We start from the raw sequence: 115,343 nt of genomic DNA, 5'->3' as shown, positions 1-115,343 counted from the left end.
CGAAAAAGCAAACAGAAAAAAACTAAGTGATTGTTTTCTAGACACATGAGTGCCTCTCATAGAGGCGATGCTTTTAGGAATCTATGTTCTTTAGGAAATTTTTTTTGATTCCTCTTAGAAGATGCTGGTTTTATACATAACTCTCATTACGAATGCGTTCAATCATTGATTTGAGACCATTTGACCGCTGTGGTGTAAGATTTTCGTTTAAACCAAGTGTTTTGAAGAGTCCTTCAGCATCAGCATCGCGGATTTCAGAGGCTTTTTTTCCTGAATAGAAAGCGAGAAGAATATAGATTAGCCCACGGACAATATGAGCATCAGAATCACCTTGAAAAGTGATGATTGGATTTTCTGAATTATTCCGTGAAGATAAAAGCCACACTTGGCTAACACAACCAGGCACTTTATGAGCATCATTGCGAGCACTTTCAGGAAATGGTGGTAATCCATGACCAAGTTCAATGACGTAACGATAACGATCTTCCCAGTTATCCAGAAAAGAAAAATTTTCTATAATATTATCGATCGTTTCCATCATAATCTCGGTCCTACTTTGATAATCATATTAAATGTGATTGGTTGACAGATAAATATTTATACTTCTTACCATAACACGAACGGAGAACATGAAGTTTTTTTATTTTAAAGTAATATTTATACTTCCATTTTTATATGAACTTTTATCCTCTATCTTAGGAAGAACCTTTGAAGGAGCCGCAATATTCTTCTCCTTATCATCGAGTAATCGTCCAAAATATTCATAAGCTGCTCTTGCACCATAACGCGCACGTTCACTCAGCGAACTTAAAAAGGATTTTCCAACTTTACAGACTTCTATATTACGATCACAGAATTTTCCTAAATCAGTTAAAGCTTCTTTAAAAGCAATCATGACATCACTCGTTGTTGTTTTGTCACTACTTTGAGGAGAGGAGTGATGATTGCTTGGCGGTTCTATAAAAAATGAAATGATGACAAAAACAACAAACAAAAAAAGTAATAATTTAACCAAAAAACGTATCATGGGCAACCGGTGTACCGCAATTGTGAATGAAACAAAAACAGCAGTCTATACCATTCTTCTTTATAAAAAATTTATAACGTTAATATGTTATGAAACTGTGTATTTCTTTTGTAAAATTTACGCTATTCGTGATACCCTTTGTGTAGAAATAAGATAAATTTTCTTGTCATTAAAAAAATTGGTGTTAAAGCAGCCCTGTAAAAAATAAAAATTTTTAAGATAGGCGGATGTTTTTTCTCTCATTACATAGAATGAGATCAACGGCACCTATAAACAGAAAAACTTATGTGTGATCACCATGACAACGCGTAAGAAGTAAGATACTGGATCACATCCATTGCTATTTTTATAGTATAAAAAAGACAGATATAGAATTTGGGCAAAGATTCTATACTCTCGCAGATATTTTAAAAATCACTTCTGTTAATGTTTATGAAATATTAGGAGAGTGAATATATATCGTATTTAAAGATAATGATATCTCGTCACACCGTATGCGAGAAGATAAATCTATGTATGTAAGATATTTATTAAAAGAGATAAACACAATTGTGAGCTCTACAATATGATATACAAATATGTTTCAAAGTGATCTTAAATACGACCCAATATATAATAAAAATGAGGATATGATTGAACGCTTTTAGTTTGAGTAATGAGATATACGGTGATGGGACTTGCAAACGTAGAAAAGAATATTTCATAATAAAACACTCTTTTTATACACACTAGAAATACTATAGAATAAAAAAACTAAGAAAATGACTGAAGGCTCTTATTAATTTACCAGCTTATATATGAATGTAGCAGATCTATTTATTTTAGTCATTTACAAGAAGAGATAAAAACATAGATATATTATCCCCTCGTTGAAAGAGAAACATTCTCTATTGAATTTTGTATAAGAAATAATTTCAATTGGAAATAAAAAATAAAAATAATGACAAGCTTACTAAAAACACACAGAAAAAAAAATGCAAAAAATCGTAAACACTATAGTAGTATTGTTATCACAGTTCTCCTTATAAGTGCTCGTTTTCTTTTTTGGATAACAAGACTATTCTACTTCTATACACGCAAAAATACTTTGTTTTTTGTTGGCTGCCTTCTTTTCACTGTTAGTTTTGGATTCGTTTCCTTTAATGCCTTATTTTCACAAATGACAAGGCACCAAAATACCTTTCCTGAAATGAAGTTTACATCTAATTCAGATAGAGAAAAAAATTCTATTTTGTCTGAAAAAGAAATAAAAACACATGCAATTTCTCATATTTCTTCTACCTCTTATTCAGACCATCTCCGCGCAAATTCATCCTCTTCTCTATCAGAGAACATACGAAAAATGCAAAAAAAGCTGGCAAAGTTAGGACTTTATGACGGTGCTTTAGATGGAATAGAAGGACCTAAAACACGTCATGCCATAGCACTGTGGAAACAACAAACCACGCAAGAAAGGCAAAACAACACTTTATCAAATCCTCCAACAGATAAAATTGCACTTTTGATTAAGCAAAACGAAATGGAAATAGAAAAAAATATGCCACTCTCAAAAAAAACAGCTTTTCGTGTTGCAGATATTATGCAAGTGCAAAAAGCATTACAAAATTTTGGTATTCAAGAGGTTATGCCCACAGGTATAGAAGATAAAAAGACAACAGAAGCCTTAAAACAATTTCAAAAAATGTTTGATCTTCCTATAACAGGCAAGGTTGACCGTACCGTTTTGATGAAAATGCGTGAAGTTGGTTTATTAAATTGAAAAAATATCTATCTCATTAAAGGGAACACTGAAAATACAAAAACACCCAACCTTATGCCTTTTCTTATCAAGACATCAAAGGCATCCTTTTCTCTCATAGATACAACGCATGTCCCGATTTTTGCCTTTTAACCACAAGAATGAAAAATACATACAGACTTATTCTATAAATTAATATCTTTATTTATAAAGGTACGTTTTTACTTTGCAATTTGCAAAATACGCCATCAATATAGTCAGTCTTTCCCTTTTATAAAGAACACTCACTTATATTTTATGTGTCATAAGCATGTGGAAAAATATTTCCCCAAAAAGGAACTAGCAAAAGAGCTTATGCTAAAAAATACCTCAAAAGCTTTATGTTTTTTTCACAATAGCCGACTGCGCCGCTGCTAAACGTGCAATAGGTACGCGAAAAGGAGAACATGAAACATAATCTAAGTTATTTTCCTCACACAAAGCAATAGAAGCAGGATCACCTCCGTGTTCACCACAAATTCCTAATTTAATTTTTTCACGCTGCGAACGGCCTCGCTGCGCTGCAATAGAAATAAGTTCCCCCACTCCATCACGGTCAATAGATACGAAAGGATCTTGTTCTAAGAGCCCTTTTTGAAAATATGTTGTCAAAAAAGGAGCAGCATCATCACGTGAAATTCCAAAAGTGGTTTGTGTTAAATCATTTGTTCCAAATGAAAAAAACTCTGCCGTTTTTGCAATTTCAGCGGCCTGAAGAACTGCCCTTGGAAGCTCAATCATTGTTCCCACCATATACTGGATATGGCTTTTCTTTTCTCTCATCACCTCATCAGCAACCTGATCAATGCGCGCTTTGACAAAATCAAGTTCAGATTTCAGTGCAACAAGCGGCACCATAATTTCAAGCATAACCGGAACCCCTGATTTTTGAGCAGATTCTGCTGCTGCTTCAAAAATAGCCCGAGCCTGCATTTCTGCAATTTCAGGGTAAGTAATAGCTAAGCGGCATCCTCTTAATCCAAGCATAGGATTAAATTCATGCAACTGCTGTGCACGTTCAGCAAGTACATCAGCAGAAACACCCATAACCTTTGCAACATCAAGAATTTCTGCATCAGTTTTAGGCAAAAATTCATGTAATGGTGGATCCAACAAACGAATAGTAATAGGCAAGCCACACATAATTTCAAATAATTCACTAAAATCTGAGCGTTGCATTGGCAAAAGCTTATCCAATGCTTTACGACGGCCGCTCTCATCATGACTTAAAATCATCTCACGCATAGCAATAATACGTTCACCAGAGAAAAACATATGCTCCGTACGGCAAAGCCCAATACCTTCAGCTCCAAAAGAACGCCCCATACGTGCATCAGATGGTGTTTCAGCATTTGCGCGAACTCTTATACGCCGAATCCCATCAGCCCACTCCATCAATTTTGCAAAATCTCCACAAAGCTTAGGCTGCAACATCGCAACCTTTCCCTTTAAAACTTCTCCACTTCCACCATCAATTGTAATGACATCACCCTTTTTAAAGTTTTGTCCTGAAGCCGACATGGTATCTGTATTATAATCAATCCGTACATTGCCAGCGCCAGAAATACATGGCTTTCCCATACCACGTGCGACAACCGCCGCATGACTTGTCATCCCCCCCCGTGTCGTTAAAATTCCTTCTGCAGCGTGCATTCCATGGATGTCCTCTGGGCTTGTCTCTACACGCACCAAAATAACTTTTCTCCCCTCTGCTGAGGCAGCTTCTGCCTCTTCTGAAGTAAAAACAATTTCACCCGTTGCTGCTCCTGGAGAAGCAGGTAAACCACGTGCAATAACAAAACGCTCTGCTTTGGGATCAAGTGTTGGATGTAAAAGTTGATCAAGTGACTTTGCATCAATGCGCATCACAGCTTCTTCACGGCTTATTAAGCCCTCTTCGACCATATCAATCGCCATCTTTAAAGCGGCTTGAGCCGTTCGTTTTCCTGAACGAGTCTGCAACATCCATAATTTACCTTTTTCAATAGTAAATTCGAGATCTTGCATATCTCGATAATGCTGCTCAAGCTTCTGCGCAATCTGACACAGCTTTGAAAAAGCTTCCGGCATAATCTCTTCTAAAGATGACTTATTCGAACCTGCAACAATACGTGCATTTTCTGTAATATTTTGGGGCGTTCGAATGCCTGCCACAACATCTTCACCTTGCGCATCCACCAAAAACTCACCATAAAGCTCTTTTTTTCCTGTTGATGGATTACGTGTAAAAGCAACACCCGTTGCTGAATCTTCACCCATATTACCAAAAACCATAGCTTGCACGTTAACCGCCGTTCCCCAGCTCTCAGGAATATTATGTAACTTGCGATAAGTCACCGCCCGTGCTGTCATCCAACTTGAAAAAACGGCGCCTATCGCGCCCCATAATTGTTGTTCAGGATCTTGCGGAAAGGGTTTCCCTAACGTCTCTTCAACATATGCTTTATAAGAAACAATAACGTCTTTCCAATCATCTACTGTCATTTCTGTATCAACAACATAACCATTACGCTCTTTTGACTCATCAAGAATTTTTTCAAAATACGAATGATCTAATCCCAAAACGACATCAGAATACATTTGGATAAAACGACGATAACTATCATAAGCAAAACGTTCATTGTTTGTTTCTAAAGCAATTGCTTTTACAGTCTCATCATTCATGCCAAGATTAAGAACTGTATCCATCATTCCTGGCATAGAGACTCTTGCACCGGAACGAACAGAAAGCAAAAGTGGCATTTTTTCATGACCAAATTCACGCCCCGTTTGTTTACCAACACGTTGAAGAGCTTGTTTAACAGCTTGCGCTAACTCTTCCGGATATGACCTGCCATGTGTATAATAAAAATTGCAGACCTCTGTTGTGAGCGTAAATCCAGGAGGAACAGGCAAACCAAGATGACTCATCTCCGCCAAATTGGCGCCCTTGCCACCAAGTAGATTACGTTCGCTTGCACTTCCTTCTGCGTGTCCATCCCCAAAACTATAAACCCATCTTGTCATCACACAAGTCCTCTCATATCAGCATCAAAAAATCATTTGATCTAATTTTACAACCACAAACAACGCTTCTCTTCAAAACTGGATAAACAGAAGGAAATATTGCCTCGTAACAAATATACAAAATAAACCCTTCCAACAGGGAAATGGCTACAGGCATAAAAACCACCCTTTACAAGGAAAACTTAATTTTTAAGAAAGCTATCAATCACCGCAAAGAAGTCTTTTACCGACATGATTCCTTCATATTTACTCCCATTGATAAAGAAAGTGGGCGTTGCGGTAACACCAAGTTCCTTACCACGCTCAAAAGAGGCATTCACTTCATCTAAAATGGTCTGATTTTTTAGACAGGCATTAAAACTTTCATCAGTAAAACCTGCCATTAGGCCAATCTTCTTCAAAGGTGTCAAAGCATCCCTCCCCCAAACCCATTCGTGCTGTTTTTGAAATAAAACTTCTATCAAAGGAAAATAACGATCTTCTGGTGCACATCGCGCCAACATAAAACCTGCTGTTGCCCGTGGGTCAAAAGCATACTCCCGGAAAATAAGTTTTACTTTTCCTGTTTTGATATATTTCTTACGAATTTGTGGGAGTACATCATTATAAAAATGCGCACAATGAATACACGTTAATGAAGCATACTCAACAATTGTTACCGGTGCCTTCACCTCTCCCTCAAACCGATCCTTCACTTTTCCTACTTGAAGGACTTCAGCCATATCAACTGTTGAAACTTTTTTAGCACCACTAGCAAAAACGGCAGTTGCACTGATCTGTATCGTCGCCATTAAGAAAAAAACGATTCCTAAAGACAAAAAAGGACGAAATTTTATCATAAATAATACTTTTCTATTGTTATTAAACGAATAAGAATTCAACACTCTCTCACATATTTAAAAAATATCTTACTATTTATTATTTTTTTCTGAGAAAATGCAACAGCCAAGTTGATAAAGTGACTGGCGTAAATCCTCATTTTCCAATTCTTTCAGCATTTTTTTTAAACGTTCTTTATCCTTTTCAGCTGGCTCTGACCTCAAAGGTGGGTGCTTCGGTAAAACGGATATAGATCTTTGCTCAATTTTGATACGATCAATGGCAATATAACCGAAAAAAACATTAATTCTATGAAGAATCTCATCTTTTTCATGCATCAGCTTTAAAACAACCGCTCCTTCACACGCCACAACAAGTGTGGCAGGTTGAAAAGCTTCATCTGGATGAGTACTCTGTTTCCAAATAATTTTAAGCGGCATTGTGTGTTCACTCATATCAAAACCCACAATCTGAGGCCAATATTCTATAAGTGCTACATTAAATCCTGTCCGTTTACGTAAAACCGGATCAAGTATTTTGGATACCTTCTCAGAAAGAGAATAAAAATGACGTCTTTTAAGTTTTTTTCTCATTTTTTTAGATCATCATTCAAATATGTGCTAAATTATAGCAATTATTTTCATCTAACAACGTTTTCCCCAAAACATCTCATCAAGCCAAATGCAGTTTTTCCAGCCTCAACCTCTATAATAAATCAGAAAGAATGAAACATAAATTACACAAAAATCCTTTTTCCTTTTGCATTTTATATCTCCCTGTGATTAAAAATAACCATGCATAAAATTTCTTTGCATCTTCTTTCTTGGTACGATCAAAATCACCGGCATTTACCATGGCGTATCAGCCCCAAAGAACAAACACAAGGTATCCGCCCTAATCCCTACTGGGTTTGGCTTTCTGAAATTATGCTTCAACAAACAACGGTTGAAGCAGTGAAACCTTATTTTCAAAAATTTCTGAAACTTTGGCCCGACCTCTCTTCTTTAGCAAAAGCCCCACAAGATGACATCATGAAAGCATGGGCTGGACTTGGCTATTATTCACGTGCACGTAATCTTAAGAATTGTGCCCAACAACTTATTGAAAATTATGAAGGACAATTTCCGCAATCTGTGAAAGAATTGCGCACCCTGTCAGGTATTGGAGACTATACTGCCGCTGCTATTGCAGCAATTGCTTTTAACCACCCCGTAGCAGTTGTTGATAGTAATGTTGAGCGCGTAATGACCCGCTTATTTGCTATTTCTTCAGTATTGCCAAAAGCAAAGACTGAAATAAAAGAAAAAACACAGGAAATTACAGCTTTAAATCGTCCTGGAGATTTTGCTCAAGCAATGATGGATTTGGGAGCAACTATTTGTACACCGCGCCACTCTTTATGTTTGCTCTGCCCTCTTCAAAGTTTTTGCCAAGCAAAAAAGATGCAAAAAGTAGAATATTTTCCAGTCAAAGCACCTAAAAAGGAACGCCCTTCAAAAACTGGTGCTGCTTTTGTTATACTTAATAAAGACAAACAAATCTATTTAGAAAAACGACAGGGGAAAAAACTTCTTGGTGGAATGACTCAGATTCCTAATAATATCGGAACAAACAGCGAAAATGGGCTTCAAAATGCCCCCTTCACTGCCAGCTGGCAGTTTAAAGGACAAATTACACATATTTTTACCCATTTTTCTCTGAAGCTAAACGTTTATTATACCAATAGTGTTCATGAAATGAATAGTGAAAATGGCTGGTGGTGCGACATCCAATATCTTGCTAAAGAAGCACTTCCTACGGTGATGAAAAAAGCTATTTCTATAGCAATTCCGAATTCTTTTACATTTAAATAATTTCCACCACTAACAAATAAATTTTTAATTGAGCACGCCATTTTATATATTTCGTACAATAATGCATTTGATTGGTAATAACCACTCATTACTTTTCAACCTAGATCAAAACCACTCATATAATGAGACTTCTTCATGATCATCCTTCCTCATAGTAAATTATAAAACGTTCACCTACGCATCACCAGTGAAACAAAGCGTAGGTAAAAAAGATTTTCAATAAAGATCTAGATATTTCTCTTTACCCAAAGTCTTAAAGATAAAAACGTAACATCAAAAACTGATCCATTATAATGGCACTGCCAACTTAAGACTTCATAGGGCACCTGTTTTTAACATCTGTGAACGTATGATCATTCTTAAATCATCTATAGATTTCAGTTTTCCATTTTCCTCATAATACCAAAAAGTCCATCCATTACAACTTTGTGAATCTTGAGCCTTGCGCCCCATTGCATGAATAGACCCCGCTTCACCACCATGCATAACCGTACCATCAGCCCTTACAATAGCAGATACTTGCTTCTTACGATCATAAAGAACTGATCCAGGGTGGAGTAACCCTGCCTCAAGCAAACTATTGAATGCGACACGCGGTTCTGCCTTTTTTCTATCCAAAACTGCTAACTCTGGTTTGTCTAAAGGTTTCACCGCAGCAATTCGCTCACATGCGGCATCAATGTAATTTTGCTCGCGTTCAATACCCACAAAGTCACGCCCTAAGAGCTTAGCAACTGCCCCTGTTGTTCCTGAACCAAAAAACGGGTCAAGAATGACATCACCAGGTTTACTAGAAGCCATGATAATACGCGCCAACAACGCTTGTGGTTTTTGTGTTGGGTGTAATTTACGCCCTGCTTCATCTTTTAAACGCTCAACACCAGTACAGAGAGGAAAAAGCCAATCTGACCGCATTTGTAGATCTTCATTTGCAGCTTTTAAGGCTTCATAATTGAATGTATATTTTTTATCCTTTTGGTCTCGAACAGCCCAAATAAGTGTCTCATGAGCATTTTGAAAACGACGCCCTCGAAAATTGGGCATGGGATTATTTTTACGCCAAATAATATCATTAAGCATCCAAAAACCTAAATCTTGTAATGCTGTACCAACCCGAAAAATATTATGGTAGGATCCTATAACCCAAAGCGTCCCATTAGGTTTCAACACACGACGACATGCAAGCAACCATGCACGTGTAAAAGCATCATAGGCGGCAAAACTCTCAAACTGATCCCATTCATCATTAACCGCATCAACAAGTGAATGATCTGGACGATATAGAGCACCATCCAGTTGCAAATTATAAGGAGGATCCGCAAAAATAACATCAACTGAATGCTTAGGAAGCTTCTCCAGCACTGCAACACAATCACCTTTGAAAATTTTATTGCGCCATGGCATCTGTGAAGGAGTACAAGCGAAATCTTTTTGAAGCTGAATAACTGTCATGAAAAACCCAACGAAATGAACTAAATTTGTCCTATAATCAATCAAAATAGTTTACAGGCCCGCATTACCAGCTCATATTTACAAAATAGAGTAAACGTATCGTTAAATTCCTGAAAAATTGATCGTTATTTTACTCTTTCAAGAAAAATTAAAAATCATACTTATAAACCATTATTTGTCTTCCATTTAATGCATTGTTGTCATATCTTTTATTTCATCAAATGAGCAAGGAATACTTCTAAAGTATATTTTTATGAAATAATGTTGTCTTGATGATATTTTCATAAAACTTTTCAAGCTATAAATTTAAGAATAAAGGAATATCTTATGCCTCAGATAGATCTTGTTATTTTTGACTGTGATGGAGTTCTGGTAGACTCTGAATATCTCGCAGCAAAAATTGGATCCCAATTACTTAAAAAAACAGGATATGAAATATTACCTGAAGAATTGAGTGAACGCTATTCAGGGCTTATTTTTCGCGATATTCTTAAACAAATTGAATTAGAAATAGAAAAACCAATCTCTGCTCATCTCATAGATGAAATATCAAATCTTTTTCGAGCACAGATAAAAACTGAGCTACGCGCGATCAATGGTATAAAAGAAGTGTTAGAAATGATTCAAACGCGCTATCCCTACTGTATCTGTTCTAATGCAAGAAGCAGAGATATAAAAGAGATGCTCACAGCTGTTGATCTCTACGGTTTCTTTGATAACCATGATAAAATATTTTCTGCTCCTGAAGTCGGAACAAAAAAAACGAAACCAGCCCCTGATGTTTTTATTTACGCAGCACAAAAACTCCACGCAGGGCCAGAAAATACTATTGTTATAGAAGACTCAGTTCATGGTGTACATGCTGCCTCAACTGCAGCTATGCGTATCATTGGCTTTACTGGAGGATCGCATAGTTATCTTGGCCACTCAAACGCACTTGCAGAAGCTGGTGCCGAAACAGTTATTGCCAAACATGCACATTTAGAAGAAGTGCTAGAAGCAATGGCAGTATGGAGAGATTCATCATAAAGAATTTAGCTATACCCTCTATTGATAAGCTCTCTTTTTAAAAAGTTTACCAATATGGCTTTATTGCAGCCAAAGCATATCCATAACAACGAAAATATCATTATATTGGCAACGATACAATGAGCATGTATTATTATCATAGCCGAAAAATTTTACCCATATCTAATTTAGATCAATCAAACCGTATGTGTACTACCTTATATCTATAAAAAACCAAGCTTAATAGTGAAATACACTTTGTTCAATATAAAGGTAATATGTGTAAATGTTACATTCTGATAAATTACAAATATTGTTTTTATGATATATAACCTATAGCCATAACCATGAACAAAAATTTTCCAGTAAATTGATGTTTTTTCATTAAGTAAGATATTATCGCATTATATGAATAATTCTTTATTTCTATATACTGAATTATTAATGGAATTTTTATTACAAAATGATATCAATGTTTATCAAAAAAAATAGATAATTTATATCTGACAACCATTTTTACTGGCAATAAATACAATTATAATTCTATTAAATACAGTATACAAATATGTCCAGATAATTAAGTTTATTAAAACAAAAAATATAGAGAATTATATTCCTTTACACACGTATATTACTCTTTTTAAGAAAGATCATCTTTATAAAATTATAATATTTTAATACACAACATACCATAATTAAACCTTCTAATATAACTATAATAAATAAATTAAATACATATTATGCATATAATATCAAATACATTACGATTAATATTTACAATTGACGATTAATTCATAATGATGTATATTTCTATAAATGTTTATATCTTTTGGTATATATTATATTTATAGTAATTCACATTTATTGTTTTATTATTGATAAAGGCCTTAAGATTTATTCATTATATATGAGGTAAATTATGACTAAATTCTTTAAAAAATATGTACTGAATACTTTAATAGCATCCACTTTCTTACTTTCACAAGTTGTAAATACTAATGCAAGTCATTACACTGTAAAAGAAAAAGCTGTTGATTATGTAACAGTAAAAACAGAAAATAAAGTATCTACAGCAACTCATACAGCTTCTTTCTATACCCCAGCAGTCAGTCATGGAGCAGAAAACGGAGCTATTGCTGAAGGAAAAACTGAAAAGGTAGCAGAACTCTTGACTATAGGAGTAGGAATAATGATTGCTGGGTATGCATTCAGCTTCCTAGGGTCAATCATAGGATTCATCAAAGATATCGTCGCAATGTTCAAATAATCATCTTTAATACAAAGCTCTAACAACAGATTCATTATGGTTTACAATAAAAAGCGTGAAACACATAATGAATCTTAGGGTTAGTATAAAAACGAATACAGGTAGTAAACTTTACCCTCTACGCATCATTGATGCGCTAACAGCCCTCCTACTCGTACTTAAGATAGAGAGTATTTGAGGTAAAATTATGATAAACACGTTTAAAAGTTATAAATTAAATATTTTTATGGTAATCGCCTTTTTTCTTTCACAAGTTGTGAATGTTAATGCAAGTTATTTGAAAAATAACATTCAAGAAAAAAATATTTCTGATTACGTCATAGAAAAGAATATTCCTTTCCATATTTCAGATTTTAATTACAAAACAAAAAATGAAGCTATCACTGAAGGGAAAGTTGAAAAGGTAGCTGAGTTTGTAACTATAGGAAATTTTGGTATGGGAATGTTGATTGGATATGCAACAACTATAGTCGGTATGCTCTTAGGATGGATCATAACCAAAATTGTTGCACTGACTAAATCTTCTTGATCTTTCTTATAAGCAATAAACAACAACTAAATACTTATTTACACAACTTGTATAAATTCTATTTTTACTTGTGGTTTTGTTAAGTACTTGAAATGATATAAAAAATGAGGTAACGTTATGGTAAAAATATTTAAAAATTATAGGCTAAATATTTTTATATTAGCTATTTTTTTTCTCTCACAAACTATCAATGTTAATGCAAACTATTTACCCCACTCCTTACAGAAAGAGAATATTTCTGTTACTATGATTGAGCAACAAAGCAAAGCATTTAATATAGCTGATCTTTATGTATCAAAATTCATTTACGAAGAAAAAAATAAAGATCTTTCTGAAGGAAAAATTGAGAAAGTATTTTTTGAGCCTATTACACTAGGAGTTTTTACGACATTAGGGGCTTTAGGTTTTGGAATATTTACCGGAGTCGTGGCCGCCATACTTAGTGGAATAATTGGTATTTCTATAGGTAAAAGTCAAAGATAAAATTAAAATCATACAAATTGTATTTCTCCTATATCTAAATTAAAAACATTCTAATGACATCCCTTCTCCAATACGAGTAGGGATGCTTTTTATAGTTTACAATGAATGATTTTTCTTCAAATAGAAACATACTGCACACCGAAGATACATAATATTTTATAAGGATAATTCATTATATGATATATTAAATGAGTGTTCCAAATATCATAAGTCTCTCTCATTTCAAACTTATTTATACTGAATCAATCCTAGCCGTGATACATCACAAATAGGGATAGCGTGGAGGAATAAAAAGATACAAGAAAAGAATAAAAATGCCTCTTATAAATTCGTCTTCTTAAAAGTGCTGTAGCGATACGCACAGACTGAAAAATAGAATAACGTTGCCAACCTTCCCCTCCATAAGAATAAGAGTAAAGAAGGCGTTGCTCAATAACAGTCACGCAATGCCATTCATGGAGACCATCGCGAACTTGAGAACATTGAGAGATGTCTCTTAAAAACAAGCGCGCGCATATACAATACAAGAGTGTTTTGTTCTTTGTAAGAGGATACAAATCTCGAACAGCAAAAAAGAACGCAAAACAGAGACAAAAAATAGAGTAAATGAAAAACTTTCCCACAATTATACTATACCTTAATTCAAAAAATTCAGGCATATGAATAAAAGCGTAATATGAAATCAATAATGAATACCTAAAATAAATATCTCAACCATAAGAAGTTTTTTACTATTCAATGCGTCATATAAAAACGCTTAAAAGTATCAATGTCATTATTTTTTCATTATTTATAAACAGAATAAACAAACATTCATTCAACAGTTTTAATATTATTAAAAACGTGAAATATATCATTTTGTCATTTGACTAAAAAATAAGTGGAAGAAAAAATTTATGAAATATATGAGCACAAGAGGGCAAGCTCCTGTTTTAGGGTTTACTGAAACGATCATGACTGGACTGGCGAGTGATGGTGGACTTTATCTTCCAGAAAAGTTTCCTCAGTTATCATTCGACGCATTACGGGCACTGCGTGGTCAATCTTATACAACAATTGCTAAGACTATTCTTTGGCCTTTTGTTAATAACGAAATCGAATACAGTGCTTTTGAAAAGATAATTGCCGAGTCTTATGCCACCTTCCATCACCCAGCAACTTGCCCATTGCTGCAAACTGGTCCAGATGAATTTATTCTTGAACTTTTTCACGGTCCTACTTTAGCATTTAAAGATGTTGCTATGCAGTTTCTTGCTAGGCTAATGGATTACATTCTTACTAAAAAAGATAGACAGGCAACAATTGTTGCAGCCACATCAGGCGATACAGGAGGAGCTGCAATTCAAGCATTTGCAGGAAGAAAACACTCAGACGTTTTTATTTTATTCCCTAAAGGACGTGTATCACGCGTTCAGCAAAAGCAAATGACAACCAATCACAGTAAAAATGTTCATGCCATTGCAATTGACGGCAATTTTGATGATTGCCAAGCACTTGTCAAAGCAATGTTTAATGATCATAGTTTTCGTCAAAAAATAGCCCTTTCAGGAGTGAACTCCATAAACTGGGCACGGATTATGGCGCAAATTGTTTATTATTTTTCATCCGCTCTTTCTCTAGGTGCTCCTGATAGAGCTGTTTCATTTACTGTTCCTACTGGAAATTTTGGTGATATTTTTGCAGGTTATGTCGCTGCCCGTATGGGATTACCTATTGCGCAACTGGTCATTGCAACCAATGATAATGACATTCTCACACGCACATTAACCAGCAGCATTTATAAAACACAGCCTATTATCCACACAACATCACCTTCTATGGATATTCAAATTTCTTCTAATTTTGAACGTTTGCTATTTGAAAGCGGTGATCGTGATCCGATATGGATTCGTCGTGCAATGGAAAATTTGCAAAAATCAGGATATTTTAAACTTGATGAAAAACGACTCAAAAATATTCGTACCCTGTTTTCCGCTGGAAAAAGTAGCATGGCTGAAACAGAAGAAACAATGAACCGTGTTTATAAAGAAAGCGGCTATCTTAGTGATCCACATACAGCTGTTGCGCTTAAAGTTGCGCGTGAAAAAAAACAACCCCATATCCCAATGGTCGTTCTTGCTACCGCTCACCCTGCTAAATTTCCTGATGCCGTCAAAAGTGCCTGTGGACTGAGTGCTCCATGTCCACCTTGCCTTCATGATTTAATGGAACGTGACGAATGTATTATAGACCTTGCTAATGATGAAAAAATAGTCAAAGATTATATTTCATTAAAATCGCGTGCATCTTATTAAGTTTGGCTGCATTGATTCAAATAAAGACTATTCCAATGTCCCCACTATGAGGTATTTGGCTTATTTAATGGAGTTGGAAACACATGGGTGTAGATATCAGTCGCCTCAGTAATGGTTTGACTATTGCCACACACACAATGCAACAAATTGACAGTGTAGCACTTGGAATATGGGTTAAAGTGGGTTCACGGAATGAAACCTTCACACAACATGGTATTGCCCATCTTCTTGAGCATATGGCTTTTAAGGGAACGGAAAACCGTACAGCCTTTCAAATTGCGGCCGATATTGAGGATGTTGGTGGTGAAATTAATGCCACAACCAGTACAGAAACAACGGCTTATGTTGTGCGTGTCCTTAAAAAGGATGTTTCACTGGCTATTGATATTCTCGCTGATATTTTAATGCATTCAAAATTTGATGAAACTGAATTAGAACGAGAAAAACAAGTTATTCTTCAAGAAATTGGTGCCGCTCATGATGTTCCAGATGATATTATTTTTGATCACTTTACTGAAACAGCCTTTCGTCACCAACCACTTGGCCGCTCGATTTTAGGCACCCCCCAAACAATTCAATCTTTTACATCTGCCGATCTTCATGATTTTATGAATAAACAATACAGTGCAGACCGTATGATCATCGTTGCAGTAGGTGCTGTACAGCATGAAGACTTCTTAAAAGAGGTTGAAAGCCGTCTGAATACTTTTCGTCCGCATTCAACCGCCCCACTCACCAATCTCGCAAATTACGTCGGTGGCGATTTTCGTGAGTATCGTGATTTAATGGATACACAAGTTATTATAGGTTTTGAAGGACGCGCTTATCACGCACGTGACTTTTATGCGACCCAAATTCTTTCAATTATTCTTGGTGGAGGCATGTCATCACGCCTCTTCCAAGAAGTGAGAGAGAAACGTGGGTTATGCTATTCTATTTATGCTTTTCATTGGGGTTTTTCAGATATTGGGCTCTTTGGCATCCATGCTGCGACCGGACAAGAGGGGTTAAAAGAACTGCTTCCTATAACTCTTAACGAACTCTCTAAGGCAAGTAAAGATATTCACCCTAATGAACTTCAACGAGCACGAGCACAATATCGCGCTAACTTGATCATGTCGCAGGAAAATCCATCTAGTCAAGCGCATCTCATTGCTCGCCAAATACTTCTTTATGGTCGACAAATTCCCATATCCGAAACGATGAAACGTTTAGATCTTATTACACCTACAAGGTTAACTGATTTAGCACATAGGCTTTTTACCAACTCCACTCCAACCTTAACCGCTGTTGGTCCTATTGGATCCCTTATGAATTTTGATGACTTAACATCAGCTCTCTCCTATAAAATAAAGTAAGGAAAGACAAAGGACCCCTCCAGTTTTTTACACATATTAGAAATGTGAAAAACCCTTTCTAAAGCCAAAATATAATAACCAGTGCAGATTTTATGGTTAAATTTAATATAAAAGCTTTTCTTGTTAAATTAAGTTTTGGAAATATTGCTCAAAGAGGTATACAAAACTATCTAATCCTTACTTCATATGATAAAGAAGCTGACACAAAAAGGTGCATCTATGAAATCTAAAAACTCATGGTTTAATTTTTTCTCACCAAAACATAAAACTCTATCAACTTTATTAAGCTGTATTAAAGAAAAATAAGGATTGAGCTATTATTGCATAAAATCATAAAGTTTTTCAAAAGAAAATGGTGACCGTTTGTTATGGAGAATGAATGATAAAAGGTGGACGCTTTTTCTTAAAAATCTAAATTACAATAAAATATCTTAAAATACTGAGAGTGAGACATTGTGAAGAGTTTGCGTAAAATCATTGACATCATTTTCATTGCAATCATCAGTTCTTTTGTACATTTTACCTCAGCGCAAGCAATTGAACCTGTTAAAATTTCTTCACAAGATGTTGCTCTTGACCTTTCAAAAGCAATCGAAATTTATCATACCAACAGTCCTATTTTTCAAACAAGTACAGCACCAAGACCAGATGGAATTGTATGGCGCATTGAAGTCCAAGCAAAAAGTGAAAACTTTTCTGGAAATTGGGCTGTTTTTTCTCTTGCAAACCCAACCGATGAACAAATCGATCGTCTTATCGTCGCCCCTCATTATCGTATGTCTCGTTCAGGGTTTCTTTGGCCAGATCTTGGATCATCACGAATTCAATCCATAACCCCAAGTGAAGGCTTTTCTCTTGATCGTCAAGCCAGTACAAATTCTGATGTCTTTCGTATTACACTTAACCCCGGAGCTGTCATTACATTTGTTGCCGAACTTAACTCTGCAAATTTACCGCAAATCTATTTATGGCAACCTGAAGCCTATAAGGATGCCATTAACTCTTATACGCTTTATAATGGCATTCTTCTTGGTATATCAGGCCTTTTAGCACTCTTACTAACGGTTCTCTTTGTCGTTCGTGGAACAGGACTCTTTCCTGCAACAGCGGCTGTTGCTTGGGCAGTGCTTTTTTATATTGGTATCGATTTTAATTTTTTAAATAAATTCTTTGCAGTAACATTAACAACACAACCAATCTGGCGCGCTGCTACAGAAGTCGCACTTGCTGCCACATTTTTTATTTTTCTTTTTACTTATCTACGCCTTAATCGTTGGCACTATCACTTTAGTTTTGGTGCAATTCTATGGACAACTGCTCTTTGTGCTTTGGGTGCATTTGCTATTTACGACCCAACTATGGCAGCCGGTATCGCTCGTCTGTCATTTGCGCTCACGACGATTCTTGGTATCATTTTAATTAGCTATTTTGCAATACGAAACTATGACCGTGCCATTATGCTTATCCCAACATGGCTACTCATTAGCTTCTGGTGCTTGGGAGCGTATGCTTGCATAGCAGGATATCTCAACAATGATATTATCCAACCAGCATTAGCGGGAGGATTGGTTCTCATTGTCCTGCTTATCAGTTTTACTGTCATGCAACAAACTTTTTCCCACGACGCCTTTCATGAAGGAATATTCTCTGACCTTGAGCAACAAGTCCTTGCTGCCAAGGGAGCTGGAAATATTATCTGGGATTGGGATGTTGAACGTGATCGTATTGCTGTACACCCCAATATGACAAACCTTTTTGGCACTGAAACCCACAAACTTAATGGTCCTATGAAAAACTGGATTTCAATTTTGCATCACGATGACCGTGAACGTTTTCAAGCCATATTGGAGATCATTCTCAAAAATAAAAAAGGACGCATTGATCAAATTTTTCGACTATCTTGTGGTGGTGGCTATTATCATTGGTTTTCTCTTCGTGCACGCCCTGCTATGCAAAAAGATGGAAAAATCACACGTATTATTGGAACGATTGTCAATATTACAAATCATAAAAAATCTGAAGAACGCTTATTGCATGACGCAATTCACGATAGTTTGACGGGGCTCCCTAATCAGCAAATTTTCTTCGATAGACTTCAAAACTATACCTCTTTAGCCAAAGCGAATATTAAAATAAAACCAACCGTCTTTATGATTGATTTTGACAATTTTCGACAAATTAATCGCAAATTAGGTATAGCTGTTGGTGACACCGTACTCCTTATCATAGCGCGTCGTTTGAGCCGTCTTATTAGCTTTCAAGATACTTTATCACGCCTTGCTGCAGACCGTTTTGCAATTATTTTACTCAGTGAGACTGAACCGCAGAAGATTGCAGCCTTTGCCGATCATCTGCACAAAACAATATCAGCACCTATTTCACTAACAGAAAAAAAAATAACCCTCTCAACATCAATTGGACTGGTCACATGGAGTGAAACGAGATCAACCGCTAAGGATATTTTAAATGATAGTGAACTCGCAATGATCCATGCAAAACAAATGGGAGGCAATCACATTGAGCCTTTTCGTCCCAGTTTTCGCACTTCAGACATTGAACATAATACAATGGAAAAGGATGTCCATTATGCCATAAAACGTAATGAAATAAAAATCCTCTACCATCCTATCCTAAACCTATCAGATGGACATATTATTGGTTTTGAAACAATTGTAGAGTGGCACCATGCAAAATATGGAAATTTAAATGTCTCTGACTTTATTAAGATTGTAGAAAACGAACATATTGTTATGAACTTGGCACAATTTATTATCGAAAATGCCATTATTGATCTTACCAATATACAAGACAAATTTTCACAACAGTCTTTCTTTATTTCAATTAATTTACCCAGTACAGAAATGATTCATCCTCGCTTCATCAGCCAATTACGCTCTGCCCTGCTTCGTAATCCACTCAAAAAAGGAAGCTTGATGATAGAAATATCCGAGTTTGTTTTAAGGAAAAACCCCGAACAGTCAGCGCATTTTCTTGAACAAATTAAATCTCTTGGAATGAATCTTGCACTTGACAATTTTGGAACAGGTTATTCATCACTTACTTACCTTGTGCGTTATCCATTCGACATGGTGAAATTAGATCGTTCGCTTATCTCAATCGACTCTCTCAAGAAAAAACTCGTTCTCAAATCCATTATTAATATGGCAAAAGACCTTAATTTGCAAATTATTGCAGAAGGCGTTGAAAATGAAAAAGAGGCGATTTTTCTACGTAAAGAAGGCTGTAAATACGTTCAAAGCACACTTGTGACTAAACCAATTAGCATCAAAGAATTAATCCCTCTTGTTCAAAGTCATTTCCCTCATACGACAAAGCACAATGGATATAGTGTTTAAAATTGAAAATAGTGCGTTTTCTCTAGGCGTTTCCCATTTCAGAAGCGAGATAGACTGGGTTAATTCCCATACGAATCAAGCTTTCATCATATTTGCCACTTAAATTACTTTCAAAAATAACACTCGGTGATGCAGAACTAATGAGCCAACCATTTGTAGAAATTTCTTCTTCAAGCTGACCAGCTTTCCATCCAGCGTAACCTAATGCCACAAGCGCATGTTGTGGCCCCTTTTCAGAAATGATTGCTTTTAATATATCAATTGTTGCAGTAAAACAAATTTTATCTGCAATAGAGACGGTTTCTTCACAAACATAATCATCAGTATGCAGTACAAAACCACGTGAGGGATCAACAGGCCCACCATAACGTACTGGGAACTTTTTTACTGGTTCAGCAAGGCTTTTTTTTTGACCACTGTTTATAACACCAAGATGAAATAAAAGCTCTGGAAAATCAACATGATGCAATTTATTGAGAATAATGCCCATAGCACCGGAAGCAGAATGTGCACAAACATAAATAACAGAGCGAATAAAGCGTTTATCACTCATCCCTGGCATTGCTATAAGCAACTGTCCTCCCAAAAAGCCATTACATTGCTTCATCAATCTGTTATTCTCCAATAATTTACATGATAAATTTTACTTCATTTAGTACAATAGGAAAACAAAATTCCAATGCAAAAAAAACAAATATTTATAAATTTACATAATATCGCCATTTATGTTTATAAAAAACTTTTAGTTACTTTAAAATTAACATTCATAGTTTTAGAATTACTAAATATCCCCCTCAGAGCTCAAACAAAACAAAACGTACATCTTTTTGCAACCTCTTGGTATGAATCGGAGGGCGGACGTATCAGACTAGCTATTACCGAATCTTCTCTTTCTGGAACAAGGGACGGCATTATTGAAATTGTTATGAAACCAAGATGGAAAACCTACTGGCGTAACCCAGGGAGTTCAGGGATAGCACCATTTTTTAACTTCAACCAACAGGTTTCTTATGAAATCTTTTATCCCACACCACAACTTTATGAAACAGAAAATGATTGGTCATTAGGTTATAAAGATAAAGTTGTCTTGCCTTTTAGGCTTTCCAGTTCAGATAAGAATTTAAGTGGCACTTTTACTCTTGGACTATGTTATAAAATCTGCCTACCAATTGCTGTTCATTTTGATTTTTCTCCCCCCATTCAAAAAAATGAACATCTCCCTTTATCATTATTAACAACAGCCCACGAAACCTTACCGCGAACAACGCACCATGAATTTAAAATAAGTGCTAAAAAAGAGGAAAACACTCTCTTCATCACAGTCCCCAATCATCATAAAATCTCCCCTTCTTCTCTCTTCTTAGATGGCGGAGAAATGCAAATTGGACCGGCAAAAAAAGTAAATACGAATGAAGAGCATACACTTTTTAGTGCTCCACTCTATATCGTACCAGATGAAGAAAACTCTACAGTTTTTTATACAGTCTCTTTTAAAGATTACGCTTTAAGTGGAACATTTATACCTCTTTCTGATCCATTATCAAAAGAGACAAACTTATAAAAAGACTATTTTGACCAATATCCGTTTTCTCGATATTCAGCGATTGCTTTACGAGCAAGCGCGTCCGCACGCTCATTATCTGGATGGCCCGCATGCCCTTTGACCCAATGCCATCTAACAGTATGACGAGCACATGCCCCCTCAAGAGCTTTCCATAACTCTACGTTTTTTACAGGACTTTTTGATGCAGTACGCCAATTATTTTTCTTCCAACCTTCAAGCCATATAGAGATCCCATTGCGCACATAAATTGAGTCTGTATAAAGATCGACAAAACAGGATTTTTTGAGTGTCTTCAAAGCACAAATCGCTGCCATCAATTCCATCTGATTGTTGGTTGTGTGCACCTCTCCACCATAAATTTCACGTTCATGGCCATTCCAACGCAAAATTGCCCCCCATCCTCCAATTCCAGGATTCCCAGAGCAAGCTCCATCAGTGTAAATTTCGACGACTTTTTCTTTATTTAACATATAATTCAAAAACCTAGTTCACTTAAAGAACCTACGTTACTAAAAAAACCAAGCTTATACCAATATTCCCAAGGATCTTTCTTCGTAACAAAACTATCTGGTGGTGTATTAAACCAATCATAAAGACGTGTGAGTAAAAAACGCAAAGATGCACCACGTGCCAAAAGAATAATGGCATCCAACTCTAAAGAGAGTAATGGTCTTATTTTTTGATAATTTTCCAATAACCGATGCGCTTTTGAAACATTATAAGAATGATCCGTTTCAAAACACCAAGCATTTAAGCAAATTGCCAAATCGTAAGCCCAAAAATCATTACAAGCAAAATAGAAATCGATAATCCCAGAAAGACGATGATTTAAAAAAAACACATTATCGTTAAATAAATCAGCATGAATAATGCCTTTTGGTAAATTTGATGGCCAGTTTTCTTTTAAAAAAGCTAACTCACGATCAATTTTATACCCAAACTTTTCTAACAATGCATCTTCGCTCGTCTGGCAATGTTTCCATAATACTGCCCAATCCATAACAGAAAGAGTATTTTTACGGCTCAGCGCAAAATCTTGTCCTGCTAAATGTAATTGTGCTAAACTAGTACCAACTTCACCACAATGGCATACAGTAGACTGATGAACGGATATGCCTTCTAGAAAAGTAATGACCGCCGCAGGACGTTCTGCTAATTCACCAATCATTGTTCCATCATTTTGCGCAACTAGCTGAGGACAAGGAATCCCACTCTGTTTTAAATGCTGCATAAGGCTACAAAAAAAAGGCAAATCATCTTTTGAAATACGTTTTTCATAAAGCGTTAAAACAAACTTCCCTTCTGTCGTGTGTAGCATAAAATTAGAGTTTTCTATCCCCTCTGCGATACCTTGATAGGATAAAAGTGAACCTATCGAATAACGCGTTAAAAATACTCTCAAATCATTTGGATCAATATCTGTATAAACTGCCATTATTTTGCTTTCATGATAGGCATGTGCATATTTTGACTTTCACTTTTCAGCATTTGAGATTGACCATTAACAAAAGCTAGATCTTGAGGGGTTAAAATGACATCACGTAATTCACGGCTCACCAAAAATTTTTCCGTCTCTACTCCTGTTTCAGCCAATTCTATCCTAACATCGTAATACTTACGAAAAGCTAAAATGATTTCATCAATAATAATTTCAGGAGCAGAAGCCCCTGCTGAAAGACTGACAATGGAAAGAGCTCCTAAGCGTTCAAAATCAATTTCATCAGCACGTTGAACCAAAACAGCTCGCTGAGCACCAGACTTTTCAGCAACTTCGACCAAACGCCGTGAATTAGAAGAATTTGGCGCCCCAACAATCAAAAATAAATCACTCCCCAGTGCAGCCGCCTTAACAGCATCTTGTCTATTCGTAGTCGCATAACAAATTGACTCTGCAGCCGGTGCTTCTAGGGCTGGAAAACGCTCTTTCAAAACATCAAGAATTCCTGCTGTATCCTCAACAGAAAGTGTTGTTTGGGTCACAAATCCTAACTTATCGCGCTCATCTGGTTGATACTGTAAAGCATCTTCAATCGTTTCAATCAATGTTACAGCCCCCTTTTCAAGCTGTCCCATTGTTCCTATCACCTCAGGATGTCCAGAGTGACCAACCAGAATCACATGACGACCATGACGTTGATGTCGTATTGCTTGTTTATGAACCTTAGAAACCAACGGGCATGTCGCATCAAGATAGAATAAATTATAGCAACGCGCCTCTTCTGGTACAGATTTGGGGACACCATGGGCAGAAAATATCACAGGTTGGCCGCGGTGTTTTTCTGGAATTTCATCAAGCTCTTCAACAAAAATAGCACCGCGTTCCTTCAATCCTTCAACAACATAACGATTATGCACAATTTCATGACGCACATATACCGGAGCACCATATTTTTTTAAAGCGAGAAGAACAATTTGAATCGCACGATCAACCCCAGCACAAAATCCACGTGGACCGCAAAGACGCATTGTTAAAGGAGGAAGTACAGACATGAACCATCCTGAATATCTACAAATTTTGCTACGGTATTTCAGTAGGCTATCGTTATGCATTACACAAGCAATTTAAAGAGAAAAACCGGCAATACACCCTTTTCTATAAGAGTATAGCATATCACCTATTTTTATCACATTTTTTCAAGGGCAACTCTTTTAAATTGCCCCTTTTATTTTGCTATCTAAGAAAAGATAATAAACTATTGTATAAAGACTCAATTAAAAGAGCTCCAAAGAGAGCCGCTAAATAAAATAACGAAAAGAAAAATGTTTTTCTCGCCATTGAAATAGTTACATCATGTGTATGAGCTTTCCACAACCGATAAGAAAAATAAATGAAAATAATGCCAAGGATTGTGGAACAAATACCATAAAAAACACCTCCCAGACCAATGATACAAGGTCCCACTGCACATATTACCATAAGAACAGTATAAATGAAGATTTGTTTTTTTGCTGCCTTTTCACCCCGTACATTTGGCATCATAGGAACACTGGCAGCTTCATAATCAAGCGATGAAAATAAAGAGAGAGACCAAAAATGTGGTGGCGTCCACATAAAAATAATTAAAAATAATAAAAAGCTCTCAACACTCACTGTCCCCGTTGCTGCAGCCCATCCAATCATGGGGGGGAAAGCTCCAGATGCACCACCAATAACAATATTTTGTGGGGTTATACGCTTTAGCCAAATTGTATAAATAACAACATAAAAAAAGATTGTAAAAGCAAGAAAAAATGCTGAAAACCAATTAATAAAAACCCCCATAACGAGCACAGAAAATACTGAAAGAATCATACCAAAAACAAAAGCCCTCTTCGCACTAATCTTACCAGTAGGAATAGGACGATTTTTGGTACGCTCCATCACTGCATCAATATCAGCGTCATACCACATATTAAGTGCTCCAGCAGCACCACCGCCTATAGCAATACATAAAATGGCTAAAAAACCATAAAATGGATTCATATGAACTGGTGCCAAAACCAACCCAACCAGAGCCGTAAATACAACGAGTGACATAACCCGTGGCTTTAATAACGTGATATAATCACCAATACTAGATTTTGGTGGAAATGATTTACTACTTGCAGCTGAAAATTCTTCCGAAACAGACATTCCACTCAAAGACCCTTTCTATTTCCATCATCCTCAAAAACACGACCAAACATAGCGAAACCACTAACGACGACCATAATACTTTTGAGAACATATAGGATACCTCCCCTTATATATGTCTCCTAATAAAGAGGAAAATATTCGCAATAAAAATATATTTTTCAACACACATTATTTCTGATACGAAAAATCTATCACAAAAGCGTATGATACCAGATATTATAAAGCAATGCTAAAGATATTGTCGTCCATTTCTTTTATTTGTGCATATAGATTAATATGTTTGGGTTGATAATGGTTTTGTGTTACATTCCTAGTTTAATTATTTACTCTCAATATAGAGCTATGCTTCGTTATGTGATGCTGATGTCGTTAGGGTTTCCTGTGATACTTGATAAATTTCTTAAAAAAACTTTTTTTATGAGTGCTATTATTTACATACTCTATAATGTGTCTGCTCATCACGCATTTGCACAGAAATCTGATACGCAAAATGTTCCTGTACCACAAACCTATGGTGCGTGGACAAAAGTCTGCTCTCTGCCACTCGGTACACCTAACATGCAATGCGAAATTGTACAAAGTGTACACACACAAAATCGCCATGACATTACCCTACGTGTTACATTTTATAAGCTGCCTAAAAATCAAGGTGCTTTGATGCGCGTCTTTGTTCCAATCCGTGTTGAGTTGCGCCCTGGTGTTGGTCTTAAAGTTGATGATAAAAATATAGGAAGAGTAGAATATCGCCGTTGTCTTGGTGATAATTGTATTGCTGAAGCTGTTCTTAAAGAAGACATATTACAGCTTTTTTTAAAAGGTAAAATGGCAACCTATTTTATTTTTACAACTCCCGAGCAAGCCATTGGAGGACCCATTGATCTCCAAGGTTTTAGTGATGCCTATACATCTCTACCAACATAATAAAATCAAGGCCCATTTAAGTGACCAAGGTTTTATAGATTATTTCACAGCCTCTTAAGACAACCCCCATAGAAATCTTCAAAGCGTTCATAAGAACATAAAAATAGGATAACCAATATGAAATCGCTCATTGACCATTTTGATATTGCTTCATCTAAAGTGCAATCACTTGTACAGAACACGCTTCATCATGCTGATGATGGTGAACTTTACCTAGAGTACACCGAAAATGAAACCCTTTTATTTGATAATGGACAGCTTAAAAATGGCTCATTTCATCAAGATATGGGGTTTGGTTTGCGCGTTGTTGCTGGAGAAGCAACAGGCTATGCGCATTCTAGTGAATTATCCGCTGCTGCACTTAAACGTGCCAGTGAAGCGACAAAAGCCGTTACTTATAACAATCATGCGGGGCCTTATAGCGTTGCACCTCAAAAAACAAACAAAAAACTTTATCAACCACATAACCCCCTTGATACACCATCATTTGAAGAAAAAAGTGCACTGCTGCAAAAAATTGATACCTATTTACGAGCAAAAAATAATAAATTGCATCAAGTAACTATTTCTCTTTCCGGTTCCCTACAGCATATAGAAATTTTACGCGCAGATGAGAATCTGGTTCGTGATATTCGTCCCCTTGTTCGACTTTCTATCTCTGTGGTTGCCGCTGAAGGAAATCGACGTGAGAGTGGTTTCTATGGATGTGGTGGACGGCAAACATTTAATCAATTCATTCGTGAAGAAAATTGGAAAAAAGCTGCTGATGAAGCTTTGCGCATGGCTCTCATAAACTTAGAGGCAGAAACAGCACCAGCTGGAACATTTGATGTAGTTTTAGCCAATGGATGGCCCGGTGTCATGCTTCATGAAGCCGTAGGACATGGTTTAGAAGGTGACTTTAACCGCAAAAAAATGTCTGCTTTTGCCGGACTTTTAGGCCAACAAATCGCGGCAAAAGGTGTAACTGTCGTTGACGATGGTACAATTCCTCAGTGCCGTGGCTCACTCACCATTGATGATGAAGGAACACCTTCAGGATATAACGTTCTTATTGAAGATGGAAAACTCGTTGGTTTTATGCAAGATAGACTAAATGCCCGACTGATGCGGGTTAAGCCAACAGGAAACGGACGACGTGAATCCTATGCATATGCCCCAATTCCACGAATGACCAATACGATGATGCTGGGAGGAGATAAAACACCGGAGGAAATTATCTCATCCTTAAAAAATGGTATCTATGCCGTCTCATTTGGTGGAGGACAAGTTGATATCACTTCTGGAAAATTTGTCTTTGAATGTACTGAAGCTTACAAAGTAGAAAATGGCAAAATTATAGCACCTATTAAAGGTGCTACCCTTATCGGAAATGGACCAGATGCCATGAAACGTATTACAATGATTGGGAATGATAGCAAACTTGATAATGGCATCGGTATGTGCGGAAAAGCAGGACAAAATGTTCCTGTTGGCGTTGGACAACCTCATCTGCGAATCAATAATATGACAATTGGTGGGACGGCGCTGACGATGTCATAAATGAGCAATCGTATATATTGACTATTTCCAAACAGTATCATCTACTTTTGCGTTAAAATGGCCTATAAGAGAAATAAAGTGGTTGATTCTCAAAAAGTTTTTATAAAGTACAAAGTACAAATAGGTGTTTTTTTATAATTCATAAAAAAAACACTGAACAAGAAATTCTCATTTTGTTCAGTGTTTTCATTCAATCTAATATGAATTATTTTATAAATTTGATTTGATGAGAAAGTCTGGACCAAATTTAAAAGTGCTCGCCAATTAAGGCTAAAGTTTCCAACCTGTCTTTACTTTGCGTTTACTCAGAACAGCAACAATTTCAACATGGGATGACCATAAAAATTGATCAATCGGTATGATTTTTTCTACGGTATAACCACCTGCAACAAGAAGAGATAAATCACGAGCAAATGTAGAAGCGTCGCAAGAAATAGCTATAACGCGTGGTATTGCTGCCTTAGCCAATTCACGAACTTGTTCTTCGGCACCAGCACGTGGAGGATCAAAGACAATATAGTCAAAACATTCAAGTTCTTTTACAGAAAGTGGACGACGGAAAAGGTCGCGCTTTTCACAACTAACTGTTTTTAAACCAGTTGCAGAACGTACTGCTGAATCTAAACTTTCTAACGCTGCTTCATTACTTTCCACTGCATGCACATTCACCTTTTTAGCCATCCGTAAGGTAAATGTGCCTACCCCTGAAAACAAATCAAGAGCATTCTTTGCTTTCTTTAAATGAGTCATAATAATATGACTCATGACGTTTTCTGCTTCAAGTGTGGCTTGTAGAAAACTGCCAGCTGGCAATTCAACACACACATCCCCAAAATAAATCAAAGGTTTTTCCTGCTCAATCCAAGTCTCACCTTCAACAGATAATCGCGTGATTCCACATGAAAGCGCTGCTGATATCATTTTTTGACGAAGTGACTCATGGCGTATAACACACCCCTTAAAAGCAACATCTAAACCATTTTCAACATGTGTTATTGTGATGTGAAACCGTTTTACATAATCGCTTAAAAAAGCGCATAACATCTTAATATCATCCAGCTTAGATATAATCTCCGGACAACTCACTGGACATTCCTCAAGAGCAACAATTTCATGAGAGAGAGCGCGATTAAAACCAACTTTCTGCCCTTGTAGTGTCATAGATGCTGTGAGCGTCATCCGCCGACGACTATAAGGCTTACATGCAACTAAAGACGAAACAGCAATATCAAGCCCATATTCTTTCAGCGCATCAACCACCAGTTGTCTCTTCCATTCATGATAAGAATCGATATGCCAATGTTGAAGTGCACATCCTCCGCATTCTCCAAAATGCTGGCAAAGAGCCTCGATACGCTCTGGTGACTTTTCCTTTAAATCTATAAGCTTTGCATATTTTCCATGAATAGAAATTTCCGCAAACTCTCCTGGTAAAGTAAAAGGAACATAGATCAAACCACGCAATGTTTTTATGACACCATGACCATTCGCCCCCATATGATCAATTATAACATTGTTATTCACTCTTGTTTTTCTCCGAATAACAAATATTCTAAATTACCATCACTGCCTGCGATAGGTGAAGGAAGCAAACCTTTTGCACTCCATCCATTTTGCAAATTCAGCCAATTAAAAAGCCTTTCAGCAGTTTCTTGAGCCATTGATGGATCTTTTAGTATCCCCCCTTTACCAAGATGATCACGCCCCACCTCAAATTGAGGCTTTACCAATAAAACGGCTTGCGCACCTTTCTTGGCTAAAGACAAAACAGGAGGCAATGCAAGTTTGAGAGAAATAAAGCTAACATCTGATACAATGAGATCAATTTCCCGTCCATTTAAATGTTCTTGTTTTAAATCTCTAGCATTTAAACCTTCTAATAAAGTAATTGCACTATTGCCCAACAAACGTGCATCCAATTGATGATGCCCCACATCAACAGCAATAACATGTGCTGCTCCACGTTCTAAAAGAACTTGTGTAAACCCTCCTGTTGATGAACCAATATCAATGGCAGTTACTCGATTCATGACAATTGGAAACACATCAAGAGCACTGATTAACTTTAATGCCGCACGCGAAACATAATTCTGCGCTCGATCACAAACAATAATTTCTGCGTCATCAGAAATAATTTGCCCAGCCTTTAAAATGATTTCACCATTCACCTTAACGGTTCGACGAACAATAGCGTCACGTGCGCGTGAACGTGTGGTAAAAAAGTTTTTTTCAACTAAAAGAATATCAAGCCTCTTTTTGATGGCCATTTTATACTCAAATTTTCTGTACTGTCCGCATCTCACGTCCTAAGGCAGCAAAGACCATGTTGACAATACCGACAGCATCAAGTCCTATGCGGGAAAGAACTTTTTCTGGTGAACCATGATTTAGATATTCATCAGGGAGTTTTAATGTACGTACTTTCAAACCATGTTCTAAGAGCCCTTTTTGTGCCAAAAATTGTAATAAATGCGCTCCAAACCCACCTATAGCACCTTCTTCAATTGTTACTAATATTTCATGCTCACGAGCCAAACGGCACATCAAATCTTTATCCAAAGGCTTTGCAAACCGTGCATCTGCAACCGTTGTAGACAATCCTTCCACACTCAACATATCGGCAGCCACCAAAACTTCCGACATCCGCGCTCCAAAACAAACCAAAGCAACCCGATTTCCCTCACGCAGCACCCGCCCTTTTCCAATCTCTAGGAGTTCACCGCGCTGCGGTAAATCTATACCAATGCCTTCACCGCGCGGATAACGAAAAGAAATTGGCCCCTGATCATAAGCTGCAGCAGTACGCACCATATGCATCAATTCAACCTCATCAGAAGGTGCCATCACAATAAACTCAGGAAGAGTCGCCAAAAAAGCAATATCAAAGCTGCCCGCATGTGTTGGGCCATCTGCCCCTACAAAGCCTGCTCGATCAATTGCAAAACGCACTGGTAATTTTTGTATTGATACATCATGAATAATCTGATCATAAGCACGCTGTAAAAAAGTAGAATAAATAGCGACAAAAGGCTTATACCCCTCACAAGCAAGTCCCGCTGCAAACGTCACTGCATGCTGCTCAGCAATACCAACATCAAACATTCTTTCAGGAAATTTTTCAGCAAAAGTATCAAGACCTGTCCCCGTTGGCATTGCTGCCGTTATGCCCACAATCTTCTCATCATGCATAGCTTCTTCTATTAAAGCTCTTGAAAAGACTTTCGTATAAGAAAGCGCATGACTTTGTGCTTTAACCTGTTGACCGGTTATAATATCAAAACGGTTAACACCATGATATTTATCCGATGACGCTTCCGCAGGTGCATATCCTTTCCCCTTATGTGTAACAACATGCACCAAAACAGGACCATGAGGATATTCACGAACATTTTTTAAAACCGGTAATAAATGTCTTAGGTTATGACCATCTATTGGTCCCACATAGTAGAAGCCAAGTTCTTCAAATAAAGTTCCCCCAACCAATAATCCACGTGCAAGCTCCTCTGAACGACGTGCCTTATCTAAAAAGAATTTTGGTAATTTTTCGCCTAAACTTTTTACGCGTTCACGCAAGTTACGATAAGCAGGACGAGAAACCAACCGTGCAAGATGAGCACTCATAGCACCCGTGGGTGGTGCAATCGACATATCATTGTCATTCAGAATAACAATCAAACGCGCATCTAAAGCACCAGCATTATTCATCGCTTCATAAGCCATACCAGCAGACATAGCCCCATCACCAATGACAGCAATGATATTCCGCTTTTCCTCTGCCTTCAAAGCACTCGCCACCGCCATACCAAGACCAGCAGAAATAGAAGTAGAAGAATGCCCCGCACCAAATGGATCATATACACTTTCTGAACGTTTCGTAAAACCCGATAACCCACCTTCTTGACGTAATGTGCGGATTCTATCTCTACGCCCCGTTAAAATTTTATGCGGATAAGCTTGATGGCCAACATCCCAAATAAGCCTATCCCCAGGTGTATTAAAAACATAATGTAATGCGATAGTGAGCTCAACAACACCAAGACCAGCCCCAAGATGCCCCCCCGTTATGGACACTGCATTAATTGTTTCTGTCCGCAACTCATCAGCCAAATTGATCAAATCAGACTCAGGTAAAGCCCGCAAATCATGGGGCAAAAAAATACGGTCAAGTAACGGCGTCAATGTGCGAGACAAAAAAAACTCCTTAATATGATCTCAAGAAAGGAAAAGAATAAGTTCTCCCTTTTCTTCTATTGATAGTTTAGCATATTTTTATGAGAAAAATGAGAAAACGTTCTCTGCAAATGAAAGTTTATGATCTTTTTCATTAATTGACTTATTGAGTCAAAAAACCGACAAAATACGCTTTTTAAAAGCCAAATGACTGCATCTCCGATCTTGCAATAAATACTCTAAAATGATTCACTCTTATTCAGAATCAAGAAGCTCTACACCCTCTGGAGCCCCTTTATCAGAAAGTTGAATTTTCTCAACTTTCGCTTCAGCTGCTTTTAAAAGTATCTCACAATGCTTTTTAAGAGCTTCACCACGCTCATAAATATCTATTGACTGTTCTAAAGGAACATCCCCACGCTCTAGATTCTCAACAATCGCTTCAAGTTGCTTAAGCGCTTCTTCAAAACTTAACGCTGTAATATCTCCCTTATTGACCTCTTGTTTCATATAATCCTCATAAAGCACTCGTTTTGGATATACGAATTCCAAAACCCTCTAGACCTATATAATGACGTTCTTTAAAAGCATCAACAATAATGGAACGGATTCCTAGATGCTTCAAAATTTGTGCTCCTAAACCAATTTGGTGCCATTCTTCTTCACGTTTCATTGCTTGTACATGATTTTCTAAACCTTCTTTCACCATCTTCTGAGCATCAATCATTGAGTTTACACGAACAGACTTTTCACGCAAATAAACAAACACACCACATTTCTCTTTTTTTATCATCTGCTGCATAATCGCTGTAATATTTAAAGATTGATCAAAAACATCATTCAAAATATTTTCATGATGCATCCATACAGGAATATTCTCCCCCCCACAGATATCACCAAAAATAATTGCAATATGTTGTATTGGCTCCCAAGGAATTTGATAACTGTGAACAACAGCTGGCCCAATTGATGTTTCAATAGGCATTTTTCCAATATGCTTGATCAAGGTTTCTTTACGTTGGCGATAAGCAATCAAATCTGCAACGGTTATCATATGCAGTCGATGGTCCTGTGCAAACTTTGTAATCTCCTCTCCATGTTTAACGCTTCCATCATCATTAACCAACTCACCAATAACACCAACGGGTGGCAAACCAACTAATTTACATAAATCAACAGCTGCTTCCGTATGCCCCGAACGCATAAGAACGCCCCCTTCATGCGCAATCAAAGGAAAAATATGTCCTGGACGAACAAAATCATCCGGACCAGCATTGGCATTAGCAAGATTACGCACAGCTAATGTACGATCATGTGCTGAAATCCCTGTTGTTATCCCATGTTTAAAATCAACAGTAACAGTAAATTGGGTACGATGTGTCGAATAATTCTCTGACACCATAGGTGTAAGATTAAATCGTTGTGCTTCTTCTTTTGGCATAGGAGCACAAACAATCCCAGTTGTATGACGAATGATAAATGCCATCTTTTCTTCTGTGCAATGAGCAGCAGCAACGATTAAATCACCTTCATTTTCACGATCATCATCATCAGTCACCACAACAATTTCACCACGCTCAAAAGCACGAATTGCAGAAACAATTTTATTTTCATTATAGGCCATTATTTTCCTCTTGAATCACCCAACTTGACCACGGTGCCTGAGATAGTGATCCGCAATAGCACAAGCGACCATCGCCTCACCAACAGGAACAGCACGAATCCCAACGCAAGGGTCATGACGTCCCTTCGTTACAACATCAACGTCATTGCCATGAATATCAATCGAACGACGAGAGGTTAAAATTGATGAAGTGGGTTTCACAGCAAAGCGAGCAATAATTGGCTGCCCACTCGATATTCCACCTAAAATACCACCTGCATGATTAGATAAAAAGATGGGTTTTCCATCATTTCCCATCCGCATTTCATCAGCATTTTCTTCTCCCCTTAAGCAAGCTGCTGCAAAACCATCACCTATTTCAACCCCCTTTACCGCATTAATAGACATGAGCAATGATGCAATATCCTGATCAAGCTTCCCGTAAAGAGGAGCGCCTAAACCTGTCGGAATATTTTCTGCAATAATCTCAACAACAGCACCAACCGATGAACCATCTTTGCGCACTTTATCTATATAATCACTAAAAACCTGCACCATCTCCGCATCAGGCGTAAAAAAAGGATTTTTATCAACCTCCGACCAATCCCAACGATCACGATTAATTCTATGAGGACCAATAGCGATCACAGCCCCCCGTACAACCAAACGAGGCACAATTTTACGAGCAACAGCGCCTGCGGCAACACGAGCCACCGTCTCACGTGCAGATGCACGACCACCACCGCGAAAATCACGAATACCATATTTAACATCATAAGTATAATCAGCATGTCCCGGGCGATATTGATGAGCAATGGAACCATAATCTTTAGAACGCTGATCTGTATTTCGAATCAAGAGAGAAATGGGGGTTCCCGTTGTTACCAATGCTGCCCCATCATCATGCAAGACAGTTCCGGAAAGGACCTCTATCCGATCCAACTCTTGCCGCTGCGTTGTATAGCGAGATTGTCCTGGTCTGCGTTTATCAAGATAACATTGAATATCTGAAAGAGTAAAAACAATGCCTGGAGGACAACCATCTATGACACAGCCCAAAGCAGCACCATGACTTTCACCCCATGTTGTTACACGAAATAAATGACCAAATGTATTATGCGACATAAAAAGTGACCCATTTCTCAGTCAAATATAAGCAACCACAACTTATGTTGGGTTGGACACAAATAGCTTCCTTTCCAAAGTGCTATTCACTGTTTTAACTTTGGTCAAATCACCAATATTAAATAAAGCTTTATCAATAAACCTTATTCTTTAACGACAGAAATATCCGGCGCATCAACAGCCTTCATACCGATAATGTTGTAACCTGAATCCACATGATGCACTTCACCTGTAACAGAACGAGACAAGTCTGAAAGAAAATAAAGAGCAGAATCACCCACGTCTTCAATTGTTACAGTACGGCGTAAGGGAGCATTATATTCATTCCATTTTAAAATATAACGAAAATCACCAATACCAGAAGCAGCTAAGGTTTTGATTGGTCCAGCAGATATAGCATTAACACGAATATGCTTTGGCCCCAAATCCACTGCGAGATACTTCACACTTGCTTCAAGTGCTGCCTTAGCAACCCCCATTACATTATAATTGGGAACAACCTTTTCCGCACCATAATAGCTCAGTGTTAAAATTGAACCACCATCTGACATCAGTTTCTCGGCACGTTTTGCCAAAGCTGTTAAAGAGTAAACGGAAATATTCATGGTCATCATAAAATTCGATTCGCTAATATCAATATAGCGACCACTTAATTCATCTTTATCAGAAAAACCAATAGCATGAACTAAAAAATGGAGCTTACCCCATTTCTGCTCTATTATTTTAAAGACTGCATCAATTGATGCACTATCAGCAACATCACAATGACCGCAAACAAATCCTTGTACTTCCTCTGCCAAGGGTTCAACACGCTTTTTCATTGCCTCACCCTGATAGGTAAAAGCAAGCTCTGCTCCAGCACTACTTGCCGCTTTTGCTATCCCCCAAGCGATAGAGCGATTATTAGCCAATCCCAAAATTAGCCCACGCTTGCCATACAATAAACCATTACCCTTAGCCATCAGCACTGCCCCATTGTTGTTTACAATAAATACTTATTTATCTGCCTATGGCATAGGTGAACTTTTTCTTCAAGTAATTGGTTTCAAATCAAACAAAAATGACGCTTTTATACCACGTAAAAACTAACTTTTTTGTGTTTGCAAAAATTGTTCCAGCGCTGCATCTCCACCTTCCGGCAACATAATACGAACATGTACATAAAGATCATCTCTTGTGCCATTTTTTAAACGAAGCCCTTTTCCTTTTAATCGTAAAACACGATCCGAACTCGACCAAGCAGGAATAGTGAGAGCCACACGCCCCTCTAAAGTTTCAACCTCTTCTTTTGCTCCCAAAACGGCATGTTTCAAAGAAACAGGTAAATCAAAATGAAGCGCCCTTCCCTCAACACGTAAGCGAGGATGCTTTTGAATCTGAATAGTCACTAAAGCATCTCCAGCTTGCCCATAAGATACCTTTTCTCCCTGGCCTTTTAAACGAATAGTTTGGCCATCCTCAATATAATCTGGAAGCTTAATGTGTAACCTTTTCCCATTTGGAAAAACAGCTTCTACTTTTTCTGCTCCAACCATCTGCTCTAATGTGATTGCAAGATTGGCACGAATATTTTCCCCCTGTTGAGGACGACTATACCGTGTAGAGTTTGAAAAACCCTCTCGACCTCCAAACAGATCACGAAAAATATCACTGGCATCAAAATTTGCACCGCCGGAAGAACCGAAATCAAATCCCTTCGCTCCTCGTGAAAAAGGATTGTGCTGATTGCCAAAATTATCACCAGCACCATAGGCTTGATAAAGTGGTTTTCCTTCCATATCAATTTCACCACGATCAAATTGTGCTTTTTTGTCTTTATCACCTATAATCTCATAAGCTTGATTAATTTCAGAAAACTTTTCTTTAGCCTTTGCATCACCCATATTGTGATCCGGATGATACTTCTTTGCTAATCTTCTGAATGCCGATTTAATCTCTTGCGGCTTTGCGGTACGTGCCACACCCAAAACCGCGTACGGATCACGCATATTGTCCTCTTTTCAATTTTTTCATCTTTAAAATATCAACAGATAGACTGTCCACTATCCCTCACAACTTCATTGATTTATTCGAAAATATGATTTTCTCTTTCTATTATATGTCTATTAAAAAACTAAAATACCAGATAAAATCCATATTTTATTTCATATAGCTCATTGCATTTTATGCTAAAAACAAAAATGATTTAAATATCATACATAACAGTATCGGATTTTTGAAATAAGAAAACAACACTTTAGCTTTTGATGAAAAAGTAAATTAAAGAGCTCCTCTAACTATGCTCACAGATACTCAAAGGTAACGTACTATGAATAATAAAGTACAAACAGACGATGGTTTTATGCAAACACAAGAACCTTTTTCACTTTTTACAAAGTGGCTCAAAGAGGCAACAGTGAGCGAAATAAATGATCCCAATGCTATGGCATTAGCAACAGTTGATGAAACAGGGATGCCTAATGTCCGTATGGTCCTTCTCAAAGATTACGATGCTCAAGGTTTCATCTTCTATACGAACTATGAAAGCCAAAAAGGACAAGAAATTTTAAAGTCAATGAAAGCGTCTTTAGGTTTTCACTGGAAATCACTACAACGGCAGATCAGAATTCGTGGGTTTGTGGAAAAAGTGAGTACGCAAGAAGCAGATGCGTATTTCCAATCACGACCACGTGGAAGTCGAATTGGAGCGTGGGCATCCAAACAATCGCGACCGTTAGAAAACCGTTTTGTGCTCGAAAAAGCAATTGCTCAATATACGACACGTTATGCGATAGGGAATATCCCACGTCCACCCTATTGGTCTGGATTTCGTGTTAAACCTCTTTCTATTGAATTCTGGCATGATCGCCCATTTCGCCTACATGACCGCCTTCTCTTTACACGTGATTCTGTTGAACATGATCATTGGCAAAGGCAAAAACTCTACCCTTAATTCTTCATAAAAACTTTACCCAACGATTTAAAACCCTTTTACAAAATTAAGGAATGGATCGCTTAATTCAGTTTAAACGAGATGATGAAACCTTATGAGTTTTTTATAATAATCTTTTACCAATTAAATATTTTGCAAAAATTATCATTATAAGGACTCAATTGAAACGCCCCCCTATATTCAATAAGCCTTTAGAATAACCGAAATATTAAACAAAGGACGGGGAAGCGTAGTTCATATCAAAGAAAATAGTTTTTCCGATATTTTCACGTAAATATATTTTGATTACATCCTAGATAAACTAGCAGATTAACACAATGAAAATTATAAAAAGAACAACCCCTTAAGAACAGCAAAAAACACACAATCGCATTTTTTGACACATTTTTATGAATCTTAAATTGTAGGGAAGAATATCATCCATAAACCACCGCACACTAAACCAGCAAAAACGATAAAACCAATAAAGGAGTTCGATTTAAAAAGCTGTAGGCATTGTGAGCTGTCATCTATATCAATGATTTTAATTTGAATGAACATGTGAATACTTGCCACAACAATTCCCACAAAACTAATAATTGGGATCTTTGCCAAATAAAATGCCAAACTAACAAGTATTACAAAGCCACTATATAAAAAAACTAAAGCACATTTTGTACCCTTACCAAAGAGAAGTGCTGTGGAACCTACCCCAACGGTCACATCATCTTCCTTATCTTGATGCGCGTAAATTGTATCATATCCTATCGTCCATAAGATTGACCCTAGATACAGTAAAACCGGAGCAAGACTGAGATTTCCATACACCACTGCCCACCCCATTAATGCCCCCCAATTAAAGGCAATACCCAAAAAAAGCTGTGGCCAGTACGTTACACGTTTCATAAAAGGATAAAGTGCAACGGCTACCAATGATGATATCCCCAGAAAAAAACTAAACTTATTAAATTGTGATAAAACAGCTAAACCAACCAAACATTGAACGAGAATAAAAATTTTTGCCTGAAGTCGACTCACATGTCCCGTTGGTAACGGACGAGAACGTGTCCTCTCCACCTGAGAATCAATTTTATGATCAATAAGATCGTTCCAAGTACAGCCTGCCCCGCGCATAGCTATAGAACCTAGAAAAAAAAGAAAAAGATACCAAAACCAATGAAATAACCTCGATAACAGAGGAAGCAAATGCATTTCGTAAGAAAGAAAAGCCATTGTTGTTGACCAGAAACAAGGCCACATCAACAATTGCCACCCAATAGGTCGATCCCAACGTGCTAATTGAGCATAAAACCACAAAGAAGAAGGAAGAAACCGATAAACCCATTGTTTTGAAGATGCATCCACAACTCGTCCCTGATGCTCACAAGATTGAATATGTGCAATATTTTTACTTTTTTTTACCATATAATCTTACCTTTGATCTTGCGATAGAGACATTTCATTCTTATGACAAGAAAACGCATTTCATTATCTTCTATGATAGGAGCAAACAATGAACATCCTTCTTATTGGCTCAGGCGGACGTGAACATGCTTTAGCATGGAAAATAGCAGCATCGCCACTGCTAACAAAATTATATTGTGCTCCTGGAAATCCTGCAACAATGGAATTGGGTGAAAATATTAATTTGAATATTGACGATCATTCTCTCATTATTGAATTTTGTAAAACACATTCTATTGATCTCGTGGTTGTTGGACCGGAAGCCCCACTTGTTGCAGGCATAACAGACTCCCTTAATAAAGCTGATATCTGTGTATTTGGCCCCTCTCAAGAAGCTGCCAAGCTAGAAGGTTCAAAGGCTTTCACAAAAGATCTATGCTATAAGAATAACATTCCTACAGGAATCTACCAATGCTTTAATGATGCTGTAAACGCTAAAGCCTACATTCGTCAACAGGGGGTCCCCATTGTCATTAAAGAAGATGGTTTAGCAGCCGGTAAAGGTGTTGTTGTTGCAACAACAATAGAAGAAGCATTGAGTGCAGTTGATTCTTACTTCAAAAATACTCTTGATAATATAGAGAAAAAAATTGTGATAGAATCTTTTCTGGAGGGTGAAGAAGCCAGTTTCTTCTGTCTTTGTGATGGTAAAATTGCTCTGCCCTTTGGGTCAGCACAAGATCATAAACGTGTGGGTGATGGTGATACGGGAGCAAATACCGGTGGTATGGGTGCCTATTCACCAGCTCCTATTATGTCCAAAGAAATGGTTGATCGTACTCTTAAAGAAATTGTTGAACCAACTTTACGGAGTATGAATGCAATGGGAACTCCTTTTAAAGGTATTCTTTTCGTCGGATTGATGATTACACAAAAGGGGCCTGAACTCATTGAATTTAATGTGCGATTTGGTGATCCTGAGTGTCAGGTCTTAATGATGCGTCTTAAAGATGATATCCTCCCACTTCTTCTAGCTGCTGCCCAAGGAAATCTTGAACAAAAATCTTTGCAGTGGTCTGAAAAAACTGCTTTGACTGTTGTTATGGCTGCCAAGGGTTATCCAGCCTCCCCTCAAAAAGGGACTGTGATTCGTAACCTTGATCAGGCAAATGCTTTATCTGATGTAAAAGTTTTTCAAGCTGGTACAGCACTCCGCAATGGAGAACTCATCGCCAATGGTGGACGCGTTTTAAATATAACAGCAACTGGAGAAAACGTTACACAAGCACAAAAACGTGCTTATGAAGCTGTCAACTGTATTAATTGGCCAGAAGGTTTCGTTCGCCACGATATTGGATGGCGTGCCATTATGCGAGAAAGCTAAATTCTTTTGCTCCTCTCTTCATAATTTGATCATTTAAGTGACAACATCATATATAAATTCACGAACTCTTACGACTCATGGCTTTATAAAGAATATTTATCTTTGAAAATTCAGAGACTTCTAACAGACTATTCGTGCCCATCAAAAAACAACTAAAAACTTTTCTCATGGTAAAAATTATAGTTCAACTGTGCGGTTACTTTATTGTCTACTTAAAATTCATTTGTTCACTATTTTTTACAAATAACCTTTTGCTTCTTCAAAAGTGAAAACAAAAATAACCTACTGTCATTGCCATTGCATAATAAAACCATGAAGCCTTTTCTAATATAACCTACGAATGTTTTCACGCTGCAGCAAAATAAAAATCTATATTTATGAATAAGATATTTCTATTATCACTAAAACTAAAGACTTAATAACCTTGGAAGGAAGCATTGCTATTTATAGCGTGACAACCACAGTGCAAAAAATATCTCATGTCATGAATTCTTACAACAACGCCATATGATTAAAAAATCATACCTTAGTTTATAAAAATAATTTATTTTTTCATGCTGAACAAAAGTGCCCAATATGAAAAGATTTTCCCATTTCAATCCTGTTTTCATAGTGAAGCAATAAAAACTACCCGCTTGCGCATTACAAATGGACCCAACATGTCGATACAATAGTTTAAAAGAACTAAAAAACTATCTCTTACACACTCTCTAAATATAAGGGCTGCAGCCATACTGAAATTTAGCAAAGCTCCCATTTACACGCGATAGAATACAAAAAATATCTCAAATAGATAGCTGCACTATTACAACAGAAAAGAACAGGATGTGTATCAATACGAGTGTAACAAAACGCGATTTGCGATCATCAAACGTAACCCGAGGGATTTGTTAGAACGAAGTAAACAACGCTTTTTTTTAGAATTGAGTGTCGTCGAAAAAAATTGACGTAAATCAGAACGATCCTTAACAACAACAACGCGATTATCCTCATTGATCATCAACATAGGCAGGTCATACGTATCTGCCCATAACCTCCAATCCAAAAGAACATTATTTAAATCCCTAGAGACTAAAAGCGGAATGCACACTTCTCTATCTGTGTGAAACAACTCTAAGATAACAGCCTTTTCGCCCGAATGTGTTTTTACAGTACGCGCCGCAATTCCTTTAAAATAATCAGAAGGGATTAAATGCGATAAACTCGAAGAAGTATCCGTTTTTAAAAAAACACCACGCTCACTCAACGAACAAATTATTTTATTGCCCGTTTTTGATGAAAAATAAGTTGTCGTTTGTGGCAAATGGCACGGATCCAACCGAAATTCAAGCACCGCTTTTGCCTGATTAAAGCATTGATTAGCCATATATAGTGTCCCAATTTATCTTAATAATCACACCTTTTAGCAACTTTTCCTCATTGGATTATTAAAAGATTGAATAAAAAAACAACTGGTTTCTTTTTTGGTTATTAAAATCTAAACAAAACGCACGACACAACGCGTTTTTCTCAAATTATAATATTTTTCCAGGATTCATGATCCCTAAAGGATCAAGCAGTTTCTTAATCCCCTGCATCATATCCAACGCAACAGGCGATTTGAAAACACGAAGTTCCTCACGCTTAAGTTGACCAATGCCATGCTCAGCAGAAAACGCACCTTGATAATGCATGACCAAACTATGAATACTATGGTTGATTCGTGACCATAACTGCAAAAATGCAGCAGTATCAGCGCCGATGGGCTGTGTAATATTATAGTGCAAATTTCCATCACCCATGTGGCCGAAACAAACAACACGTGCACCTGGAACAATATCTTCGACAAGATGTGCTGCCTTAGCTATAAAATCAGGAATAGAAGCAGGTGGCACCGCAATATCATGTTTAATAGACCCTCCCGCTAATTTCTGCGCAGGTGATATACTTTCACGCAATTGCCAAAAAAAATCTTGCTGCTTTAAGGATTGTGCAACAACGGCATCTTCTATCACAGCTTCTTTAAAAGATTCTTCCAGAATAATATGAAGCACTGATAAGGCCTCATCCTCTCCCTGCAATGATGAAATATTCATCAATACATACCATTCATGTTGATGCTCAAGAGGGGACCTTTCACGCAGCTTATAGTCTAAAGCCATTTTCAAGCTGAGCTGCCCCATGAGCTCAAAACTCGTTAACATCCCCCCTCCATGACATTGAGCAAGAGATAAAAACTCAAGCGCCTTTTCTGGATTACATAAACCAACCAAAGCGACTGCTTTTCCTTTTGGTTTTGGAAAAAGCTTTAAAACTGCCGCTGTTATGACACCTAGAGTGCCTTCTGCACCAATAAAAAGATTTTTCAAATCATAACCGCTATTGTCCTTTTTGACAAAACGTAAATCATCTAAAATACGACCATCAGGCAAAACCACTTCCAAGCCAAGACACAACTCACGCATATTTCCATAAGCTAAAACAGCTGTCCCCCCCGCATTAGAAGAAAGGTTTCCTCCTATCTGACAAGAACCTTCTGACGCCAATGAAAGAGGAAAAAGACGATCTAATTCATCTGATTTTTTTTGTAAATTTTGTAAAATAACACCAGCCTCCACCACAGCAAAATTACCTTCAAGATTCATACATCGAATCTTATTTAATCGCTCCATAGATAAAAGAACACCATTTCCACTCTTATCAGGCTGCCCTCCCCCGACAAGACCTGTATTGCCCCCCTGTGGTACAATCGGTGTACACGTTTTGGTAGCCAAGCGCATAATTGATGATACTTCTGAGGTAGAAGAAGGTCTTAAAAGCAATGGCGTTTTTCCATGAAACCGTCCACGTTCTTCAAGCAAATAGGGCGCAATCAATGCCTGATCTGTTATAGCATGTGCCTCACCAACAATTTTTCTAAAGTCTTCAATTAATCCCTGCTCCATCTTCATTCCTCCCTTGGAGCCGCTGCACGCCTGAGACGATCATTAATCGCTTCTCCCAATCCGTATGATGGAATAGATTCAACTGCAATACATCTAACATTAAGTGAATCCAACTGCTTCATATATTGGAATAAATGAGAAGCAGCCTCTTCTAATTGTCCATTCTCGCTAAGGTTTAAAATAGCAACGGCATTTTCAGACCCCATGATGCGTTTTTGACCAAATGCCAAAAGTGCTTCACCACTTTCCACTTTTTGTACATTCAAACGAATTACAGCATTTGGCGCATAATGCGATTTTAACATCCCAGGTGCCTCAATCGCAGCCTGTTGATCTAAACGTTTCAGTAATTTACCAGTGATTTTTTCGATTTCTTCAGCGGCAAGTCCGCCCGGACGCAAAAGATAAACCCCCTCATCACAAACCTTAATGATTGTTGATTCAAGCCCTATTTTACAAGGTCCTCCATCAAGGATCAAAGGGACAGATTCCCCTAAAGATGCAAAAACAGCCTCAGCCGAAGTAGGACTAAGACGCCCTGATTGATTGGCACTAGGAGCAGCAAGAGGTCGACCAAAATACTGTACAACTTCTGCAAAACGACTATCTGGAAAACGAACCGCCAATGTATCCAAACCAGAAGTGGTTAAAGGATGGATATTATGCTGGGCTTTCAAAGGGAGAACAAATGTCAAGGGACCAGGCCAAAACGCTTCCATTAATCGACGTGAAAGACAATCAATTTCAACATAGCGTTCAGCCATGTCAATACTGCTTACATGAGCGATAAGAGGATTAAATTGTGGACGCTTCTTTGTGGAAAAAATAGAAGATACAGCCTTTCCATTGGTTGCATCACCTGCCAATCCATAAACAGTTTCAGTGGGAAGTGCAACTATCCTCCCCTGTTCAAGAAGCGAAACTGCTTCCTTGATCGAATCACTATTGAAAGACCGAATTGTCATAATACATCATTCCCGTCGCGTTTTTTAAGAGGTGCAAAGCTATAACGATGTAATCCTACAACTGGGCCATAATGATCAAGAGCGGTACGATGGGCAAGCGTTGCATACCCAACATGTTTTTCTAAGCTATAACCTTTATAAACTTGCCCTGCACATTCCATCATCCGATCACGCGTTACTTTGGCAATAATAGACGCTGCTGCAATGGAAACCGAACGTTGATCACCTTTAATCAAAGCAGTCGCTGGACATGGTAACTTAGAGGGAATATCACGTCCATCCACAAGAACATAATGAACTGGAATTGCTAGCCCCCTAACACAGCGACGCATAGCTTCTAGAGTTGCTTTTCGAATATCAGACTGATCAATCGTACGGGCACAAAGACTAGCCACCGAAATGGCTAATGCACTTCGCAAAATTTCATCATACAGCTGCTTACGCCGCTGAATTGAGAGTTTTTTTGAATCATTTAACCCTTCAGGAATATGATCTTTATCCAGAATGACGGCCGCCGCTACCACAGGTCCAGCCAATGGTCCACGCCCGACTTCATCAACGCCCACTATATGAAGAAATCCCTGTTTTTGCAAATCTAATTCGCATAAAAAATTAGGCTGAAGTGGTAAATTAAACATCTTTGATCAATCACAAATACAATAGAACACACCTAGTTTTTAACGGTCTCTCTCCCGCAGACACCACAGTAAAATAACACAACAAACATCTTGGTAAATTCTCACACAAAAACAAAATAAAAGAAACCAGTTATAGAGCCTCTCCACTTCCATTTGCTTTTTCTACTAAAAGTTATCTCATCATGTGGCCTGTATTATCTAGAAAATAAAAAACTTCCTTCTATTGCTTCATTTCTCCATCACACATGAAAGAATCGTTATCAAATAAAATCTTTTCACTTTATGCTTATCTATCAAACCCTTCCTAAGGTCATAATCGGTTGCACGAACCAACTTGGATGCATCAATTTAATTAAAAGAGCTGCTTTTTCTGCTGTTTGTTGGTCTTTAAAAATACCAAAGCACGTCGCCCCCGATCCAGACATCCGAGAAAAAAGAGAGCCACACGCGTCTAATGTAGATAAGACTTCAGCCAATTGAGGCGCAATTTTCAATGCAGAAGCAAAAAGATCATTACGCGTCTCTTGTAAAGCTTCCACCAATGAATCCACCGTCTTCAAAGCTGTCGGATCAATTTTTAAAGAAGGATAATCATGTCTCTCTAAAGAGTCAAAAACAGCTTTGGTTGCAATCTGTTGACCATGATTCACTAATACTATTGCAAGAGAACAAGCTTCTTTTAGTCGTATAATATCTTGACCAATCCCTCTCACAAAAAGCGGCTGTTGATATTCCAATGCCAAAAGACACATTGGCACATCAGCGCCAAGCACTAAGCTCATTTCTGCTAATTGTTCATAAGAGCAATTAAGCCTCCACTGCTTATATAATATACTTAAAACCGCTGCCGCATCTCCTGAGCCACCCCCAACCCCTGAAGCAACAGGTAACGTTTTAACAAGCCGAAAAAAGGCTGGTTTAGCACTTTCAGGAAATGTCTTATACATAAAATCACGTGCACGAAGCACCAAATTATCTGAATTAGATAAAAGCCCCTGTGCAAACGGACCTGTTAAAATAAAATGATCACATTCACAAGGCGCATAACTCAGACAATCACCGCTGAGACTAAAATAAACCAAACTTTCAATGGAATGATAACCATCCACACGCCGCCCAACAACATGCAAAGCTAAATTCAACTTAATGGGCGTAAAGACATAAGAACATTTTTTGAACGAAAATCGGACATCTGATATCATTTAATGTAATATTCGCCTGCACAAGAATCCTTTACCAATATGTTGCCCTCCCTTGCAGTTGATTGAGGTTCTTTCCCCCTCAAATGTGTTGAGGGAACCGCTTCTTACAAAAATAATAAAGGTAAGAAACTATGACACACAATAAACTGAACACAAACACCCATACCATTTCAAACTTTTTCCTTCTAACAACCCTTTTTAGGCGTCAAACGAATTCCGTTGCGTATGGATTAACCTGCACTTCCAATCACAAACCATAACGCTGCCAAAGTGTACGCTCTTGCGCTGCCATTAAAACACCATCCACTGCTGTATAAACCGCATGAGCAGAAATTCCTGAAGCGGTTTTAGGTCCTAAAAGACTTTTTGGAGGTGCAATTAACCGTAATTTTGTATCATCCCCAAACCGCTCTTTAATAACAGAGCGTACATCATTTAATCCATCGACAAGCCCCAGTTCCACACCTTTCTTTCCACTCCAAAACATACCTGTAAAAATATCTGGATCATCTGATAACTTCGCTGCGCGCCGCTCTTTAACTAAATCAATAAAAGTTTGGTGAACTTCAAGCTGTAGAGACTTTAAATGTTCAATATCTGCTTTCTTTTCAGGCTGAAATGGATCTAATGCAACCTTATTTTTTCCTGCTGTGTAAACACGCCGCTCAACACCAATTTTCTTTAAAAGTTCCGGAAAACCAAAGGATGATGAAACAACTCCTATCGAGCCAACAATCGAAGAAGGATCAGCAAAAATTTCATCTCCCGCGCAAGCAATCATATAGCCACCCGATGCAGCCACATCTTCAACGAACACAAGAACCTGTTTCTTTTTTTCCTCTGCCAAATCACGAATACGCTTAAAAATAAAACGTGATTGTACAGGTGATCCACCAGGAGAGTTGATCATAAGTGCAACAGCCGGTGCTTTCTTATATGAAAAAGCCTTCTCTAAAAGATTTGCACATTTAACCAATGAAACTGTACGCGCCATCGGAGAAGATGAATCCATAATTGCTCCATGAAGGCGTACGACAGGAATTTCGAGTTTCCCCGAATAAAAACGATGTGGAATAAGATTCTTGATAACGTCCATCAACACAACATCTCCTTGTAAATTAAGATCAATCAAATAAGAAAGGACAACAGAAAGGAAGAACGTGATAATAGCCTAAAGCACCAATCACGCCCCACATGATAATTAGAAAGACAATTTCATACAAAGTCCAGAGCCTATTTGATAATAGAATTTCACTTCAAATTTAAGCAATAAACTAAAAAACACAAGATATCATTTTAAAAGTTCCCATAAACTTATACATCCGTTATTGACTGCGTCAATCTGCGGTGAAAAAGCATGACCATCACTCTCATGCATCACCAATGGCGGTAATACAGATAAAGCTGCTCGACTTCCCTGTTTTGCATAAAATAAAATCCGAATTGCCGCCATTTTCGCACGTGCATGAACCGGAATCACACAGATGCCACCAAAGCGCCCTTCTAAAGCACGCAAAATATCATTCAGCGATTGCGGACGCGCAATAAGCCCTAAATATCCCTTTGGCTTAACAATTGCTGCCGCACTCCGTAACCAGCTCTCAAACATCCCTTCAGGCATGACATGCGCCTCAGACTTTTGTCGATCAGGTGTCCTGCGATCTTCAGAACGATTAAAAGGCGGATTCATAATCACAAAATCAAAAGAATTATCTGCTAATCCTGCTTTTATACGCTCTTTCCCTTTGCAAGTAACATCTGCTCTTAACAAACAAATTCGCTCAGCAAGTTTTGCATTTTGTTTTAGCATAAGTGTTTTTTGCGCGTAGGAAACCATAAAGGCTGAACGCTCAACCAATGTAACATGAACATTCAAACAACGCGAAGCAACCGCCAACCCTGCTGCCCCAGCCCCTGCCCCTAAATCAACAACCTTTCCTCTTAAATGATTGGGAACTAAACTGGCTAATAACATAGCGTCCATGCCAGAGCGATGACCATATTTGCGCGGTTGAACAAGATAGAATTTTCCACGATGAAAGCTGTCAATTGTTTCATCAGTCTGATTCGTTGTTTCATCCATTTAAAAGCCTAATGCTTACCTTTACCAACTGAAATTTCCTATCAGCTCTTTTTAAAACAAAACCTTTTCAATTTTTTTCCATAGCTTTATAATGACAATATTACCTAAGCCTTTTAAAATGCTCTTTACCAATACATCCAAAACTTGCACTTTAAAGCAACACCAAAAGCTTGTGTCAAAACAAAACTCCCTTTATGCTACTGAACAAAATAAAATGCATATCTGTTCATTGCAATACTCTAGGAGTAAACACATTGAGTGTAGCCACGAAACCAAATCAAACAAGAGATAATCAAACTTCTCTCCAATCTCTTATAAACCTTACTCAAAATGATATGGAGCGTGTCAATCAACTTATCCTCTCTATGGCAAAGTCAGAAGTTGAAATGATTCCCGAAATTTCTCATCATCTTATTTCATCAGGTGGGAAACGGTTGCGCCCTATGATCACTTTAGCTTCCGCTCGTATGTTTGGTTATCAAGGTGATGGACATATAAAGCTCGCAACAGCTGTTGAATTTATGCATACAGCAACCTTATTGCACGATGATGTCATTGATGAAAGTCATTTACGGCGTGGAAAATCAACAGCACGAATGATTTGGGGAAATCAAGCAAGCGTGCTTGTTGGTGACTTTCTATTAGGCCAAGCTTTTAAAATGATGGTTGATGTGGGGTCTATAGAGGCACTTTCTGTTTTAGCAAACGCTGCTGCAATTATTGCCGAAGGGGAAGTTATGCAACTTTCTGCCGCAAATAATATAGAAACAAATTCTTCAGATTATCTTAAAATCATCAATGCAAAAACGGCGGCACTTTTTTCCGCTGCTGCAGAGGTTGGACCAATTATTGCTGGCTATAAAGATCAAGAGCGTACTGCATTGCGTGAATATGGAGCATTATTAGGACTCGCTTTTCAGTTAATTGATGACGCACTTGACTATGGTGGCTCCACTAAGGACTTGGGAAAAAATATAGGGGACGATTTTAGAGAAGGTAAAATCACCATGCCTGTTATCCTCGCATACGAACGCGGCAATGAAGAAGAAAAAACCTTTTGGAAACAAACTCTTGAAAATGGCAATAATGATGATGAAGCCTTCAAACATGCGCAATACTTAATCGAAAAATATAAGTGCCTTACAGATACAATCGAGCAAGCACATCTTTATGGCATGCGCGCAATCGATGCTCTTGCTTCAATAAACAAAAACCTTACTCATGATGCCCTCATTGAGACTGTTGATTTTTGTATTGCACGCGTAAACTAACTTTTTGCAAAAATCACAATATTTTTCAAAAAAGTAATTGAATATGATCTATAAACTACACAGTCGATTGATTACCTTGAAAAGGATTAGCTCTATGTGCAGTGCAAAAATATCCCGCTTTTTGGCTCTCTTTACCGCGGGTGTCATCCTGATGCCATCAGCTACCTACAGTAAAATAAATAGCGCAACAAATGCAATCTCATTTACAGGTGCCTATTTTGCTGGAACAGTTGCAAATCATGAAAATAAGACAGATCTAGCCATTCGTTATTTTAAGCAAGCACTTGTTTATCAACCCAATAACATTGAAGCGCAAAAAAACCTCCTTGAGGCAATGCTTTCTGTGGGAGATTTTAAAGAAGCTGTTCAACAAGCAAAAGAGCTCAAAGCACAAGGTATTACAACACCCTTTGTTTCCTTAACGCTATCAATAGAAAGTCTTATCAAAAAAGACTACAAAAATGCTAAGCTTTTTTTGCAATTAAAAGAACCTCCTGCATCCAATAATCCAGTCCCTGCACTTATCGATGCGTGGATAACATTTGGATCTGGAAAAAAATCACAAGCAATCATTGACCTTGAAAAAATAAAAGGACCACTCTGGTACGATCTTTTTACACGTTATCACCTCGCACTTATGAGTGACCTTGCAGGACGTACAAAAGATGCAGAAAAATACTTCATCGAAGCGCTCAATAATAAACAAGGTATTCTCATCGCCCCCAATACTTACGAACGTATCATTATAGCCTATACCTCATTCCAATTAAACCACAACATGCGCCAGAAAGCTCTTCAGACAATTAAGCATGGTGAACAGATGTTATCAGGTCGTGAAGTCCTTAAAAACATCCGAGAAAAAATTGAAAAAGGTGCTTCTTTAGAAAGACTGGTTAAAACACCCCAACAAGGAGCAGGTGAGCTTTTGTATAATTTTGGAACATCTCTTAACCACAAAAGCTCAGCACGAATTGCACGTATTTTCGAACAATTATCTTTTGCTTTGTACCCTCAAAATGACGCCACATTATTTCAACTAGCTAATATTTCTGCCAAGTTGGATGATACCAAACAAGCAATTAAACTTTACCAAGCCTTACCACCTAAATCTCCTTATTATAGAGATGGACAAATACAGCTTGCATTCCTTCTTGCAAATAACAATAATTACAATGAAGCGATCAAACTACTTACATCATTAAAGAAAACTTTCCCTAATGACCGCTCTATTTTGTTAATATTGATCGCTCTTTATATGCAAGATCATCAATTTACTGAAGCAACCCAAACTCTCGATCATGCTATCGCACGGATAAAAAAATTTCAAAAAGATGATTGGAAGCTCTTTTATCAGCGAGGTATTGCTTTCGAACGTTTAAATCAATGGCCAAAAGCAGAGATAGACCTGAGAAAAGCACTTGAATTTGTTCCCAATCAACCACAAGTCCTTAACTATCTTGGCTACTCACTTGTTGATCGTGGTCAAAAACTTGAAGAATCACTCCATATGCTGCAAAAAGCTTCTTCCTTACAGCCGAAAAATAGTTACATCATGGACTCTCTAGGATGGACATATTACAAACTCAAACAATACAACAAAGCTGTACAAATATTAGAAGATGCTGTTAGATTACAGCCTGAAGATCCAACATTAAATGATCATTTAGGTGATGCCTATTGGCAAGTGGGGAGAAAACGTGAAGCAATATTTCAGTGGCATCATGCCCTTGATGGGGAAGCAAAAGATTCCCAATTAATTCAAAAAAAATTGAAATTTGGCTTACAATAAATAACGGTGCTTGACCATAAGCATATGACACAATAAACACCTATAAAGGTAAAATCTCCTTTAGTTGCTGTTAGTTTAATTCAATATTAAAGAGTATAAAGCGTGAAACTGCCCGAACATCTCAATCCCAAACGTTCTTTTCAGGGGCTCATCTTAACTTTGCAAAATTATTGGGCTCATTATGGATGTGCAATTTTGCAACCTTATGATATGGAAGTGGGAGCAGGAACCTTTCATCCCGCCACAACACTGCGCTCACTAGGGCAACGCCCTTGGAAAGTGGCCTATGTCCAACCCTCTCGGCGCCCAACAGATGGACGATACGGTAAAAATCCAAATCGTTTACAACACTATTATCAGTTTCAAGTCCTTATCAAGCCTTCTCCTCCCAATTTACAGGAGCTTTATATCCAATCACTACAAGCAATTGGCCTTGATACAAAACTTCATGATATTCGCTTTGTTGAAGATGATTGGGAAAGTCCAACTCTAGGGGCTTGGGGACTTGGATGGGAATGCTGGTGCGATGGAATGGAAATTTCTCAATTTACGTATTTTCAACAGGTTTGCGGCATTGAGTGTGCTCCAGTTTCAGGAGAAATTACCTATGGACTTGAACGTTTAGCAATGTATATCCAAGGAGTTAATAACGTCTATGATCTCAATTTCAATGGTTTAGACGGAAAAAACAAAATAAGCTACAGAGATATTTTTCTACAAACAGAACAAGAATATTCCTACTATAATTTCGAATTTGCTGATACAAAATTATTACAACAACATTTTATCGATGCAGAGCGTGAATGTGTTGCATTGCTTGAGGCTGGAAAACCAAATAAAGAAAATGGTCTACATCTATGTGTTTTTCCCGCTTATGATCAATGTATTAAAGCCAGTCACATATTTAATCTTTTACAAGCGCGTGGTGTTATTTCTGTAACGGAGCGACAGAGTTATATTCTTCGCGTCCGCGATCTCGCACGCCGCTGTGGAGAAGCTTTCCTACTCACAGAGGCTGGTCAATTACACACGAAAGGGGAAGTTATCTAATGTCTGATCTTCTTCTTGAACTTTTTAGTGAAGAAATTCCTGCACGTATGCAACGAAAAGCTGCAGCGGATCTCAAAAAACGGATCACAGATCAACTTGTAAATGCAGGGTTAACCTATAGAGCTGCTCGTGAATTTTGGACACCACGTCGGCTAACCTTAAACATACGCGGTCTGTCTATGCGTTCAAAAGATATCCATGAAGAACGTAGAGGTCCCAGTACAAAATCACCACAACATGTCATTGAAGGCTTCCTACGCTCAACAGGATTAAATAACATTTCTGAAGCAGACGTTACACATAATCATAAAAAAGGCGATTTTTATATCGCTAAAATCACCAAAAAGGGACGAAGTGCAGAGGAAATTATTGCCGATATTGTACCAGATGTTATTCGCAATTTCCCGTGGCCAAAATCTATGCGTTGGGGAGAAGATTCAGCTAAAAGTGGTGCATTAAAATGGATCCGCTCTTTACAAAACATTCTCTGCATCTTCGGACCAGAAATTGGTGAAACGCACGTTGTTCCATTTACTGTGGGTTCTCTTAAAAGCAATAATCTGACCTATGGTCATCGCTTCTTAAGCGATGGAAAACCAATCCAAATCCGCCGCTTTGAAGACTATATCACCAAGCTTGAATCCTATAAAGTCATCCTTGATGCTGAAAGACGAAAGAATATCATTTTAGCAGATGCTCAAAATCTTTGCTTTGCAAATGGTTTAGAGTTAATTCAAGATGATATTCTTCTGGAAGAAATTGCAGGACTTGTTGAATGGCCCGTTGTACTGATGGGAAGTTTTGACAAATCTTTCCTTAATATTCCTTCAGAAATTATTCGCTTGACCATTCGAGCTAATCAAAAATGTTTTGTAACCCACAAACAAGGTGAAAAGGAGAAACTCTCTCATTATTTTATCCTTGTTTCTAATATTCTTGCAAGTGATGAAGGCAAAGAAATTTCTAAGGGAAATAGTAAAGTTGTCTGTGCTCGTCTTTCTGATGCCCTCTATTTTTGGCAAACCGATCAAAACAATTTGCCTGATATGAAACATTTAGAACTTTCTGCAAAAAAATTGGATCTTGATTTAAAAAAGCCTCTCGATCAAAGAATGGCGCGACTTGACCATTTAAATGTAATGTTCCATACAAAATTAGGGACGCAAGGCGCAAGAGTAGAACGCATAACAGCCTTGGCTCAAGAAATTGCTCCTTTAGTGCAAGCAGATCCACGCCTTGCTAAACGTGCAGCAGTCCTAGCAAAAGCTGATTTACAAACAGAAGTCGTGGGAGAGTTTCCCGAGTTACAAGGATTAATGGGACGGAAATATGCACTTCTTCAAGGAGAAGATCCCCGTGTAGCTGAAGCAATTGAAGACCACTATAAACCCCTTGGACCAACAGATCGCATTCCAAAGGAACCTCTGTCCGTAACAATTGCGTTAGCTGATAAAATTGACACGCTTGTCGGTTTTTGGTTGATTAATGAAAAACCAACTGGCTCAAAAGACCCCTACGCATTAAGGCGAGCTGCATTAGGAATTATTAAACTTTTGCTTTTGCGTGACTGGAAAATTAATCTTATGCCATTGTTTAAACTGGCAGCAAATCTTTTTTTATATAAGCAAATTAAAAGTCAATCTTCTCAAATAGACAATATACAATCATTGAATCTATCTCTGGAAAAAACAGAATATATTTTATCAGATCTATTACTTTTCTTTCATGAACGTTTAAAAATCTATCTAAAAGAAGAAGGGGCTCGTTATGATGCTGTTGAAGCAATCTTAAACAAAGATGATGATGATTTTTTGTTAATCACACGTCATGTCGAAGCGCTCATCGCCTTCATGAATACAAGTGATGGCAGCAGCTTTTTGACTGCTGTAAAACGTGTTGTGAATATTCTTGAGAATAACCTTCAAAAAGATATCGTCATAGAAAACGAAATAAACCCTGAGCTCTTTATCGAAGCAGAAGAAAAACAACTCTATCAAGCAGTCATTGCCATAGAAAGTAAGGTCCGTGATCACATCAATGCGACAAACTTATCAAATACACTGAATACACTAGCATCATTGGGAAAATTTATCGATAGATTTTTCGAAAAAGTATTAGTGAATGATGAGAATCCCAAAATTCGCGCTAACCGTCTCGCTCTTCTCAAAGATATACATAACCTTACAAAAGCAGTAGCAGACTTTTCAAAACTTGTCGTTTAAAGCTTTAATGCCCTGTCGATTGAGAAAGTGATAAGGTAAAATTTTGTTCTTTTATACAATTTTTATTGTTTAATATATGGTTTTGAATTTTAACATGAGAAAATTTCAACTTAAAATTCAAAATCATTTTAAGTTTTTGCATAACGCATAGCATAAATAACAATTTATAATGATCGATACAAGACATTGATTTATAATGATAATTAAGCGTTATTCATATTAAATTAGAACCCCTAATATCGTAAGATTCTCTCATTTCAAATCTACTTATCCTGAATCAACATCACTTGCTTGCATGTCAAAAGCGAGACTAAAAATTGTTAAAGAAAGGACTAAAAATGGTTCTTATGAACTTATCTTAGCAAGGGCTTTCGCAACACCCACGAGCTAGCAAATATAATGGTGGTGCTGACTTACTACTTCACAAGCGTAAAAATGGTGATGCTCAATGGCTTTATCGCTATATCATTCATAGTCACCGTCGTGAAATGGGCTCTTGGGTGTCTTGAGAGATGTCTCTTTAAAACAAGCACGTGAATATACAAACCAATGGCGTTCGGTTTTACGTGAAGGTCGTAACCCTATTCAAGAACGTAATAAACAAAAGTGTGAGGCAATGAGCAATCTTCATTACTTAAAAGACATTGCTCTAGATGCTTTTGAAAGCCGTAAAGCTGAACTAAAAGGAGATGGTAAAAATGGAGATTGGTTTTTACATTTACGCCTTCATATTCTTCCCAAATTAGGCTGTCTACCTGTTTCAGAAATTACACAAACAGAGATACGCGATACCCTTGCTCCTATTTGGGCATTCAAAAGCTGGCACTGCTCGAACAGCATTGATGTGTTTTAATCTTTGTCTCAAATATGCGTGGCTGCCTTGGGTTTGGATGTTAATTTACAAGCAGTAGAAAAAGCACGCGCTCTCTTAGGAAGATAATGTTATAAAAAACAAAGCTTACCAGCTATAAATTGGAGAAAGGTGCCGAATTTTTACCAATTTCTCTGCAAAACAACAACTATAAAACATTTAGCTTTGCATCTGCTTATTCTGACAGGGTTTCGTAGCAATCCTTTGCGTCATATTCGTGAAGATCAGATCAAAGCATTGATTAAATTTTTAAATCACAACATATGAGTTTATAATGATAATGCAACGTTCGCTATACTCAATGAAAGTGCCGAGGATTCTTGCACTCTAAACCTTCTGGCTATTGGAATAAACATTATCTGCCTACATTTTACAAAAGTAATGGAATGCATCTAAAAAACTATTTGAAAAAGCGCAAATACATCTCTTACAAATCATCTCCATGTAACAAATGTTGCAATACCCTACAACGAATACCTTCATAAAGAGAGCATTATATTGTTTTCTAGAAAATACTAAAAGGCGAAATCAAAAACTCTTGAGACGTGCTTTTGAAACTAAACCACCACCCTATGCCGCAAAAAATGTCAAAAGAAATAGAATTCCTTAAGAACAAAAACACACCCGAAAAAAACAGGCTCTTTGAGCGTTTCAAATTCTTATTTAATTAAGGTATGTTTTCATTTTGCCAAGGGTCTCCTCACAAAGAGAAGCCTTAATAAGTTCATCCGCCTTATCAGAATCTAATTCTTTTGTAATAAGTGTACGAGCAGTAGAAACCGCTAAATCAATTGCAGCTGAAGAAACCATACGGACCGCATCAGCCTCTGCTTGAGCAATCTTTTGCTCCGCCAATTTATTGCGATTCTTTACATATTCTTCTGCCTTCTCACAAGCCTGAGCCATAATAGCTGAAACTTCATGCTTAGCGGCTGCAACAATTTCTTGTGCATCTTTTTCTGCTTCCGCATGTTTGCGTTGATATTCAGCCAAAATCTCCTGCGCTTCCTCGCGAAGACGAAGTGCTTCATCAAGCTCATCCTTGATCCGCTTTGCACGTGCATCAAGATAGCGCACAGCCATTTGTGGAACTTTGAAATAAACCAAAAGAGCTAAAAAGAGAACTAATCCAACAAAAGCCCAAAAAGTATCAGTCATTTTTGTAATCCTCAAGAACCTTCAGCTTTAACAGCAGCATGAACAGAGTCTTTATTAACATCAATATCAATCAATTTTTTGACAATTTCCAAGGCCACTTCTTCGGCAATGGAGTTAACATTTTGCATAGCTTTATCTCGTATTTTTGCTATCTTTTTTTCAGCATCTGTTAGTTTTTTTTCTAAACTGGCTTCGATTTCTTTCCGCTCAAGCTCAGCCTTTTCTTTTATCTCCTCACTAGCAGCCTGCGCCATAACGTATGCCTGTGAACGCGCTTCTGCCAATTTTCGTTCATAGGTTTCAACGACGGTATCCGCTTCCTGCTTCATACGCATTGCTTGATCTAAATCTGATGCGATACGATCCCGACGCGTTTCAATAACACCGCCAATGCGTGGCACAATTACACGTGAAATAAAAAGATAAAAAAGCCCAAAGGAAATTGCCAACCAAAAAAAATGTGAACCAAAATGCACAAAATCAAAAGGTGGAAACACACGATCTGCATGCCCTGCCACATTCTCGATATGCCCCGTCGACGACATTTCAGTTGTTTTGGCATAAGCGTTAGAAACAAGCATTCTCTTTTATCCTTCAAACACCTTATTAAAGTTCTTTAAACTGAAAACTCTCAACCGAAGTAACTTCGCTACAAGGGCCTGTCTAGCTTTTGTATAAAAAACCGACACACCCTTATAAAGCTGACTAAACTGCAAAAAGAAGCAACAAAGCAATAAGCAATGAAAAGATACCCAAAGCTTCTGTCACAGCAAAACCAAAAACCAGGCGACCAAACTGACTATCGGCGGCTGATGGATTGCGTAACGCACCAGAAAGATAGCTCCCAAAAATATTCCCAAGCCCCAAAGCTGTCCCTGCCATACCAAAACAAGCAAGACCAGCACCAATATATTTTGCTGCAAGCACTAATTCCATATTATTCTCCTTTAAAGTGAAAGTGCACCATTTGACGAAAAACCGCCAGTTTGATTAATGTCCTGGATGAACTGCATCATTAAGATACATACAAGTTAAGACCGTAAAGACATACGCCTGAAGAAATGCAACCAAAAATTCAAGAGCAGTAATCGCTACAGTCATAATAAGTGGCAAAATTGAACCACCAATGCCTACAACGCCTACACCAATCATTGAAACAACAAAACCAGAAAATACTTTGAGAGTAATATGACCAGCAAGCATATTCGCAAAAAGACGAAGTGAAAGACTGATGGGACGAGAGAGAAAAGAAATAACCTCAATCATCGTCACAAGAGGCAGGATCATAACAGGCACACCACTAGGGACAAAAACCTTAAGAAAACTCGTCCCATGTTTATAAAAACCATAGAAAATGACCGTTAAAATAACCAACATCGCCAATGAAAACGTGATCATGATCTGAGAAGTAACCGTATAAAAATAAGGAAAAAGACCAATAAAATTAGCAACGAGAATAAAGGTAAACAACGAAAAGACTAAAGGAAAAAACTGTATGCCTTGCACACCAGATGATTCCCGCAGCGTTGATGCAACAAACTCATAAGCCATTTCTGAAAGAGACTGCATCCGTGTTGGAACCAACCCACGACTTGATGATGAAACAAAGAGAAAAACCGAAGTTATAACAACAGTAAAAACTATAAAAAACGATACATTCGTAAACGATAAGTCCATATTCCCTACGGAAATATTAATCAGCCGCGAAACTTCAAACTGATGAATAGGATCTGGAGCGTGTGACGTCACTTCAACCTCATTTACCGGACCTTTTACGGGCCCCTTTACTTTGGCGCGATGCGCCTTTTTGCCCTAATTGACTGGGAGCAACAATGCCCACAGACCGAAGAATATTCAATATACCAGCAGCAAATCCAAGAAAAAGAAAAAACACCAATCCCCACGGTAATGTATCTGCTATCTTGTCAAAGCCCAACCCAAAAATAACACCCACAATAATACTTGCTAGAAACTCACTAGAAAGCTTAACAGCACGTGCAATCCCCGTTTTTTCCTCTCCTTCCTGATTCCCATACCCCCGCCTCTTTAATGCTTCCTTTTGCATTAAAGCTAAACCTAATTTTTGACTACGACATTCCAAATCCTCTGAACGGGAACTCTCTCCTTGCTTTTTTTCTTCAGTCCCCTTCTCTGATACAGCGGGGCCATCACCCTTTGCCATAATCAGCTCCTTAATCAAAAAGCAAAGAAAAACCTATTCTTATAAAATCGTGGACATCATATTGTTCGCAAAATTATTCGTCAAGGTATTAAACAAAATCTCTTACAATTTATCACACAAATTAATTGATCTGACAACTTTATAAATCTCTGTAGTGCACACACTTTAAAATCATACTCTCAATTTTCATAAATACATTTCCAACGCATCTTTAGAAAACCATATCTACGATCATAGAACAACTCTAAAAATAGATTGAAAAAATATTCCCTTAGATCAATCATATATTGCAACTATGATGAATAAGGAAAAAAGTGGCTTTAATGAAAGCGCTATATCATTTAACACATAACAAAATATTGGAATTGAAAACACATAACGCAGTAGACCTACGCTCATCGGATTTTTAAATGGATGTGAGACCACTTTGTATAACTGTCATCAATTTTTTGAGCGCTTATTTTGACAATTGACATACTGCCATATACAAAAAGAATATCGAAAGACTTCTTGATAAAAAACAGTACCACAATTGCCTTCCTTGATTGGCAATTAAGAGCATTTTTTCTTGTATTTAAATGACTTACGAAGAGAATTATACTCTTTCTCAAACGACTTTATTTCTAAATAGACTCCCCTCACAACAATATATATGAATAATTTTTTAAGCCTAGATTTAAAAGAAATTTCAATAAAGAAACACTTTTATGTTTAATGTCGCATCATTTATGTTGATCAATTGTATTGATAAAATAAGAAGATGCTGAATAAATACCTTATTAAAAGTAAAGTTTTATCTCTTGATAAAAAACAATCCATTTGCAATCTAAAAATGTAATAACTTAGAAAAGTCTTATCTTTTGATAACGGACTGTTAAATACAGATTGAATCGACAACAAAACAGAAACGTTACTTCTTTTGCGAACGTGCTGCAAAAGGATTATCCGATGCCCGTAAAGATATACGGATCGGCACACCAGGCATATCAAAAGCATCACGTAGCCCATTGGAAAGATAACGTAAATACGATTGTGGCATGGCTTTTGGTCTCGAACAAGAAACCATAAACCCAGGAGGACGCGTCTTTACCTGTGTTATATATTTGATCTTAAGTCGGCGCCCTGAAATTGCAGGCGGTGGATGATGGGTAACAACAGTTTCAAGCCACCTATTTAATTTTCCCGTGGAAATACGTCGATTCCATACACGATGCATCATGATGACATTTTCCATCAGCTTATCAATTCCTTGACCATATTGGCCTGATAAAGGAACAGCCCTCAAACCACGGACCTGAGGAAGAAGGCGGTTACATTTTTCATACAGATCAATCAATGTCACCTGACTATTTTCAATAAGATCCCACTTATTAAAAGCAATAATTGGAACCCGCCCTTCACGAATGACAAGATCAGCAATTTGTAAATCCTGTTTTTCAAAAGGCACTGTTGCATCAAAAACGATGACCACCACCTCTGCAAAACGAATAGCACGTAAAGTATCCGCAACAGAGAGTTTTTCTAATTTTTCTTGAACTCTTGATTTTCGACGTAACCCCGCAGTATCAAAAAGCTTGATATGACGCCCCCGCCATTCCCAATCAACAGAAATAGAATCACGTGTAAGCCCAGCTTCAGGTCCTGTTAACAATCGATCCTGCTTCAACATACTGTTGATAAGAGTTGATTTTCCTGTATTTGGACGTCCTGCAATCGCAATCCGAATAGGCTTACTTTCATCATAAACAAGCCCCTGCTTTTCCACATCATCACCAACCAATACAGGCTGCATAACCATATATTCTTGTTCTTTGTCACTCTCAAAAGCGCGCTCTTTCCCAACAGCATCTATAATTGCATCACGAAGATCAGAAAGCCCCAAACCATGTTCAGCAGATATTGCACAAGATTTTCCCAAACCGAATGACCATGCTTCATGCACTCCTCCCACAGCTGCATTTGACTCAGACTTATTAGCAACAAGCACGATCGGCTTTCCCGCCTTGCGAACCAGTGAAGCAAAATTTAAATCAATCGGCGTTATTCCACTCTTGGCATCAAACACAAATAAAATAAGATCAGCTTCATTAATAGCAGCCTTTGTATGAGAGCGCATACGCCCTTCAAGCGTATGTTCATCGGCTTCTTCTAACCCTGCCGTATCAATCACATCAAAACGTAAATCTTGAAGTTTTGCCGCATGACCCCGCCTATCACGTGTCACGCCTGGCTGATCATCAACCAAGGCTAATTTTTGCCCCACCAAACGATTAAAAAGCGTTGACTTCCCCACATTAGGGCGACCAACTATAGCAATGGTAAGGCTCATAAAATTATTCCTTATTTAGCTTGCCTTCAGCATGTATAAGCTCAAGCATCATTCGAGCCCGATCTATGACTTTTAATCCTTGTGTCGCCTCTTCAGTAATTTTACGAAAATACCCAACCGCTTCATCTATTTTATCTGCTTTATATGCTGCTAAACCTAACGCTTCTCTCGCAGACATACGCATGGGATCAATATCATTTGCCATATCTTTAACTCGTTTTTTAACATCCTCTAAAGTTCCTGTATCAACCAAAATGTAAGCTGCCCGAGTTTTTGCAATGCGCCGCAAAATTTGTGGTGCTTTTTCATCAGCGGCAACAGAATCAAAGGCTTCTACGGATTTCATTGCATCACCTTGTTCCATCAACAAAGAAGCCTCACGCAAACGAGCAAGAAAAGGATATCCTCCAAAATGTGAGTCTTTAACATTTTCTAGGTGCTTGATTGCTTCATCAAAATGGCGCGCATCAGCAAGCTCGAGGCTTTTTACAAACGCATCACCAACAACATTGGCTTTCTTTATCTGCCCATGATGATAAATTTGATAAATAACGATCATGAGTACAAAGAGAATTGCTGCCCCAATAATTGAAAAACCATAGCGTCTCCAAAAAGCAAGAGCCTTTTCCTGACGAAACTCTGCATTAACTTCAGCAATAAAATTATCATATGACATATATTGTACCTTGGAAAATTACTTTTCTACTTTTTACCTATAAATGAATAAAGATGGTAACCTCTTAAACTAAAAAACTTAAAATTACCAATCCATTCTTTTCAAACCTCTTTCTTCAAACCATGTCAACCTTTGCAAGGAGATCAATAAAAACGATGTAACAGCCTTTTGGTTCAGTAAAAGTTTTTACATCATTTTATAAAAAAGATGACCACATTAATATCCACGATATATGCTTACATATCATAATACAATGAATGACGCGTATCATCTCCCCGTTATAGATATGGTGATCCCCCTTTTAAAAACTTCAATCAACAGTTATCCATCCCTTTTTAGGATACTGAATTTTAGGTAACACAAAGAAAGCACTTCACCAAAAAGTCTCTACCAAACACATATTTCTTAATTTCTTTCATAAAAAATATCTGTGTCCTAATAAACACCCCTTGTTTTTGATATGAGAAGAATATTGCAATTCCGTGAACCAACTTAATTAAAACATTCAAACTTCAAAAAAGCATTTTAAATAAAATAACCTGTCTTTAATTTATCTTCATCCAGTGAAGTATCCCTAACAATAAACGCCTTACAGTTTCTAAAGCACGCTATTGTAATGGCCAAACCCACATAAGCATTGGAACCGCGACAATAACGATCAATACTGCTAACGGCGCCCCAAAGCGTGGATAATCACTAAAGCGATATCCTCCCGGTGCCATCACAAGCATATTACTTTGATGTCCAATAGGGGTGAGAAACTCACATCCTGCACCAATTGCAACAGCCATCAAAAAAGCTTCTGGCTTATAATGAAGAGAATGGGCAAAACTTGAGGCAATTGGAGCAACCATCATAACAGTCGCTGCATTATTCAAAAATGGCGTTACCAACATGGCTGTAATCAACATGAGCGCTAAGGCACCCGATGGTGGGAAAAATATTGCCACCTGACTCAACCATTGCCCTATGAGATCCGTACATCCTGTCTTCTCTAATGCCCCACTCACGGGAATAAGTGCTGCTAATAAAATCAATATTTGGCCATCTAATGCCTGATATAAATCACGTGCTGGTAAAACGCGAAAAATAACCATTGCAGCAGCAGCAGAAAAAAAAGCAAAAGCAACCGGAACAATATGGAAAGCCGTCAAAATAATTGCTACAAATAAAATGATTAAAGAGATAATACCATGACGCAAGTTCCCAAATACAATATTACGTTTGGCTAAGGGTAAACATTTTAACTCCCTCAGCAAATTGGGAATAACCGCATCTTGGCCTTGCAAAACAATCACATCCCCGAGGTGAAAAATAATATCACAAAGCCTTCCTCGTACTCTTTCATGTTGACGACTTAGTGCAAGAAAATTGATATCATAACGATCAATGAGTGAAAATTCTCGTGCACTGCTGCCAATAAGAGGAGAATTATGTGTAACAACTGCCTCAATAATATCAATATCGCTATCTTTATCACTCGCTGTAATAGCGCGACCGGTAGAAAATTCTAAACGAGCAGAACTCATAACACTATCTAGCCCTGTATGCGAACCTTCCAGCAAAACAATATCATTTTCAGACAATACAAAATCTGGTAACGGTGAAATAGAAATCTTATTTCTGATAATTTGAATGACCATGACATCCCCACCCGATGGTTTAACCAAATCAACGACGGTTTTTCCTATAATCGGTGAATTGGATGGAATATGCACTTCTGAAATATAATCACGGATATCAATGGCATCATCAAAAGACCCACCAGAATGCACGCGCACAGGTAAACGCCAAGAAAAAAAGATCAAATATAGGACACCAACAGTGGCAACAGCCGCACCAACCGGCGTAAAATCAAACATAGTAAAAGGAGTCCCCGCTAAACGTTCTTGCATTGCCGAAATAACAACATTAGGAGAAGTCCCTATCTGGGTCATAAGACCGCCCAATAAAGAACCAAATGCCATAGGCATCAAAAAGACAGAGGGAGAAACCTGGGAACGACGTGCAAACTGAAAGGCAATCGGAAGCATAATAGCCAAAGCACCGATATTTTTAACAAACATTGACAAAAATACAACGGTAATAACCAAAAAAGCCAATTGTAAGCGGACAGATTTAACATCTGGCCATATCCGTTGAATAATGAACTCCATGATACCAGAACGTGATACAGCTGTACTGACAACAAACACACTCCCCACAATAATGACGATATCATTGCTAAAACCGCTAAATGCCTCCTTCGGACTGACAAGGCCAACAGTACAAGCAATCAACAATGTACAAATAGCAACAAGATCATAACGAAAACGATCCCAAATAAAAACAACCATCATGAGACCAATGATAGAAAAAGCCATTATTTGATTTTCCGTCATGCTAACTATTTCTCCCCAGTAACTTATTCATAAATAACAACATACCCTTTATGTTTTAACTGTTCTCATAAACAGGAGCAAGGCAAAAGCAAATATGAGTGCGCCTTAGGAAGGACGACAAGCAATAAATTATGGTCAACATATATCTCCCTCTTCTTGTTTAAAAGCGCATTATAAAAAGAAAATGCGTGGCATTTTCTAAAAGAGTATTGCAAAAAAGATGAGAATAACTCTACATATAAAGGGGATAAAATGTTGAAATTAATATATGTGATGGCTTAACCTTCGTTGTTGCATAAAAAAAATTATTTTCATTCTTGTAAAGAATAAAAAAGCGAAAGAAGAAATGATGAGCAATCGTAATGGTGGATATCGAAGTCATCTAAGGTACTGGTTAACTTACATTATTGGACTTATCGCTATCCTGGCAATTATCGTTGTCGGCTGTTTTTATATGGCAAAACCTTATCTTGACAGTTTTGTGAAACAAGAAATTGCCCGCCGCTCTATAAAAGCAGAAACATCTGAGGTGAGTATCATCGGTAAAGTCAACTTAACGAATGTTACATTACCAGTTCCTGCCGGTGTATCTCTTAAAATTGGTGCCATTTCTGGCCGTCCTCCTATTTCGTTGATTCCGGGAACCTTTACACTTTATAATGTTGATCTAAAATATCATAATATTCATCTACGAATTCCCGAAATCTCTCTCAATAGTGTCTTCTTAAAGGAAAAGGATAGGACGATCGCATCCCACCTTTTGCAATCAATCATGCGTATTGAACTTGCCTCAATTGTTGCTCCGGATATACAGCTTTCTGTACAAAATACGAATAACCAAATTGAAAAGTTTGAGGTAAAGAATTTCCAGCTTTCTGATTTTAAAAATGGTCATATTCACTCTGTGAGTATGGAAAATATAGACCTTAAAATGCTTACTACCAATGGTGCTAAAAAAACGCATTTTACCACCACGAGTGATTCAATAAAAGCACATGATATCGATATTAACTACGCATATTCTATCATTTTAGGGAAAAATAATCCCATTCATAAAGAAAGAAACGTTATTGGTCCTGTTTCTCTGAAAAAAGTCATGATTAATGTCTTAGAAAAAGGTGGTAAAAATGCTTCTTTCTCTCTTGGTTCATTTAAAACATCTGGTTTAAAAATGGAACCGTTCAAACAAATGCCTGGACAATTGATTAAAACTTATCTTCAGGCAAAAAAAGCAGAGAATCAAAAAGACAAAAAAATAACACAACGTGATACTCTCATGAACAACCTGCTCCATATGACTCTCGTTGATGCAGAAGCTGACAATCTTACCGTTAAGACACCACAATTTGAAGTAACATTCGAATCATTTCACTTTAAACAAAGTCTATGGCAGCATCCCATACCAAAAAAACTTCTAATCTCTTTCAATAACCTTGCATTTTTACCTAAAAAAATGGAAGAAAAAGACTTAGAACTCTTGAAACAAATGGGAGTTGAGCGCCTTGATTTGTCAGAAAAAATAAATATTACTTATGATGAAAGAAAACATGTGCTTTCCCATAACCTATCTTTTGACATAAAAAATGTTGGATCTGGAAAAATATCGGCGAAAGTTGTTGACGTCGATGAGAGACTCTTTTCTGCTCAAAAAGATTTAATGACTGCCGTTTCTCAAAACTTTGGTATTTCTGAAGTTCACATTCTCTATACAGATGCTGGTTTTATTGATAAGTCTTTTTCTTATCTTGCTCAAAATCTTAATGATAAAAAGCATGATCTCAAAAAAGAGCTTTATGATGATTTCTATCTGATGATGACACAAAGCCCAAAAATCTTTTTAAAAAATCATGCTGAAGCAGAAAAAATTTCAAAGTCTTTAGGTGAATTTGCGAAAAATCCTCAAACCTTGATCATTAAGATGAGAGCAAAGGATAACAAAGGCATCACAATGGCTGACTTTGAATCCGCCTTACAAAATAATTTGTCCACAGTTTTAAATAAAATACACCTCACCATTAAAAATGAGGCATCACCTTAAAAGCGTGTTTCATTTTTAACATGATAATCTTGTCAATAGATTAAGAGCTTTATTTCTCTTTTTCATTTTGTATGGTACATGGGAACGTTGTAAAAAGAGTAGTTTACGCGAAAAATATCTATTCATAAAAATTGCTGATACTTGGAGTTGTTCATGTCTGATTTATCTTCAAATCGCCTACCTAATCGGGCTTCTCGTGTCACAAATCAAGCGCTTTCTGCTATCGAGCGTTTTCTTCATATTGAAGCTCTCAGTGGTATCGTTCTTTTATTAGCTGCTGCTGCAGCACTCATTTTTGCCAACTCCCAATATGCCGCTCTTTATGAGTCTTTCTGGCATACACCTTTTGGCTTTAACTTCGGGCATTTTTCTCTCTCATGGGATTTGCATTTTTGGGTTAATGATGTTCTCATGACTGTCTTCTTTCTTGTTGCTGGAATGGAAATCCGACGCGAAATTCATGAAGGTGCTCTTGCCGATTTTAAACAAGCCATTTTACCAATTGTTGCTGCAATAGGTGGAGTTTGTCTTCCTGCTGTTATTTATCTCCTATTCAATTTCAACGGGGGACATACACACGGTTGGGCCGTACCAACAGCCACAGACATCGCCTTTGCACTCGGCATTCTTGCTCTTCTTGGCAAGAAAATTCCTTCTAATCTTCATATTATTCTTTTATCTTTGGCAATTATTGATGATATTATTGCTGTTCTTATTATTGCTTTTTTCTATTCAACAAATATTGATCCTAGCGGTCTAATTATTGCAACAGCAGGCATTGTTTTAGTGTTGTTCTTTCAATGGATCGGGCTGGCATCAGCATGGCTTTATATTCTCCCTGGAGCCATCATTTGGTGGGGATTAATGGCAACAGGTGTTCATCCATCGCTTGCTGGCGTTATTTTAGGTATGATGACTCCAGTTTTTCCGACCCGTACTCTTGTAGCGCCGCTCAGCATGTTAAGCAATGCAATGCAAATTCTCCAAGAAAAAAATACAAAAACAGATCTAAATCATATCTCAGCTGCATTGAAAAAAATGCGTAAAGGACAACGCGATATAATCGCACCGGTAACACGCATTCAGAAAATTTTACATCCATGGGTTGCGTACGGTGTAATGCCTATTTTTGCCTTTGCCAATGCCGGCGTAAGCTTTACAAATTTTGATCTTTCTTCTCATGGATCACTCTTTGTTGTGCTCGGTGTTGTTATTGGTCTCTTTATTGGGAAGCCTTTTGGTATTATTATTGCCAGTTATTTAGCTGTAAAGTCAGGACTGTGCCGCTTGCCTCCTCAAATGACATGGACAGGCGTTTTGCTTATTGGGTTTTTAGCAGGAATTGGCTTTACAATGTCTATTTTTGTTTCAATGCTTGCCTTCAAAGATATGATTCTCCTTGATTCTGCAAAAATCGGTGTTCTTTGTGGATCTGGTTTATCTGCTCTTTTTGGGCTTGGATATGGATTTATTTACATCAAGCGTAATAAAAAACTTTCTCATAATTCTCAACAAACCAAACAATAGTACACCTTTATGTTCTGATGAAAAGCCGTTAGACTTATTTTTGCGTTTAAAATAAGTCTAACCATATCAATAAAGGAAGGTATTTTCATTGACTGTTTTTTCATCAACAAAAAATGAAAAGCTTATTTTCGTGAAGAAATATTCAACTTTCATCATAACACTTATGCAAAAGATTTAATCAAGAACAACGTGCAGTTCTCGTATAAAAAAGTATTTTACAAGCCAAAACCATCATCATATTTGCTAGCTCGCAAATGTTGCAACAACCCTTGCATGAAGACGGTGGTTCATAAAAGCCATTTTTAATCCTTTCTTGTACAATCTTTACCGACATGCCCCCACTTATGATGTGCACGCAAATGATTTCAATTGGTTCAATATGAGATGATTGCTGATAAGAAAAACTTACTATATTCAGAGGTATTTTTTAAGTTGAAAAAAATTTATCATTATAAATCAATTTGTTACCATCAGTTCAAAACACTGGAATCTCGACCAATCAGTGTAAATGGATGATTAAGATTATCAACCGACAAGAAACACAAAACAAACGGCTCATGGCAAATATCTCAACCTATTCTTGCTATCATTGCATAAACTGTGGTTTTCACGACTAACTACATACCATTTGATTTATGGAAAGCTATGAAAATATTATCGTGCCTCATATTTATGAGACTATATCAAAAACGAAAAATAAAATGCTCATGAAATACATTTCATCAATTTTATTTTATGAAATAATCTATATTCAATAAAATCTATGCACTTTATATCAGCTCAGAATGTACAAAAATACCCCGTACCACATCTTATTAACGCGTCATACACTCTGCGATTCACACCTATATAGTAGTTTTTCTATTCTCCATACATGTAAATGTTCACATTATTGAGAAATCTTTTGAAAGTTAACATCGCTTATGCCTTATCAAGCCCATAAACAGCGTGTAATGTTCGAACCGCAAGTTCGGTATAAGCACGATCAATCAAAATAGAAATCTTAATCTCTGAAGTTGTGATTGCCTGAATATTAATGCCCTTCTCAGCTAAAGCCTTAAACGCTGTCGCTGCAACACCTGCATGGCTACGCATTCCAATACCAATAACAGATACCTTAGCAAGATCACTTTCAAACTGAAGAACATCAAATCCAATCTCATGGCGATTTTTTTCAAGAAGTGCAACAGCTTTATCGACATCCGCTGATGGTACAGTAAAGGTCATATCAGTTTTTGAACCATCTTCAGAAATATTTTGTACAATCATATCAACATTAATTCGCGCTTCAGCCATAGGACCAAAGATTGCTGCGGAAATTCCTGGACGATCAGCAAGTCGTCGAAGCGAAACTTGTGCTTCATCCTTAGCAAAAGCAATACCAGTAACATTTTGTTGTTCCACGATTTCATCCTCATCGCAAATAAGGGTTCCAGAAGAATTCATTGGATCATCCATGCCGGGTGCATCGGGATCCTCAAAGCTTGAGCGCACAAAGGTACGAACTTTATGAACCATCGCTAATTCAACAGAACGAACCTGTAAAACTTTAGCTCCTAGTGAAGCCATTTCCAGCATCTCTTCAAAAGCAACTTTTGACAAACGACGCGCCTTAGGTTCTATACGGGGATCTGTTGTATAAACACCATCCACATCTGTATAAATATCGCAACGATCAGCTTGTATCGCAGCCGCTATAGCGACAGCACTCGTATCTGATCCACCACGCCCTAAGGTAGAAATCCGATTGTCCGGAGCTATCCCTTGAAAACCAGCAATAACAGCGACCTGACCTTTCTGAAAATGTTGTATTAAAAAAGACCCGTCAATATCTGTGATCCGTGCATGACTATGCGCGCTATCAGTATGAATAGGAATTTGCCAACCAAGCCATGAGCGCGCATTGATGCCCATTGCTTGAAGTGTAAGAGCTAATAAACCCGCTGTTACCTGCTCACCAGAAGCAACAATTACGTCATATTCACACGTATCTTTATATACTGGGGAAGCATCACGCGTCCACTGAACAAGCTCATCAGTCTTTCCAGCCATCGCCGATACCACAACTGCAACCTCATGGCCCGCTTCGATCTCTCTTTTGACATGCCGTGCAACATTGTGAATACGTTCAATGTTCGCCACAGATGTTCCACCAAATTTCATGACAATACGTGCCATCAGCAATACTCTCACCTCTACGGTTCTTACCTTAAACGACAATGCGAGCAAGATATGACGACCGTATAAACAAATCACTTTGTCCACATACCGAATATCTATCATTTGTGCAAGTTTGGTTATCGTTATATTAATTTCTCTTGACTTTAGAATAAAATCCACCTGACTTGATCTGAAAGAAAGCAAAAGGAATGTGACAATGATAAATGAAACACAGAGCACCATTGATCCAAATGAAATTGATCATTTCTCACGTATTGCCGCAGAATGGTGGAATCCAAAAGGAAAATTTCGCCCACTTCACCAATTTAATCCAACACGTCTTGCTTATATTAGGGAAAAAATTTGTTTAGAGTTTAATCGTGACCCTGCTTCACTTACGCCTTTCAAAAACTTGAGAATTCTTGATATTGGTTGCGGAGGGGGGTTGTTATGCGAACCAATGGCACGTCTTGGTGCTATGGTTTTGGGCGCTGATGCGGCACAAATGAATATCGAGGTTGCAAAAGTCCACGCATCTCAAAATGGACTTTCAATTGATTACCGCACCACAACTGCAGAAACTCTCGCCAATGAGGGAGAACAATTTGATATTATCCTTAATATGGAAGTTGTTGAACATGTTGCTGATATTGACTTCTTCATACAGACCACAGCAAAAATGCTCAAACCGCAAGGGTTGATGTTTATCTCAACCCTTAACCGCACATGGAAAGCATGGGGACTTGCTATCATCGGTGCTGAATATATTTTACGTTGGCTTCCAAAAGGAACGCATGATTATAAAAAGTTCCTAAAACCCCAAGAACTTAAAGATTTTTTATCAAAAAACACCCTCACTGTCATCGATGAGATTGGTATTACTTATAGTCCATTAAATGACAGCTGGAATCGCTCAAAAGATATGGACGTTAACTATCTGCTTTTGGCACAAAATCTCAAGTGAATATCATTTACATCTGTTGGACATCTTGCAATAAAGAATCGAGCTTCCCCTCATCTTCTAAAGCATAAAGATCATCACAACCACCGACATGATAGTCACCTATGAAAATTTGCGGAAATGTATTACGCCCATTCGCACGCTGCACCATTTCTTGACGCAGAGATGTTGACGCATCAATATCTTTATATTTTACACCTTTCTGATCAAGCAAATCACGTGCTTTTGCGCAATAAGGACAGTGAGGACGCGTATAAAGTATTATCTCTTTCATCATATTATTCTCCAATGTTTTTAAAAGAATGTTAACTTGAAGCGCTTCTCAAGAATCAGGAAAGAAAGAAGCCTCTTTTAGTACACGCGAAAATGTTAACACGTCAACTTGCCGCGCACCCGCACGTTTTAACGCCTTAGCAGCTGCTGTAACTGTCGCACCAGTTGTAAATACATCATCAATTAACAAAATAGACCGTCCCTTTAGATATTTTTTAACTTTACTTGGTACTTCAAAAGCATTCCGTACATTTAACTTTCGTTCCCGAGCAGATAAACGAACCTGAGGACGCGTATGTCGACAACGCACAAGCCAACCTGGCTTAAAAACTTTTTTCTGCCTTGCTGCAATATAACGGGCAAGCTCAGCAGATTGATTATAACGTCGCTTTAAAAAGCGACGAAAATGCAAGGGAATAGCAATAATAATATCACAGTCATCAATGATCTCACGTCCAGAAAACACCATCCAATTCGCCATAAAGGATGCTAATTCTATATGATCACCATATTTCAATCGCGTAACCAAAGTTTGCGCTATCCCCTTATGAATAATCGCCGAGCGAACACGTGAAAAAGGAAAAGAGTTTTTAAGAGCTTCACCACTCAGAAAACCATCCCCCATATCACAAGCAAAAGGCGTTCCCATCACAGGACAATAAGGTTTTGTAATAAACTGAAGACCTTTCCAACACTCAGCGCAAATCGTCCCACAAGCAGAAACCGCTTGTTTACATCCAAGACAAACCGGCGGATACAAAATTGTTAGTAAGCGCTCAGTAAACTTACGGAATATATTCCCGCTATTTAAAGCCACTTCCTGAAAGCATAACATTGTTAATTAAGGCTTTTACAGCTCCCCTATACAAAAATATTTTGTATTTTTTAACCGTAATTCCTTTAAAAACTCTTACTGCTTATAAATTTGCTCTTCCTTCACATCATAAACTTGACAGAGCTTGTATAAAAATAGACCTTCTCATAATAATCCATCTATAAATCGAAAGCTCTGAAACGATGCCACATCCTTTAATTTTTGACCATAATCGCATTGAGCAATTCCGAAAACGTGCTTTTCAAAAAGCCAAAAAAGGATATGACTTTTTGCTATCCTGTATGGCTGAAGATCTCTCTAAACGTCTCAGTACTGTTGATCGTCTCTTTACATTAGCTCTTGATATACACAGCCATACAGATCTTGCCGCACAAACTCTCATAAAATCTGGAAAGGTTCATTCTGTAGAGCGTGTTGAAACCGACATGCTTTATCAAAGTCATGACAAAAAATTTCATTTACGTTCTCGGGAATTGCTCGACTTTCCTCCCAATTATTGTGACCTTGTCGTTTCTCTTCTTTCATTACAATTAACCAATGATACCCCTGGCGTTCTTAGTCAGATACGCAATATTCTCAAATCAGACGGCTTATTTCTGGCTGTTATGGCTGGAGCTGGCACTCTAATAGAATTGCGTGAATGCCTTCTAGAAGCTGAAACTGAAATCTATGGTGGGGCAAGCCCTAGAATCTATCCCTTTGCCGATATTCGTGAGATTGGTGCTCTTTTACAGCGTGTTGGTTTTGCACTACCTGTAGCAGATGTCGAAGATATTACAATACGCTACAATACAATGTTTGACCTTATGCATGATCTGAAAGCGATGGGAATGCAAAATGCGCTCATTAATCGCTCACAGCACCCTGTATCTAAGCGATTTTTTCTCCGCGCTGCTGAAATTTATGCACAACGATTTAGCGATCCTGATGGACGCATTCGCGCAAATTTTTCCTTCATTTGGCTCTCTGGTTGGGCTCCTCATCCAAATCAACAAAAACCTATGCAACCAGGATCAGCACAAACATCGCTTGCAAATGTTTTAGAAAAACAGCCGAAAAAAATATAAATGCGAAATGCAAATTATTTTTCAAATATACTTTTATCCGTTGTCCGTAATATCTGACTGGTTATCGTTCCAGCAAGCATTGAATCATTTACATTTAAAGCGGTACGTCCCATATCAACTAAGGGTTCAATCGATATAAGAACAGCAACCAAAGAAACAGGCAGCCCCATAATAGGCAACACAATCAATGCTGCAAAAATAGCACCACCACCAACACCAGCAACACCAATAGAGCTTAACGTCACAACACCAACAAGAGTAACGATCCAAGTAGGATCAAAGGGATTAATACCCACAGACGGTGCTATAATAGTTGCAAGCATCGCAGGATACAGACCTGCACAACCATTTTGCCCAATCGTTGCCCCAAAAGAAGCAGCAAAACTTGCAATAGATTGAGGGACACCAATCCATTCTGTTTGAGCCTCGATATTTAAAGGAATACTCGCAGCGCTTGAACGACTGCTAAACGCAAATGTCAAAACCGGCAAAACCTTTTTGAAGAAAAGAAACGGATTAATCCCTGATATACCAAGCAAAATACCATGAACTCCAAACATTAGGATGATACCAACATAAGAAGCGATGACAAAGGCCAACAAATTCAAAGTATTAGCAATATGAGAGGTTGCCCCTACCCGCGTCATAAGGGCAAAAATACCATAAGGCGTCAAAGCAATGACAATACGGACCAACCGCATAACCCAAGATTGCGCCACTTGAATAAATAAAAGTGCTTTTTCTCCTTGCTCTGAATCATCTTTCTTTAACAGAATAACTGCAGCGCCTAAAAATGCTGCAAAAATAACAACACTGATAATAGATGTACGCTTAGCTCCACTTAACTCAGCAAATGGATTTTTAGGAATAAAAGACAAAATCATCTTTGGAATATTCATATCTGTCACTTGAGAAACGTGACTCCCAAGGATAGCAGAAACATCTTGCCCTTCCTGTACCAAACCATTGGCTGTTAATCCAAAGACATTAACAACCAAAATACCAATCAATGCTGAAAGAGCCGTTGTAAAGAGCAATATTGAAATTGTCATGATACTCACTTTGCCAATATCATAACTAGAATGCAAATGGGAAACAGCTGCAACAATAGAGATAAAGACCAGTGGCATAATAATCATTTGTAATAATAAGATGTAGCCATCACCAACAATACTAAACCATTCAATAGACTTGGATAAAGCAGCATCACCGTCTCCATAAATAACTTGTAAAATACTGCCAAAGATCACGCCTAAAACCAAACCCAGCATAACGCGTAATGAGAGACTCCATGCCATCTTTTTACTTTGAGCAAGCCATAATAAAAAAATAACAAATAAAAATAAATTAATGAAAAAGTTAAATGCCATTTCTTATGCCCACTATTGTTATGATTGATACTGGAATACAGGTTAAAACCAACAGTCATCTCAAAAGGTAAACTGTAAATATTGCTCTTACAAAGCCATTATTTTATCTCTTAATAGCCCTTTTAAAAAGAGGAGAATAAACTGAGACAATATCATTATCTATAAAGCTTTATTCTAAAAGATGTTTCTAACACGAAATAAAATATAAACAACATCTAATCATGAAGAAATAACTGAAATACACGATTCACTATCTAATTGATGTTATCATTCTCTCTTATCATTTGAAGCAATAAACGCTTTCCTAAGCAATAATATAAAAACTACCAACCAACTCGATAAGTTATTTTCATGAACTCGTCTCATGAGCCATGTTTTAGTATTTTTTAAGATACAGTTTTCTATCACTTTTATCCTTATCTTATCATATATATCTTTACAACTTCTCTAAAACTGTAAATGTAAAAACTTTTAAGCCCACAATTCATATTGAGATATGATCAATATGAAAATGAAGAGCTATCATCAAAGTAATTGGGAATAAAATATTTATCAATAAATCATATATCTTGATATAGGCCATATAAATCATATTAAAGGGCAATTTAAAGCTTATCTTTTTTATTAAACAAAAAAACAATACAATGAAACTGTCTCTACATTTCTTAACATTCACCGTTTTATTTTTTATATCGATATTATTGGGCTGTACTCATGTCAATGATCTCAATGCGTATGATAAGCTTTATCAAGAATATATAAATGGGAAATACATAGATTTTGAACATTTTGAAAAGAAAAATAAAGCAAGGCGCTATGGAGATCATCATGGTTATCAGGCGATATCCTCAAGATTTGACGTTATAAGGCATCGTCATATATTTGTTGTATTATGTGGACGTTTTCTCAATTTATTGCGGGGTGATTATAATGAAGACATGTCGTGGGCAATGTTACCAAATATGATAACGAATCTACGTTATACTTACCATTGGCAAGAAACAGATTTTACTTGGGCTTATAATATGTCTATGAATTCTGCCGACCCAATGATTTATTATGCAAAAAAGTTTCTTAATTCTTCCAGTGGAAACGGCATTAGCCCACAAACACAAATGATGACTCTAGCAGCCGCTGTAGATGACATCCATGATCCAACCGCTAAACAAATACCTCAGTTCTGTAGAAACCTAGAAGCGATATATAGTATCATGGAGCCTACAAAAATATCATACTAACCCAACAAGAATAATGTTTTATAAGGAATATTCCAAAACACACGAAAGGTAATGGCAAACTTGTTTATAGCATAATTTTATAGAGATAAGTATTTTTATAAATAACCGTAAATATAAATCTCCTTATAAGAGAAAATGATATTTATAGTTTTTTAATAAAAAATACAACAAGCTGTATCTTTTCTATTTTTCTATTAATGAGAGAACAGATTTTATTTATAAACAACAATGACTATATTGCTTTTAAAAATTTATTTTAAATAATCATTAAACAGCTTTGCATTTACTTCTGTTTAAATAAAGAATAGATACTGGATGCTCACTCTTAAAATGAATGCGTATTCATGTAAAAATAACCGCGTCTTACACCCTCCCCTTATATCTGCCATAAACAATATCAAGAGGTGGACAATAGGACCATATGAAAGACCTTTCAAACAATTTATATATTGGCAATACAATGGTGTACGATTGTTCGAAATACAAAGCTGTTCTTTCTTTAAAATCTAATAGGCACATTCTAAAAAGATAGGTTCTACTGCACCACTCCAAATAGAATGATAAAGGGATAAAAATTTATCAGCATCTGTTTTTCCCATTGCAATGATCTCTTCTAAAGGAGCAAGAAAACGTGTCTCATCAAAACCATCCGCATCATACTGTCTGCGATTTTTCAAACCTTTGCGTGCAATAGCAACGACTTGGCGCGCTATTTCTAAAATAATGGTCTGACGAAAAGGTGTTCTTAAGCCTTCTTTAGGAACACGTTCGCGCATATCCAAAACTTCTTCAAAATACCAATCTTTTGTTAAAGATTCTGCTTCATTAAGCGCTTCACTATCATAAAGAAGTCCAACCCAAAAAGCGGATAACGCACAGATACGCTGCACAGAGCCACAATCAGCCCCTCTCATTTCTAAAAATCGTTTTAAACGCACTTCAGGAAATAAAGTGGAGAGATGATTAATCCAATCCCCCATATTAGGTGTTGAGTTTGCAACCTGCCCTCTTAATGCACCATTCATAAACTGACGAAAAGTTATATGCGTACAGTCATAATAGCGACCATCGCGCACAACAAAATACATTGGGACATCAAGTGCCCATTCAACGTAATCTGCAAATCCAAAACGCTCCGAAAACACAAAAGGCAGTACACCAGTCCTATGATTATCAGTATTACGCCAAATTTCCGAGCGCCAAGATAAAAAGCCATTTGGATTCCCTTCCGTGAAAGGTGAACTCGCAAATAATGCTGTCACAACGGATTGCAACTTCATGGATACTTGCATTTTTCGCCGCATATCAGTTTCAGATGAAAAATCAAGATTCACTTGAATAGTTGATGTCTGATACATCATATTCAGACCATTATGGCCGACTTTTGGCATGTAATTGGCCATAATCTGATAACGAGACTTAGGCATTCGCGGCGTTTCAGCCAAAGTCCACTTTGGACTAGCCCCCACACCAAGAAAACCAATCCCCAGTGGTTCTGAAACCTTCTTGAGAAGAGCTAAATGATCTGTCACCTCACAATAAGTATGACCAATTGTTTTGAGCGGAGCACCGGATAATTCAAATTGTCCCCCAGGTTCCAAAGAAATGGCACCTTGATCAACAGCGCCTACAAGCCCAATAATATTTCCTCTATCAACAACAGGTTTCCACCCTAATGCCTCTTGCATTCCCTCTAAAAGTGCGCGAACACCCCTTGAGCCTTCATAGGGAACAGGACGAAAACCATCTATATAAAACGGAAATTTTTCATGTTCTGTACCAATACGCCAATCATACTCTTCTTTACATCCCCCTTGGAAATAGTTCACCAAGGAATCTAAGTTATCAATTTCACTTTCATCACTTATATCAAGCGCCATAACTTATTGTACCCTATCATCAGTTTCATCATTTTAAAGGAATTATTGAATATGATTATATAGACCTCTTAATGAAGAGAGTGACCTCCCACAGTGACATTTAAAAGAGCCAAAGCAGCAACAGCTGCAGTATCAGCGCGTAAAATACGCGACCCCAAAGATATAGGAACCACAAAAGATCTTGTTTTTAAAAAATACCGCTCTTCTTCACTAAATCCACCTTCTGGTCCAATAAGAACGCCAGATTCTGCCATTTCATATTTTTTTAAAATGTCTAATGGATTATGCGTCTCATGAGCTTCATCACAAAAAAACAAAGGTCTTGTCTCATCCCAATGTTCTAAAAGCTTTTCTAAGGAAACAGCTGGCATACATTCAGGTAAGGACAAAATACCACATTGTTCAGAAGCTTCAATCACATTAGCTTCCATACGCGCCATATTGATACGGGTAACTTGCGTGTGATGCGTCATAACAGGTTGCAAAACCGATACCCCCATTTCAACAGCTTTCTGCACCATATAATCTAAACGCGCATTTTTCAGTGGAGCAAAGCAATAAGTAAGATTTGAACGCGCCGTTTGCACTCTTTCTTGAGTGAGAATCTGAACCACAACAAATTTTCTATTAACGGTAATAAGTTTAGCAAGCCATTCGCCATCTTGTCCATTAAAAAGTAAAATTTCGGCTCCTTCTTGCATCCGCAAAACACGTATAAGATAGGAAGCTTGAGCCCCATCTATCTTTATTTTTTTATTTAAAGTAAGAGCTTGCTGGATAAATAATCTCTTAAGTTTATAATTTATGCGCATGAAAAGCTGTACCAAGATTAACCATAATCATCAAAAAATGAAGGAAAATATATAACAAAAAGAAAAAACGATATCTATAGAAGTATAGAGTTTTTTAATTTTATCAAATAATAGTGGAACAAATAGAACACTAAGTGATTCTTCTCATCGAGAACTTTATAAAAAACACTATTCACTCCTTAAGTGCATGAGGGGAAAGACATGTCTGCTAAAAAAGCTACAATTATTACGATTATGACTCTTTTAACGTTTATTCTCATTACTGTAGGTATTGGCTCTGTTGGCGCCGATGGAAAACATATGATTGCAAGAGATGGCTATGGTATTTCTTCTGAAACTCAATATGAGAAAGCTTATCTCTAAAACTCTCATAAATGCCAATTATAAAGAACAATGCTCAATCTGCATGAATATCTTTTATAACAAGAAAATTGCCACGATCTTGTCCTTGAGAATCAAGAGAAAAGGCAAAAGGCTGCATTAGACTGTTAGCAAGACACTGGACATCTCTACATAAAGTTTCTGAGCTATGGCTGTTTCTCAATTGTGCCTGCAATGTAAACTCATTTTTCCGATCTTGTCTACTAAGAGATGTGATCATGCCCCAAAGAGATAAATTCCAGTCTGCCGTTTGCATGAGCGATTCTATTATTTTTACCGTACCATCTGAAAAACTTGCTTGAATATCCCAGCGATCAAAAGCCGTTGAAAGGCTATTATGACTCGTTAAAACAAATTGTTCATTTTTTAAAAGCTGTATCTGTAACGCATTTAAATCATATCCTAAGAGTTGACCCGACAACATGCTCATGGTTAATTCACCCTGCATTTTTTTTAAAATTTCTGACCAAGAACTGGCAAAAGTTTCTACTGTCATAGTAAAATCCGCTTTGCTTTGTGCAAATGGGACAATTCCTAAAACCTCCGATGCATCCTGTATATCAACAGAAGTCCCTGAAGCCTGTCCTTTAATACGGACTTTCTTACCTATCGATACAACTTCAATATTACTTTGAAGCGATCCACCCAAAACATTCGCATGACCGAGATCAAAAATGCCATGCCCATTTCTTATTTGTATCGCAGCAGCTAAATTTGTGAGATCAATATTCCCTATTTTTGCTTGTGGTGCAGAAAGTCGTACATCCACCCCAATACGATCAAAAGTTTTCATATCAAAAAAGGGATGCTCCCCTTTAGAAGAAAACACTGATCCAAAGAGATTAAAATCTAAATTATCAAATGCTAAAGATCCAATCACCACTGGTACATAATCCTGAAAGTTAAGTTCTAAAGCTCCACGCGCATTTGCTGTCCCCACTGCAAATGTAATATTATTCATTTGGATATGCATAGGTTGCACTGAAAAATGAGATTCCCACACAATAGGCACTTTTAACCTATCTCCTAAAAACGGATTGCCTCCAATCCAAGATAATGTCTGATTCCAACTTGGAGAACGCATCGATACTTTTCCATCAAAAGTATAATATTCAGACAACCGTACCTGCCCTATAAAGGTGATAGCACCCCGCACAGAATTAAGACTTGCTTTAATCTGGCTTTTCCCTCCTGCTAAAAGGAGCAGCGCTTGATCGGCGTCAATTGATAATTTTGTTAACTCTCCACGCCAGCGGGCATCTGCACGAAACTGCGCCTTCTGAGTCGATTTGGGCCAATCTAAAGTTGCATTTAAGCCTGTTATTTTTTCTGCTACACTGGAAATACGATCATGATACACAAGAACACCATTCTCAATAGCAATACGCCCAAAAGGCTGTTTCAAAAGATGCTCGATATCTGGATGATCAGGATTATGTTTCAATATTTCACGAGCATGACGTATCGCTAGTCCTAATGCCCCTTTCGATTGTGAAAATCGATCGAAAAAATCTGCGACTGTTTTAATAGGCTTTGTCATAACAAATTGGGGACGTACAATGCGCGTCTCCGAAAAAGAAACATACCCTCCCCAAAGAAGATCAACTAAAGAAAGATCAACCTCTATCGATTCAGCTTCCATCAACGGTACAGTATTATCCATTTTTGATGTTAAAGTAACACCGGAAAGATACGCTTTAGGATAAGGAAAAAGATTCAATCGTGGTGGATCATGTAACTGTACATTATAGCCAGTCCAAGCACTCAAATCCTGCGCTAAACGAATGCGAATCATATCTGTAGACACAAGATAAGGTAAAGCGAGAATACCAACTCCAAACAAAAAAATAATCGCAATAAAAATTCCGCTTAAAAATTTTATTGTTCTAATGTACACAATATTCCTCTACACTTTCACCCTTGCAGTTTCAAAACAACCTAAGCGATAGTTCAAAAACAACTTATAATCCTAAAATTTACTATATCTGATATAATAACTTCGTTTTTCTTGTTTTTATCCAAAGTTTATGCGAACAGCAATGTTGCTGATTCTTTACAAAGCAATTATTTTGATATTTTCTAAAAACAGTAAAATACATCAATATTATCGAACCACTCTTATCGTTCTCGTAGGAACATTGCTATAAAACTCTACTCTATTGTCAGCAAATTCTTTACAAAAAAATAAACAGCCCTACCCGAAAGGATCTCCCTCATGAATCATATTATCGACGGAAAAAAACTCGCTGAAGATATTATTGAAAAAGTTAAGGCTGAAACAATAAAACTCCACAATCACTATAATATACAACCTGGTATTGCTGTTATCATTGTAGGAGATGACCCCGCAAGCCAAGTATATGTCGCATCGAAGAGCAGAAAAGCTGAAGAATGTGGTTTTTTTTCAATAAAACATATGGTTTCCAAAGAAACATCTGAACAAGAGCTCCTTCAACTGATTGCAACATTAAACGCTGCCCCTAAAATCCATGGTATTTTAGTGCAACTTCCCTTACCCCCCCATATAAATACAAACCGTATAACACAAGCGATTACTTTCCAAAAAGATGTTGATGGTTTTCATTATATCAATGTGGGAAAACTCGCTGCAAATGACCTTGAAGACGCAATCATTCCCTGCACACCGGCTGGCGCTATGATAATGATTGAACAACAATGTGGACAAGATTTATCTGGCCTTGATGCTGTTGTCGTTGGGCGCTCTAATATTGTTGGTAAACCGATGGCAGCCCTCTTAACAGCAGCAAATGCGACTGTAACGATCGCTCACAGCCGTACGCGTGACATTGATGATGTATGCCGTAGCGCCGATATTTTAGTAACAGCGGTGGGGCGTCCACAAATGATAAAAAAAGACTGGGTTAAAAATGGTGCTGTTATTATTGATGTTGGTATCAACCGCATTCCCGCTCCAGAAAAAGGTGTAGGAAAAACACGTCTTGTCGGTGATGTCGACTTTGAAGAAATAAAAGAAAAAGCAGCTGCCATCACCCCTGTTCCCGGTGGAGTTGGACCTATGACCATTGCCATGCTTATGGTTAATACACTCAAGGCAGCTGCGCGAGCTCACAATCTCCCCGTGTTAAAACTCTAAGAAATTTTACACACCGTATATTGCATAAATATCATTTTAGTTTTTTCACACTTTGTTCACGCCTTAAGAACAGACGCCCCCTGATCTGCACAATTAACAGATTGGCGAAAAACATGAAACAATTCACGCCCAACACCATATTCATTCTTTGAAAGATCAGGAGATATAATTTCTCGTGCATTAAATTTTGATACATCTTCCAAAAGTGCTAATTGCCCCACACGGATATCAAGACAAACGATGTCACCATCTTGTAAACGCGCAATCGGACCATTATCCAAAGCTTCTGGTGTTACATGAATTGCGGCAGGAACTTTTCCTGATGCACCTGACATACGTCCATCTGTTACCAGCGCTACCTTTTGACCACGATCTTGTAAAACACCTAAAATTGTCGTTAATTTGTGAAGCTCTGGCATACCATTGGCTTTGGGTCCTTGATAGCGAATGACCGCAATAAAGTCTTTATCATCCAACACCCCAGATTTAAAAGCTTCTCGCAATTCTTCCTGATCATTAAAGACAATGACTGGCGCCTCAATTCGCCAATGCTCAGGCTGAACAGCTGAAACTTTAATAATAGCTGTCCCCAAATCTCCCGATAAAACACGGATACCACCATTAGGCTTAAATGGTTTTTTCCACCCTGCTAATATCTTATGATCACCACTTTCATTAAGAGCAGGCTCACGTACAATATGACCATCAGCGCATAGTTTGGCATCAATTGCATAAGCATTAAGATCTTTACCAAAAACTGTACAGATATCTTCATGCACTAATCCTGCTTCAATAAGCTCATGAATCACAAATCCCATACCACCCGCAGCGTGAAAATGATTGATATCAGCCAAACCATTAGGATAAATCCGCACTAAAAGAGGTACAACAGATGAAATTTCTGCAATATCGTGCCAAGTCAATTGAATACCACAAGCCGCAGCCATAGCGATTAAATGAATTGCATGATTGGTAGACCCTCCCGTCGCATTCAATCCGACAATAGCATTGACAAAAGAACGCTCATCTACGATCATTCCAAGTGGTTTATAATCATCGCCAAGATCTGTCATTTCAAGCACACGCTTCGTCGCTTCCCGCGTTAAAGCATCACGCAATGGTGTATTTGCATTGACGAAAGAGCTTCCTGGCATGTGGAGTCCCATCATTTCTAGGATCATCTGATTTGAATTAGCGGTCCCATAGAATGTACAAGTACCAGGCCCATGATAAGAGCGTGCTTCTGATTCCAACAAGGCTTGGCGGTCTATCTTATTTTCTGCATAAAGCTGGCGCATTTTGGCTTTTTCGTCATTACCTTGACCACTTGTCATAGGCCCCGCAGGAATAAAAATTCCTGGTAAATGACCAAATGTTAGGGCTCCAATCACTAAACCAGGGACAATTTTATCACAAACCCCAAGATATAACGCAGCATCAAACACATCATGTGAAAGTCCTATAGCCGTTGCCATAGCAATCACATCACGTGAAAAAAGAGAAAGTTCCATCCCAGCATATCCTTGTGTTACACCATCACACATAGCAGGAACCCCACCCGCAACCTGTGCAACGCCACCCGCCATACGCGCTGCTTCTTTGATTAAGCGAGGAAAAGTCTCAAAAGGTTGATGCGCTGACAATATATCATTATACGCCGTAATAATGCCGATATTTCCAACGACATTGTGCTTTAAACGTTCTTTATCTATTTGATTGCAAGCCGCGAAATCATGAGCCTGGTTAGCACATCCTAAAAAACTCCGCTTAGGACGATTGGTTCGCGCTTTAGAAATACGATCTAAATAAACTTCTCGTGTTGGGTGAGAACGTTCATGAATTCTTTGTGTAACTGTAGCAATTGTCTTGGAAAGTGCCATATTTCCCCCCTTTCTTTTACACACCCTATCATGAATGAGAGAGATTTTGCGTATCTAATCTATTCACTTGATGTGCTTCTTCAGCTATTTCATTTTCTGTCGGTGACCAATAAACCTGAACAAGATGATGAGCATTGCGCAGAACTGATCGAATAGGCATTTCCAATTCAGATCCCTCCTGACAAGCCTCTTCAAAACAATCACGTTTCTGAAAACCTTCACAATGAAGAATAATGCAACGAGACTGTATAATGACTGGTAAAGTCAAAGTGAGTCTTGGCGCAAAAGCACTTTTTGCATGTAGTGGTAAAACAAGGGCCTGTGTTTGAAGATCAAGCGCTTGTTTCAAACGATCCGCATCAGGAAAAAAAGAAGCCGTATGTCCATCAACGCCCATTCCTAAAACAATGACATCAAATGGTCTTGGTAAGGTATTAATGCGACTAGCTGCCGAAAAAGCAGCAAGCTCAACAGTCGGTGCTTTATGATAAAGCCCTATAAACTGTGCTTTAGCTGCAAAATTTTGTAACAAATGATGCCGGACCAGAGACTCATTTGAACGCTCATGCTGAGCAGGAACAAAACGCTCATCAACCAAAGTGATCATAATATTTTGCCAATCAATATCAACTTTTGATAAATAATGAAAAAACAACTTCGGTGTTGTCCCACCAGAAACTGCTAAAGTCGCACGTTTACGCTCAAGAACAGCAATACTCAGCTCTGCTGCAACGCGATCAGCCAATGCCAAAGCAAGATTTTTAGGCGTTTCAAAATTTAAACGATCAATATTCATTCCATGCATACTTATTGCTCTAAAACTAAGTTATTCCATATACGTCCATCACATTCCATTAAAAGTGTCGAAGCAGATGGCCCCCACGACCCAGCACGATATCCGTAAATAGGTTGATTTATTGCCTGCCACCCATCAAGAATAGGATCAATCCAACGCCAAGCAGCTTCAACTTCATCACGACGCATAAAGAGAGTTTGATCTCCACGAATAACATCCATCAATAAGCGTTCATAAGCATCAGGATTACGCTGAGAAAATGCAGATGCGAAACGCATATCTAATGGAATATGACAAAATCGCATACCACCAGGCCCAGGATCCTTAATCATCAACCATTGTTTTACACCTTCATCAGGCTGGAGACGAATAACAAGACGATTAGAAAAAATTTCATCCGAATCCGTCTCAAAAATATTATGGGGAATAGGTTTAAAAACAACAACTATTTCAGACATCCGTGTGGACATACGCTTACCAGTGCGCAAATAAAAAGGTGTATCTGCCCAACGCCAGTTATTAATCTTCACCTTAAGCGCCACAAATGTTTCACTATCACTGTTTTTTTTGCTCAAGTCATCAAGATAAGATCCTACAGAAACGCCATCCAATGTACCAGAAAGATACTGTCCACGCACAGTATGCTTTTCTACATTATGAAGATCAATAGGCGCTAAAGAATACAAAACTTTCAATTTTTCATCGCGCACAGCATTTGCCTTATTGATAAATGGTATTTCCATAGCCACCAAACAAAGCAATTGCAGCATATGGTTTTGTACCATATCACGCAATGCACCTGTATTCTCATAATACTCTGCACGCCCCTCCAAGCCTAAAGATTCAGCAACTGTTATCTGCACATGATCAATATAATTAGAATTCCATAACGGTTCATAAAATGTATTCACAAACCGTAATGCCATCAAGTTTTGAACAGTCTCCTTACCAAGGTAATGATCAATACGAAAAATTTGATCTTCATCAAATACTTCTGCAAAAATATCATTGAGTTCAACAGCTGTTTTTAGGTTATATCCGATAGGTTTTTCAATAATAATCCGTGTTTTTTTTGTCACCAAATCATTTTGTCCCAGCTTCGTGGTGATATGACCAAAGAGTGACGAACCAACCGCTAAATAAAAAGTGCGAATATCAGCTGGATCTTTTGATAAAAGAAGAGCAAGATCCTGCCATCCTCGATTTGAAGTCACATCAACAGAAACATAAGTTAAATGTGTAAGAAAACGATTAAGCTCAATTGGGTTAAGATCTTTTGAATGAACATACTTCTCTAAAGAAGAACGAACAAAATTTTGATATTCTTCACGACTCCATGAAGAACGTGAAACCCCAATAATACGCGTTGGTTCACTCATTTGCCCAACACATTGACAGTGATAGAGAGCAGGTAAAAGCTTGCGTGATGCTAAATCGCCATTACCACCAAAAACGATACAATCAAAGGGAGAGACTGGAATAATTTGACTAACCATGCACTTGTCTATCTACCCATTTATTATAAAATTCAAACAATTTATAAATGCCCCAATCATTAAAGCAGATAGATACTAAACAAGCCATTAATTTTCTACCTTCCAAATAATCTTTGATTAAAAATGATCCATTAAAGAAAACCAACGCATTGCTAAAAAAATAAGCGGATAACGCAAAACTCTTCCACCTGGAAACGACGAAATCTTTAAATCTTGAAAATATGCAAAACGCTCATGCTTCCCAGTCAGCCGCTCAGCATATAATTTTCCCATAAAAGGAGCCAGCATAACGCCATGCCCTGAATAACCACCACAATAAGTTATACCTGGAGAAAGTTGGCGAACATAAGGCAAACGTTCAACCGTAATGGCAACCGTTGCCCCCCAACGATGCGTGAGTTTTATAAAGTGTAAATGAGGATAGATTTCAACAATCTGTTGTCGTATACGCTCATTCAAATTTGCAGGATACTGATTGTCGTAACTTTCGACCCCACCAAATAATAAACGATTATCCATACTTTTGCGAAAATAGCGAACCATAAAACGAGAATCATCAACCGCTTCACCTCCCCGCAAAATTGGACTATCCTCCGATAAAGGTTCTGTTGCTCCAATATAAGAACGGATAGAAAAAATTTTTTTTTCAACAAAATGCTGAAGTCCAAGTTTATACGCATTGGTTGCCAATAAAACATGCTCAGTCTTTATATTTCCATATTCTGTTATCACCTCCCAAGAGCAACCGCTACGCTCCACTGACATAACTTTTGTCTTTTCATAAAGCTTCGCACCAGCATTTTTTGCTCTTTTTGCCAACGATACAATCAACTTTAAAGGATTAATATGCCCTGTATCCGCATCATAAAAACCACCACAATAAAAAGATGAACCAAGCCGCTTAGCTGTTTCGTCCTTGTCCATAAAAGTAAGGGCATGATAGCCATAACGTTGCATCGTTTCTATATGTCGTTGATAAGATGCCAGCTCACGTTTTTTATGGGTAACGGAAAGCTGTCCTGCCATAAAGTCACAGCATTCAGGCATCGCACACAAAGATAAAATATCTCTTTTGGCTTCTTCAGCCAAATCAAACAATCCCTTACTTCGCTCAAAACCATATTTTTTCTCTAGTGTTTCTACCCACTGTCGTTGCCCCGTTCCCAATTGTCCACCATTGCGCCCTGAAGCACCATCACCAAAACGTGAAGCATCCAACAAAACAACGCGCACTCCAGCCTTCACCAAATAATAAGCAGCAGAAAGGCCGGTAAACCCCCCTCCAATAATAACCACATCACACTCCCTCTGTCCGTCAAACAACGGATAAGAGGGACGTTCTGCTAAAGCATCTTCATACCAAGAAATTCCTGGAGAAATAAGATTATGATCAATCATCGTGATCATCCTCAAACATTAAGCAAGAGATATTCGCGCTCCCACGGACTAATCACTTCCATAAAAGTTTCAAATTCTTGTCGTTTAATCGCAGCATAAGTACTGACAAATACATCTCCTAGAATAACACGTATTGCTGTATCTTGTTCAAATAAGTTGACGGCTTCAATGAGACCGCGTGGTAATTCAATCTCATCAGCATTCACATTATTTGTTGTCGGCTCATCGGGTTCAAGCTTATTCTGCAAACCGATGAGACCACAAGCTAAAGAAGCCGCAAGAGCCAAATAAGGATTAGCATCTGACGAAGGGAGTCTATTTTCAACACGCCGTGCTTGTGGGGAAGAGCGAGGAACACGAAAAGCCGTCGTACGATTATCATACCCCCACCGTAAATTAACAGGTGCTGAAATATCCGGCATAAGACGTCGATAGGAATTGACATAAGGGGCAAGCATCACAAGCGCCCCAGCCATATGCCTTTGTAATCCACCAATAAAATGGCGAAAACAAACGCTTTCCTCACCATCTTTTTGTGTAAAAATATTCATGCCTGTTTTCTTATCAACAACGGATTGGTGAATATGCATAGCAGAACCTGGTTGCCCTTGAATAGGCTTCGCCATAAAAGTTGCATACATATCATGTTTAAGTGCTGCTTCACGTATTGTTCGCTTAAACATAAAAACCTGATCAGCTAACTCGATTGGATCACCATGACGTAAATTAATTTCAAATTGCCCAGCACCTTCCTCATGAATAAGTGTATCAATCTCCAACCCTTGCGCTTCTGAAAAATGATAAATATCATCGATAAACTCATCAAATTCATTCACACCGGCAATCGAATATCCCTGTCCTCCACCAATTGAGCGTCCAGAGCGACCAACAGGAGGAACTAAAGGATAATCAGGATCAGGGTTTTTCTGGACAAGATAAAACTCAATTTCTGGTGAAACAACCGGCTTTAACCCCATTTTTGTATAAAAATGAACCACTTTTCGCAAAACATTTCGTGGTGTATAATCGACAACCTGCCCATTCTGATACACAAGATCACAAATGACTTGTGCAGTAGGAGCTTCTTCCCATGGTACAATGCTTAATGTAGAAAGATCAGGTTCAAGACGCAGATCACCATCGGCTTTTGGATATTCAAAACCATGACCATCTTCAGGATAATCTCCCGAAATTGTTGCAACAAAAACCGCTGAAGGCAATGCAAGTGATGTTTCTGATGTAAATTTTTTAGAAAGCATCATCTTGCCACGCGGCACACCCGCTTGGTCAGGGGTAATACATTCAATATCCTCTACATTACGGAAAGCAAGCCACTGTGAAACTTGCTCCCAATTATTTACACCACGTAAATTTTCAAGAAAGCCAGAAATAGACTTAGAACTCTTTTTTTTTACTTTACTCTTTTTTACAGCCATAACATATCAACTTAAAAAAACAATTACACATCACCTTTATGATATAATTTTGCAATGAATATCACAAAAAATTTATCACCTTTATTTTAAAGCCCCGCTCTCAAGATAACATAAACCTCATCACCATTATAAGCTGCTTATCATATCAAATATAGTGAAAAATGGTATTGTACGCAGTATATCGGTGCTCGCGTTCTTCTGATATAAACAGCAAAAACGATCATGATCATTACCCTTAGCTGTCTTACCAATATCATTGGACAGCCAACAGAAAATTCGTAACATTCATAAGCAAAAAGCGCTTTTTAAGAAGGTATTAGATGCCGCCTAAAAATGAATCATCCACAATAGCACTGCTGAATTTCTGATTTTTACTCAAAAAGCTAGTGAAAATGGCATCGAAGTTCGCTATGAAAATGGTACAATCTGGCTTAGTCAAAAGCTTATAACAGAGTTGTTCAGCGTAAATGTCCATACAATCAGCGAACATTTAAAAAATATATTTGAACCTCAAGAATTAAATAAAAACTCAGTTATCCGGATTTTCGGGATAACTGCTTCTGACGGTAAAAATTATAATACTCAATTTTATCATCTAGACGCCATGATTACTGTTGGATATCGGGTTAACTCAAAACGCGCAACACAATTTCAAAAATGGGCAACACAAATGTTACGTGATTTTGCAATGAGAGACTATATCATAGATAAAAAGCGCCTTGAAAACAGGCTGACGTTTAAGGAAGGTTATTTCGAACATTTACGCACTGAAATAAGAAAATTTCGCCTTAGTAAACGGCATTTTTATTAAAAAATTACAGATACTTATACAACCAGTATGGATTATAACAAAGATACGCCAACGACGCCGCGCGTTTTTCACAAAAGTTCAGAATAAATTTCATTTCACTGTGCACGAACACACAGCAGCTGAACTGGTTCATAAGTGAACAGACAGCAAAAAACATATAGGCTTAGCAATGTGAGAGAATTTTCCACATGGTAAAATTGTAAAAACCGATGTTACAATTGCTAAAAACAACTTAATACAAGATAAACTTAAACAGCTTAACTTAATTATTCATACTTATCTTGATTTAACAGAGAGCTGTGCAACGCAAAAATACCAATGACTACGAAAGATTAGGCAAAACAATTGGATAAGCTCCTTGAGCTTGATCAGCGAAATATTTTACAAAATGCGGGAACCATTGCAGCAAAGATTGCCAAAACACATGCTGAAACTGAATTTGAAAAATACCGCATCATTCAGGATAAATTATTTGAATCTGATTTTGATAAAGAAATGAAAACCCTTCAAAAACCTAAGTGTAAAAAATAATAACGAAACTCGTGATGTGCTTGAATACAGCTTTCTTAAGCCCAGTATACCAAGGCTTCTAAGATGTTAAATCGCAGTACTTTCCACAAATGTGTATATGCACAAGACAACAACTCTTAGCACAGGCTAACAATCCACAATTTATGGTTGCCAACGTCTAATTTCCACCTCAATCACCCCCGACCCCAAACATAGGCTTGCATTTTATTAAATAACCCACGCGCATATAATTAAAGATAGAAACAATTAAGCTTGCTCCAATCATACCAAGCCAATAACCAATAAAGCCATATTCAAAAAAATGTGCCATGAGAGCTCCCCCAAATAAGCCTATCCCCCAGTAGCTTATTGTTACAACAATTGTTGGCCAAAATGTATCAAGCAAACCCACAAGTATGCCATTGAGCATGGCTCCTAAAGTGCCAAAAGCAAAAGACAATAAGATAAACGGAAGCAACTCCCAAGAGAAAACAATAACGTGGACTGAAGAAATGTCAAAGATGATTGAAAGAATGAATTCATAAGAAAAATAAACACCCCCTGATAAAAACAAGACATAAGCTATAGCAAAAATTGTGACATTCATACGTAACTGTTTTAGAGCCATATGATTCCGATCGGCTTGATACCACGCTGCTATGGTCGCAGCTGCGCTGGAAATCCCCAAAGCTACCACAGAAATAAGCATATCAAGACGCATTCCAATCGTATGCGCAGCCAAAGCTTCGACCCCAAAAGCTGTAATCATGAAGGCAATGACTGAAGGAAAGCCCTCCGCAATAAGAATACGGATACCAATGGGAAGTCCTATGAACAGTAATTGTATTATTCGTGAAATTTCTAACTTTGGTCTTAAATAATTAAAGTGAAAGGAACTAAAAGTAGAATTGCGGGACAGAATTATTGCTACTGCCATAACAATCAAAATACGGATCAAACTACTCGCAATTCCAGCACCAAAGACACCAAATCCGCTTGCAGGACCTATACCAAAAATAAGCAGCCAAGAGATGAAAAAATTTACAGGAATAGCGGCAAGCATAATCCAAGTTAAGGGCTTTGGATGACCAATTGCTGACAGTAATCCACGGCTATTTACATAAAGATAAAAAAACACTACCCCTATAGCAGCTTGGCCGAGAAGACATAAAATATTCCTCGTATTGAGTAAAATGATTGCACTTATTATTCCAATCAAAAGGGAAAGCCATATTCCTTGATCAAACCATGCCTTCAATGCATCTCTATCTTGTTTGCGAAAACTTTCCGCAAGTTTTGGTGCAACCGCGGTAATAATACCTAACCCTAACAACATCACAAAACTAAACAGACTCAGAGCCAACATTGTACCACTTAAAGCTTGAACACCTAAATGTGCCACAAGCGCAGCATCTGTAAAAGAAATCATCATCTGAGAAATAAACCCAACAGCCAGTGGTATACCAAGAGAGAGTAATCGCTTCATCACAACAAACATTGTGAAATATCCCTTCCATATTGAAACGCGTATTAAGCTCAAATTCTTTTTAAATAAAACACATTGATTTTTCCGTAAAATCTTTCCATCGCAAATTTTACGTCAAGGACTCATAATGAAAGCTCATTAAGATCAGAGGAGATTCCTAATTCTAAAAAGTGTAATGCATCTTTGTTCGTTTTTTGGAACTTTATGCCATGCATTTTTTGTACAGCAAAATGCCCCCAAACAGATACAGTCATTAATGAAATATGCTCAGCCAAGCATTTGTTCGTCTTGCACATCCATTTTCAATAAAACTTTTTGGTACTGCAAGTCATACATCAGTGCTAACCTTCTCTTACTCGCCACTTACACACGTTAAAAAACAAAGACGATCGAGTTATCAGAGAACACAGATACCAATATTTTTACAATTCATTGTGGATATAAACAAATTAAAAAAGAGCATTTACGATACAAACAGGCACCTCCACGCCCCATCACGATAATCTAAAATTATGAAACTTTAGTTCAACAGCCAACACACGATATTTTATAAACACAAGAGTATCCTTGAGCGCTCACACAGCATCCTATAACTGCACCATATCAAAATTATAAAACCTAAAGAGCCAAGCTATCGGACTCATATGAATGATCGCCCTCTTAAAAAAATAATCATTCTCCCAATCGAATCTAAAGCATTCATGCCCCCCTGCAGCCGATCTGGATGTTATGGCTTTACAGTTTTCTTCAAAACAAAACCATATTCTAAAAAAACATTCATATAACTTGATAATGTTCTCTTATAAGACGTATAAGTAGAACATCAAGCTACCCTTTATATCAAGATGTTTTTAATTAACTTACCTTCGTAAAAATATTTTTTAAGATCATTTCTGTATCAATGCTAGAAACACAAGAAGCTTTCATTAAAATTAGAAAAAGTACACAGAATCTTTGCACCTCGTTGCACTAGCATTGCCCTTTTCTCTATACATTTTTGATACTCATCACATCAATATGATCAAGTACAAGCGACAAAACGATACAATTAATAACATATCGGTCTTATATTCATTAATATCAATTTTTTAATCTTCAATGACTCCTCCTAATTTTCATGCCCTATCTAACGTCCTTTGATTGGCAGCTATACCCACGACTATATGCCAGTAACATTCCAAAACTCTTGAATATATTCCAATTCCCCATCCAATATTGAGGGATTCTCTATAGCTTCCAGCTATCAAAAGATTATGAACGATATCATCGAGTAAAATTTAAGCGATCAACTTTTCATGAAGTCATATAATATTCTGCCACCATATCAAACTCATGTAACTTATCTTGAAATGGGGAAGTATTATTATCTTCTCATAAAATTCTATCACTTATGTCATCGTATCCTGAAACTTCATAAGTATCAGGATTAATAAACAATCTTTTATGATGAAGAAAACAGAAGTCACACATGACTATTGAATTCCTTCATAAGCACAAATAAAGGAAACAAAATAATTTAAAGAGCCGTAAAAAAAACTGATAGCTTTTATTTATAGTAAATTTTAACCTACCGCGTTCTGTATCCATATTTTTAACAAACACATCAAAACCAAAATCGGAATCTAGAAAAAACATTGAACTTATGACTCCCAAACGCCCTAAATATCCTGCATTAATAACCGAAAACGAAAGCTTTTTTAATCTCAGCTATTAAGGTAAATACACTTCTATGGATCAGCAAAAATACAATAGGGTTGATTTCCATTCAAAAGCACAGAATTCATCTCGTGACGCGACCTTAAATAAACGCAGTAAAATTACAACCTGATAAACACTCTTGTGCTTAAAAACGCGCATATAGACAAGGCTTTGAGGTTTTTATGATGCAAGCCCCCTACGGTCTAGATTTCAACGACTTTTTAATACTGAAAGGTACAAATAAATGATGGAAGATAAAAACAATATTGTAGATACCAACAATCAAAATGTTTCTTTAAACGAAAATACTTGTTTAGAAGCCATTCCTTATGAAGTCGCATTGCACCAAAATGGTTGGGCGAAATAAAACCAATTGATACGGCTCTTTTACCCGTCGACCCCTTTCACGCTACACAAGTTCCATTGGTCTTAAGTCGCTATATTTATGACGTTGTTGAGTGCCAACAATCTTCTCTCGATTTTGTTGCTGTCTCTGCTTTATGTGCCTTGGCTGCTGTCATTGGTAATGACGTGCGAGTTGCCTCAAAACAACATGCCAACTGGAAAATTGTTCCTAATCTCTGGGGTGCCATTGTAGGGGAACCTTCAACCATGAAAACAGATACCATGGACGCTGCTTTAGAACCTCTCCATGTCTTTCAAGAAGAATGGCATCAAGAGTGGGTAAAGAAGAAAAAAACAAGCCTATAAAGCACTCAAAGATCAAGACGAAGAACAAGCTCTTGCTCTGCTTTCACAAGCTCTTGAACACAAAGCAAGTGAGGAAGATGACAGTTCTATAAATAGAATATATTGTCATGGAGTTTATCCTTTATGTCTCACCCTCTTTATTCTGATAATGAACATGTCACTTTACGCTCTCTATTGAAATATTATCGTCAACAAGCAAAATCACCCCGTGAATTAGGGACCATGTTTGAAAACCTTGTCATGGTTTATTTGACGAAAGCCCCTCTTCAAAAGTAAGACATAACATACCTCTCTATCATTTTCTAAATTTTTAGAAAGCGTTTTAAAAGCGATCTTGTCCTTAATCGTTTCATGCAATCTTTATAAATTAAATCTATAAGCTTATGACAGTTTTAAATGACTACCCTCTAAATAAAATATTATAGCATTTTCAGATTTTACGCTTCTCAATTTTGAGAACTGTAATTTTATGTTTTTATCATGTGATTAACAATCCAATCTTTAAAACAAAATGTGATCTTTAAACGTATGCGATTTATGTTATCGATAATTTCAAACGACTAAATTTTAAAACAATGCGATTTCTGCTGTGATAAAAACGTATCATAAAATTTATGAACTGTTATGAATGATAACTGCTTTTCATTTCATTTGAACGTTTACATGCGTTATAATGTTTACATCATGATTTGCTTTTTATGGTCTATTCATACATGGCAATCTTCTATAAAAAATAGTCAAATGAATCACGTATAAAAGTGTGGATTCTTAAGTGGATTCATATAAAATAATTGCATACAACTTATTGACTTTATTGTGTTTTTTATATTATACTGATTTGTGCTTAGAATAAGCTATCTATTGAGATAGTTCTGATGGGAAGTTCCCACAGCTAATAGTATAGGGATTAAGTTGGATTCTTTCGAAATGTTATATATAAATTTAATGTGCCGCCCCAAAACACACCACCAGTGAATCCACTTAAAAGACCAAAAAGAAGGTTAAAATCAGATGCATATTTCAAATCAGGTACAACCTTGAGAAAAACAATCAATGTGAATTTGATGACAAAAGCGATAAGAATAAATGTCAGCGTCAACAGCGTACCAGGCAGAATAATGAAATCCGTTCCCTCTTTGATTTTTAAACGCGGACTGGCACGCCAGAGCAACCAGCCAACGCCAAAGCCGATCATCAGCCCTGCCAACATTGCGATTGCTCCCCAGCGCGGGAAGGCCAGCTCTTTAATCACATCGCTTGCTCCCAAAAAAAGAAAGACTAACGGCAAGAGAAAAAGGCGGTAAACCTTCGTTTCCCTATCTTTCAATGCGATTATTCCCCTCGCAATGAGAAAAATAAGCAAAATCCAGGCCCATAAAGGGGTTCCAGTCAGAATGTTAAACAATGACATATTATGCTCCATGATGTTTGATGCAATAAAAATATTGCATGATGTTAGGAAGATATTTAGAAAAAAGAATACCAGCACAAATTAAACCCATAGTGACCAACCAAATCTGGGGGGGCATGTAAAAAAAACCACGAGAAAACCATTGGCAAAAAAGATGATTACCCAAATACATATAATATATTTATTGATGAGATAAAAGAGGATATGTTTGCGTTTTTCTTCAGAAACACCAGCACTGGCATAAAAAATGGTAAAGGGTTTCTTTACCAGCAAGCTAATCCATGAAACCAGAGCAAGTGACAGATAGCAAAAAACTGTGGGGTAGTTCAGTAAAAGTGTAGACCATCCAGCGAAATAATGAACAAACAAGACAATAAAATCAAAGTTAAGATAGGAGAGCATTCGACGAGAGTGAAAACGTTTCCATTGATAACCTAGGAGTAAATACTCCACGGAATAAAAGAGATTATTATGTTAAACATGGTGCATTCTCCTTTTTATATTTGATAGAAAACTTACCGCAAGTGCTTCATTTTTTAGTTTCCATATGAATATAAAAAACGCCACTTGGTTCACACTCTGTATCCTGTTTAATGGTCAACTGATAGGTATCTCCCAGATAAAATGCTTCAATGAACTTTACTTTTTTCAGCACAACAAATGCAATATTTCTCGCCCTACCCTGCGTGGACAAAACCAGAATTATCGCAATCAATAGTGAACCAGGACATACGACAAGGACAGGGAAATGTTCCTCAAAAAGCGGGTGTTGCGCATTAAAGCAAAAAGTACAAGAATCTTCAGTTACGGAGGAAATCTTACATAAATCGCCTAGTAATGGAAGAGCGGCTTTCCCAGAACACACGCCAGGGAAGCAGACCTTACTGACAATGATGATTGCCTGCGCAATAACGTCCCTGCCATTGTCGTACGGGCTGGACTTACAGTGAATACGGGAGGCCTCATGAATGTGTTCAATATGTCCTTCAACGCGTAACCGATCGCTATCAAAATGGGTGGTAGAGAAAAACTGTTCAACCATAACAGGGAGGTAGCGATAAGTGAAATCCGAGTTTTTAGCCACCACGGTGGCGAATCGAACTGAAAACTGATGCTAGGCTTCGAGTCACAAGCCCTGTTTCAAATAGTTATGGGCTCAATCCCAGTGAGAAATATCGCTTTGTCCGCAAGCACCCATCGGTGCGGTTAAGGTGATACTCTGAACATATACCTAAGAAATTTGGCTCGGTGCGATGCTTTATAGCCGTGATTGGAGGACCTTTTTATATTTTTCTCTTAAATCCTTTGATGATAAACCGAAGGAATGAGAGCTAAACCGCACTTGAGAGTGCGCGAGAAGTATCGGCATACGACAAACGAAAAAAGCCAACAACCCAGCTCAGGAGCAGCCTGATGCTTGCAATTAGAAAATCGACATTGGGTTGCGGTCCTGTATTGTCCGAAATAAATCGTGCAAGCGAACTGAAGAGACGCATAGGTTTAAAAGCTGATCTATATCCAGCTTGCCCTCCCGAAAACATTGCGGAAAGGCAGCTTTTAACTTATCTATGTCTTGCTCTTGTGGGCTTTGGCTCAAGCCCTCTATCTTCTTCTCATCCGCTATAATCATCATATCGACGTTCTCCTACGCTAGAATAAATATAAGATGCTATATTCTGCCATAATGGCAAGTTTATGCATAATAAACAAGGGGTTAAATGTGACTTATAGTGTCTTCTCAATGAAGTTCGTCAGTTCGTATCTTGTCTGCACCCCATGAGGTGCATTCGAGCTTCAGAAAGTGCTATTTTTATAACAGATTGAAAACAAAGGAGAAAATGAGCCGAGATCTTCTGCAACAAAGTCTCCGTTCTTTTAGACAAATTGGCCATTTTTGGCAAAAAACGCAGAAAGTCACCCGCGCAAGGTCTTTGCTCTGTGACGGCTCAAACGCAGAAAAGGCCGATAACTGCAGCTTTTAACCACAGCAAAAATCGCACTAAATAAGAATTAGAAAGTTGTAATAAGCTAAATGGTACGGTTGGTGGGATTTGAACCTACGACCTCTGGTGCCACAAACCAGCGCTCTAACCAGCTGAGCTACAACCGCATAAAACCAAATGTATCATAACTGCTTACCATTTTGTAAAGAGTTATTTTCTATTTGTGTGACATAAGGAAGATCAAAAGAGTTTGCAAGCCCCTTTCCGTAAATCTCATAATTTTTATCAGAAAAAAATCATTTTGTCACAACGCAAGCGCACATTTTGCCCAATATTCAACACGATGATCACGATAAGCTTTGATCGTATCGATACCATCTTGTTGTATAAACTGCAAAATTTCTTTCAAAATAGTGGTTGCAAGGTCTGGTCCCTCATAAACCATCCCACTATATAGTTGAATCAAGTCAGCACCAGCTTTAACCTTTTCCAAAGCTGTTTGAGCATCTTTTATGCCACCAACACCAATAATTGCAATCTCTTTACCCAGTTTTTGACGCATTTTTGCCAGTACAATTGTTGAACGTTTAAAAAGTGGCTGTCCAGAAAGCCCTCCCGTCTCACCACTATGTAAATTGTTTCTAAGACCTTGACGTGAAAGGGTGGTATTAGAAACAATGAGACCATCAAAATCAGAAAGGAGCATTTCCTCAGCGATATCATCCAATTCCTTTTCCGATAAATCAGGTGCAATTTTTAGAAAGATAGGAATGGAAAACCCATGTCTTTCCTTTTGTGCGTTACGCTTTTGTGAAATCGCATTCATCAAAATACGTAAACGATCACGGGCCTGTAAATCACGTAAGCCTGGTGTATTCGGAGAAGAAATATTAACTGTAAAATAATTAGCTATATCATAAAAATAAGCAATACCAGCAAGATAGTCATCAATTTTATTGACTGTATCCTTATTGGCGCCAATATTGATTCCGACAATACCCAGTTTTTTATATCCGCGAAGTCGGTCATAAACAACCTGATGTCCATCATTATTAAACCCCATTCTATTAATAATTGCTTCATCTTCTTTTAAGCGAAAAAGACGTGGCTTAGGATTTCCCAATTGAGGTTTTGGCGTCACCGTACCAATTTCAGTAAAACCAAACCCTAAACGAAAAGTAGCATCAACAACCTCTGCATTCTTATCAAAACCCGCAGCAAGACCGATAAAGTTTTCAAACTCAAGCCCTGCAACATTGACACACAAACGCTTATCGATGACTCTTCGATAATCGCTCAATCCACTTCTCAATCCCATAATTGCTAAGCGATGCGCATGTTCTGGATCCAACATAAATAAAGCAGAGCGACCAATACAACGAAAAAAACTCATCAATCCTTCTCCAAATATAAAATTGCCCCACTGTATTTCATGTAAATCTCTTTACCGAAAAGATCATCAATAAAGATAATATACCATTTAAATTCGTCCCCCTAAAGAATGGTTTACCATATCATCGCCATTTAAAATTTACGCCTATTGAGAAAAAAGAGACTTTTTATATTCGCAAAAACTTTATCGCTTTTTGAAAACGTTAAAACATGAGAAATTGAAAACAGCTTAAAAACATAAAGAAATATATTGATTTATAGTGATCCTTTTACATATCGAGTTCAAACACTAAATGAAGATTTTCTTAATTTTATCCCTTGTTCACAATGTATCCCTTCAAACCATTCCCTTTCACATCACAAATTCAATTGGTGTGTGAATAAATGATTCTAAAAAGAAGTAAAAATACCTTTATAGATCGTCTCAATATAGAAATTATCGCAACACTATGCGTTAAAAATATAATGATGTCGCCAATTTGTGATTTCTAAAAAACACGAAGCCCCTGCAAAATAACTTTCTCTTTTCAACATGTCATTATAAAAGTTTAGTAACGACTTTATCATTAAAAGCAAAAAATAAAGCTTTATTTTCCTCAAAACACCACGAAATAGGTCTCATATTAAGTTAAGCAGATCCCTTCATAAGACTACTTAACATACCATCATATGCAGAGAAAATTTTAATATTGGCAAAATCTATAAGAAAAGAAAAACCGCTCTTTTCTTTTTCATAAAAAGCGGTAATTAAATATTACTATCGTATAAACAAAGGGGAAAACGTAATGCTTAAAGAATTCAAAGAATTTGCCCTAAAAGGGAATATGATTGACCTCGCTATCGGTGTGATTATAGGGGGAGCTTTTGGTGGTTTGGTTAATTCAGTTGTCAATGATATTTTTATGCCAATTATTGGACTCATTACAGGGGGGATAGACTTTTCCAATATGTTTATTCAGCTTGCTGGTGAAAAACAAGCAACATTGAGTGCAGCTAAAGCGGCTGGAGCAACCATTAGCTACGGCAATTTCATAACACTACTTATCAATTTTCTTATTATTGCTTGGATTCTTTTCCTCTTTGTTAAAGCTATGAATAAGCTGCGTCGAAAACAAGAAGAAGAGAAAAGCATTCAAAAGATGTCTCTTGAAGAAGAGCTTTTAACAGAAATCAGAGATCTTTTAGCGAAGAAAAAATAAATTTATATGTGATCACCCCCATGGAACACAGGAAAAAGCATTTCCACTGTTGTTCCATGGTTGGGCTTTGACAATAACAAAAACTGCCCACCATTTTCTTCTACCATGGCTTTACACATAGGGAGTCCTAAACCAGTTCCCACAAAAGCACCATCACCAGATCGTCCATCTTTGCGCTGAATTTGACCATAGGGTTGGAGTGCTTTTATAATCTCTTCATCGCTCATTCCTATACCGTTATCACTAACTGAAATCTTTATGCGTTCTTTTTTTCCATAGGAAACATGAACAATAATTTGTCCACCCGACGGTGTAAAACGGATAGCATTGGAAAGAAGGTTCCATATAATTTGCCGAAATATCTGCTGCGATATACGGATAAATGGCACATGATCTGGAACAACAATGCGCATCATAATGCCATGATCATGAGCCTGTGTTTCAAGAAACGCCATACTCGCACGCAAAGAAGCTATCACATCACATGTCTCATATGGATCAATATGATTATTTGAATCAAAGTAATTTTCTTTTGAACGCTCTAATAACTGATTAACCAACGATAATATATGTTTTCCAGATGAGACAATATCGTGTAAATATCCACGATAACGCTCATTGTCTATCGGACCCAAACGGCCATCTCTCATAATTTCCGCAAAACCAATGAGAGCATTTAAGGGTGTTCGCATTTCATGAACAATTTTGACTGTTTTATTTTCTTCTACTTTTTTATCTGTGGGCAAAACTGCTGCTGTTCTATTGTGCAACATAACAGCATAACTCTCCTGTTGTGCCAAATGAACAATCGTCATAGAAACCGTTATATTTTTATGGCTTTTCGTCACTAAATCAAATGTCTCACCATAATCAAAAACCGGATTTTCTCCCTTCCCACGAATTAACTCAAAATATTTTTCCATCAACGCACGGCTTTGCAAAGTAAAGAATGATGATAATGGTTGTGCTAATAACTCATTAATTTCATAGCCAGTTAATCTTAAAATACTCCTGCTAACTGATTGAATTAAACCTTGTCCGTCTAACCAAAAAACACCATCAACCGCTGTATTTAACAATGATAAAACCACTGCTGGTTCTTTTATAAGAGTCTCTTCAATAGCATTGGCTGACAACGCCTTTGTACTTGACAACTGAACTTCTGTTTCTTCACCCAACTGCTCATACCCTACAGATGCGTGCAACTCTCCACGCAATCGTTCTGCAATCTCACGAAAAGCTGAACGCTCTACTTCCGAAAGACTCATTGTTTTTGTAGCCGAACTTTCATTTTTTTCTGTTGTCCTGTTTCTTGTATCTTCAAAACACCAAAACCACGAAATTCTTTAACACGCTGTTTCATATCAAAAATTGGCACAGCAGACAATTCAACATCTAGACACTCTGAACAATCATCAATAGGCCATTGAACAGTCTGTTTGCTCCAAGGTAAAACATCAGAAATAAAACTGCTTAGAATTTGATAACGTTCATCATTAAATCTATTTGCCAATTCATAAAAGTCAGATCCTAAAATAGAAGAAGAGAGAGGACCAACAACTTCACCTAACTCCTTTTAAACATCCAAAAAACGACCATTTTTATCCATTTTCCAAATAAAACCTCGCAGCAAAAGCGCTGATTTAAAGTGAAACGCTTTTTGGTTGCTCTGCAACGCATCCGATTTTAAGGGCGCATATAAAAGCAAAAAACTTTTCGGATTTATTTTTAAGCGAATAATGCCCACTTGTGTACGAACCCCTGCTATAGATAAAATGGTTTTGATGGACGTCTCATCATCAATGGTCTTTAGTAGAGTTTTGACAGCTTCCTCAACAAAAGAAAAATGAGAGGAAACCTCCAGCACTGTGCCATGCTCATCAATGATTGCAACTGACATCGCTTTATTATCCAAGCCATCAATAAGAGAGGTCTCTTCTCCCAGAAAAGATTCCAGCAAAAATACCTTCCCTAAATCCGCAATATCAACACCAACAACAGAAAATTCAGTGCAACGCTTTATACCATCTAACACAACAGCATTTGCACATTGTGCACCATTTAATATCTTATGATGCACCTCTTGATCCAAAAAAGGCTGCTCTTTCATTATATCAGCAACAGAAGCACAACCAAAAAAATACGCCGCTGCACCATTTGACCAAAGAATTTTACTACAATCAGAGGAAAGAACAAAAGCTATCTTTCCGCGTATGAAGGCTTGTTTAATTTCTTTACATTCTAGATAATCTAAAAATGTCAAAGACATCCCCAACCCTTCTTTGTGTTATTCCACATTGTACATATCAACAGCCTTAAAGCATCTCTTTTATTTTGTGACTCCCCATTTAATATTCCATAGTCAAAAAACAAGCATGTGATATACTAAATTTTGTATCACAAGCAATTATGGGAATAATAACCATACGACCTTTTTAAGATCATACATTTTTTAATTTTCTTGCTTATTATTGTATTTATTAACGAGAATTTCACGCTTCCCAACATGGTTAGCAGCACCAACAATGCCTTCTTCTTCCATACGCTCCACAAGAGAAGCTGCCTTATTATAGCCTATTGAAAGCCGTCGCTGAATATAAGATGTTGAACATTTTTTATCACGTATAACAATCTTTACAGCTTGCTTATAAAGTTTCTCACCATCATCATCACAATTATCTTCCGTAGAAACGCCCGTCACTGAATTCTTAGTTTTGCCATCTTCGTTATCATCTTCATTATCTGTTACCGTTGCTAAATAGTCAGGCTTTCCTTGCATTTTAAGATGCGCAACAATGGCTTCAACTTCTTCGTCAGAAACAAAAGGTCCATGAACGCGTACAATACGTCCCCCGCCTGCCATATGCAGCATATCCCCCTGCCCTAAAAGAGTTTCAGCACCTTGTTCTCCCAAAATTGTACGACTGTCTATTTTTGATGTTACCTGAAAAGAAATACGCGTAGGAAAATTGGCTTTAATCGTACCAGTGATAACATCAACAGAAGGACGCTGTGTTGCCATAATAAGATGAATACCTGCTGCACGTGCCATCTGCGCTAAACGCTGGATAGCATTTTCAATTTCTTTCCCTGCCACCATCATCAGATCAGCCATCTCATCAACAATCACAACAATATAAGGAAGCTGTGTGAGGTCCATTGCTTCTTCATGATAAAGCATTTCACCACTTTCCTTATCAAAACCTGACTGTACCGTACACATGATCGTTTCGCCTTTTTGTGCTGCAAGGGCAACACGTGCATTAAAACCATCAATATTACGGACACCTAACTTTGCCATTTTGCGGTAACGCTCTTCCATTTCACGAACTGCCCATTTTAAAGCTGTCACTGCTTTTTTGGGATCCGTCACAACAGGTGTTAAAAGATGTGGGATACCGTCATAAATAGAAAGTTCTAGCATTTTAGGATCAACCATGATCAAACGGCACTGCTGTGGTGTCATTCGATAAAGGAGTGATAAAATCATAGTATTAATTGCAACCGATTTTCCCGACCCTGTTGTTCCCGCCACCAATAAATGCGGCATTTTCGTTAATTCTTCAATGATAGGCTCACCATTAATGCCTTTCCCCAAAGCAAGAGCAAGTTTAAATTGACTTTCACGAAAAGAGCTTGTTTGAATAAGCTCTCTTAAATAGACAGTTTCACGAACTGCATTTGGCAACTCAATCCCAATAACATTACGCCCAGGAATCACAGCAACACGCGTAGAAATAGCCGACATAGAACGCGCAATATCATCAGAAAGATTAATCACACGCGATGACTTTACCCCAGCAGCAGGTTCAAATTCATACATTGTAACGACTGGTCCTGGATGAACATGGATAATTTCACCCTTGATGCCAAAATCTTCCAAAACATTCTCTAAAAGTCCAGCCCCATGCTCCAATGTTTCCTGCGAAATCATAGCATCTTCATGAAAAACCGGCTCCTGCAATAGATCAATTGGAGGGAATTCATAATTCCCTTCAAAAGACGGCATATTTGACATAAAAGTAAAATCACCACCTCTTGATTGCATAGGAGGAGATAATGACATTTTGCCTTTTAATGTTGTCATAGGCAATTCATCTGTATTCTTTACACTACTTTTTTTTATACAATCAGCACTATCGCTAACATTTTTGGTTTCTATAGCCACCTCTCCATCGCTTAGCTCATCAGCAGGAACTTTAACGGCAATTTCAGAATAACCGTTCTCAATCTTTTTAAGCGTATCCCTCTTTTCATGTATTAAATGAGAAGTTTTCTCAACATTTGCAACGCCATTATCTATGGGAGTTTCTGATGTAATGGAATCGTAAAGTTTTGGAAATCGATATTCAAGAACGCGGTACAGAGCGGTAATTGATGCATCCAAGACAGAATGAATATCTGGCGCAGCCTCACCGCTCGTGTCGTCAATTAACGTCACATTCTCTTCTAAAGTTTGAGCATCGACCTGTGCTAACATAAAGGACCCACATTCGAAAAATGCATCATCAGACAGATAAAAAACAGGCTTTGTTTTTTGCACTCTATGTTCTATTTGTAATTCACGCTTTCTTGTCTCCTTTTCAAGCAGATGATGCCCTACTTGCCGCGATAGTTGTTCCAAAACCGTTGCATGACAAACTGATGCTTTATTTTCTATCGATTGCGGACTAATGACCTTTTTTGTTGGAGAAAAATTTGTTGTATTCTTACCGTAATGTACGACATTTTTGGAATTCTTCTGTTCTTTCTTCGTAAAAGCTTTAAACTGCTGTGCAAAAACTGGGTCTGTTTCTATGCGACGGCGTAAAATTTCAACTTCAGGTGTTCGCGTAAAGCGCACATTTTTCCCAAGAGCGAAAGCCTTTTTCCAAACTTCCGGATAAGGAAATATCTCTGCGATCTTCGCAGATGAATTATCTTCTGGTGTCTTTTGTGTACTCTCATCATAAAAAGAAGAGGGAGCAATGGATTTTGTTTTCGAATGATGCATGATACCCAACAAGTCTATAGCAACGAGAACGGTTACTTCTTCAAAAAGAATGCATAGAAATTATAGTATGAAGGTTAATAACCTTTTGCTGACCATTCGTTTTTAATAAAAAAAGAATGCAATCATTCATTTTTATGTATGATTTTCTCCATAAGTTGAATGAACTGCAAAATTGCTGATATCATCTGACTGTATTCCACTTTTAAAAAATCTATCATAAAAGTGCTTCTTTTTCCTCCCGCATTTTATATAAATAACGCGTAATAAAATACACTAGAGTGAGCACAAGGGAATATCCGTTCAACTTTTCATGCCTCATCGAAATGAACTTATCTATTTTTTTACTTTTAATAAGATTGTCCTTGTCATTTCCACAAAAAAGGTCTCAAATAGGGTATAATTTAATATAAAAAATGGGAGGCAGTCATGCTAAATAAGCGGAAATTCTATATCAATGGTCTATGGGATGACCCAAGTACCCCTCACGATCTAGATGTTATTAATCCCTCAACAGAGGAAGCTTGTGCCGTCATTACTATTGCCAGCAAAAAAGATGCCGATAAAGCAATTAACGCCGCGAAAGAAGCTTTTCAAAGCTGGAAAACCACCTCACCTCGCGAACGTCTTGGCTTTGTTGAAAAAATTTCAGAAATCTATGAAAAGCGCTCGAAAGAAATGGCCAAAACCATTTCAATGGAAATGGGCGCACCTATTGATATGGCGCTCAGTGCGCAAGCCGCAGCTGGGGGGGCTCATATTCGAGACTTTATAAAAGCTTATAAAGAGTTCTCATTCCAAAAGACTTTGTTAGAAGGAAATGAACAGGCAATTCTCTATTATGACCCTATTGGTGTCGTGGGATTAATTACTCCTTGGAATTGGCCCATGAATCAAGTAACCCTCAAGGTCATTCCTGCTCTCCTCGCAGGCTGCACTATGGTGTTAAAGCCTTCTGAAATTGCGCCTCTCTCTGCTATGCTTTTTGCAGAAATCTTAGAGGAAGCTGCCCTGCCCGCTGGTGTTTTTAACTTAATCAATGGTGATGGTGCTCATGTTGGTTCTTACCTTTCTGCTCATCCAGATCTAGAAATGATTAGCTTTACCGGATCAACCAGAGCAGGAAAAGATATTTCTAAAAATGCCAGCAGCACGCTCAAACGCGTCAGTCTAGAACTTGGTGGAAAAGGAGCAAACATCATCTTTGCTGATGCTGATGCTGATGCTGTTCAACGTGGTGCAAAACACTGTTTTAATAATAGTGGCCAAAGCTGTAATGCCCCAACACGTATGCTTGTAGAGCGCGCTATTTATGATAAAGCCATAAAAATCGCCAAAGAGATTGCCGAAAAAACAAGGGTTGCTCCAAGCCATGAAACAGGAGACCATATTGGTCCCGTCGTTTCAAAACAGCAATACGACAAAGTTCAAGATCTTATCCAGTCTGGAATTAATGAAGGTGCAACTCTTGTTGCCGGTGGAACGGGGCTACCTGCGGGAATGGAACGGGGTTACTACGTACGGCCAACGGTTTTTGCCGATGTAAAACCGAATATGCGCATCTTCCGAGAAGAAATCTTTGGTCCAGTTCTCTCTATGATTCCCTTTGACACAGAAGATGAAGCCATCGCCTTAGCCAATGATACCCAATACGGTCTTACAAATTATATACAATCGCAGGATCGTAACAAATCTCGCCGTGTTGCTGCACAAGTACGGTCTGGTATGGTAGAAGTTAACGGTCATGGATTACCAGATGGAAGTTACTTTGGAGGTGTGAAATTTTCCGGACGGGCCCGTGAAGGAGGTCATTGGGGAATTGAAGAGTTCCTTGATACAAAAGCAATTTCATACTGGTAAAAAGCCTTATTAAATATTTCATAGAAACTCTATGGTAAAAAACAAAATTACGGATGAAGGTTCTCTCGGACAAAGAGTCGATCAGTGGCTTGCTAAACAATATCATGATGTATTGTCACGTTCGCGTTTGCAAACCCTCATCCGTGAAGGACATCTTCAAATTGATGGCCAAATTATAAAAGAACCAAAAACAAAACTAAAGCCGAATCAAAACATCGAATTAACCCTACCTGCCCTTCGTGATGCTGAACCTAGCGGAGAAGCCATTGCATTGGACATTCTCTTTGAAGATGATCATATGATTGTAATCAATAAGCCTGCTGGTCTGGTTGTGCATCCCGGCAATGGGAATTGGACAGGCACCTTAGTGAATGCTCTTATCCATCACTGTGGTCATAGTTTATCTGGTATTGGTGGTGTGAAACGCCCTGGCATTGTTCACCGTCTCGATAAAAATACAAGCGGCGTCATGATTGTTGCAAAAAATGACCTTGCTCATAAAAAACTGAGTGCCCAATTTTTAGACCATGGGCGTACCACTGCATTAGATCGACGCTATCATGCATTAGTTTGGGGAACTCCTGACCGTAATACCGGGACAATCGATGCATTCCTTGGCCGCTCTCCCCATAACCGAACAAAGCAAGCTGTTGTCCATCACCAACATCCCCATGCTCGCCATGCAGTTACACATTTTTCTCTGTTAGAAAAATATGGAACTTGTGCAAACACGACATCAGTTGCAAGCCTTCTAGAATGCCATCTAGAAACGGGACGAACGCATCAAATTCGTGTTCATATGGCACATATCGGGCATCCCCTCATAGGGGATAGTGTTTATGGCAATGCTTTTAAAACAAAATCAAACATACTGAATCCTACAATTAAGGATTCAATTGATCAATTGAATCGACAAGCACTCCATGCGGTTCGTTTAACTTTTGAACATCCCATAACAAATGAAATTATGTCTTTTTCTTCACCACTCCCTCAAGATATGGCTGAACTTATTCAACATTTCAAAAAAATAAATTGAAACTTTTCTCCTCTTCAAGATTTCACAATAAAATATCTCTTTTGAACAAAATGAAAAATTATGCTAGGATCTGTCTGGAAGGATACTTATATATCTAGAAACAGAATTTGCCTTATCAGGGAATTCATGCAAAAGGAGGGTGCTATATGGCCCATATGAATTTACTATCAGTGACATCAGGTGATGGCGGATTAAACCGCTACCTAGAAGAAGTGCGTCGCTTCCCAATTCTTGAACCAAAAGAAGAGTATATGCTCGCTCAGCGTTACCGTGAACATAACGATCTAAAAGCTGCGCATAAATTGGTGACGAGTCACTTGCGACTTGTGGCGAAAATCGCCATGGGATATCGCGGTTATGGTCTGCCCATTGGAGAGGTGATCTCAGAAGGTAATGTTGGACTTATGCAGGCTGTTAAACGCTTCGAGCCAGAACGGGGGTTTCGTCTTGCAACCTATGCCATATGGTGGATCAAAGCCTCTATTCAAGAGTATGTTTTGCGATCCTGGAGCTTGGTAAAAATAGGAACAACAGCCAATCAAAAACGCCTATTTTTTAATCTTCGAAAGTTAAAAAGTAAGCTTCAAGCGCTTGACAGTGGTGATCTTAATGCAAAACAAGTGCAAGAAATTGCTACAAAATTGAACGTCACAGAAGATGAAGTTATCTCAATGAACCGCCGGCTTGGTGGTGATACTTCGCTCAATGTACCACTTCGCACAAAAGTGGGAGAAAATAGCGAATGGCAAGATTGGTTGGTAGATGACTCCAGCAATCAAGAACAAGTTTTGATTGAACAGAGTGAATTGCAAAACCGCCGTTCCATGCTTATAGATGCTATGAACAATTTAAATGAGCGTGAAAAGCGTATATTCAAAGCACGTCGTTTAAGCGATGAACCGTTAACGCTAGAAGAACTCTCAAATGAATTTCATATTAGTCGGGAACGTGTAAGACAAATTGAAATGCGCGCATTTGAAAAAGTACAAGCTTTCATCAAAGAATCTGCTTTATCTCAAAATCAAATGCAACAAAGCCTTCAAAGTTCAGCATAAAACCCATAAAGTATAGAATTTGTTATTGATGTATTTCGAAAAGGAAAAAAATAAGTGACGTGATGAGTCTCTATTTTTGAAGCGATTCAAAAAGCTTTTTTGATAACAAAAGTTCTTTCTATGGCTTTTTGTATTGGTGTTTTATTTTGTCTCACTAGGTGTTGTCTTCTTATCTGATTGCGCAAGCCACTGTCCAATCACTTTATGAAAAAGTGACTCACCTAGAGGGCCTTTTGTAAAAGTTAATTCGTTTATACGCCCATTTTTATCCTTTAATATCAAACGCACCCAATTTAATTCTCGTATCAATTGTAAATTTTGGTCAAAAAATGGATGATTACCGCTCAAAGCGATAAGAAAAAAATTATCGCTAATTTTTGCTGCAACGGTCCTTGATAAACTTTGTCCAATGGAATATTCACTTGCTTTAAAAGTTAGCGCTTGAACACTGCTTATAGCTTGACCTGAAAATTTATCCGAAAGAATAAAAATAAGATCCATCATATATGCAGCAGGAAAAGATGCATCGGTATTGCGGCGTAAAATTAACCGTAAAGACAACCCTTCATCTGGAATTGTTATATCACCTTGTATAGCTAATTCTTCTGGAGCGCCCTTCACATGAGAAGGCTCTTTTATCAGCTTCCAATGCGCGTTTCCTGTTGCCATTTTTTCTGCATCATAATTTGTTCGCTCTTGATAAAAGACAGCTTCACCCAACTGTTCAATTAATTGAAAATGACCAGAAACAACTTTTGAATCTCCCTGCTCATTTGAGGAAAGCGTCGCTTGATCTGGTCCTACATCAATTTCACTGCCATCTTCTAATAAGCGTTGTGTCAATTTTTTATGAACTGAAAGTCCCTTTGATACCCCATGAAGGGCTTGAAACTTTTCCCCTGATAACGAATAATCATTTGACATAAATATATATTCGCTAACAAAAAAAACAGCAAAAGTTAAAACAACAAAACTAGAAAAAACAGAAGCACCTATCACAATACGTTTCTTCATGGATGAGCGATTAGCACGGCGTACAGCCTGAGAAAAAATATGCGATACAATATGCGAATTATCTCCCTGTACAGAATCCATTAAAGGAGAAGATTTCAACGTATCATCATCAACATATTGAGAGTTTAAATCAACTTCCATATTAATAGGCTCTGCATCTGGCACCCTTGACCTGTGAGGGTTATGGAACGTTCTATTATCTTTTGGGCGATTGGCAACCTCTCGCTTTTCTTCCGTTTCTGTTTCTGAAACAGCACGATCTTGTCGCAATATAGAACCTCGAGTACATTGATCATCTTCAAAGAAGCCTGAAATTTTCCACCCAATCACTGAAGAGAGCAACTGCTTTTCAGATTCTCTATATTCTTCTTCAACAGTTGCAATAGCATTTTGCAGACTCTTTCTCTGCTCATTCACCATTTCCTGCGATACTGTTGCTGTAATAAACTGACGTTCTAGTGTTTCGGTAGCTCGTTTATAAATCTGCTTACGCATTTGTGGTGTAATATTACTTTGCGCATTGATTGCCTTTTTTAAGATTCCAACGAAATCTACCATATCCTCTATAATCTTTCTCAAACTGAGAAAAGAAATCCCAGCCGTAAGACCAAAAAACCTTTATTTTAGCCCTTTTAATGGATTGTCATTTATATTGATACAACGACTGTCGTAATTTAAAATGAATAAAAAAAATAAACAATGCTATTCTGTACCTTTCTTCACGCACTCTTCGTAAAAAATATAAAAGACAAGCTGAAAACCAATATGGGTAATAAATTAATTTGCAAAAGGATCCGTAATAAGAATCGTATCGTCACGTTCAGGACTTGTGGATAATAAAGCTACCTTTGTGCCTATTAATGTTTCAATATAGCGTATATATTTTATAGCCTGCACTGGTAAATCTTCCCAATTCAGCACATGCGCCGTTACTTCTTTCCATCCTTCTAATGTTTCATAGATAGGTCTCACACGTGCCTGTGCCCCCATAGAAGACGGCAAATAATCAATTCTTTTACCATCAAGCTCATAACCAACACAAATTTTAATTTCTTCTAATCCATCTAAAACATCAAGTTTTGTCAGTGCTATTCCCTGAACACCACAAATCGTTACCATCTGACGTACCAAGACTGCATCAAACCAACCGCATCGACGTTTTCTCCCCGTCACAACACCAAATTCTTTCCCATGGATCCCCAAAAACTCGCCAATGTCGTTGATCTGTTCTGTTGGAAAAGGTCCTTCTCCAACACGTGTTGTATAAGCTTTTGTAATACCTAAAACATAATGAATTGAGCCAATTCCCATCCCTGAACCAGTACATGCCTGCCCAGGAACTGTATTAGATGATGTCACATAAGGATAAGTTCCAAAATCATTATCTAATAAAGCACCTTGTGCACCTTCAAACAAAATATGCTTTCCTGTCTTATAACCTTCATCTAAAATACGCCACACACAATCCATAAAGGGCAGAATTTCATCCGCAACTTGCATTAACTCATCATAAAGATCTTGAGAATCGATCTCTGCAACACCCATACCGCGACGCAGAGCATTATGATGTCCCAGAAGCCGTTCAATCTTAGCCATAAGAGTATCAGATTCCGCTAAATCCATCACACGAATAGCACGACGCCCCACTTTGTCTTCATAAGCTGGACCAATACCACGCTTTGTTGTGCCAATTTTTAAACCTGATAAACCATTTTCACGGATTGCATCAAGATCACGATGTAATGAAAGAATCAATGGAGCATTTTCAGCAACACGCAAAATATCCGGTGTAATTTTCACACCTTGATCACGTAATTTTTTTAACTCTGCCACAAAATGATGAGGATCAACAACAACCCCATTACCAATAATTGATAACTTCCCACGAACCAAGCCAGACGGTAACAACGATAATTTATAACTAACCCCATCAATAACCAATGTATGGCCTGCATTATGACCACCCTGATATCTCACAACGATATCAGCTCTCTCAGATAACCAATCTACAATTTTACCTTTACCCTCATCGCCCCATTGTGTACCGACAACTACTACACTGGCCATAATTTTCTCCGTCGTGTTTAAGCAAACAAAACCATCATTTTAAAATAAACACTTCTTTATAACGAAACCTTAGAGCGAGCGCGACTCCTCATTTCAACTTTTTCTCAATCTTCAGGTAAATTAAATCTGAGGTTAATGATTATAAAAGGCAAATAGTACCCATATTTTAACATACCGTCCTTTTTAATCAGCCACTTTCTCTGCAAAAGGATCAAAACCGTGAGGCTTTTTTTGCTGCTTTATAACTGATAGATTGTATATTCTATGGGCTTAATCTTTTATAATCTATGCCGTTTTAAAAATGATTTACTCAATAAAAAGAATATAGAAAATGACCCTAACCTTCCATATTCTTTTTTAAAACCGTACTATAAAAACGACGAATAGCTATTTACAGCTGCGCTTTTTCAACCTGAAATGCCCACTCAAGCCATTCTGTTAAAATTTCAAGATCGGAAGCCTCAATTGTTATACCTGTCCAAATACGAAGTCCTGGAGGAGCATCACGATACGCACCGATATCATAAGCAACCCCTTCCTCATCAAGACGATTCACAATTGCTTTTATAAAAGATTTTCGTTTTTCAACACTCAAAGCAGTAATCACTGGATCAACAATATCCAAACAAATAGATGTATTAGAGCGCACTTCAGGATCTTTTGTCAAATATTCTAACCATGGCGTTCTACATACAAAGGCATCAATGACAGAAAAGTTTTTCTCAACCCGTGCTCTTAATGCCGCTGCACCACCTAGAGACTTTGCCCACCGCAATCCATCAAGAAAATCTGCAACACAAAGCATGGAAGGCGTATTGATTATTTTTCCTTTAAAAATATCTTCATTCAGTTTTCCATTTTTTGTCATACAGAAAAGTTGGGGCATAGGCCAAACTGGAGTATGATTCTCAAGCCTCTCGATAGCACGAGGACTTAAAATCACCATACCATGTGCTGCCTCACCTCCCAAAACTTTCTGCCATGAAAAAGTAACAACATCTAATTTTGAAAAGTCAAGATATTGTGCAAAAGCAGCAGATGTTGCATCACAAATGGTCAATCCAGCCCGCTTATCTGGAATAAAATCCGCATTAGGAATACGCGCACCAGAAGTTGTCCCATTCCAAGTAAAAACAACATCACGATCAAAATCAAGTTGTGTTAAATCTGGCATTTCACCATAAGGAGCTTCAAAACGACGCACATCAGAAAGCTTTAATTGCTCGACAACATCTTTATTCCACCCTAATCCGAAACTTTCCCATGCCGCCATATCAACGCCACGCTCACCTAATAAAGACCAGAGAGCGGCCTCAACAGCACCAGTATCTGAACCTGGTATAATTCCAATACGATAATCAGAAGGAACTTCAAGAATCTCACAGGTTAAATCAATAATTTCAGCAAGTTGTAGCTCTGCTTCTTTCGATCGATGTGAACGACCAACGAGTGCATTTTTCAGAGCTTCAAGAGTCCAACCAGGCCGTTTGCTACAAGGACCTGAAGAAAAATTAGAATTATTTGGATGATAACGTGGTTTTGTTAACATGATTGTTCCCCTTTTTTATCGTTTTTCTTTAAAGAAAAGAAAAATATTATAAAGACTATGTCAATAGTCCATTTAGATAAAAATCAAAAATGTTTTCTATTTATTTCGTAAGTTTTAAATATGTGAAAGTCTTGTAAAAAATCTTTTAAATAATGCTTCACGCACTTAATTATTAAATAACTTCCCTACATCACCACTACGATAAGACAAGCACCTTGATAATATTATATGACACTAACGGATGATGATATACCTATCAAGTTTATTTTATGGAAATTGTCATTATAATTGCTGAGATCATGAAGAGAAAATGATAAAAAAATGAATTATTTTCCTTTTGATGACTGGACAGAGAAAATTTTAATGTTATAAACGCACACATTTCACGTGTTTTGTGAAATGTGCCCAGATAGCTCAGTAGGTAGAGCAGCGGACTGAAAATCCGCGTGTCCGTGGTTCGAATCCGCGTCTGGGCACCACTTTTTTTATTCTATCCAAGATTGTTTTTGTTAACATTTTTTAAGATGATAGATTCTCGAATAAAAGTGAGAAAGAAGGCTTTACAACATGCCTCTATAGGACGCCTCTTTTTTGCAAATTTTCTCAAGAAGGTTTTTTAATTCTGCTAAGTTTTGCTGTGAAAAATTCTCTAAATTTCTAACAAGCGTACCAATGATTTCACGGCGAAATGGATCTGGCGATTTGATCGTGAAACTCTTACGACAAGCATAGGTTTCTTTTTTAATAGAGAAGCCTTCTCTTGATTTAAACCGTACAGCTCTATAACCTTATCTTACAAGCCTACTTGGTGCAGATCTTTTACCGACTTCTACAGAAGATAAAAATGCCACAGATATATCTAATTTCTTAGCCATATCTAAGAGACATTCTAAGTGATCAATGTAAAGTTTACGTAAAATTTTACCAAAGAATGTAACCATATAAAAGTCATGTTAGAGAAGAAACATTTCTTCTGATTCTAGCAAATCTTTTTATGTTTTTCCGCGATATTGCGAATCAAGAGCTCTTCTCTAGGTGTTTTTTACTGTTTCTTTAATGACAAAAAACTTTAGAATGAAAAATTTTACGGTATTTTGTTCTTGATCAATGAAGTGGAAAACTGAACCCGTTAACTTATATCCTAAAATAAAAATCATCAGAATGACTGAAGCTTAAACATTTTATGATGGAACAATAATAATTCATGAGTGTAATACGCTGTGCAATCGCATCATCATCATGAAAATCAATAATATTATTCTGAAAACTGATATCAGTATTTATTCCTTTATTTTTTCTACGATAATGATAACTTCCTATGAGAAGATCATTATTTTTTTGCCATTGAAGATTCGCTTCTGATTTTAAGAAGCTATCCTATTCTAAGCTTACATCCCTATTATGATGCGTTTTTAGAAATCTAATTCTCTCAACTATATCAAACATCGATCTTTCTTAACTCTTGGTTATCCACTTTTTAAGGTATGAGAAAATACTCTCTAACGCGTCCATAAGGCGGGCAAAATCAATAACAAACATAAAGACAATAAAGGTAAACCATTTCACTATGCGGGACATCATCTTTAGCCCTTGGTAGGTTTCTATCATCTCATGAAGAAGCTGCCGTTCTGTGAAGCAGAAGCGTCTGCGAAGTGGTCTGCGATTAGTACAGGGCAAGGTATAAGCTTTGGGGCTGGTATAGTAGCTGGTGTACCGGCTGAAATATACGATACGCTTG

91 protein-coding genes, 2 tRNA genes and 5 pseudogenes (1 of these 98 running past the window's edge) are annotated in these 115,343 nt (G+C 37.6%); 37 read left to right on the top strand and 61 right to left on the bottom strand.

Going from position 1 to position 115,343, the window contains the following annotated elements; all coding sequences use genetic code 11:
- Positions 1 to 30, top strand: partial view of a Ros/MucR family transcriptional regulator gene (locus ABID23_RS02190; RefSeq protein ID WP_354188883.1) — the end only. 408 nt of this gene lie to the left of the window's left edge; only the last 30 of its 438 coding nucleotides appear in the window; the start codon falls outside the window, past its left edge; it ends in the stop codon at positions 28 to 30.
- A gap of 100 nt (positions 31 to 130) precedes the next feature.
- Here the strand turns inward: ABID23_RS02190 and ABID23_RS02185 are convergent, their stop codons facing one another.
- Positions 131 to 541 (bottom strand): SufE family protein, encoded by a 411-nt coding sequence (locus ABID23_RS02185; protein ID WP_354188881.1) that lies wholly within the window; start codon positions 539 to 541, stop codon positions 131 to 133.
- Positions 542 to 640: 99 nt separating this feature from the next.
- A complete protein-coding gene (locus ABID23_RS02180) occupies positions 641 to 1,027 on the bottom strand; it encodes a DUF5330 domain-containing protein (RefSeq protein ID WP_354188879.1) in 387 nt (128 codons plus the stop codon).
- Between the two features lie 940 nt (positions 1,028 to 1,967).
- Here ABID23_RS02180 and ABID23_RS02175 point away from each other — a divergent pair.
- Positions 1,968 to 2,786 carry a peptidoglycan-binding domain-containing protein gene (locus ABID23_RS02175; protein WP_354188877.1) on the top strand — a complete coding sequence of 273 codons (819 nt, stop codon included), beginning with the start codon at positions 1,968 to 1,970 and terminating at the stop codon, positions 2,784 to 2,786.
- Positions 2,787 to 3,143: 357 nt separating this feature from the next.
- Here the strand turns inward: ABID23_RS02175 and ppdK are convergent, their stop codons facing one another.
- From ppdK to ABID23_RS02160, 3 genes are all read right to left on the bottom strand, one after another.
- Entirely contained in the window at positions 3,144 to 5,810 is a 2,667-nt protein-coding gene (ppdK, locus tag ABID23_RS02170) for a pyruvate, phosphate dikinase (protein ID WP_354188875.1), read from the bottom strand.
- A gap of 182 nt (positions 5,811 to 5,992) precedes the next feature.
- Entirely contained in the window at positions 5,993 to 6,649 is a 657-nt protein-coding gene (locus tag ABID23_RS02165; RefSeq protein ID WP_354188873.1) for a DsbA family protein, read from the bottom strand.
- Between the two features lie 72 nt (positions 6,650 to 6,721).
- Positions 6,722 to 7,222, bottom strand: coding sequence for a DUF721 domain-containing protein (locus ABID23_RS02160; RefSeq protein WP_354188871.1), 501 nt, complete (start codon positions 7,220 to 7,222; stop codon positions 6,722 to 6,724).
- A gap of 201 nt (positions 7,223 to 7,423) precedes the next feature.
- Between ABID23_RS02160 and mutY the strand changes: the two genes are divergently transcribed.
- Positions 7,424 to 8,482, top strand: coding sequence for an A/G-specific adenine glycosylase (gene mutY / locus ABID23_RS02155; protein ID WP_354188869.1), 1,059 nt, complete (start codon positions 7,424 to 7,426; stop codon positions 8,480 to 8,482).
- Between the two features lie 315 nt (positions 8,483 to 8,797).
- Here the strand turns inward: mutY and ABID23_RS02150 are convergent, their stop codons facing one another.
- The gene (locus ABID23_RS02150) at positions 8,798 to 9,886 is read right to left on the bottom strand and encodes a site-specific DNA-methyltransferase (protein WP_435521243.1); all 1,089 of its coding nucleotides are present in this window, start codon (positions 9,884 to 9,886) and stop codon (positions 8,798 to 8,800) included.
- 375 nt (positions 9,887 to 10,261) lie between these two features.
- On the opposite strand from ABID23_RS02150, the gene ABID23_RS02145 reads away from it, so the two are divergent.
- The 7 genes from ABID23_RS02145 to ABID23_RS02115 all read left to right on the top strand — a co-directional run bounded on the left by ABID23_RS02145 (position 10,262) and on the right by ABID23_RS02115 (position 20,229).
- Entirely contained in the window at positions 10,262 to 10,963 is a 702-nt protein-coding gene (locus tag ABID23_RS02145) for an HAD family hydrolase (protein ID WP_354188865.1), read from the top strand.
- 898 nt (positions 10,964 to 11,861) lie between these two features.
- Positions 11,862 to 12,209: a hypothetical protein gene (locus ABID23_RS02140; protein WP_354188863.1), complete on the top strand. Its 348-nt coding sequence runs from the start codon at positions 11,862 to 11,864 to the stop codon at positions 12,207 to 12,209.
- Between the two features lie 187 nt (positions 12,210 to 12,396).
- Complete coding sequence (locus tag ABID23_RS02135) at positions 12,397 to 12,738, top strand: hypothetical protein (RefSeq protein WP_354188861.1); 342 nt, start codon at positions 12,397 to 12,399, stop codon at positions 12,736 to 12,738.
- 117 nt (positions 12,739 to 12,855) lie between these two features.
- Positions 12,856 to 13,221 (top strand): hypothetical protein, encoded by a 366-nt coding sequence (locus tag ABID23_RS02130; protein ID WP_354188859.1) that lies wholly within the window; start codon positions 12,856 to 12,858, stop codon positions 13,219 to 13,221.
- Between the two features lie 896 nt (positions 13,222 to 14,117).
- Positions 14,118 to 15,515, top strand: coding sequence for a threonine synthase (thrC, locus tag ABID23_RS02125; protein WP_354188857.1), 1,398 nt, complete (start codon positions 14,118 to 14,120; stop codon positions 15,513 to 15,515).
- Positions 15,516 to 15,598: 83 nt separating this feature from the next.
- Positions 15,599 to 16,873, top strand: coding sequence for a M16 family metallopeptidase (locus ABID23_RS02120; RefSeq protein ID WP_354188855.1), 1,275 nt, complete (start codon positions 15,599 to 15,601; stop codon positions 16,871 to 16,873).
- Positions 16,874 to 17,328: 455 nt separating this feature from the next.
- Positions 17,329 to 20,229: an EAL domain-containing protein gene (locus ABID23_RS02115; protein WP_354188853.1), complete on the top strand. Its 2,901-nt coding sequence runs from the start codon at positions 17,329 to 17,331 to the stop codon at positions 20,227 to 20,229.
- Between the two features lie 22 nt (positions 20,230 to 20,251).
- Here ABID23_RS02115 and ABID23_RS02110 read toward each other — a convergent pair whose 3' ends face one another.
- Positions 20,252 to 20,836: a YqgE/AlgH family protein gene (locus tag ABID23_RS02110; RefSeq protein WP_354188852.1), complete on the bottom strand. Its 585-nt coding sequence runs from the start codon at positions 20,834 to 20,836 to the stop codon at positions 20,252 to 20,254.
- Positions 20,837 to 20,908: 72 nt separating this feature from the next.
- Here ABID23_RS02110 and ABID23_RS02105 point away from each other — a divergent pair, with 72 nt between their 5' ends.
- Positions 20,909 to 21,790, top strand: a complete 882-nt coding sequence (locus ABID23_RS02105) for a protein-disulfide reductase DsbD domain-containing protein (RefSeq protein WP_354188851.1) — start codon at positions 20,909 to 20,911, stop codon at positions 21,788 to 21,790.
- A gap of 5 nt (positions 21,791 to 21,795) precedes the next feature.
- Here ABID23_RS02105 and rnhA read toward each other — a convergent pair whose 3' ends face one another.
- The 4 genes from rnhA to cyoE form a co-directional block, all read right to left on the bottom strand.
- Positions 21,796 to 22,263 carry a ribonuclease HI gene (rnhA, locus tag ABID23_RS02100; protein WP_354188849.1) on the bottom strand — a complete coding sequence of 156 codons (468 nt, stop codon included), beginning with the start codon at positions 22,261 to 22,263 and terminating at the stop codon, positions 21,796 to 21,798.
- A 5-nt stretch (positions 22,264 to 22,268) separates the two neighbouring features.
- Positions 22,269 to 23,228, bottom strand: coding sequence for a homoserine kinase (locus ABID23_RS02095; RefSeq protein WP_354188847.1), 960 nt, complete (start codon positions 23,226 to 23,228; stop codon positions 22,269 to 22,271).
- The gene (gene ispH / locus ABID23_RS02090) at positions 23,228 to 24,283 is read right to left on the bottom strand and encodes a 4-hydroxy-3-methylbut-2-enyl diphosphate reductase (RefSeq protein ID WP_354188845.1); all 1,056 of its coding nucleotides are present in this window, start codon (positions 24,281 to 24,283) and stop codon (positions 23,228 to 23,230) included. Before ispH ends, ABID23_RS02095 begins: the two co-directional genes overlap by 1 nt.
- A 181-nt stretch (positions 24,284 to 24,464) precedes the next feature.
- Entirely contained in the window at positions 24,465 to 25,406 is a 942-nt protein-coding gene (gene cyoE / locus ABID23_RS02085) for a heme o synthase (RefSeq protein ID WP_354188843.1), read from the bottom strand.
- 366 nt (positions 25,407 to 25,772) lie between these two features.
- Between cyoE and ABID23_RS02080 the strand changes: the two genes are divergently transcribed.
- The gene (locus tag ABID23_RS02080; protein ID WP_354188841.1) at positions 25,773 to 26,330 is read left to right on the top strand and encodes an invasion associated locus B family protein; all 558 of its coding nucleotides are present in this window, start codon (positions 25,773 to 25,775) and stop codon (positions 26,328 to 26,330) included.
- Between the two features lie 117 nt (positions 26,331 to 26,447).
- Positions 26,448 to 27,872 (top strand): metalloprotease TldD, encoded by a 1,425-nt coding sequence (tldD, locus tag ABID23_RS02075; RefSeq protein ID WP_354188839.1) that lies wholly within the window; start codon positions 26,448 to 26,450, stop codon positions 27,870 to 27,872.
- A 270-nt stretch (positions 27,873 to 28,142) separates the two neighbouring features.
- Here tldD and ABID23_RS02070 read toward each other — a convergent pair whose 3' ends face one another.
- From ABID23_RS02070 to ABID23_RS02035, 8 genes are all read right to left on the bottom strand, one after another.
- On the bottom strand, positions 28,143 to 29,396 hold the full coding sequence (locus ABID23_RS02070) for a class I SAM-dependent RNA methyltransferase (protein WP_354188837.1): 1,254 nt from the start codon (positions 29,394 to 29,396) through the stop codon (positions 28,143 to 28,145).
- On the bottom strand, positions 29,393 to 30,139 hold the full coding sequence (locus ABID23_RS02065) for a TlyA family RNA methyltransferase (RefSeq protein ID WP_354188835.1): 747 nt from the start codon (positions 30,137 to 30,139) through the stop codon (positions 29,393 to 29,395). Before ABID23_RS02065 ends, ABID23_RS02070 begins: the two co-directional genes overlap by 4 nt.
- 7 nt (positions 30,140 to 30,146) lie before the next feature.
- Entirely contained in the window at positions 30,147 to 32,063 is a 1,917-nt protein-coding gene (gene dxs, locus ABID23_RS02060; protein WP_354188833.1) for a 1-deoxy-D-xylulose-5-phosphate synthase, read from the bottom strand.
- A gap of 234 nt (positions 32,064 to 32,297) precedes the next feature.
- The gene (locus tag ABID23_RS02055) at positions 32,298 to 32,552 is read right to left on the bottom strand and encodes an exodeoxyribonuclease VII small subunit (RefSeq protein ID WP_354188831.1); all 255 of its coding nucleotides are present in this window, start codon (positions 32,550 to 32,552) and stop codon (positions 32,298 to 32,300) included.
- Between the two features lie 7 nt (positions 32,553 to 32,559).
- Positions 32,560 to 33,666 (bottom strand): 3,4-dihydroxy-2-butanone-4-phosphate synthase, encoded by a 1,107-nt coding sequence (gene ribB / locus ABID23_RS02050; RefSeq protein WP_354188829.1) that lies wholly within the window; start codon positions 33,664 to 33,666, stop codon positions 32,560 to 32,562.
- A 15-nt stretch (positions 33,667 to 33,681) separates the two neighbouring features.
- Positions 33,682 to 34,770 carry a chorismate synthase gene (gene aroC / locus ABID23_RS02045; RefSeq protein ID WP_354188827.1) on the bottom strand — a complete coding sequence of 363 codons (1,089 nt, stop codon included), beginning with the start codon at positions 34,768 to 34,770 and terminating at the stop codon, positions 33,682 to 33,684.
- A 143-nt stretch (positions 34,771 to 34,913) separates the two neighbouring features.
- A complete protein-coding gene (fabI, locus tag ABID23_RS02040; protein ID WP_354188825.1) occupies positions 34,914 to 35,732 on the bottom strand; it encodes an enoyl-ACP reductase FabI in 819 nt (272 codons plus the stop codon).
- Between the two features lie 123 nt (positions 35,733 to 35,855).
- On the bottom strand, positions 35,856 to 36,758 hold the full coding sequence (locus ABID23_RS02035; RefSeq protein WP_354188823.1) for a DnaJ C-terminal domain-containing protein: 903 nt from the start codon (positions 36,756 to 36,758) through the stop codon (positions 35,856 to 35,858).
- Between the two features lie 320 nt (positions 36,759 to 37,078).
- Between ABID23_RS02035 and pdxH the strand changes: the two genes are divergently transcribed.
- Positions 37,079 to 37,702: a pyridoxamine 5'-phosphate oxidase gene (gene pdxH / locus ABID23_RS02030; protein ID WP_354188821.1), complete on the top strand. Its 624-nt coding sequence runs from the start codon at positions 37,079 to 37,081 to the stop codon at positions 37,700 to 37,702.
- Between the two features lie 396 nt (positions 37,703 to 38,098).
- Here the strand turns inward: pdxH and ubiA are convergent, their stop codons facing one another.
- A complete protein-coding gene (gene ubiA, locus ABID23_RS02025) occupies positions 38,099 to 39,106 on the bottom strand; it encodes a 4-hydroxybenzoate octaprenyltransferase (protein WP_354188819.1) in 1,008 nt (335 codons plus the stop codon).
- 88 nt (positions 39,107 to 39,194) lie between these two features.
- Between ubiA and purD the strand changes: the two genes are divergently transcribed.
- Positions 39,195 to 40,469 carry a phosphoribosylamine--glycine ligase gene (gene purD / locus ABID23_RS02020; protein ID WP_354188817.1) on the top strand — a complete coding sequence of 425 codons (1,275 nt, stop codon included), beginning with the start codon at positions 39,195 to 39,197 and terminating at the stop codon, positions 40,467 to 40,469.
- An 832-nt stretch (positions 40,470 to 41,301) separates the two neighbouring features.
- Here the strand turns inward: purD and ABID23_RS02015 are convergent.
- The 7 genes from ABID23_RS02015 to ABID23_RS01985 all read right to left on the bottom strand — a co-directional run bounded on the left by ABID23_RS02015 (position 41,302) and on the right by ABID23_RS01985 (position 48,281).
- Positions 41,302 to 41,835: a DUF6101 family protein gene (locus ABID23_RS02015; RefSeq protein WP_354188815.1), complete on the bottom strand. Its 534-nt coding sequence runs from the start codon at positions 41,833 to 41,835 to the stop codon at positions 41,302 to 41,304.
- Positions 41,836 to 41,983: 148 nt separating this feature from the next.
- Complete coding sequence (locus ABID23_RS02010) at positions 41,984 to 43,393, bottom strand: FAD-binding oxidoreductase (RefSeq protein ID WP_354188813.1); 1,410 nt, start codon at positions 43,391 to 43,393, stop codon at positions 41,984 to 41,986.
- Between the two features lie 2 nt (positions 43,394 to 43,395).
- Positions 43,396 to 44,358 carry an L-threonylcarbamoyladenylate synthase gene (locus tag ABID23_RS02005; protein WP_354188811.1) on the bottom strand — a complete coding sequence of 321 codons (963 nt, stop codon included), beginning with the start codon at positions 44,356 to 44,358 and terminating at the stop codon, positions 43,396 to 43,398.
- On the bottom strand, positions 44,355 to 44,996 hold the full coding sequence (gene rnhB / locus ABID23_RS02000; RefSeq protein WP_354188809.1) for a ribonuclease HII: 642 nt from the start codon (positions 44,994 to 44,996) through the stop codon (positions 44,355 to 44,357). Before rnhB ends, ABID23_RS02005 begins: the two co-directional genes overlap by 4 nt.
- Positions 44,997 to 45,289: 293 nt before the next feature.
- A complete protein-coding gene (locus ABID23_RS01995; protein WP_354188807.1) occupies positions 45,290 to 46,198 on the bottom strand; it encodes a 4-(cytidine 5'-diphospho)-2-C-methyl-D-erythritol kinase in 909 nt (302 codons plus the stop codon).
- 247 nt (positions 46,199 to 46,445) lie between these two features.
- Positions 46,446 to 47,294 carry a S49 family peptidase gene (locus tag ABID23_RS01990; RefSeq protein WP_354188805.1) on the bottom strand — a complete coding sequence of 283 codons (849 nt, stop codon included), beginning with the start codon at positions 47,292 to 47,294 and terminating at the stop codon, positions 46,446 to 46,448.
- A gap of 195 nt (positions 47,295 to 47,489) precedes the next feature.
- Positions 47,490 to 48,281 (bottom strand): tRNA1(Val) (adenine(37)-N6)-methyltransferase, encoded by a 792-nt coding sequence (locus ABID23_RS01985; RefSeq protein ID WP_354188803.1) that lies wholly within the window; start codon positions 48,279 to 48,281, stop codon positions 47,490 to 47,492.
- Positions 48,282 to 48,475: 194 nt separating this feature from the next.
- Here ABID23_RS01985 and ABID23_RS01980 point away from each other — a divergent pair, with 194 nt between their 5' ends.
- The 5 genes and pseudogenes from ABID23_RS01980 to ABID23_RS01960 all read left to right on the top strand — a co-directional run.
- Entirely contained in the window at positions 48,476 to 49,552 is a 1,077-nt protein-coding gene (locus ABID23_RS01980) for a polyprenyl synthetase family protein (protein ID WP_354188801.1), read from the top strand.
- A gap of 94 nt (positions 49,553 to 49,646) precedes the next feature.
- A complete protein-coding gene (locus ABID23_RS01975) occupies positions 49,647 to 51,341 on the top strand; it encodes a tetratricopeptide repeat protein (protein WP_354188799.1) in 1,695 nt (564 codons plus the stop codon).
- Positions 51,342 to 51,443: 102 nt separating this feature from the next.
- Entirely contained in the window at positions 51,444 to 52,391 is a 948-nt protein-coding gene (locus ABID23_RS01970; protein ID WP_354188797.1) for a glycine--tRNA ligase subunit alpha, read from the top strand.
- Positions 52,391 to 54,613: a glycine--tRNA ligase subunit beta gene (gene glyS / locus ABID23_RS01965; RefSeq protein WP_354188795.1), complete on the top strand. Its 2,223-nt coding sequence runs from the start codon at positions 52,391 to 52,393 to the stop codon at positions 54,611 to 54,613. The genes ABID23_RS01970 and glyS overlap by 1 nt, the downstream gene beginning before the upstream one ends.
- A gap of 488 nt (positions 54,614 to 55,101) precedes the next feature.
- Positions 55,102 to 55,715, top strand: a pseudogene (locus tag ABID23_RS01960) (tyrosine-type recombinase/integrase); the annotation flags it as partial.
- Positions 55,716 to 56,147: 432 nt separating this feature from the next.
- Here ABID23_RS01960 and ABID23_RS01955 read toward each other — a convergent pair.
- The 8 genes from ABID23_RS01955 to ABID23_RS01920 form a co-directional block, all read right to left on the bottom strand.
- Entirely contained in the window at positions 56,148 to 56,642 is a 495-nt protein-coding gene (locus ABID23_RS01955; protein WP_354188793.1) for a F0F1 ATP synthase subunit B, read from the bottom strand.
- A gap of 11 nt (positions 56,643 to 56,653) precedes the next feature.
- Positions 56,654 to 57,223: a F0F1 ATP synthase subunit B gene (locus ABID23_RS01950; protein ID WP_354188791.1), complete on the bottom strand. Its 570-nt coding sequence runs from the start codon at positions 57,221 to 57,223 to the stop codon at positions 56,654 to 56,656.
- 124 nt (positions 57,224 to 57,347) lie between these two features.
- The gene (locus ABID23_RS01945; protein WP_006589457.1) at positions 57,348 to 57,578 is read right to left on the bottom strand and encodes a F0F1 ATP synthase subunit C; all 231 of its coding nucleotides are present in this window, start codon (positions 57,576 to 57,578) and stop codon (positions 57,348 to 57,350) included.
- 54 nt (positions 57,579 to 57,632) lie between these two features.
- Positions 57,633 to 58,391 carry a F0F1 ATP synthase subunit A gene (locus ABID23_RS01940; RefSeq protein WP_354188788.1) on the bottom strand — a complete coding sequence of 253 codons (759 nt, stop codon included), beginning with the start codon at positions 58,389 to 58,391 and terminating at the stop codon, positions 57,633 to 57,635.
- A 7-nt stretch (positions 58,392 to 58,398) separates the two neighbouring features.
- Positions 58,399 to 58,824, bottom strand: a complete 426-nt coding sequence (locus tag ABID23_RS01935) for an AtpZ/AtpI family protein (RefSeq protein ID WP_354188786.1) — start codon at positions 58,822 to 58,824, stop codon at positions 58,399 to 58,401.
- A 910-nt stretch (positions 58,825 to 59,734) separates the two neighbouring features.
- Positions 59,735 to 61,153, bottom strand: a complete 1,419-nt coding sequence (gene der / locus ABID23_RS01930) for a ribosome biogenesis GTPase Der (protein WP_354188784.1) — start codon at positions 61,151 to 61,153, stop codon at positions 59,735 to 59,737.
- Positions 61,154 to 61,157: 4 nt separating this feature from the next.
- Positions 61,158 to 61,829, bottom strand: a complete 672-nt coding sequence (locus ABID23_RS01925; protein ID WP_354188782.1) for a DUF2659 family protein — start codon at positions 61,827 to 61,829, stop codon at positions 61,158 to 61,160.
- Positions 61,830 to 62,437: 608 nt separating this feature from the next.
- Positions 62,438 to 64,210 (bottom strand): SLC13 family permease, encoded by a 1,773-nt coding sequence (locus ABID23_RS01920; RefSeq protein WP_354188780.1) that lies wholly within the window; start codon positions 64,208 to 64,210, stop codon positions 62,438 to 62,440.
- Positions 64,211 to 64,559: 349 nt separating this feature from the next.
- On the opposite strand from ABID23_RS01920, the gene ABID23_RS01915 reads away from it, so the two are divergent.
- Both ABID23_RS01915 and nhaA read left to right on the top strand, forming a co-directional pair.
- Positions 64,560 to 66,248, top strand: coding sequence for an aq_1923 C-terminal domain (locus ABID23_RS01915; RefSeq protein ID WP_354188972.1), 1,689 nt, complete (start codon positions 64,560 to 64,562; stop codon positions 66,246 to 66,248).
- A gap of 153 nt (positions 66,249 to 66,401) precedes the next feature.
- Positions 66,402 to 67,775 (top strand): Na+/H+ antiporter NhaA, encoded by a 1,374-nt coding sequence (gene nhaA / locus ABID23_RS01910; protein ID WP_354188778.1) that lies wholly within the window; start codon positions 66,402 to 66,404, stop codon positions 67,773 to 67,775.
- A gap of 921 nt (positions 67,776 to 68,696) precedes the next feature.
- Here nhaA and ABID23_RS01905 read toward each other — a convergent pair.
- A complete protein-coding gene (locus ABID23_RS01905) occupies positions 68,697 to 69,953 on the bottom strand; it encodes an aspartate kinase (protein ID WP_354188776.1) in 1,257 nt (418 codons plus the stop codon).
- Positions 69,954 to 70,152: 199 nt separating this feature from the next.
- On the opposite strand from ABID23_RS01905, the gene ubiG reads away from it, so the two are divergent.
- Positions 70,153 to 70,899: a bifunctional 2-polyprenyl-6-hydroxyphenol methylase/3-demethylubiquinol 3-O-methyltransferase UbiG gene (gene ubiG, locus ABID23_RS01900; protein WP_354188774.1), complete on the top strand. Its 747-nt coding sequence runs from the start codon at positions 70,153 to 70,155 to the stop codon at positions 70,897 to 70,899.
- A gap of 7 nt (positions 70,900 to 70,906) precedes the next feature.
- Here ubiG and grxC read toward each other — a convergent pair whose 3' ends face one another.
- A complete protein-coding gene (gene grxC / locus ABID23_RS01895; RefSeq protein ID WP_354188970.1) occupies positions 70,907 to 71,170 on the bottom strand; it encodes a glutaredoxin 3 in 264 nt (87 codons plus the stop codon).
- 48 nt (positions 71,171 to 71,218) lie between these two features.
- Positions 71,219 to 72,004: a ComF family protein gene (locus ABID23_RS01890; RefSeq protein WP_354188772.1), complete on the bottom strand. Its 786-nt coding sequence runs from the start codon at positions 72,002 to 72,004 to the stop codon at positions 71,219 to 71,221.
- A 182-nt stretch (positions 72,005 to 72,186) separates the two neighbouring features.
- Here ABID23_RS01890 and ABID23_RS01885 point away from each other — a divergent pair, with 182 nt between their 5' ends.
- The gene (locus ABID23_RS01885) at positions 72,187 to 73,071 is read left to right on the top strand and encodes a methyltransferase domain-containing protein (protein ID WP_354188770.1); all 885 of its coding nucleotides are present in this window, start codon (positions 72,187 to 72,189) and stop codon (positions 73,069 to 73,071) included.
- Positions 73,072 to 73,085: 14 nt separating this feature from the next.
- On the opposite strand, the gene ABID23_RS01880 is transcribed toward ABID23_RS01885, so the two are convergent.
- Positions 73,086 to 74,441 carry an L-cystine transporter gene (locus ABID23_RS01880; RefSeq protein ID WP_354188768.1) on the bottom strand — a complete coding sequence of 452 codons (1,356 nt, stop codon included), beginning with the start codon at positions 74,439 to 74,441 and terminating at the stop codon, positions 73,086 to 73,088.
- 644 nt (positions 74,442 to 75,085) lie between these two features.
- Here ABID23_RS01880 and ABID23_RS01875 point away from each other — a divergent pair.
- Complete coding sequence (locus tag ABID23_RS01875; RefSeq protein WP_354188766.1) at positions 75,086 to 75,679, top strand: hypothetical protein; 594 nt, start codon at positions 75,086 to 75,088, stop codon at positions 75,677 to 75,679.
- A gap of 506 nt (positions 75,680 to 76,185) precedes the next feature.
- Here the strand turns inward: ABID23_RS01875 and ABID23_RS01870 are convergent.
- Both ABID23_RS01870 and ABID23_RS01865 read right to left on the bottom strand, forming a co-directional pair.
- On the bottom strand, positions 76,186 to 77,559 hold the full coding sequence (locus ABID23_RS01870) for a glutamate--cysteine ligase (RefSeq protein WP_354188764.1): 1,374 nt from the start codon (positions 77,557 to 77,559) through the stop codon (positions 76,186 to 76,188).
- A 68-nt stretch (positions 77,560 to 77,627) separates the two neighbouring features.
- Positions 77,628 to 78,371 carry a 16S rRNA (uracil(1498)-N(3))-methyltransferase gene (locus ABID23_RS01865; protein ID WP_354188762.1) on the bottom strand — a complete coding sequence of 248 codons (744 nt, stop codon included), beginning with the start codon at positions 78,369 to 78,371 and terminating at the stop codon, positions 77,628 to 77,630.
- Between the two features lie 201 nt (positions 78,372 to 78,572).
- Here ABID23_RS01865 and ABID23_RS01860 point away from each other — a divergent pair, with 201 nt between their 5' ends.
- Complete coding sequence (locus ABID23_RS01860) at positions 78,573 to 78,734, top strand: hypothetical protein (RefSeq protein WP_354188760.1); 162 nt, start codon at positions 78,573 to 78,575, stop codon at positions 78,732 to 78,734.
- 34 nt (positions 78,735 to 78,768) lie between these two features.
- Here the strand turns inward: ABID23_RS01860 and ABID23_RS01855 are convergent, their stop codons facing one another.
- Positions 78,769 to 80,649 (bottom strand): AsmA family protein, encoded by a 1,881-nt coding sequence (locus tag ABID23_RS01855; protein ID WP_354188758.1) that lies wholly within the window; start codon positions 80,647 to 80,649, stop codon positions 78,769 to 78,771.
- A 318-nt stretch (positions 80,650 to 80,967) separates the two neighbouring features.
- On the opposite strand from ABID23_RS01855, the gene folD reads away from it, so the two are divergent.
- On the top strand, positions 80,968 to 81,867 hold the full coding sequence (gene folD / locus ABID23_RS01850; protein ID WP_354188756.1) for a bifunctional methylenetetrahydrofolate dehydrogenase/methenyltetrahydrofolate cyclohydrolase FolD: 900 nt from the start codon (positions 80,968 to 80,970) through the stop codon (positions 81,865 to 81,867).
- A 56-nt stretch (positions 81,868 to 81,923) separates the two neighbouring features.
- On the opposite strand, the gene edd is transcribed toward folD, so the two are convergent.
- The 5 genes from edd to ABID23_RS01825 form a co-directional block, all read right to left on the bottom strand.
- Entirely contained in the window at positions 81,924 to 83,747 is a 1,824-nt protein-coding gene (gene edd / locus ABID23_RS01845) for a phosphogluconate dehydratase (RefSeq protein WP_354188754.1), read from the bottom strand.
- A gap of 28 nt (positions 83,748 to 83,775) precedes the next feature.
- A complete protein-coding gene (gene pgl, locus ABID23_RS01840; RefSeq protein ID WP_354188752.1) occupies positions 83,776 to 84,552 on the bottom strand; it encodes a 6-phosphogluconolactonase in 777 nt (258 codons plus the stop codon).
- 2 nt (positions 84,553 to 84,554) lie between these two features.
- On the bottom strand, positions 84,555 to 86,039 hold the full coding sequence (gene zwf / locus ABID23_RS01835; RefSeq protein ID WP_354188750.1) for a glucose-6-phosphate dehydrogenase: 1,485 nt from the start codon (positions 86,037 to 86,039) through the stop codon (positions 84,555 to 84,557).
- 117 nt (positions 86,040 to 86,156) lie between these two features.
- Positions 86,157 to 87,437 carry an NAD(P)/FAD-dependent oxidoreductase gene (locus ABID23_RS01830; protein WP_354188748.1) on the bottom strand — a complete coding sequence of 427 codons (1,281 nt, stop codon included), beginning with the start codon at positions 87,435 to 87,437 and terminating at the stop codon, positions 86,157 to 86,159.
- 11 nt (positions 87,438 to 87,448) lie between these two features.
- On the bottom strand, positions 87,449 to 88,873 hold the full coding sequence (locus ABID23_RS01825; RefSeq protein ID WP_354188746.1) for a glutamine synthetase family protein: 1,425 nt from the start codon (positions 88,871 to 88,873) through the stop codon (positions 87,449 to 87,451).
- Between the two features lie 454 nt (positions 88,874 to 89,327).
- Here ABID23_RS01825 and rhuM (ABID23_RS01820) point away from each other — a divergent pair, with 454 nt between their 5' ends.
- The 3 genes and pseudogenes from rhuM (ABID23_RS01820) (at position 89,328) to ABID23_RS01810 (ending at position 90,215) form a co-directional block, all read left to right on the top strand.
- Complete coding sequence (gene rhuM, locus ABID23_RS01820) at positions 89,328 to 89,684, top strand: RhuM family protein (protein ID WP_354188744.1); 357 nt, start codon at positions 89,328 to 89,330, stop codon at positions 89,682 to 89,684.
- Positions 89,685 to 89,874: 190 nt separating this feature from the next.
- Positions 89,875 to 90,006, top strand: a pseudogene (gene rhuM / locus ABID23_RS01815) (RhuM family protein); the annotation flags it as partial.
- A gap of 23 nt (positions 90,007 to 90,029) precedes the next feature.
- Positions 90,030 to 90,215 carry a RhuM gene (locus ABID23_RS01810; protein WP_354188742.1) on the top strand — a complete coding sequence of 62 codons (186 nt, stop codon included), beginning with the start codon at positions 90,030 to 90,032 and terminating at the stop codon, positions 90,213 to 90,215.
- A gap of 169 nt (positions 90,216 to 90,384) precedes the next feature.
- Here the strand turns inward: ABID23_RS01810 and ABID23_RS01805 are convergent, their stop codons facing one another.
- Both ABID23_RS01805 and ABID23_RS01800 read right to left on the bottom strand, forming a co-directional pair.
- Positions 90,385 to 91,692, bottom strand: coding sequence for an MATE family efflux transporter (locus ABID23_RS01805; RefSeq protein WP_354188740.1), 1,308 nt, complete (start codon positions 91,690 to 91,692; stop codon positions 90,385 to 90,387).
- Positions 91,693 to 91,802: 110 nt separating this feature from the next.
- Entirely contained in the window at positions 91,803 to 91,976 is a 174-nt protein-coding gene (locus tag ABID23_RS01800; protein WP_354188738.1) for a hypothetical protein, read from the bottom strand.
- Between the two features lie 1,646 nt (positions 91,977 to 93,622).
- Here ABID23_RS01800 and ABID23_RS01795 point away from each other — a divergent pair.
- Both ABID23_RS01795 and ABID23_RS01790 read left to right on the top strand, forming a co-directional pair.
- Positions 93,623 to 94,186, top strand: a pseudogene (locus tag ABID23_RS01795) (DUF3987 domain-containing protein); the annotation flags it as partial.
- A gap of 26 nt (positions 94,187 to 94,212) precedes the next feature.
- On the top strand, positions 94,213 to 94,365 hold the full coding sequence (locus ABID23_RS01790; RefSeq protein ID WP_354188980.1) for a PDDEXK family nuclease: 153 nt from the start codon (positions 94,213 to 94,215) through the stop codon (positions 94,363 to 94,365).
- 631 nt (positions 94,366 to 94,996) lie between these two features.
- On the opposite strand, the gene ABID23_RS01785 is transcribed toward ABID23_RS01790, so the two are convergent.
- From ABID23_RS01785 to ABID23_RS01765, 5 genes are all read right to left on the bottom strand, one after another.
- Positions 94,997 to 95,500, bottom strand: a complete 504-nt coding sequence (locus tag ABID23_RS01785) for a DUF6622 family protein (RefSeq protein WP_354188736.1) — start codon at positions 95,498 to 95,500, stop codon at positions 94,997 to 94,999.
- A 529-nt stretch (positions 95,501 to 96,029) separates the two neighbouring features.
- On the bottom strand, positions 96,030 to 96,584 hold the full coding sequence (locus tag ABID23_RS01780; protein WP_354188734.1) for a hypothetical protein: 555 nt from the start codon (positions 96,582 to 96,584) through the stop codon (positions 96,030 to 96,032).
- 247 nt (positions 96,585 to 96,831) lie between these two features.
- Positions 96,832 to 97,041 carry a hypothetical protein gene (locus ABID23_RS01775; RefSeq protein ID WP_354188732.1) on the bottom strand — a complete coding sequence of 70 codons (210 nt, stop codon included), beginning with the start codon at positions 97,039 to 97,041 and terminating at the stop codon, positions 96,832 to 96,834.
- A 492-nt stretch (positions 97,042 to 97,533) separates the two neighbouring features.
- A tRNA-His gene (locus tag ABID23_RS01770) sits at positions 97,534 to 97,610 on the bottom strand.
- A 137-nt stretch (positions 97,611 to 97,747) separates the two neighbouring features.
- Positions 97,748 to 98,836, bottom strand: a complete 1,089-nt coding sequence (locus ABID23_RS01765; RefSeq protein ID WP_354188730.1) for a quinone-dependent dihydroorotate dehydrogenase — start codon at positions 98,834 to 98,836, stop codon at positions 97,748 to 97,750.
- A 784-nt stretch (positions 98,837 to 99,620) separates the two neighbouring features.
- Here ABID23_RS01765 and mscL point away from each other — a divergent pair.
- On the top strand, positions 99,621 to 100,034 hold the full coding sequence (gene mscL, locus ABID23_RS01760; RefSeq protein ID WP_354188728.1) for a large conductance mechanosensitive channel protein MscL: 414 nt from the start codon (positions 99,621 to 99,623) through the stop codon (positions 100,032 to 100,034).
- Between the two features lie 2 nt (positions 100,035 to 100,036).
- Here mscL and ABID23_RS01755 read toward each other — a convergent pair.
- Both ABID23_RS01755 and ABID23_RS01750 read right to left on the bottom strand, forming a co-directional pair.
- Positions 100,037 to 102,303: pseudogene (locus tag ABID23_RS01755) on the bottom strand (PAS domain-containing sensor histidine kinase).
- 183 nt (positions 102,304 to 102,486) lie between these two features.
- A complete protein-coding gene (locus tag ABID23_RS01750; RefSeq protein WP_354188726.1) occupies positions 102,487 to 105,027 on the bottom strand; it encodes a DNA translocase FtsK in 2,541 nt (846 codons plus the stop codon).
- Between the two features lie 426 nt (positions 105,028 to 105,453).
- Between ABID23_RS01750 and ABID23_RS01745 the strand changes: the two genes are divergently transcribed.
- The 3 genes from ABID23_RS01745 (at position 105,454) to rpoH (ending at position 108,975) form a co-directional block, all read left to right on the top strand.
- Entirely contained in the window at positions 105,454 to 106,884 is a 1,431-nt protein-coding gene (locus tag ABID23_RS01745) for an aldehyde dehydrogenase family protein (RefSeq protein WP_354188724.1), read from the top strand.
- Between the two features lie 31 nt (positions 106,885 to 106,915).
- A complete protein-coding gene (locus ABID23_RS01740; protein ID WP_354188722.1) occupies positions 106,916 to 107,920 on the top strand; it encodes an RluA family pseudouridine synthase in 1,005 nt (334 codons plus the stop codon).
- A 146-nt stretch (positions 107,921 to 108,066) separates the two neighbouring features.
- The gene (rpoH, locus tag ABID23_RS01735) at positions 108,067 to 108,975 is read left to right on the top strand and encodes an RNA polymerase sigma factor RpoH (protein WP_354188720.1); all 909 of its coding nucleotides are present in this window, start codon (positions 108,067 to 108,069) and stop codon (positions 108,973 to 108,975) included.
- A 141-nt stretch (positions 108,976 to 109,116) separates the two neighbouring features.
- Here rpoH and ABID23_RS01730 read toward each other — a convergent pair whose 3' ends face one another.
- The 3 genes from ABID23_RS01730 to ABID23_RS01720 form a co-directional block, all read right to left on the bottom strand.
- On the bottom strand, positions 109,117 to 110,547 hold the full coding sequence (locus tag ABID23_RS01730; protein WP_354188718.1) for a hypothetical protein: 1,431 nt from the start codon (positions 110,545 to 110,547) through the stop codon (positions 109,117 to 109,119).
- Positions 110,548 to 110,766: 219 nt separating this feature from the next.
- The gene (locus tag ABID23_RS01725) at positions 110,767 to 112,056 is read right to left on the bottom strand and encodes an adenylosuccinate synthase (protein WP_354188716.1); all 1,290 of its coding nucleotides are present in this window, start codon (positions 112,054 to 112,056) and stop codon (positions 110,767 to 110,769) included.
- A 391-nt stretch (positions 112,057 to 112,447) separates the two neighbouring features.
- The gene (locus ABID23_RS01720) at positions 112,448 to 113,605 is read right to left on the bottom strand and encodes a phosphoserine transaminase (protein ID WP_354188714.1); all 1,158 of its coding nucleotides are present in this window, start codon (positions 113,603 to 113,605) and stop codon (positions 112,448 to 112,450) included.
- Between the two features lie 403 nt (positions 113,606 to 114,008).
- Between ABID23_RS01720 and ABID23_RS01715 the strand changes: the two genes are divergently transcribed.
- Positions 114,009 to 114,084: transfer RNA gene (locus ABID23_RS01715), tRNA-Phe, on the top strand.
- 81 nt (positions 114,085 to 114,165) lie between these two features.
- Here ABID23_RS01715 and ABID23_RS01710 read toward each other — a convergent pair.
- A pseudogene (locus tag ABID23_RS01710) lies at positions 114,166 to 114,546 on the bottom strand (XRE family transcriptional regulator).
- Positions 114,547 to 115,060: 514 nt separating this feature from the next.
- Entirely contained in the window at positions 115,061 to 115,282 is a 222-nt protein-coding gene (locus tag ABID23_RS01705) for a hypothetical protein (RefSeq protein WP_354188968.1), read from the bottom strand.
- Between the last annotated feature and the right edge of the window lie 61 nt (positions 115,283 to 115,343).

This window comes from Bartonella silvatica, assembly GCF_040545155.1.
In the GTDB taxonomy this organism is placed as follows: domain Bacteria; phylum Pseudomonadota; class Alphaproteobacteria; order Rhizobiales; family Rhizobiaceae; genus Bartonella; species Bartonella silvatica.
This window is presented reverse-complemented; position numbering and strand designations above follow the sequence as displayed.

Excerpts from the sequence above, each read along its gene's own strand:
- ribB (WP_354188829.1), bottom strand. The coding sequence starts at position 33,666 with ATGGCCTATAATGAAAATAAAATTGTTTCTGCAATTCGTGCTTTTGAG.
- ABID23_RS01875 (WP_354188766.1), top strand. The coding sequence starts at position 75,086 with ATGAAACTGTCTCTACATTTCTTAACATTCACCGTTTTATTTTTTATA.
- ABID23_RS01905 (WP_354188776.1), bottom strand. The coding sequence starts at position 69,953 with ATGGCACGTATTGTCATGAAATTTGGTGGAACATCTGTGGCGAACATT.
- pdxH (WP_354188821.1), top strand. The coding sequence starts at position 37,079 with ATGAATAATAAAGTACAAACAGACGATGGTTTTATGCAAACACAAGAA.
- ABID23_RS01730 (WP_354188718.1), bottom strand. The coding sequence starts at position 110,547 with ATGGTAGATTTCGTTGGAATCTTAAAAAAGGCAATCAATGCGCAAAGT.
- ABID23_RS01890 (WP_354188772.1), bottom strand. The coding sequence starts at position 72,004 with ATGTTATGCTTTCAGGAAGTGGCTTTAAATAGCGGGAATATATTCCGT.
- thrC (WP_354188857.1), top strand. The coding sequence starts at position 14,118 with ATGAAATATATGAGCACAAGAGGGCAAGCTCCTGTTTTAGGGTTTACT.
- ubiG (WP_354188774.1), top strand. The coding sequence starts at position 70,153 with ATGATAAATGAAACACAGAGCACCATTGATCCAAATGAAATTGATCAT.
- ABID23_RS02120 (WP_354188855.1), top strand. The coding sequence starts at position 15,599 with ATGGGTGTAGATATCAGTCGCCTCAGTAATGGTTTGACTATTGCCACA.
- ABID23_RS01920 (WP_354188780.1), bottom strand. The coding sequence starts at position 64,210 with ATGACGGAAAATCAAATAATGGCTTTTTCTATCATTGGTCTCATGATG.
- ABID23_RS02110 (WP_354188852.1), bottom strand. The coding sequence starts at position 20,836 with ATGAAGCAATGTAATGGCTTTTTGGGAGGACAGTTGCTTATAGCAATG.
- ubiA (WP_354188819.1), bottom strand. The coding sequence starts at position 39,106 with ATGGTAAAAAAAAGTAAAAATATTGCACATATTCAATCTTGTGAGCAT.
- tldD (WP_354188839.1), top strand. The coding sequence starts at position 26,448 with ATGAAATCGCTCATTGACCATTTTGATATTGCTTCATCTAAAGTGCAA.
- ABID23_RS01860 (WP_354188760.1), top strand. The coding sequence starts at position 78,573 with ATGTCTGCTAAAAAAGCTACAATTATTACGATTATGACTCTTTTAACG.
- ABID23_RS01935 (WP_354188786.1), bottom strand. The coding sequence starts at position 58,824 with ATGGCAAAGGGTGATGGCCCCGCTGTATCAGAGAAGGGGACTGAAGAA.
- ABID23_RS01785 (WP_354188736.1), bottom strand. The coding sequence starts at position 95,500 with ATGTCATTGTTTAACATTCTGACTGGAACCCCTTTATGGGCCTGGATT.
- ABID23_RS01790 (WP_354188980.1), top strand. The coding sequence starts at position 94,213 with ATGTCTCACCCTCTTTATTCTGATAATGAACATGTCACTTTACGCTCT.
- ABID23_RS02130 (WP_354188859.1), top strand. The coding sequence starts at position 12,856 with ATGGTAAAAATATTTAAAAATTATAGGCTAAATATTTTTATATTAGCT.
- fabI (WP_354188825.1), bottom strand. The coding sequence starts at position 35,732 with ATGGCTAAGGGTAATGGTTTATTGTATGGCAAGCGTGGGCTAATTTTG.
- ABID23_RS02145 (WP_354188865.1), top strand. The coding sequence starts at position 10,262 with ATGCCTCAGATAGATCTTGTTATTTTTGACTGTGATGGAGTTCTGGTA.
- ABID23_RS02015 (WP_354188815.1), bottom strand. The coding sequence starts at position 41,835 with ATGGCTAATCAATGCTTTAATCAGGCAAAAGCGGTGCTTGAATTTCGG.
- ABID23_RS01720 (WP_354188714.1), bottom strand. The coding sequence starts at position 113,605 with ATGTTAACAAAACCACGTTATCATCCAAATAATTCTAATTTTTCTTCA.
- ABID23_RS02140 (WP_354188863.1), top strand. The coding sequence starts at position 11,862 with ATGACTAAATTCTTTAAAAAATATGTACTGAATACTTTAATAGCATCC.
- ABID23_RS01975 (WP_354188799.1), top strand. The coding sequence starts at position 49,647 with ATGTGCAGTGCAAAAATATCCCGCTTTTTGGCTCTCTTTACCGCGGGT.
- ABID23_RS01865 (WP_354188762.1), bottom strand. The coding sequence starts at position 78,371 with ATGCGCATAAATTATAAACTTAAGAGATTATTTATCCAGCAAGCTCTT.
- pgl (WP_354188752.1), bottom strand. The coding sequence starts at position 84,552 with ATGCATGGAATGAATATTGATCGTTTAAATTTTGAAACGCCTAAAAAT.
- rpoH (WP_354188720.1), top strand. The coding sequence starts at position 108,067 with ATGGCCCATATGAATTTACTATCAGTGACATCAGGTGATGGCGGATTA.
- ABID23_RS02095 (WP_354188847.1), bottom strand. The coding sequence starts at position 23,228 with ATGGCAGTTTATACAGATATTGATCCAAATGATTTGAGAGTATTTTTA.
- ABID23_RS02150 (WP_435521243.1), bottom strand. The coding sequence starts at position 9,886 with ATGCCATGGCGCAATAAAATTTTCAAAGGTGATTGTGTTGCAGTGCTG.
- ABID23_RS01775 (WP_354188732.1), bottom strand. The coding sequence starts at position 97,041 with ATGTTTTCGGGAGGGCAAGCTGGATATAGATCAGCTTTTAAACCTATG.
- edd (WP_354188754.1), bottom strand. The coding sequence starts at position 83,747 with ATGGCACTTTCCAAGACAATTGCTACAGTTACACAAAGAATTCATGAA.
- nhaA (WP_354188778.1), top strand. The coding sequence starts at position 66,402 with ATGTCTGATTTATCTTCAAATCGCCTACCTAATCGGGCTTCTCGTGTC.
- ABID23_RS01740 (WP_354188722.1), top strand. The coding sequence starts at position 106,916 with ATGGTAAAAAACAAAATTACGGATGAAGGTTCTCTCGGACAAAGAGTC.
- cyoE (WP_354188843.1), bottom strand. The coding sequence starts at position 25,406 with ATGTCTGTTTCGGAAGAATTTTCAGCTGCAAGTAGTAAATCATTTCCA.
- purD (WP_354188817.1), top strand. The coding sequence starts at position 39,195 with ATGAACATCCTTCTTATTGGCTCAGGCGGACGTGAACATGCTTTAGCA.
- ABID23_RS01725 (WP_354188716.1), bottom strand. The coding sequence starts at position 112,056 with ATGGCCAGTGTAGTAGTTGTCGGTACACAATGGGGCGATGAGGGTAAA.
- ABID23_RS02160 (WP_354188871.1), bottom strand. The coding sequence starts at position 7,222 with ATGAGAAAAAAACTTAAAAGACGTCATTTTTATTCTCTTTCTGAGAAG.
- folD (WP_354188756.1), top strand. The coding sequence starts at position 80,968 with ATGAATCATATTATCGACGGAAAAAAACTCGCTGAAGATATTATTGAA.
- ABID23_RS01870 (WP_354188764.1), bottom strand. The coding sequence starts at position 77,559 with ATGGCGCTTGATATAAGTGATGAAAGTGAAATTGATAACTTAGATTCC.
- ABID23_RS02175 (WP_354188877.1), top strand. The coding sequence starts at position 1,968 with ATGACAAGCTTACTAAAAACACACAGAAAAAAAAATGCAAAAAATCGT.
- ABID23_RS01750 (WP_354188726.1), bottom strand. The coding sequence starts at position 105,027 with ATGCATCATTCGAAAACAAAATCCATTGCTCCCTCTTCTTTTTATGAT.
- ABID23_RS01925 (WP_354188782.1), bottom strand. The coding sequence starts at position 61,829 with ATGTCATATGATAATTTTATTGCTGAAGTTAATGCAGAGTTTCGTCAG.
- ABID23_RS01825 (WP_354188746.1), bottom strand. The coding sequence starts at position 88,873 with ATGGCTGTAAAAAAGAGTAAAGTAAAAAAAAAGAGTTCTAAGTCTATT.
- ABID23_RS01950 (WP_354188791.1), bottom strand. The coding sequence starts at position 57,223 with ATGCTTGTTTCTAACGCTTATGCCAAAACAACTGAAATGTCGTCGACG.
- ABID23_RS01915 (WP_354188972.1), top strand. The coding sequence starts at position 64,560 with ATGAGCAATCGTAATGGTGGATATCGAAGTCATCTAAGGTACTGGTTA.
- ABID23_RS01800 (WP_354188738.1), bottom strand. The coding sequence starts at position 91,976 with ATGTGCAAGACGAACAAATGCTTGGCTGAGCATATTTCATTAATGACT.
- ispH (WP_354188845.1), bottom strand. The coding sequence starts at position 24,283 with ATGTCTGTACTTCCTCCTTTAACAATGCGTCTTTGCGGTCCACGTGGA.
- mutY (WP_354188869.1), top strand. The coding sequence starts at position 7,424 with ATGCATAAAATTTCTTTGCATCTTCTTTCTTGGTACGATCAAAATCAC.
- ABID23_RS01955 (WP_354188793.1), bottom strand. The coding sequence starts at position 56,642 with ATGACTGATACTTTTTGGGCTTTTGTTGGATTAGTTCTCTTTTTAGCT.
- aroC (WP_354188827.1), bottom strand. The coding sequence starts at position 34,770 with ATGTCGCATAATACATTTGGTCATTTATTTCGTGTAACAACATGGGGT.
- ABID23_RS02055 (WP_354188831.1), bottom strand. The coding sequence starts at position 32,552 with ATGAAACAAGAGGTCAATAAGGGAGATATTACAGCGTTAAGTTTTGAA.
- ABID23_RS02165 (WP_354188873.1), bottom strand. The coding sequence starts at position 6,649 with ATGATAAAATTTCGTCCTTTTTTGTCTTTAGGAATCGTTTTTTTCTTA.
- ABID23_RS02010 (WP_354188813.1), bottom strand. The coding sequence starts at position 43,393 with ATGGAGCAGGGATTAATTGAAGACTTTAGAAAAATTGTTGGTGAGGCA.
- ABID23_RS01765 (WP_354188730.1), bottom strand. The coding sequence starts at position 98,836 with ATGAGTTTTTTTCGTTGTATTGGTCGCTCTGCTTTATTTATGTTGGAT.
- ABID23_RS01990 (WP_354188805.1), bottom strand. The coding sequence starts at position 47,294 with ATGGACGTTATCAAGAATCTTATTCCACATCGTTTTTATTCGGGGAAA.
- grxC (WP_354188970.1), bottom strand. The coding sequence starts at position 71,170 with ATGAAAGAGATAATACTTTATACGCGTCCTCACTGTCCTTATTGCGCA.
- ABID23_RS02180 (WP_354188879.1), bottom strand. The coding sequence starts at position 1,027 with ATGATACGTTTTTTGGTTAAATTATTACTTTTTTTGTTTGTTGTTTTT.
- zwf (WP_354188750.1), bottom strand. The coding sequence starts at position 86,039 with ATGGTTAGTCAAATTATTCCAGTCTCTCCCTTTGATTGTATCGTTTTT.
- ABID23_RS02035 (WP_354188823.1), bottom strand. The coding sequence starts at position 36,758 with ATGCGTGATCCGTACGCGGTTTTGGGTGTGGCACGTACCGCAAAGCCG.
- ABID23_RS01980 (WP_354188801.1), top strand. The coding sequence starts at position 48,476 with ATGCTACTGAACAAAATAAAATGCATATCTGTTCATTGCAATACTCTA.
- ABID23_RS01945 (WP_006589457.1), bottom strand. The coding sequence starts at position 57,578 with ATGGAATTAGTGCTTGCAGCAAAATATATTGGTGCTGGTCTTGCTTGT.
- rnhA (WP_354188849.1), bottom strand. The coding sequence starts at position 22,263 with ATGTTAAATAAAGAAAAAGTCGTCGAAATTTACACTGATGGAGCTTGC.
- glyS (WP_354188795.1), top strand. The coding sequence starts at position 52,391 with ATGTCTGATCTTCTTCTTGAACTTTTTAGTGAAGAAATTCCTGCACGT.
- ABID23_RS01995 (WP_354188807.1), bottom strand. The coding sequence starts at position 46,198 with ATGATATCAGATGTCCGATTTTCGTTCAAAAAATGTTCTTATGTCTTT.
- ABID23_RS02185 (WP_354188881.1), bottom strand. The coding sequence starts at position 541 with ATGATGGAAACGATCGATAATATTATAGAAAATTTTTCTTTTCTGGAT.
- ABID23_RS02080 (WP_354188841.1), top strand. The coding sequence starts at position 25,773 with ATGTCGTTAGGGTTTCCTGTGATACTTGATAAATTTCTTAAAAAAACT.
- der (WP_354188784.1), bottom strand. The coding sequence starts at position 61,153 with ATGAGCCTTACCATTGCTATAGTTGGTCGCCCTAATGTGGGGAAGTCA.
- ABID23_RS01830 (WP_354188748.1), bottom strand. The coding sequence starts at position 87,437 with ATGATTGATCATAATCTTATTTCTCCAGGAATTTCTTGGTATGAAGAT.
- ABID23_RS02105 (WP_354188851.1), top strand. The coding sequence starts at position 20,909 with ATGCAAAAAAAACAAATATTTATAAATTTACATAATATCGCCATTTAT.
- ABID23_RS02135 (WP_354188861.1), top strand. The coding sequence starts at position 12,397 with ATGATAAACACGTTTAAAAGTTATAAATTAAATATTTTTATGGTAATC.
- ABID23_RS01805 (WP_354188740.1), bottom strand. The coding sequence starts at position 91,692 with ATGTTTGTTGTGATGAAGCGATTACTCTCTCTTGGTATACCACTGGCT.
- ABID23_RS01885 (WP_354188770.1), top strand. The coding sequence starts at position 72,187 with ATGCCACATCCTTTAATTTTTGACCATAATCGCATTGAGCAATTCCGA.
- mscL (WP_354188728.1), top strand. The coding sequence starts at position 99,621 with ATGCTTAAAGAATTCAAAGAATTTGCCCTAAAAGGGAATATGATTGAC.
- ABID23_RS01880 (WP_354188768.1), bottom strand. The coding sequence starts at position 74,441 with ATGGCATTTAACTTTTTCATTAATTTATTTTTATTTGTTATTTTTTTA.
- ppdK (WP_354188875.1), bottom strand. The coding sequence starts at position 5,810 with ATGACAAGATGGGTTTATAGTTTTGGGGATGGACACGCAGAAGGAAGT.
- ABID23_RS01985 (WP_354188803.1), bottom strand. The coding sequence starts at position 48,281 with ATGGATGAAACAACGAATCAGACTGATGAAACAATTGACAGCTTTCAT.
- ABID23_RS02005 (WP_354188811.1), bottom strand. The coding sequence starts at position 44,358 with ATGACAATTCGGTCTTTCAATAGTGATTCGATCAAGGAAGCAGTTTCG.
- ABID23_RS01745 (WP_354188724.1), top strand. The coding sequence starts at position 105,454 with ATGCTAAATAAGCGGAAATTCTATATCAATGGTCTATGGGATGACCCA.
- rnhB (WP_354188809.1), bottom strand. The coding sequence starts at position 44,996 with ATGTTTAATTTACCACTTCAGCCTAATTTTTTATGCGAATTAGATTTG.
- ABID23_RS02065 (WP_354188835.1), bottom strand. The coding sequence starts at position 30,139 with ATGGCCATCAAAAAGAGGCTTGATATTCTTTTAGTTGAAAAAAACTTT.